The sequence below is a fragment of the Streptomyces ortus genome (assembly GCF_026341275.1).
GTDB lineage: Bacteria > Actinomycetota > Actinomycetes > Streptomycetales > Streptomycetaceae > Streptomyces > Streptomyces ortus.
This window is the reverse complement of record NZ_JAIFZO010000002.1, coordinates 5,275,531-5,387,827: the sequence shown is the minus strand read 5'-3', so window position 1 is coordinate 5,387,827 and position 112,297 is coordinate 5,275,531. Positions and strand designations below refer to the sequence as shown.

The 112,297-nt window shown below is 69.3% G+C and carries 108 protein-coding genes, 2 tRNA genes and 1 riboswitch (2 of these 111 running past the window's edge); of the genes, 41 read left to right on the top strand and 69 right to left on the bottom strand.

All coding sequences use genetic code 11. The features are described from left to right. Together K3769_RS27220 and K3769_RS27215 are read right to left on the bottom strand one after the other, a co-directional pair. Nucleotides 1–149: the beginning of an SPFH domain-containing protein gene (locus K3769_RS27220; RefSeq protein WP_267028913.1), read on the bottom strand. It extends 1,027 nt beyond the left edge of the window; only the first 149 of its 1,176 coding nucleotides appear in the window; its start codon is at nt 147–149; the stop codon falls past the left edge of the window. Nucleotides 150–224: 75 nt separating this feature from the next. Beyond that, nucleotides 225–1,604 carry a peptidoglycan-binding protein gene (locus K3769_RS27215; protein WP_267028912.1) on the bottom strand — a complete coding sequence of 460 codons (1,380 nt, stop codon included), beginning with the start codon at nt 1,602–1,604 and terminating at the stop codon, nt 225–227. Nucleotides 1,605–1,793: 189 nt separating this feature from the next. Between K3769_RS27215 and K3769_RS27210 the strand changes: the two genes are divergently transcribed. From K3769_RS27210 to glxA, 3 genes are all read left to right on the top strand, one after another. Next, nucleotides 1,794–2,504 carry a FadR/GntR family transcriptional regulator gene (locus K3769_RS27210; RefSeq protein WP_267028911.1) on the top strand — a complete coding sequence of 237 codons (711 nt, stop codon included), beginning with the start codon at nt 1,794–1,796 and terminating at the stop codon, nt 2,502–2,504. A gap of 311 nt (nt 2,505–2,815) precedes the next feature. After that, complete coding sequence (locus K3769_RS27205; RefSeq protein ID WP_267028910.1) at nt 2,816–4,861, top strand: glycosyltransferase family 2 protein; 2,046 nt, start codon at nt 2,816–2,818, stop codon at nt 4,859–4,861. A gap of 100 nt (nt 4,862–4,961) precedes the next feature. Beyond that, on the top strand, nt 4,962–6,899 hold the full coding sequence (gene glxA / locus K3769_RS27200) for a radical copper oxidase GlxA (protein ID WP_267028909.1): 1,938 nt from the start codon (nt 4,962–4,964) through the stop codon (nt 6,897–6,899). An 84-nt stretch (nt 6,900–6,983) separates the two neighbouring features. On the opposite strand, the gene K3769_RS27195 is transcribed toward glxA, so the two are convergent. The 6 genes from K3769_RS27195 to K3769_RS27170 all read right to left on the bottom strand — a co-directional run bounded on the left by K3769_RS27195 (nt 6,984) and on the right by K3769_RS27170 (nt 13,087). Further along, nucleotides 6,984–8,000 (bottom strand): glycoside hydrolase family 6 protein, encoded by a 1,017-nt coding sequence (locus K3769_RS27195; protein ID WP_267028908.1) that lies wholly within the window; start codon nt 7,998–8,000, stop codon nt 6,984–6,986. 441 nt (nt 8,001–8,441) lie between these two features. After that, on the bottom strand, nt 8,442–9,137 hold the full coding sequence (locus tag K3769_RS27190; RefSeq protein ID WP_267028907.1) for a class F sortase: 696 nt from the start codon (nt 9,135–9,137) through the stop codon (nt 8,442–8,444). Between the two features lie 6 nt (nt 9,138–9,143). Further along, nucleotides 9,144–9,791, bottom strand: a complete 648-nt coding sequence (locus K3769_RS27185) for a hypothetical protein (protein ID WP_267028906.1) — start codon at nt 9,789–9,791, stop codon at nt 9,144–9,146. 122 nt (nt 9,792–9,913) lie between these two features. Continuing rightward, nucleotides 9,914–10,693, bottom strand: a complete 780-nt coding sequence (locus K3769_RS27180; protein ID WP_107016032.1) for an HAD-IIA family hydrolase — start codon at nt 10,691–10,693, stop codon at nt 9,914–9,916. A 172-nt stretch (nt 10,694–10,865) separates the two neighbouring features. Next, nucleotides 10,866–11,633: a hypothetical protein gene (locus tag K3769_RS27175; protein ID WP_308216405.1), complete on the bottom strand. Its 768-nt coding sequence runs from the start codon at nt 11,631–11,633 to the stop codon at nt 10,866–10,868. A gap of 323 nt (nt 11,634–11,956) precedes the next feature. Then, a complete protein-coding gene (locus K3769_RS27170) occupies nt 11,957–13,087 on the bottom strand; it encodes an ROK family transcriptional regulator (RefSeq protein ID WP_372515174.1) in 1,131 nt (376 codons plus the stop codon). A gap of 239 nt (nt 13,088–13,326) precedes the next feature. On the opposite strand from K3769_RS27170, the gene K3769_RS27165 reads away from it, so the two are divergent. Both K3769_RS27165 and K3769_RS27160 read left to right on the top strand, forming a co-directional pair. Further along, complete coding sequence (locus K3769_RS27165; RefSeq protein ID WP_267028904.1) at nt 13,327–14,448, top strand: Gfo/Idh/MocA family oxidoreductase; 1,122 nt, start codon at nt 13,327–13,329, stop codon at nt 14,446–14,448. Further along, nucleotides 14,445–14,945, top strand: a complete 501-nt coding sequence (locus tag K3769_RS27160; protein WP_267028903.1) for a heme-degrading domain-containing protein — start codon at nt 14,445–14,447, stop codon at nt 14,943–14,945. The genes K3769_RS27165 and K3769_RS27160 overlap by 4 nt, the downstream gene beginning before the upstream one ends. Before the next feature lie 212 nt (nt 14,946–15,157). Here the strand turns inward: K3769_RS27160 and K3769_RS27155 are convergent, their stop codons facing one another. From K3769_RS27155 to K3769_RS27145, 3 genes are all read right to left on the bottom strand, one after another. Then, nucleotides 15,158–16,015: a fumarylacetoacetate hydrolase family protein gene (locus K3769_RS27155; protein ID WP_267028902.1), complete on the bottom strand. Its 858-nt coding sequence runs from the start codon at nt 16,013–16,015 to the stop codon at nt 15,158–15,160. A gap of 192 nt (nt 16,016–16,207) precedes the next feature. Beyond that, nucleotides 16,208–17,011 carry a YidC/Oxa1 family membrane protein insertase gene (locus K3769_RS27150; RefSeq protein ID WP_267028901.1) on the bottom strand — a complete coding sequence of 268 codons (804 nt, stop codon included), beginning with the start codon at nt 17,009–17,011 and terminating at the stop codon, nt 16,208–16,210. A gap of 120 nt (nt 17,012–17,131) precedes the next feature. Then, nucleotides 17,132–17,446, bottom strand: a complete 315-nt coding sequence (locus K3769_RS27145; protein ID WP_267028900.1) for a DUF6412 domain-containing protein — start codon at nt 17,444–17,446, stop codon at nt 17,132–17,134. 180 nt (nt 17,447–17,626) lie between these two features. On the opposite strand from K3769_RS27145, the gene K3769_RS27140 reads away from it, so the two are divergent. The 3 genes from K3769_RS27140 to K3769_RS27130 are packed head-to-tail and all read left to right on the top strand — an operon-like array spanning nt 17,627 to nt 23,384. Continuing rightward, the gene (locus tag K3769_RS27140) at nt 17,627–18,535 is read left to right on the top strand and encodes a hypothetical protein (RefSeq protein ID WP_267028899.1); all 909 of its coding nucleotides are present in this window, start codon (nt 17,627–17,629) and stop codon (nt 18,533–18,535) included. Then, nucleotides 18,532–20,946 (top strand): bifunctional serine/threonine-protein kinase/ABC transporter substrate-binding protein, encoded by a 2,415-nt coding sequence (locus K3769_RS27135; RefSeq protein ID WP_267028898.1) that lies wholly within the window; start codon nt 18,532–18,534, stop codon nt 20,944–20,946. Before K3769_RS27140 ends, K3769_RS27135 begins: the two co-directional genes overlap by 4 nt. Nucleotides 20,947–20,981: 35 nt before the next feature. Beyond that, nucleotides 20,982–23,384, top strand: coding sequence for a bifunctional serine/threonine-protein kinase/ABC transporter substrate-binding protein (locus K3769_RS27130; protein WP_267031564.1), 2,403 nt, complete (start codon nt 20,982–20,984; stop codon nt 23,382–23,384). 14 nt (nt 23,385–23,398) lie between these two features. On the opposite strand, the gene K3769_RS27125 is transcribed toward K3769_RS27130, so the two are convergent. Next, nucleotides 23,399–24,184, bottom strand: coding sequence for a class E sortase (locus tag K3769_RS27125; protein ID WP_267028897.1), 786 nt, complete (start codon nt 24,182–24,184; stop codon nt 23,399–23,401). Nucleotides 24,185–24,382: 198 nt separating this feature from the next. Between K3769_RS27125 and K3769_RS27120 the strand changes: the two genes are divergently transcribed. Genes K3769_RS27120 through K3769_RS27105 form a run of 4 tightly spaced genes read left to right on the top strand, consistent with a single transcriptional unit; the run spans nt 24,383 to nt 30,558 of the window. Further along, entirely contained in the window at nt 24,383–25,399 is a 1,017-nt protein-coding gene (locus K3769_RS27120; RefSeq protein WP_267028896.1) for an SEC-C metal-binding domain-containing protein, read from the top strand. A 45-nt stretch (nt 25,400–25,444) separates the two neighbouring features. Next, nucleotides 25,445–28,585 carry a DEAD/DEAH box helicase gene (locus K3769_RS27115; RefSeq protein ID WP_267028895.1) on the top strand — a complete coding sequence of 1,047 codons (3,141 nt, stop codon included), beginning with the start codon at nt 25,445–25,447 and terminating at the stop codon, nt 28,583–28,585. Nucleotides 28,586–28,625: 40 nt separating this feature from the next. Then, a complete protein-coding gene (locus K3769_RS27110) occupies nt 28,626–29,612 on the top strand; it encodes an SRA domain-containing endonuclease (protein WP_267028894.1) in 987 nt (328 codons plus the stop codon). A 1-nt stretch (nt 29,613) separates the two neighbouring features. Then, complete coding sequence (locus K3769_RS27105; RefSeq protein WP_267028893.1) at nt 29,614–30,558, top strand: hypothetical protein; 945 nt, start codon at nt 29,614–29,616, stop codon at nt 30,556–30,558. Between the two features lie 37 nt (nt 30,559–30,595). On the opposite strand, the gene K3769_RS27100 is transcribed toward K3769_RS27105, so the two are convergent. Beyond that, nucleotides 30,596–31,291: an ATP-binding protein gene (locus K3769_RS27100; protein ID WP_267028892.1), complete on the bottom strand. Its 696-nt coding sequence runs from the start codon at nt 31,289–31,291 to the stop codon at nt 30,596–30,598. A 203-nt stretch (nt 31,292–31,494) separates the two neighbouring features. Between K3769_RS27100 and K3769_RS27095 the strand changes: the two genes are divergently transcribed. The 4 genes from K3769_RS27095 to K3769_RS27080 all read left to right on the top strand — a co-directional run bounded on the left by K3769_RS27095 (nt 31,495) and on the right by K3769_RS27080 (nt 33,589). Next, complete coding sequence (locus tag K3769_RS27095) at nt 31,495–32,340, top strand: helix-turn-helix domain-containing protein (RefSeq protein WP_267031563.1); 846 nt, start codon at nt 31,495–31,497, stop codon at nt 32,338–32,340. Next, nucleotides 32,340–32,519: a DUF397 domain-containing protein gene (locus tag K3769_RS27090; RefSeq protein ID WP_267028891.1), complete on the top strand. Its 180-nt coding sequence runs from the start codon at nt 32,340–32,342 to the stop codon at nt 32,517–32,519. Before K3769_RS27095 ends, K3769_RS27090 begins: the two co-directional genes overlap by 1 nt. Before the next feature lie 157 nt (nt 32,520–32,676). Further along, entirely contained in the window at nt 32,677–33,213 is a 537-nt protein-coding gene (locus K3769_RS27085) for a hypothetical protein (protein WP_267028890.1), read from the top strand. An 85-nt stretch (nt 33,214–33,298) separates the two neighbouring features. After that, complete coding sequence (locus tag K3769_RS27080) at nt 33,299–33,589, top strand: DUF6087 family protein (RefSeq protein ID WP_267028889.1); 291 nt, start codon at nt 33,299–33,301, stop codon at nt 33,587–33,589. Nucleotides 33,590–34,274: 685 nt separating this feature from the next. On the opposite strand, the gene K3769_RS27075 is transcribed toward K3769_RS27080, so the two are convergent. Next, nucleotides 34,275–35,693 carry an RICIN domain-containing protein gene (locus K3769_RS27075; RefSeq protein ID WP_267028888.1) on the bottom strand — a complete coding sequence of 473 codons (1,419 nt, stop codon included), beginning with the start codon at nt 35,691–35,693 and terminating at the stop codon, nt 34,275–34,277. Between the two features lie 191 nt (nt 35,694–35,884). On the opposite strand from K3769_RS27075, the gene K3769_RS27070 reads away from it, so the two are divergent. Next, on the top strand, nt 35,885–36,601 hold the full coding sequence (locus tag K3769_RS27070; RefSeq protein ID WP_267028887.1) for a hypothetical protein: 717 nt from the start codon (nt 35,885–35,887) through the stop codon (nt 36,599–36,601). Between the two features lie 62 nt (nt 36,602–36,663). Here K3769_RS27070 and K3769_RS27065 read toward each other — a convergent pair whose 3' ends face one another. Beyond that, entirely contained in the window at nt 36,664–37,665 is a 1,002-nt protein-coding gene (locus K3769_RS27065; RefSeq protein WP_267028886.1) for a GlxA family transcriptional regulator, read from the bottom strand. A gap of 163 nt (nt 37,666–37,828) precedes the next feature. On the opposite strand from K3769_RS27065, the gene K3769_RS27060 reads away from it, so the two are divergent. Beyond that, entirely contained in the window at nt 37,829–38,347 is a 519-nt protein-coding gene (locus K3769_RS27060; protein WP_267028885.1) for a protease, read from the top strand. Nucleotides 38,348–38,350: 3 nt separating this feature from the next. On the opposite strand, the gene K3769_RS27055 is transcribed toward K3769_RS27060, so the two are convergent. From K3769_RS27055 to K3769_RS27045, 3 genes are all read right to left on the bottom strand, one after another. Further along, the gene (locus K3769_RS27055; RefSeq protein WP_267028884.1) at nt 38,351–38,863 is read right to left on the bottom strand and encodes a hypothetical protein; all 513 of its coding nucleotides are present in this window, start codon (nt 38,861–38,863) and stop codon (nt 38,351–38,353) included. Nucleotides 38,864–38,980: 117 nt separating this feature from the next. Next, on the bottom strand, nt 38,981–40,453 hold the full coding sequence (locus tag K3769_RS27050) for an MFS transporter (protein WP_267028883.1): 1,473 nt from the start codon (nt 40,451–40,453) through the stop codon (nt 38,981–38,983). Nucleotides 40,454–40,702: 249 nt separating this feature from the next. After that, a complete protein-coding gene (locus tag K3769_RS27045) occupies nt 40,703–42,100 on the bottom strand; it encodes a DUF445 domain-containing protein (protein ID WP_372515040.1) in 1,398 nt (465 codons plus the stop codon). 198 nt (nt 42,101–42,298) lie between these two features. Here K3769_RS27045 and K3769_RS27040 point away from each other — a divergent pair, with 198 nt between their 5' ends. Beyond that, complete coding sequence (locus K3769_RS27040; RefSeq protein ID WP_267028881.1) at nt 42,299–43,621, top strand: SGNH/GDSL hydrolase family protein; 1,323 nt, start codon at nt 42,299–42,301, stop codon at nt 43,619–43,621. Between the two features lie 169 nt (nt 43,622–43,790). Here K3769_RS27040 and K3769_RS27035 read toward each other — a convergent pair whose 3' ends face one another. The 4 genes from K3769_RS27035 to K3769_RS27020 all read right to left on the bottom strand — a co-directional run bounded on the left by K3769_RS27035 (nt 43,791) and on the right by K3769_RS27020 (nt 47,227). After that, nucleotides 43,791–44,501: a DUF1707 SHOCT-like domain-containing protein gene (locus K3769_RS27035; protein WP_267028880.1), complete on the bottom strand. Its 711-nt coding sequence runs from the start codon at nt 44,499–44,501 to the stop codon at nt 43,791–43,793. Between the two features lie 10 nt (nt 44,502–44,511). Further along, complete coding sequence (locus tag K3769_RS27030; RefSeq protein ID WP_267028879.1) at nt 44,512–45,522, bottom strand: ABC transporter ATP-binding protein; 1,011 nt, start codon at nt 45,520–45,522, stop codon at nt 44,512–44,514. Between the two features lie 6 nt (nt 45,523–45,528). After that, nucleotides 45,529–46,332 (bottom strand): ABC transporter permease, encoded by an 804-nt coding sequence (locus K3769_RS27025; protein WP_267031562.1) that lies wholly within the window; start codon nt 46,330–46,332, stop codon nt 45,529–45,531. An 85-nt stretch (nt 46,333–46,417) separates the two neighbouring features. Beyond that, nucleotides 46,418–47,227, bottom strand: coding sequence for an ABC transporter permease (locus K3769_RS27020; RefSeq protein WP_267031561.1), 810 nt, complete (start codon nt 47,225–47,227; stop codon nt 46,418–46,420). A gap of 198 nt (nt 47,228–47,425) precedes the next feature. Between K3769_RS27020 and K3769_RS27015 the strand changes: the two genes are divergently transcribed. Continuing rightward, nucleotides 47,426–50,089 (top strand): transglycosylase domain-containing protein, encoded by a 2,664-nt coding sequence (locus tag K3769_RS27015; protein ID WP_267028878.1) that lies wholly within the window; start codon nt 47,426–47,428, stop codon nt 50,087–50,089. A 63-nt stretch (nt 50,090–50,152) separates the two neighbouring features. Here K3769_RS27015 and K3769_RS27010 read toward each other — a convergent pair whose 3' ends face one another. The 3 genes from K3769_RS27010 to K3769_RS27000 form a co-directional block, all read right to left on the bottom strand. Continuing rightward, nucleotides 50,153–50,473 (bottom strand): DMT family transporter, encoded by a 321-nt coding sequence (locus K3769_RS27010; protein WP_189775160.1) that lies wholly within the window; start codon nt 50,471–50,473, stop codon nt 50,153–50,155. Nucleotides 50,474–50,501: 28 nt separating this feature from the next. Then, nucleotides 50,502–50,580: riboswitch (guanidine-III (ykkC-III) riboswitch) on the bottom strand. 93 nt (nt 50,581–50,673) lie between these two features. Beyond that, the gene (locus tag K3769_RS27005) at nt 50,674–50,976 is read right to left on the bottom strand and encodes a GroES family chaperonin (protein WP_052454563.1); all 303 of its coding nucleotides are present in this window, start codon (nt 50,974–50,976) and stop codon (nt 50,674–50,676) included. A 119-nt stretch (nt 50,977–51,095) separates the two neighbouring features. Then, nucleotides 51,096–51,443, bottom strand: a complete 348-nt coding sequence (locus tag K3769_RS27000; protein WP_267028876.1) for a DUF3618 domain-containing protein — start codon at nt 51,441–51,443, stop codon at nt 51,096–51,098. Between the two features lie 158 nt (nt 51,444–51,601). Here K3769_RS27000 and bcp point away from each other — a divergent pair, with 158 nt between their 5' ends. The 4 genes from bcp (at nt 51,602) to K3769_RS26980 (ending at nt 53,667) form a co-directional block, all read left to right on the top strand. After that, nucleotides 51,602–52,069 carry a thioredoxin-dependent thiol peroxidase gene (gene bcp, locus K3769_RS26995; protein ID WP_267028875.1) on the top strand — a complete coding sequence of 156 codons (468 nt, stop codon included), beginning with the start codon at nt 51,602–51,604 and terminating at the stop codon, nt 52,067–52,069. Between the two features lie 157 nt (nt 52,070–52,226). Beyond that, complete coding sequence (locus tag K3769_RS26990) at nt 52,227–52,880, top strand: HNH endonuclease signature motif containing protein (protein WP_267028874.1); 654 nt, start codon at nt 52,227–52,229, stop codon at nt 52,878–52,880. A gap of 8 nt (nt 52,881–52,888) precedes the next feature. Further along, a complete protein-coding gene (locus tag K3769_RS26985) occupies nt 52,889–53,530 on the top strand; it encodes an HNH endonuclease (RefSeq protein WP_267028873.1) in 642 nt (213 codons plus the stop codon). Nucleotides 53,531–53,594: 64 nt separating this feature from the next. After that, nucleotides 53,595–53,667, top strand: a tRNA-Leu gene (locus K3769_RS26980). 57 nt (nt 53,668–53,724) lie between these two features. On the opposite strand, the gene K3769_RS26975 is transcribed toward K3769_RS26980, so the two are convergent. Then, nucleotides 53,725–54,333, bottom strand: coding sequence for an ArsR/SmtB family transcription factor (locus tag K3769_RS26975; protein ID WP_267028872.1), 609 nt, complete (start codon nt 54,331–54,333; stop codon nt 53,725–53,727). Between the two features lie 158 nt (nt 54,334–54,491). Between K3769_RS26975 and K3769_RS26970 the strand changes: the two genes are divergently transcribed. Next, the gene (locus tag K3769_RS26970; RefSeq protein WP_267028871.1) at nt 54,492–55,226 is read left to right on the top strand and encodes a hypothetical protein; all 735 of its coding nucleotides are present in this window, start codon (nt 54,492–54,494) and stop codon (nt 55,224–55,226) included. A 40-nt stretch (nt 55,227–55,266) separates the two neighbouring features. On the opposite strand, the gene rdgB is transcribed toward K3769_RS26970, so the two are convergent. The 4 genes from rdgB to K3769_RS26950 form a co-directional block, all read right to left on the bottom strand. Continuing rightward, on the bottom strand, nt 55,267–55,869 hold the full coding sequence (rdgB, locus tag K3769_RS26965; protein ID WP_267028870.1) for an RdgB/HAM1 family non-canonical purine NTP pyrophosphatase: 603 nt from the start codon (nt 55,867–55,869) through the stop codon (nt 55,267–55,269). 37 nt (nt 55,870–55,906) lie between these two features. Beyond that, nucleotides 55,907–56,311, bottom strand: coding sequence for a hypothetical protein (locus tag K3769_RS26960; RefSeq protein ID WP_267028869.1), 405 nt, complete (start codon nt 56,309–56,311; stop codon nt 55,907–55,909). A 168-nt stretch (nt 56,312–56,479) separates the two neighbouring features. Further along, a complete protein-coding gene (gene rph / locus K3769_RS26955) occupies nt 56,480–57,217 on the bottom strand; it encodes a ribonuclease PH (protein WP_267028868.1) in 738 nt (245 codons plus the stop codon). A gap of 108 nt (nt 57,218–57,325) precedes the next feature. Beyond that, nucleotides 57,326–57,625, bottom strand: a complete 300-nt coding sequence (locus tag K3769_RS26950) for a PTS sugar transporter subunit IIB (RefSeq protein ID WP_107015989.1) — start codon at nt 57,623–57,625, stop codon at nt 57,326–57,328. A gap of 131 nt (nt 57,626–57,756) precedes the next feature. Between K3769_RS26950 and K3769_RS26945 the strand changes: the two genes are divergently transcribed. Both K3769_RS26945 and K3769_RS26940 read left to right on the top strand, forming a co-directional pair. Then, a complete protein-coding gene (locus K3769_RS26945; RefSeq protein ID WP_267028867.1) occupies nt 57,757–59,043 on the top strand; it encodes a PTS transporter subunit EIIC in 1,287 nt (428 codons plus the stop codon). A gap of 373 nt (nt 59,044–59,416) precedes the next feature. Then, nucleotides 59,417–60,679 (top strand): PTS transporter subunit EIIC, encoded by a 1,263-nt coding sequence (locus K3769_RS26940; RefSeq protein WP_267028866.1) that lies wholly within the window; start codon nt 59,417–59,419, stop codon nt 60,677–60,679. A 105-nt stretch (nt 60,680–60,784) separates the two neighbouring features. Here the strand turns inward: K3769_RS26940 and K3769_RS26935 are convergent, their stop codons facing one another. Then, on the bottom strand, nt 60,785–61,537 hold the full coding sequence (locus K3769_RS26935) for an MBL fold metallo-hydrolase (protein WP_267028865.1): 753 nt from the start codon (nt 61,535–61,537) through the stop codon (nt 60,785–60,787). 191 nt (nt 61,538–61,728) lie between these two features. Between K3769_RS26935 and K3769_RS26930 the strand changes: the two genes are divergently transcribed. Continuing rightward, nucleotides 61,729–62,232, top strand: a complete 504-nt coding sequence (locus tag K3769_RS26930) for a type II toxin-antitoxin system PemK/MazF family toxin (protein WP_267028864.1) — start codon at nt 61,729–61,731, stop codon at nt 62,230–62,232. 146 nt (nt 62,233–62,378) lie between these two features. Here K3769_RS26930 and K3769_RS26925 read toward each other — a convergent pair whose 3' ends face one another. The 7 genes from K3769_RS26925 to clpS form a co-directional block, all read right to left on the bottom strand. After that, nucleotides 62,379–63,329 carry a PLP-dependent cysteine synthase family protein gene (locus K3769_RS26925; RefSeq protein WP_267028863.1) on the bottom strand — a complete coding sequence of 317 codons (951 nt, stop codon included), beginning with the start codon at nt 63,327–63,329 and terminating at the stop codon, nt 62,379–62,381. A gap of 25 nt (nt 63,330–63,354) precedes the next feature. Then, entirely contained in the window at nt 63,355–63,633 is a 279-nt protein-coding gene (locus tag K3769_RS26920; RefSeq protein WP_189775146.1) for a MoaD/ThiS family protein, read from the bottom strand. Nucleotides 63,634–63,804: 171 nt separating this feature from the next. Beyond that, the gene (locus tag K3769_RS41185) at nt 63,805–63,906 is read right to left on the bottom strand and encodes a putative leader peptide (protein ID WP_313904860.1); all 102 of its coding nucleotides are present in this window, start codon (nt 63,904–63,906) and stop codon (nt 63,805–63,807) included. A gap of 99 nt (nt 63,907–64,005) precedes the next feature. Then, nucleotides 64,006–64,428: a M67 family metallopeptidase gene (locus tag K3769_RS26915; protein ID WP_267028862.1), complete on the bottom strand. Its 423-nt coding sequence runs from the start codon at nt 64,426–64,428 to the stop codon at nt 64,006–64,008. Between the two features lie 173 nt (nt 64,429–64,601). Further along, nucleotides 64,602–66,062, bottom strand: a complete 1,461-nt coding sequence (locus K3769_RS26910; RefSeq protein ID WP_267028861.1) for an amino acid permease — start codon at nt 66,060–66,062, stop codon at nt 64,602–64,604. Between the two features lie 378 nt (nt 66,063–66,440). Next, the gene (locus K3769_RS26905; RefSeq protein WP_267028860.1) at nt 66,441–67,046 is read right to left on the bottom strand and encodes a DUF2017 domain-containing protein; all 606 of its coding nucleotides are present in this window, start codon (nt 67,044–67,046) and stop codon (nt 66,441–66,443) included. Between the two features lie 133 nt (nt 67,047–67,179). Beyond that, entirely contained in the window at nt 67,180–67,497 is a 318-nt protein-coding gene (gene clpS, locus K3769_RS26900; RefSeq protein WP_267028859.1) for an ATP-dependent Clp protease adapter ClpS, read from the bottom strand. 121 nt (nt 67,498–67,618) lie between these two features. Here clpS and K3769_RS26895 point away from each other — a divergent pair, with 121 nt between their 5' ends. Together K3769_RS26895 and K3769_RS26890 are read left to right on the top strand one after the other, a co-directional pair. Next, a complete protein-coding gene (locus K3769_RS26895; protein ID WP_267028858.1) occupies nt 67,619–68,947 on the top strand; it encodes a nicotinate phosphoribosyltransferase in 1,329 nt (442 codons plus the stop codon). Between the two features lie 202 nt (nt 68,948–69,149). Then, on the top strand, nt 69,150–69,734 hold the full coding sequence (locus K3769_RS26890; protein ID WP_267028857.1) for a nicotinamidase: 585 nt from the start codon (nt 69,150–69,152) through the stop codon (nt 69,732–69,734). Between the two features lie 217 nt (nt 69,735–69,951). On the opposite strand, the gene K3769_RS26885 is transcribed toward K3769_RS26890, so the two are convergent. Beyond that, on the bottom strand, nt 69,952–70,281 hold the full coding sequence (locus K3769_RS26885) for a hypothetical protein (protein ID WP_267028856.1): 330 nt from the start codon (nt 70,279–70,281) through the stop codon (nt 69,952–69,954). A gap of 124 nt (nt 70,282–70,405) precedes the next feature. After that, a complete protein-coding gene (locus K3769_RS26880) occupies nt 70,406–72,754 on the bottom strand; it encodes an immune inhibitor A domain-containing protein (protein WP_267028855.1) in 2,349 nt (782 codons plus the stop codon). 468 nt (nt 72,755–73,222) lie between these two features. Here K3769_RS26880 and K3769_RS26875 point away from each other — a divergent pair, with 468 nt between their 5' ends. After that, nucleotides 73,223–73,525 carry a hypothetical protein gene (locus K3769_RS26875; RefSeq protein ID WP_267028854.1) on the top strand — a complete coding sequence of 101 codons (303 nt, stop codon included), beginning with the start codon at nt 73,223–73,225 and terminating at the stop codon, nt 73,523–73,525. A gap of 117 nt (nt 73,526–73,642) precedes the next feature. On the opposite strand, the gene K3769_RS26870 is transcribed toward K3769_RS26875, so the two are convergent. Beyond that, on the bottom strand, nt 73,643–74,332 hold the full coding sequence (locus K3769_RS26870; RefSeq protein ID WP_267028853.1) for an RDD family protein: 690 nt from the start codon (nt 74,330–74,332) through the stop codon (nt 73,643–73,645). A 105-nt stretch (nt 74,333–74,437) separates the two neighbouring features. Further along, nucleotides 74,438–76,027 carry an RDD family protein gene (locus K3769_RS26865; protein ID WP_267028852.1) on the bottom strand — a complete coding sequence of 530 codons (1,590 nt, stop codon included), beginning with the start codon at nt 76,025–76,027 and terminating at the stop codon, nt 74,438–74,440. 262 nt (nt 76,028–76,289) lie between these two features. Between K3769_RS26865 and K3769_RS26860 the strand changes: the two genes are divergently transcribed. After that, nucleotides 76,290–76,841: an SsgA family sporulation/cell division regulator gene (locus K3769_RS26860; protein ID WP_267028851.1), complete on the top strand. Its 552-nt coding sequence runs from the start codon at nt 76,290–76,292 to the stop codon at nt 76,839–76,841. Between the two features lie 66 nt (nt 76,842–76,907). Here K3769_RS26860 and K3769_RS26855 read toward each other — a convergent pair whose 3' ends face one another. After that, the gene (locus tag K3769_RS26855; RefSeq protein WP_267028850.1) at nt 76,908–78,389 is read right to left on the bottom strand and encodes an FAD-binding oxidoreductase; all 1,482 of its coding nucleotides are present in this window, start codon (nt 78,387–78,389) and stop codon (nt 76,908–76,910) included. A gap of 109 nt (nt 78,390–78,498) precedes the next feature. Here K3769_RS26855 and K3769_RS26850 point away from each other — a divergent pair, with 109 nt between their 5' ends. Then, nucleotides 78,499–79,869 (top strand): tetratricopeptide repeat protein, encoded by a 1,371-nt coding sequence (locus K3769_RS26850; protein ID WP_372515039.1) that lies wholly within the window; start codon nt 78,499–78,501, stop codon nt 79,867–79,869. 423 nt (nt 79,870–80,292) lie between these two features. Here K3769_RS26850 and hppD read toward each other — a convergent pair whose 3' ends face one another. After that, entirely contained in the window at nt 80,293–81,438 is a 1,146-nt protein-coding gene (gene hppD / locus K3769_RS26845; protein WP_267028849.1) for a 4-hydroxyphenylpyruvate dioxygenase, read from the bottom strand. A gap of 122 nt (nt 81,439–81,560) precedes the next feature. Between hppD and K3769_RS26840 the strand changes: the two genes are divergently transcribed. The 5 genes from K3769_RS26840 (at nt 81,561) to K3769_RS26820 (ending at nt 85,895) form a co-directional block, all read left to right on the top strand. Then, nucleotides 81,561–82,037 (top strand): Lrp/AsnC family transcriptional regulator, encoded by a 477-nt coding sequence (locus K3769_RS26840; RefSeq protein ID WP_267028848.1) that lies wholly within the window; start codon nt 81,561–81,563, stop codon nt 82,035–82,037. Between the two features lie 31 nt (nt 82,038–82,068). After that, on the top strand, nt 82,069–82,716 hold the full coding sequence (locus K3769_RS26835) for an ABC transporter permease (protein WP_107015967.1): 648 nt from the start codon (nt 82,069–82,071) through the stop codon (nt 82,714–82,716). Continuing rightward, complete coding sequence (locus tag K3769_RS26830) at nt 82,709–84,013, top strand: betaine/proline/choline family ABC transporter ATP-binding protein (RefSeq protein WP_372515038.1); 1,305 nt, start codon at nt 82,709–82,711, stop codon at nt 84,011–84,013. The genes K3769_RS26835 and K3769_RS26830 overlap by 8 nt, the downstream gene beginning before the upstream one ends. A 152-nt stretch (nt 84,014–84,165) precedes the next feature. Continuing rightward, nucleotides 84,166–84,927 carry an ABC transporter permease gene (locus tag K3769_RS26825; protein ID WP_267031559.1) on the top strand — a complete coding sequence of 254 codons (762 nt, stop codon included), beginning with the start codon at nt 84,166–84,168 and terminating at the stop codon, nt 84,925–84,927. After that, complete coding sequence (locus K3769_RS26820; RefSeq protein WP_267028847.1) at nt 84,924–85,895, top strand: glycine betaine ABC transporter substrate-binding protein; 972 nt, start codon at nt 84,924–84,926, stop codon at nt 85,893–85,895. The genes K3769_RS26825 and K3769_RS26820 overlap by 4 nt, the downstream gene beginning before the upstream one ends. 57 nt (nt 85,896–85,952) lie before the next feature. On the opposite strand, the gene K3769_RS26815 is transcribed toward K3769_RS26820, so the two are convergent. From K3769_RS26815 to K3769_RS26800, 4 genes are all read right to left on the bottom strand, one after another. Continuing rightward, nucleotides 85,953–86,753, bottom strand: coding sequence for a S16 family serine protease (locus tag K3769_RS26815; RefSeq protein WP_267028846.1), 801 nt, complete (start codon nt 86,751–86,753; stop codon nt 85,953–85,955). Between the two features lie 215 nt (nt 86,754–86,968). Continuing rightward, nucleotides 86,969–87,613: an IclR family transcriptional regulator gene (locus K3769_RS26810; protein WP_107015962.1), complete on the bottom strand. Its 645-nt coding sequence runs from the start codon at nt 87,611–87,613 to the stop codon at nt 86,969–86,971. A 392-nt stretch (nt 87,614–88,005) separates the two neighbouring features. Beyond that, nucleotides 88,006–89,805 (bottom strand): DEAD/DEAH box helicase, encoded by a 1,800-nt coding sequence (locus tag K3769_RS26805; protein ID WP_267028845.1) that lies wholly within the window; start codon nt 89,803–89,805, stop codon nt 88,006–88,008. A gap of 212 nt (nt 89,806–90,017) precedes the next feature. Beyond that, a complete protein-coding gene (locus tag K3769_RS26800) occupies nt 90,018–91,472 on the bottom strand; it encodes an MFS transporter (RefSeq protein WP_267028844.1) in 1,455 nt (484 codons plus the stop codon). 223 nt (nt 91,473–91,695) lie between these two features. On the opposite strand from K3769_RS26800, the gene K3769_RS26795 reads away from it, so the two are divergent. Further along, nucleotides 91,696–91,767: transfer RNA gene (locus tag K3769_RS26795), tRNA-Cys, on the top strand. Between the two features lie 154 nt (nt 91,768–91,921). Here K3769_RS26795 and K3769_RS26790 read toward each other — a convergent pair. The 15 genes from K3769_RS26790 to K3769_RS26720 all read right to left on the bottom strand — a co-directional run bounded on the left by K3769_RS26790 (nt 91,922) and on the right by K3769_RS26720 (nt 102,410). Then, nucleotides 91,922–92,089 (bottom strand): hypothetical protein, encoded by a 168-nt coding sequence (locus K3769_RS26790; protein ID WP_267028843.1) that lies wholly within the window; start codon nt 92,087–92,089, stop codon nt 91,922–91,924. A gap of 331 nt (nt 92,090–92,420) precedes the next feature. After that, nucleotides 92,421–93,677 (bottom strand): tyrosine-type recombinase/integrase, encoded by a 1,257-nt coding sequence (locus K3769_RS26785; RefSeq protein ID WP_267028842.1) that lies wholly within the window; start codon nt 93,675–93,677, stop codon nt 92,421–92,423. A 78-nt stretch (nt 93,678–93,755) separates the two neighbouring features. Continuing rightward, a complete protein-coding gene (locus K3769_RS26780) occupies nt 93,756–93,989 on the bottom strand; it encodes an excisionase family DNA-binding protein (RefSeq protein WP_267028841.1) in 234 nt (77 codons plus the stop codon). 179 nt (nt 93,990–94,168) lie between these two features. Then, complete coding sequence (locus tag K3769_RS26775; protein WP_267028840.1) at nt 94,169–95,314, bottom strand: DUF3631 domain-containing protein; 1,146 nt, start codon at nt 95,312–95,314, stop codon at nt 94,169–94,171. Then, the gene (locus K3769_RS26770; protein WP_267028839.1) at nt 95,311–95,664 is read right to left on the bottom strand and encodes a hypothetical protein; all 354 of its coding nucleotides are present in this window, start codon (nt 95,662–95,664) and stop codon (nt 95,311–95,313) included. Before K3769_RS26770 ends, K3769_RS26775 begins: the two co-directional genes overlap by 4 nt. Beyond that, a complete protein-coding gene (locus K3769_RS26765) occupies nt 95,661–96,575 on the bottom strand; it encodes a bifunctional DNA primase/polymerase (RefSeq protein ID WP_267028838.1) in 915 nt (304 codons plus the stop codon). The genes K3769_RS26770 and K3769_RS26765 overlap by 4 nt, the downstream gene beginning before the upstream one ends. Before the next feature lie 89 nt (nt 96,576–96,664). Then, nucleotides 96,665–96,976: a hypothetical protein gene (locus tag K3769_RS26760; protein WP_267028837.1), complete on the bottom strand. Its 312-nt coding sequence runs from the start codon at nt 96,974–96,976 to the stop codon at nt 96,665–96,667. A gap of 164 nt (nt 96,977–97,140) precedes the next feature. Next, nucleotides 97,141–99,204 carry a plasmid transfer protein TraB gene (traB, locus tag K3769_RS26755; protein ID WP_267028836.1) on the bottom strand — a complete coding sequence of 688 codons (2,064 nt, stop codon included), beginning with the start codon at nt 99,202–99,204 and terminating at the stop codon, nt 97,141–97,143. Between the two features lie 14 nt (nt 99,205–99,218). Continuing rightward, nucleotides 99,219–99,776, bottom strand: a complete 558-nt coding sequence (traA, locus tag K3769_RS26750) for a plasmid transfer protein TraA (protein ID WP_267028835.1) — start codon at nt 99,774–99,776, stop codon at nt 99,219–99,221. Between the two features lie 19 nt (nt 99,777–99,795). Beyond that, nucleotides 99,796–100,299 (bottom strand): hypothetical protein, encoded by a 504-nt coding sequence (locus K3769_RS26745; protein ID WP_267028834.1) that lies wholly within the window; start codon nt 100,297–100,299, stop codon nt 99,796–99,798. Nucleotides 100,300–100,329: 30 nt separating this feature from the next. Then, the gene (locus tag K3769_RS26740) at nt 100,330–100,713 is read right to left on the bottom strand and encodes an RRQRL motif-containing zinc-binding protein (protein WP_267028833.1); all 384 of its coding nucleotides are present in this window, start codon (nt 100,711–100,713) and stop codon (nt 100,330–100,332) included. Nucleotides 100,714–100,730: 17 nt separating this feature from the next. Beyond that, a complete protein-coding gene (locus tag K3769_RS26735; protein ID WP_267028832.1) occupies nt 100,731–101,621 on the bottom strand; it encodes a DUF2637 domain-containing protein in 891 nt (296 codons plus the stop codon). Continuing rightward, nucleotides 101,618–101,947 (bottom strand): hypothetical protein, encoded by a 330-nt coding sequence (locus K3769_RS26730; protein ID WP_267028831.1) that lies wholly within the window; start codon nt 101,945–101,947, stop codon nt 101,618–101,620. The genes K3769_RS26735 and K3769_RS26730 overlap by 4 nt, the downstream gene beginning before the upstream one ends. Continuing rightward, nucleotides 101,944–102,111, bottom strand: a complete 168-nt coding sequence (locus tag K3769_RS26725; RefSeq protein WP_267028830.1) for a DUF8839 family protein — start codon at nt 102,109–102,111, stop codon at nt 101,944–101,946. The genes K3769_RS26730 and K3769_RS26725 overlap by 4 nt, the downstream gene beginning before the upstream one ends. Beyond that, nucleotides 102,108–102,410: a hypothetical protein gene (locus K3769_RS26720; protein WP_267028829.1), complete on the bottom strand. Its 303-nt coding sequence runs from the start codon at nt 102,408–102,410 to the stop codon at nt 102,108–102,110. Before K3769_RS26720 ends, K3769_RS26725 begins: the two co-directional genes overlap by 4 nt. 636 nt (nt 102,411–103,046) lie before the next feature. Between K3769_RS26720 and K3769_RS26715 the strand changes: the two genes are divergently transcribed. Both K3769_RS26715 and K3769_RS26710 read left to right on the top strand, forming a co-directional pair. Then, on the top strand, nt 103,047–103,814 hold the full coding sequence (locus K3769_RS26715; RefSeq protein ID WP_267028828.1) for a helix-turn-helix domain-containing protein: 768 nt from the start codon (nt 103,047–103,049) through the stop codon (nt 103,812–103,814). Beyond that, nucleotides 103,814–104,287 carry an NUDIX domain-containing protein gene (locus tag K3769_RS26710; RefSeq protein ID WP_267028827.1) on the top strand — a complete coding sequence of 158 codons (474 nt, stop codon included), beginning with the start codon at nt 103,814–103,816 and terminating at the stop codon, nt 104,285–104,287. The genes K3769_RS26715 and K3769_RS26710 overlap by 1 nt, the downstream gene beginning before the upstream one ends. Here the strand turns inward: K3769_RS26710 and K3769_RS26705 are convergent. The 6 genes from K3769_RS26705 to K3769_RS26680 all read right to left on the bottom strand — a co-directional run. Next, complete coding sequence (locus K3769_RS26705; protein ID WP_267028826.1) at nt 104,284–104,844, bottom strand: HD domain-containing protein; 561 nt, start codon at nt 104,842–104,844, stop codon at nt 104,284–104,286. The two genes, K3769_RS26710 and K3769_RS26705, sit on opposite strands and share 4 nt — an antisense overlap. A gap of 11 nt (nt 104,845–104,855) precedes the next feature. After that, complete coding sequence (locus K3769_RS26700; RefSeq protein ID WP_267028825.1) at nt 104,856–105,293, bottom strand: GntR family transcriptional regulator; 438 nt, start codon at nt 105,291–105,293, stop codon at nt 104,856–104,858. 88 nt (nt 105,294–105,381) lie between these two features. Further along, on the bottom strand, nt 105,382–107,463 hold the full coding sequence (locus K3769_RS26695; protein WP_267028824.1) for an ATP-binding protein: 2,082 nt from the start codon (nt 107,461–107,463) through the stop codon (nt 105,382–105,384). 791 nt (nt 107,464–108,254) lie between these two features. Continuing rightward, complete coding sequence (locus K3769_RS26690; protein WP_267028823.1) at nt 108,255–109,499, bottom strand: SUKH-4 family immunity protein; 1,245 nt, start codon at nt 109,497–109,499, stop codon at nt 108,255–108,257. Between the two features lie 239 nt (nt 109,500–109,738). Continuing rightward, nucleotides 109,739–110,275: an AAA family ATPase gene (locus K3769_RS26685; RefSeq protein WP_267028822.1), complete on the bottom strand. Its 537-nt coding sequence runs from the start codon at nt 110,273–110,275 to the stop codon at nt 109,739–109,741. Between the two features lie 38 nt (nt 110,276–110,313). Beyond that, nucleotides 110,314–112,297 carry the 3' portion of a xanthine dehydrogenase family protein molybdopterin-binding subunit gene (locus tag K3769_RS26680; protein WP_267028821.1) on the bottom strand. 326 nt of this gene lie beyond the right edge of the window, so only the last 1,984 of its 2,310 coding nucleotides appear in the window; its start codon lies beyond the right edge, outside the window; it ends in the stop codon at nt 110,314–110,316.

The window sequence follows — 112,297 nt, the reverse complement described above, 5'->3', positions numbered from 1 at the left end:
TCGGGCTCGTCGCGGAAGAGCAGGTGGACCGGGATCTCGGTGGTCGCCTCGTTGCGGATGATCCGCGCCCCGCGGCCACCCGCCTCGCGGCCCCCTGCCTCGGGCGGTCCCTCGGACTCCGGGGAGTGTGAAGTGGTCGTCGTACTCATACGTGCCTCCGTGCCTCCGCGCCTGCGCGCCGGGAAGAACCGCCGGGCGGAACGAACCGCCGGCCGGGACGGGCGTCAGGGGGTGAAGAGCCGTCGCCAGGTCTCCGGTCCCGGGTAGCCGTCCGCCGCCCCGCCGCGCCATCCCTGCGCGCGCTGGAACGCCTCGACGTTGCGCCGGTCGCCCTCGCCCCAGCGCGGCCCCGGGCCCCGCGTGTAGTACGTGCCGAACCCCTTCCTCACCAGTTGCCTCCCCAGCCGGGTGACGTGGTCGTTGTCGGCGCCGGGCCGGAACGCGGCCCGTCCGGGGTAGCCGGGGACGCCGTGCGAGGCGACACCGCCGGCCGGGAGCCCCGGTGTCGCGGGAGCGCCGGCGCTCGCGGCCCGCACGTCGCGGCCCTTCCCGTGCACCAGGTACGACCAGGTCGTCGGCCCCGGCAGCCCGTCGGCGTCGGCCCCGGTCCAGCCCTGCGCCTGCTGGAAGGCCCGGGTCGCCCGCCGGTCCGCCTCCGACCAGCGCGGTCCCGGCCCCGAGGTGTAGAAGTGCCCCGCACCCCGCGCGACGAGCATCCGCCCCAGCCGGGTGACGTGGGCGTTGTCCGCGCCGGGCCCGAAGGCCGCCGCGCCGGGATAGCCGGTCGCGGCCGGCGAGGTGACGGGCGTGCCGGTACCGGTGCCGGTGCCACCCGTGCCCTGCTCCGGCTTGAGACCCTTGTAGCGGTAGCCGAGATAGCGGTCCGAATTGCTCCAGTAGGCGTAGGGGGTGGCCTGCCTGCGGGCGCGGGGGCGGGTCAGCTCGTACGCGATGTAATGGCTCTGCGTGTAATCCGTCCAGCCGCCGAAAATCACGACGTGGGAGCCCTTCTCGGGGTCGGACGGATTGTGGAAGAGCAGCATGTCCCCCGGCTGGAGATCACCCTTGGTGACTCTGACGCCGTACTTGTCGAGGCTGCCCGTCCATTCGTTCGTGCCGAGGTTCCAGGCCATCGAGACGAAGCCGGAGCAGTCCTGGCGGTAGCCGTCGGACCAGTAGGCGCTCATGTTGTAGGGCACCTGCGCGACGACCCACTCCCTGGCCCGGTCGATGATCTCGGCCCGGGTCGTCCGGGGTGCCTTCACCTTCGCCGGCACCCCGCCGGGGCCGTGCAGCGGGGTCGTGCCGCCCTGCGGTGTGCCGGGATCGTCGGCCGCGGGGGCGCCGGGCCGCTGCGGGGCGTGCGCGGCGGCGACGGCGGGCACGGCACCCGCCGCGCCGAGCACCGTGCCGGTGGCGGCGGCGAGGGCCAGCGCCATGGGGGTCCGCCCCGCCCGCGCCAGGGCGTGGGCGGGCCCGAGGGCCGCCGGGTGGCCGCCGAATCCGGCGGTTCCGGAATGCGGCAGCACGCGCCGCCAGTGTGTACATCCGGGGCAGTCGCAGTCGCTCTCGGGATCGAATTCCTCGAATACCGGAGCGGTCATGCTTTTCCCGTCGTCGTCCTGCTGGAGATTTCCGCGCTTCTGCACATCCGTCAGTTTCTCAACTTGTCGCCGGTGTCGCATGTTGACGGTCCGAATGATGTATTCATTTCGCCGCGGCCCGGTGCGGACGGACCACGGGGAAGCCTCTTCGCGTATGGCCGGACCCGGACGGCCCGCTACCCTCTCGCCATGGCGCGCGACCTCCAGGAGCAGATCAAGAAGCTGATCATCGACCGCAGGCTGCCCTCGGGCGCCGTGCTGCCGACCGAGCCCGACCTCATGGAGCTGCTCGGCGCCAGCCGGAACTCCGTGCGCGAGGCCCTGAAGGCTCTCCAGGCGATGGGCATCGTCGAGATCCGGCACGGCTTCGGCACCTACGTCGGGCCGATGTCCATGGCCCCGATGATCGAGGGCCTGGCCTTCCGCACGGTCGCCGGGCACTACCGCGGCGAGGACAGCCTCCTGCAGCTCCTGCAGCTGCGCGAGGCCGTGGAGACCGGCCTGGTCTCCCGTGTCGCGGGCCACGTCCCGCCGGACGATCTGGCCGTGCTGGACGCGCTGGTCGAGCGCATGGAGGCCGAGGCCGCCGCCGGTACGGGTCTCACCGAGACCGACCGCGCCTTTCACGCCACCCTCTACCGGGGGCTGGGCAACCTTCTGCTGAGCGAGCTCCTGGAGGCGTTCTGGGACGCCTTCCACCGCGTACGCACGGATCTCGTGGAACTTCCGCAGGATCCGAAGGTCACCTGCCGGCAGCACCGGGAGATCCTCGACGCGGTGCGTTCCGGTGATTCCGGGCGGGCCGAGGACGCGATAAGAGAACACTTCGGCAACATCCGTACGCGGTTGACAGCAACGGTACCGAACGAGACCAACAGGCTCCCCAATGAGCGCGTATGACCGGTAAACACCGTGTTTCGCGTCTTGCGATCATGATGAATGCCATAGAACCCTGGGCAACAAGAGGCTGCGGTTACAGAGCAGTTGGGGCATGAAAGCGGTTGCGCGCGAAGGCGGGGATTGGGGCCCCGTCCATGAACGGATGCCGAGGGGGGCATCATGCAACCGGAAGGCCGCTCCGCCATGTCTATAAGGTGTGTGGATGATGTGGTGACGGGGGCCTGCTGTTGATACGCCGGTGCGGGTTCAGGGGGACCGGCCGGCGAAGGGAACAACGAGCACGCGGAATCTCGCGTGTGGGGGGATGACTCATGACGTCGACGCCGACGGGCGCCCGGCAGAACTCCGACCCGTCCGAGACCACCCAGCTGAGGGTGCCGTCCCAGACGCGGACCGGCACTTTCCGCAGAATCAAGAAGAACCTGCCGAGATACGACTACGAGCACTACAGCCGGCTCGCGGGTCCTCTCACGCAGCCGGACCCGACCAAGCCGTACAAGGTGCAGTACCGCACACTGCTCTCCCAGGAGCCGCACCGGCTGCGCGCCGCCCTGATGCTGGGCGCCGCCCCGCTCCTTTCGCTCGTGCTCCTCGTCTGGCTCCTCCAGCCGTCGCACTGGACCGAGCGGGATTATCCCGCGTACGACTTCCTGCCCGCGCTCGACGTGGTGATGCTCGTCTCGATCGGTCTGATCGAGCTGTTCCGCTGCATGAACGTGCTGTCGAACGCGCACGCCACGCTGGTCGCCCGCGACCCGGTCCCGGTGGTGCCCGAGACCGGCACGAGAGTGGCCTTCCTCACCTCCTTCGTGCCCGGCAAGGAGCCGCTGGAGATGGTGACGAAGACCCTGGAAGCCGCGGTGCGGATCCGGCACCGCGGCCTCATGCATGTCTGGCTCCTCGACGAGGGCGACGACCCCGAGGTGAAGGCGGTCTGCGAGCGCCTCGGCGTGCACCACTTCTCCCGCAAGGGCGTCGCGAAGTGGAACCAGAAGAAGGGCCCGCACCGCGCGAAGACCAAGCACGGCAACTACAACGCCTGGCTGGACGCGCACGGCGACCACTACGACTTCTTCGCCAGCGTCGACACCGACCACGTCCCGCTGCCGAACTACCTGGAGCGGATGCTGGGCTTCTTCCGCGACCCGGACATCGGCTTCGTGATCGGCCCGCAGGTCTACGGCAACTACGACAACCCGATCACGAAGGCCGCCGAGTCGCAGCAGTTCCTGTTCCACGCGCTCATCCAGCGCGCGGGCAACGCGTACGGCGCGCCGATGTTCGTGGGCACGTCGAACGCCGTACGCATCAAGGCGCTGAAGCAGATCGGCGGCCTGTACGACTCGATCACCGAGGACATGGCGACCGGCTTCGAGATCCACCGCCACAAGAACCCCGCGACGGGCCGGAAGTGGCGCTCGGTCTACACCCCGGACGTCCTCGCGGTCGGTGAGGGCCCGAACGCCTGGACGGACTTCTTCACCCAGCAGATGCGCTGGTCACGGGGTACGTACGAGACGATCCTCAAGCAGTACTGGAAGGGCGCGTACTCGCTGCCGCCGAGCAAGTTCTTCAACTACACGATGATGATCATCTTCTACCCGATGTCGGCGCTCAACTGGATCCTGGCGGCGCTGAGCTGCGCCCTGTTCCTGTGCCTGGGCGCCTCGGGTGTGAACATCGACCCGGCGATCTGGCTGATGCTCTACGGCAACGCCTCGGCGCTGCAGATCGGCCTCTACGTCTGGAACCGCCGGCACAACGTCTCCCCGCACGAGCCCGAGGGCTCCGGCGGTGTGGCGGGCATGATCATGTCCGCCCTGTCGGCGCCGCTGTACGCGAAGGCCCTCATCGACTCGATGCTGCGCCGCAAGAGCAAGTTCGTGGTGACCCCCAAGGGCGACTCCGCGAGCCCGGACACCTGGTTCGGGACGTTCCGGTACCACTGGTACTTCATCGCGATCTTCGGCGGTTCGATCACCGCGGGCTTCGTCTACGGCCACGCCCACCCGGCGATGATCATCTGGGCGACGTTCGCGCTGCTCATCACGGCCTCGCCGATGTTCGCCTGGCGCTGGATGATGCGGCAGGACAAGAAGGGCAGGAAGCACCGGCACGGTTCCCCCCAGGAGCCCCCGGCCGCCCCGGCGCCCGTGTACGACAGCCGGATCCCCCTCCAGCCGCAGCAGTCCCAGGCGCCGCAGCACGCGGCCCCGCACGGACAGCAGGCCCCCCACGGGCAGCAGTACCCGCCGCAGCACGCCCCCCAGCACAAGCCGAGCTGGGCGTCCGGCGGGGGCAACGACCAGACCGTGCAGATCTCCCTCGGAGGCAGGCACCGTTCGTCCGGGGACTGAGCCACGCGGCTGCTCCGCCGCGTAGCGCACCCCATAGGCCGGACCAGGGACGAGACCCGGTCCGCGCCGGCCAAGTCAGTCGAGTCAGACGGGAATTCAAGTGAAAGACGGTTCCAGCCGCCGCCGTGCCCGCCGCATCGCGATAGGTGCGGCCGTGGTGCTCGCGCTGGCCGGGATGAACGGACCCGCGCTCTACCGCTTCGGGTCGGAGCAATACCACGAGTACAAGATCAACAGACCTGAGTACAAGGCCGAGAACGGCAAGTGGGACATCGTCGAGTTCCCCGAGAAGTACCGGCTGAACACCATTCACGCCGCGCTGCTGCACACCGGCAAGATCCTGCTGATCGCCGGTTCGGGAAACAACCAGGACAACTTCGACGCGAAGAAGTTCGACACCCGCATCTGGGACCCGGTCAAGAAGACGATCAAGAAGGTCCCGACGCCGGCCGACCTGTTCTGCACGGGCCACACCCAGCTGGCGAACGGCAATCTGCTGATCGCCGGCGGCACCAAGCGCTACGAGAAGCTCAAGGGCGACATCACCAAGGCCGGCGGTCTGATGGTCGTCCACAACGAGAACCCGGACGAGCCGATCACCCTGCCCGCGGGCACCCGATTCTCGGGCAAGGAGAACGGCAAGACCTTCGTGTCGAAGGACCCGGTCGTCGTCGAGCGCGCCAAGAAGATCTTCGACAAGGCGACCGGCACGTTCCTGCGCAACGAACCGGGCCTCGGCCGGATCTACGTGGAGGCGCAGAAGAGCGGCGCCAAGTACGAGACGGGCACGCAGGACAACTACCGCGTGCAGGGGCTCTCGGGCGCCGACGCGCGCAACACGTACGGCATCGCGCAGAAGCTCGCCCTGGACAAGAAGGACTTCCAGGGCATCAGGGACGCCTACGAGTTCGACCCGGTCGCCGAGAAGTACATCAAGGTCGACCCGATGAACGAGGCGCGCTGGTACCCGACGCTCACCACGCTCTCCGACGGCAAGATCCTCAGCCTCTCGGGCCTGGACGAGATCGGCCAGCTGGTGCCGGGCAAGAACGAGGTGTACGACCCGAAGACCAAGAAGTGGACGTACACCGACGGCGTCCGCCAGTTCCCCACCTATCCGGCGATCTCGCTCATGCAGAACGGCAAGCTGTTCTACTCGGGCGCGAACGCGGGCTACGGACCCGACGACGTCGGCCGTGACCCGGGCATCTGGGACCTGGAGACGAACAAGTTCAAGAAGCTCAAGGGCATGTCCGACCCGAAGCGCCTGGAGACCGCGGGCACGGTGCTGCTGCCGCCCGCGCAGGACGAGAAGTACATGGTGATCGGCGGCGGCGGCGTCGGCGAGTCCAAGCTGTCCAGCAAGAAGACCCGCATCGTCGACCTGCTGGCCGACGACCCGAAGTTCACCGACGGCCCCGAGCTGGAGAAGGGCACGCGCTATCCGCAGTACTCGATCCTCCCGGACGACGACGTGCTGGTCTCGGGCGGCTCGGAGGACTACCGCGGACGCGGCGACACCAACATCCTCCAGGCGCGGATGTACGACTCGAAGACCAACGAGTTCAAGCGGGTCGCCGACCCGCTGGTGGGCCGCAACTACCACTCGGGCTCGATCCTGCTGCCCGACGGCCGTGTGATGTTCTTCGGTTCGGACTCGCTGTACGCCGACAAGGCGAACACCAAACCGGGCAAGTTCGAGCAGCGCGTGGAGATCTACACGCCGCCGTACCTCTTCCAGGGTTCGCGGCCGACGCTCTCCGGCGGCCCGAAGACCGTCGAGCGCGGCGGGACGGCCACGTTCACGTCGAAGCACTCCTCGTCGATCAAGTCGGCCCGGCTGATCCGGCCGAGCGCGTCGACGCATGTCACCGACGTCGACCAGCGGTCGATCGCGCTGGACTTCGAGAAGACGAAGGACGGCATCGAGGTCACCGTCCCCAAGAGCCGCAATCTGGTCGAGTCCGGCTGGTACATGCTGTTCGTGACGGACGACCAGGGCACCCCGAGCAAGGCCCAGTGGGTGAAGATCCCCTGACGGACACGGCTCGTACGTGACTGGGGGCGCCCTCCGCACAAGGAGGGCGCCCCCAGTCACGTACGAGTCACCCGCGAGCGGTGACTACTTGCTCGCCTCCGCCAGCTTCAGCGCGTACTCCGGCCACCACTGGCCGGCCTTCGGGCCGCCCTTGCACGTGCCGTCGGACTCGCCGGGCCGCTTGACCCACAGATAGGCGTCGACGAGGTCGTCGTCGGTCTTCGTGGTGGGGGTCTCGCCCAGTGCGCGACCGGGCGGGTTGCACCACTTCTCCTCCGGGTCGCCCCCCGTGTAGGGGCCGTTGCCGTTGCGGCTGGTGTCGATCACGAACGGCTTGCCGCCGACCTTCGACGACAGCTCCTTGCCGTACTTCGTGCTCTCGGGCGTCTTGTAGAAGTTGGAGACGTTGACCGCGAACCCGTCGGCGTTCTCGACGCCCGCGAGTTTCAGCGGCTCGGCGATGTCGTCGGACTTGCCCCAGCCCGCGTTGCCCGCGTCGAGGTAGACCTTCGTGTTCTTCAGCGACTTGAACTTCTCCACCGCGCCCCGCAGCAGGTCGTAGCGCTCCTCGTGGAACTCGTCCGGGGTGCAGCCGTCCACCATGTGCAGCACGGCGTCCGGTTCCAGGATCACCGTGGTCGCCCGGTCGCCGATGCCCTTGGCGACCTGGTCGATGAAGGCCCGGTACGCGTTGCCGTCGGCGGCGCCGCCTCCGGAGAACTGGCCGCAGTCGCGGTGCGGGATGTTGTAGACGACGAGCAGCGCGTCCCGGTCCGCCTTCGCGGCGGCCTCGGTGAAGCCGCGCGCCTCCTGCTCGGCGTTCTCCGGGGTCAGCCACTGCCCGGTGGGCTGCTCGGCGATCGTCCGGATCAGGTCGGCGTCCTCGTCCTTGCCATCCTTCGCATAGGCGGCGACCTGGTCGGCCGCGTTCCCGTCCGGGTTGACCCAGAACGGGTCCTTGTCCTTGGGCTGCTGGCTCACCCCGGCGCCCGACGTGTCCTTGCCGCCGCCGTCGTCCGAGGACGAGCACCCCGCCAGCAGCAGCACAGCTCCGGCCACCGCCACGGACGCCCTTGCCCCGGCCCCCCTGCTCCCGTACATCGAAAAACTCCCCCTCGGGTGCACCGTCCGAAGTACCAATCCTGACATACGTGTCGGGCCGCCCACGAGCACTGTCACGAGCACGGTCACGCCTTGTCGGTCGGCTGTCACAGCGCTGGACCAGCGGGCGGACGAGGGGTCTCGCGAACCTGCCATGACGCCGCGATTACCTGCGCGGATAACGCAGTGCCACCGCGGCGGGACTTGGCGTCATTCAGCCTCTAGGCCGGGGCGCTCATCCGTTCTAGAGTCGTCCCAGACGGCCCGGGCCCCCGGCTGTCCGGCCCTTCACGCACTCGGAAGGGACGCTGAACCTCCCGTGCCGGTCGCCGGGTTACTCCCGCAGCCCGTGCGCGCACGGTCGAGGACCAGCCCGGTCGACGGCTCCGGGGGGAGCGGGTCGTCGACCGGGCCGGTACCGCCACCGCCTGCCACCGCCGCTCACCGGCCGGCGCGGTGACCTGTGCCGCTGAGGTACGCGGAGACGACCACGTTCGCCGTGTAGGTGCGGCTGCCCCGGTCGAAGGAGCCGCCGCACGTGATGAGCCGCAGTTCGGCCCGCCCGCTCTGCCGCACCCCGTACGCCTTCCGGGCGTCGAAGCGGTCGCGGGCGAAGACCTGGACGTCCTCGACGGTGAACTCGGCGACCGTGCCGTCGTCGCGGACCACCCGGACCGCCGCGCCCGGCCGTATCTCGCTGAGGTGGTAGAAGACCGCGGGCCGGGTCTCGGTGTCCACGTGCCCGACGAGCAGCGCGGTCCCGGCCGCGCCCGGCCGCACCCCGCCCTCGTACCAGCCGACGGTCCCCGGCCGCCCGTACGGCGGCGCGTCGATCGCTCCGCCCGGGTCGAGGCCGCGGCTCATCACGGGTGCCCGTACGCCCAGTGCGGGCACGTCCAGGCGCTGGGGCCGCGCGTTGCCCAGCGGCCGGACGGCGGGCGGCAGTTCGACGCCGAGCGGGCGTCCGACCGCCGCCATGTCGCCGGTGGTCGGCGAGGATATGCCATGCCGTACGTCGGTGACCTCGCGGCCCCACAGCCACAGTCCGAGCAGCAGCAGCGCCCAGGCGACTCCCATCAGGAGCCGGCCGCCGCTCGCCGCGCGTTCCCCGTGTTCGTGATGCTCGGGCAGGGACATGGCCGCTCAGTCCGCTCGGCCGCGGCTGCGCCGGGCACTTCTGAAGGCCACGGCGACGGCGGCGACCCCGGCCAGCACGAGGCCGACGACCGCGTGCCGGGTGCCGGGCCCCTCCGACCTGGTCTCGGCGGCGGCGAGCCGGGAGGTACCGCCGCCGCCCGCGTGCACGGGGGCGACGGGGGACGCGGGCGCGGAGGCGACGGGAGAGGCGGACTCCCGCTTCTCCTGCTGTTCCCGCTGCTCCTTCTGTTCCCGCTGCTGTTCCCGCTTCTCTTCCCGCCTCTGTTCCCGCTTCTCGCGCTGCTTCTTGTCAGCGACCGTGACGGTGCCCTTGAGCCTGTGCTCGAAGCCGTCGCAGGTGACCTTGATGTCGTACGTGCCGGGGTCGAGCGTCGAGCGGACGCGGGTCTCGCCGGTGAGGTCGCCCTGCGCCCCGGTGAGCCGCGCGTCGGCGACGAACGCCGTGGACGCGGCGGTGCCGGTCATCCCGGTGCACCCCCGCACCCGCAGCCGGATGTCGCCGCCGGGAGCCGGGGACCCCGGAGTCACCCGGACATCTCCGTCGGCCGCGAACGCGGCGGGGGCGTACGCCGTGGGGGCCAGCGCGGCGGCAGCCGCCGCACCGGCACAGAGAGCGAGTCGCAGTGAACCCATCGTGAACCTCCAGACATCTGGAGCGTCCTCCGCGGGCCGGTCGGGCGCATCCGGGGAGGGGGGCGCACTGCTCCGTACGGGTGGCCCGTACAGGGCCTCGCAGCCGTGGCCGTACGGCCGCCTCAGACGCGGTCGACGAGGTCCGCGATGGAGTCGACGATCGTGGACGGGCGGTACGGGTACTTCTCGATCTCCGCCTTCGTGGTGAGACCGGTGAGGACGAGGAAGGTCTCCATACCCGCCTCCAGACCGGCCAGCACGTCGGTGTCCATACGGTCGCCGATCATCGCGCTGGTCTCGGAGTGCGCCCCGATGGTGTTGAGCCCCGTCCGCATCATCAGCGGGTTCGGCTTGCCCGCGAAGTACGGCTGCTTGCCCGTCGCCTTGGTGATCAGCGCCGCGACGGCCCCGGTGGCGGGCAGCGCGCCCTCGGCGGACGGGCCGGTCTCGTCGGGGTTGGTGGCGATGAAACGGGCACCGTCGTTGATCAGCCGCACCGCCTTGGTCATCGCCTCGAAGGAGTACGTACGGGTCTCGCCGAGGACCACGTAGTCCGGGTCGTGGTCGGTCAGCACGTACCCGATGTCGTGCAGCGCGGTGGTCAGCCCGGCCTCGCCGATGACGTACGCGGAGCCCTCGGGCCGCTGGTCCTCCAGGAACTGGGCGGTGGCCAGGGCGGACGTCCAGATGTTCTCGACCGGCACGTCCAGGCCCATCCGCCGCAGTCGGGCGTGCAGGTCGCGGGCCGTGTAGATGGAGTTGTTGGTGAGGACCAGAAAGGGCTTCCCGGAGTCCCTGAGCTTCCTTATGAAGGCGTCGGCGCCTGGAATGGGCACGCCCTCGTGGATGAGCACCCCGTCCATGTCGGTGAGCCACGATTCGATGGGCTTGCGCTCTGCCATGTGCCGTCTCCTGCCGTACGCGTTCTGCGTGAGCCGTGCGGATGCGCCGCGTCGCCGGTCACACCTGCGTGCCGACGCCCCCAGCCTAGCCACCCGCCGGATCTTGGCGGAGGGGACGGGAGGCGGCGAGAGGAGAGACGGCGAGGGCGGACGGAGGGAGGAGGCCGCGCGGTCAGCGTCTGCGGCGGGCCACGAGCAGTGCGGCGGCCCCGGCGGCCACCAGCAGCAGCGCGCCGCCGGCCGCGGCGAGGAGGGCGCGGGGCGAGAAGAGCCCCGTACCGGCCAGTTCCTCGGCGAACGGCAGCCCGTCCGGTACGGCGTCGGCGGCGCCCCGCCGGTCGCGCTCCCGGTCCCCGACGCCCGTGTCACCGCGCGGCCCGGCCGTCTCCTCGTCCCCGGCGACGCCCCCGACGATGCGGAACCGGTAGTCGTTCGACTGGCCCACCCAGGCGCCGTCGTCCTGGTGCCGCTGCACGACGGCCGCGTTGGCGACGACGTCGTTGGCCTCCGCGTCCGAGGTGACCGCGAGCCGCACCTTGACGGAGAGGGTCCTGCCCGGCGCCACGGTGAACCCCGGTCCGGTGGGGCCGAGCACGCCGATGTGCTCGTCCTCGTCGGTCCGCTCGAAGGTCACGGGCCGGGGCCGCTCGCCGTCGTAGAACTCAAGGCGCGGCTGCTCCGGCCGCAACGCCCGCCTCTTGTCCACCAGGACGACGACCGGGTGGACGTTCTCGCAGGTGGCGTCGGTGGTGTTGGTGAGGTCGATGTACCAGATCCGGAATCCGCCGCCGGCCTCGTAGGTGTCGGGGCCGCCGTGGATCCGGGTACGGACGGGGAAGTCGCGTTTCCCGGACGCGGCACAGGTGGGTCCGGCCCCGGGCAGTGCCTGGGCGGAGACCTGCGCGGCGGGCACGGAGGTGAGGGCGGCTGCAGCGGTCACGGCGAGAGACAGGGGCTTGCTCAGTCGCATGGACACGGGAGCCTGCCACGGGGACGCGGGAGCCGACGACGGCGCGCGGGGACGGGGGCCGTTCGGCGGCGGAGATACGTCCGGTCGAGGGCGGGGATTCGCCCGGTCGAGGACGGGAGTTCGGGGACGGGGGCCGTTCGGCGGCGGAGATACGTCCGGTCGAGGGCGGGGATTCGCCCGGTCGAGGGCGGGGGTTCGGGGACGCGGGGACGTGCAGCCGAAGGCCTCGGCCGCCCGTCCAGCCGGAGGCGGAGGCACGTCCGGCCGGTGAAGCGGCGGCTCCCCGCCGCCGGTCAGTCCCGTGTCCGGCCGAACAGCGGGGCCAGCAGCAGTTGGGCCGCTCCCTCCGGTACCGCCCGCGCGCCGCCGGGCGCGATCCGCACCGGGACGGGGCTGCCCGCGCCCTCACGCCGGGCGCGGGCGTCCAGGACGGCGCCGACCCCGCGTACGAAGCGTTCGGGCGACGCGGCGACCGTACGGCCGCCGAGCAGGACGAGGTCGATGTCGAGCAGCCCGACGAGGTTCCCGGCGCCCTCGCCGAGGACACGGGCCGCCGCGTCGACGTCCCCCCGCGCCACCGCCGCGAGGCAGAGCACCTCGACACAGCCCCGGTTGCCGCACGGACAGAGTGGTCCGTCCAACTGCACGACCTGGTGCCCGAACTCCCCCGCTCCGGTACGGGCCCCCCGGTGCACCGCCCCGCCCAGCACGAGCCCGGCCCCCAGCCCCGTACCGAGATGCAGATACGCGAACGCCCCGACCTCGCCCCCGACGGCCAGTCCGAGCGCCGCGGCGTTCGTGTCCTTGTCCAGCACCACGGGCACCCCGAGCCGCCGCGCGAGGGCGTCCCGCAGCGGAAACCCGTCCCACTCGGGGAACCCGGTCACCCGGTGCAGCACGCCGTGCGTGTGGTCGAGCGGCCCCGGCATGGCGACCCCGACACCGAGGACGGCGGCGCCGGAGGGCCCCTCCACCAGCACCCGGGCCTCCTTCACGAGCACGTCGAGCACGGCCTCCGCCCCGGCACCCAGGTCGAGTGCGGCCCGGCGCTCGGCCACGACCTCGCCCGTGAGGTCGACGAGGACGGCGCACAGTTCGTCGCGGTCGACCTGGAGCCCCACCGCGTGCCCGGCCTCCGGCACCAGACGCAGCGCGGTCCGGGGCTTGCCGCCGGTGGAGGCCCGCCGTCCGGCTTCGGCGATCAGACCGTCCTCGCGCAACCGGGCGGTGATCTTGCTGACGGCCTGCGGGGTCAGCCCCGTGCGCTCGGCGAGTTCGAGGCGGCTGACCCCGGCCCGCCCGGCCCCGCGCAGCAGGTCGAGCAGGAGCGCGGCGTTGTGGCTGCGCAGCGAGAGCAGATTCACGCCGTGGTGCGTGGCGGTGCGCAGCCCGTGATGCCGCACGGGCCGCACACCGCGACGCACCCCGCCGGCCCCTCCATCCCCGTCGGCCCCTCCATCCCCGTCGCCCACTCCGCCCGGTCCCGCGGCCCCGATACCTGCCACTCGCCACTCCTCCACCCGGCTCGCCGCGCCACTCCTCGCGCTCCACCGCTCGTGCGCTTCTGCGCTGGTGCGCTTCTACGCTCGTGCGCTCTTCGCGTCCCGCACCCCATTGTCCCCCGCGCTTGCACTTCGGCAACAGCGTTGTTTAAGTGGAGGGCATGACTGGCACAGGCTCTGACACCTCCGCCCGCCCGGGCTCCCGCCGCGAAGGCCCCTTCCGCGTGGGCCTCGTCGGCTACGGCCTCGCGGGCTCCGTCTTCCACGCCCCGCTGATCACCGCCACTGAGGGCCTCGTCCTCGACACGGTCGTCACGGCGAACCCGGAGCGGCGGCGACAGGCGCGGGACGAGTTCCCCGACGTACGGTTCGCGGCGACCCCCGACGAGCTCTGGCAGCGCGCGGACGAGCTGGACCTGATCGTCATCGCGTCCCCGAACAAGACGCACGTCCCGATCGCGCGGGCCGCCCTCGAAGCGGGCCTGCCGGTGGTCGTCGACAAGCCGATCGCGGGCGCGGCGGCGCAGGCCCGCGAACTGGCCGCCCTCGCCGACGCACGCGGTCTGCTGCTCTCCGTCTTCCAGAACCGCCGCTGGGACAACGACTTCCTGACGCTCCGGAAGCTGATCGCCGACGGCGAACTCGGTGACGTCCACCGCTTCGAGTCCCGCTTCGAGCGCTGGCGCCCCGAACTCAAGGGCGGCTGGCGCGAGTCGGGCGACCCCGCAGAGATCGGAGGTCTGCTGTACGACCTCGGCAGCCACGTGGTCGACCAGGCGCTGGTCCTCTTCGGCCCGGCGGCCACGGTGTACGCGGAGTCGGACGTCCGCCGCGCCGGTGCCCAGGCGGACGACGACACGTTCATCGCGATCACGCACACGAACGGCGTCCGTTCCCACCTCTACGCGTCCGCGGTGACGGCCCAACTCGGCCCGCGCTTCCGTGCGCTGGGCTCGAAGGCCGGTTACGTGAAGTACGGCCTCGACCCCCAGGAAGCCACCCTGCGCGACGGCGGACGCCCGGTCGCGGGCGGTGAGAAGGAGTGGGGCGTGGAGCCGGAGGAGCTGTGGGGCCGTATCGGCTCGGGCGAGTCCCCGCTGACCGGCGGCGGCACCCCGGTCCCGACCGTGCCGGGCGCGTACCCCGCGTACTACGCCGCCGTCGCCGAGGCCCTGCGCGGCACCGGCGAGAACCCGGTCACCGCGCTGGAGGCCGCCGCGGCCCTGGACGTCCTGGAGGCCGCGTACCGCTCGGCCCAAGAGAACGTGACGGTGACCCTGTGAGCACTTCCACGCCCTCCACACCTTCCACGCCCTCCACGGCCCCGACCGTCGCCGAGCTGGAGGAGCAGGAGCGCCGCCTGACGCTCCCCCGCTTCACCCACGACGACGCGTGGGCCCTCGGCTCACTCCTCGTCGAGCTGGCCCGCGAGCGCGGCGCGCCCGTGGCCATCGACATCCGCCGCGGCGGCCAGCAGCTCTTCCACGCCGCGCTGCCGGGCTCGACCCGGGACAACGACGCCTGGATCGACCGCAAGCGGCGGGTGGTCGAGCGGTACGCCGCCTCGTCCCTCCTGGTCGGCACCCGCTTCCGAGCCAAGGACACGACCTTCGAGGCCTCCTCCCGCCTGGACCCCGACACCTACGCGGCCCACGGCGGCGCCTTCCCCCTCACGGTCCAGGACACAGGCGTGATCGGCACGGTAGTGGTCTCAGGCCTCCCCCAACTGGAGGACCACGCACTGGTGGTAGAGGCACTGACCCGCTTCAAAAACACATAGGGGAGAGCCCCTTTGGGGGCGCGGGGAACGGCGCAATCTTTTCGCTTTTGCCTTCAGGGACGCAGGGCCCGGCGCAACCATTCGCCCTTGCTTTCAGGGGCGCGGGGAACGGCGCAATCTTTTCGCTTTTGCCTTTGGGGGCGCGGGGAACGGCGCAATCTTTTGCCTTCAGGGGGCGCAGCCCCCTCCCCGCGCCCCCGAAAGGGGACCGGTTACGCCGGCGCAAACACCTGCCGCTGCCGCCCCAACCCCTCAACCTCCAACTCCACCACATCCCCCGCCCGCAAGAACGGCTTGGGCTCAGCCATCCCCAACGCAACCCCCGCGGGCGTCCCGGTATTGATGACATCCCCGGGATAAAGAGTCATGAACTGACTCACATACCGCACCACTTCCGCCACGGAAAAGATCTGGTCGCCCGTACTCCCGTCCTGCCGCAACTCCCCGTTCACCCACAGCTTCAGCCCGAGCGCCTGCGGATCCGGCACCTCGTCCGCCGTCACCAGCCACGGCCCCAGCGGATTGAACGTCTCGCAGTTCTTCCCCTTGTCCCAGGTCCCGCCACGCTCGATCTGGAACTCCCGCTCGGACACGTCGTGCGCCACCGCGTACCCGGCGACATGCGTGAGCGCCTCCTCCTGCGAGGCGAGATACCGCGCCGTACGCCCGATGACGACGGCCAGCTCAACCTCCCAGTCGGTCTTGACCGAGCCTCGCGGCACGAGCACCGTGTCGTGCGGCCCGACCACCGTGTCCGCGGCCTTGAAGAAGATGACCGGCTCGGCAGGCGGCTCGGCCCCGGTCTCCCGCGCGTGGTCGTGGTAGTTGAGGCCGATGCAGACGACCTTACCGATCCGCGCGACCGGCGGCCCGACCCGCAGCCCGTCCGTGTCGAGCGCGGGCAGTTCCCCGGCCTCGGCGGCGGTACGGATCCGGCCGAGCGCCACGTCGTCGGCGAGCAGCGCCCCGTCGATGTCCGGCACGACGCCCGACAGGTCCCGCAGAACTCCCTCGGCGTCGAGCAGCGCGGGACGCTCGGCCCCCGCCGTACCGACTCGCAGCAGCTTCATGAGCAGTGTCTCCCTTGATCTTGATCGCGGGCGGCCGACCGATGGGTGCAGCCATCGGAGGACTGGTCGATCCTCCAAGGTCGACGTCCAGTCCGCAATACCCGGTTCACGGACTGGACCGTAACGACCGGCGCTGACGCCGACGCCGACTCCACGCTGACGCCGTCGCCGTCGCCGTCGCCGTCGCCGGCGTCAGCCCAGCACCGCGGCGGCCGGCACGGCCCCCGGCATGTCCCGGTACAGCACCGCCCGCTCGACCGCGCTCCACGTCGTGCTCGTCACCACGTACAACGCGGCGGCCAGCGGCACGAACGCCACGGTGAGCAGCGTGAAGAAGGACATCAGCGGCATGATCTTGGTGATGGCGCCCATGCCCGGCACCGCCTGCTGCCCATCGCCGGACGCCGGGGTGCCCGCGTTCGCCGCCACACCGGCCGCACCGGCCGCCCCCGCCGCCATCGTGCGCTTGGTCCGGCGGTAGTTGAAGGTCGCGACGACGGCGACGATCACGAACAGCCCCACGTACACGAGCCCCTGCGCCCCGAAGACCCCGCCGTCGCCCAGCGCGTCCGCCCACCGGTCCCCCAGCGGCGCGGCGAAGAGCTTGTGGGCGAGCAGGGAGTTCGCCTCGTCGCCGATCCGGGAGTTGGAGAACAGGTGGTAGAGCAGGAAGAAGGCAGGCAGCTGGAAGAGGCTCGGCAGACATCCGGACAGCGGGGACACCTTCTCCGCCGCGTGCAGTTCCATCACCGCTTTCTGCAGTTTCTCGGGGTTCTTGCCGTGCTTCCTGCGCAGCTCGGCGATCCGCGGCTGCAACGCCGCCCGCGCCCGCTGCCCACGGGCCGAGGCCCGCGACAGAGGGTGCACGAGGAGCCGTACGAACGCGGTGAACAGGACGATCGCGGCGGCCGTCGCCGAGTCGTGGAAGAGCGGGCCGAGGAGATCGGCGAGCCCTTCGACGAGGCTCGCGAAAGCGGACATGAAGGTGGCGAACATGGGTGAGCCCTCCGTGGGTCTCGTGATACGTCGATGCCGAGGGGTGTGACGTGACGTGCGTGCGTCGGCATGACGACCCGCGAAGGGCACTGCGGAAAACAGGAGGCTGCTGCGAAGCCCCTACGCGGCCGTCGGGAGGGCCCGGCCCGGGGCCCGCGGACGCCTGCGCCCCCGGGCGTCGGGATCGCGCTGCGGCAGGAACGCCGTGCGCTGCTCACGGTCGCGCATGGCCGTACGGACCCGGGTCCGGGGCACGGCGGGCGCGAGGCGGGAGGAGATGAGGGAGCAGGCGGCGAGCGCCGACCCGGCCGCGGCGGTCGCCGCGAACGTGACGGCGACGGCTCCGGAGAGGCTGCCGGTGTCCAGGAACGCCACCTGCAGAAGGAGGACGAGCAGCAGGACGGCGGGCTTCAACTGCGCCCAGGTCCGTGTCATCGACTGCCCCCTCCCCTGCTCATCGGATTTTCAGGCTCCGCGGCCTCCTGCCGTTATACAGGATCCGCCCCCGGAAGCCGCCCTACGGACTTCAGCAAGCCCGTAGTACCCCAGGGGCATAGTCGATACCCTCCCAGCGGGGAACGCGCGTGGGGAACGCGCGTGCGGATGGGGGCGCTGATGGGACATCGGAGACCCGTGCGGCTGTTCACGGGTGTCTTTGCCACCGGGCTGTTACTGGGGGGCTTGGGCGGTTGTTCGGGACCCGGCGGTGACGGGTCCGGTGACGGGTCCGCCGGCCCCACCCGCTCCGGCTCACCCCCGAGTCCAGCCCCCACCAGCACGAGCACCGGCACAAGCACCGGCACCGGCACCGGCACCGGCACCGGCACCGGCACAAGCAACGACACCACCGATCCCACCCCCAGCGCGGGTGCCACCACCCTGGGATTCAAGCCCGATCCCGGCCGCGCCCCGAAGACCCGCGCACAGGGCCTGCGCCTGGCCCGCGCGGTCGCGGCGACGCCCACCTCCTGGGGCCCCGGCTACGTACGGCGCAGCCCGTACGAGAGCGACCCCGCTACCTGGCCCGTACTCGACTCCGAGTGCGTGTGGGAGCGCGAGCCGCTGCCCACGACGGTGCTCGCCAGCCTCACCCGCAACAGCGAACTGCCCGCCGAGGGCGGCAAGGGCCCGATCCGCGTGACCGCCGTCGTCACCGTGCACCGGACCGTCAAGGACGCCGACTGGGAGATGGCCGGCATGTTGGAGGAAGCGCTGCGCTGTCCCGACCAGCAGCTCCGCCAGGGCGAGCGGATCACCGGACTGCTCTCGCAGGGCGCGGCCTACGGCCTGCTGGCCAACTACACCTCCGAGGACTCGCTCACGGAGGGCGGCGAGTACTACAGCGACGAACTCGGCGGCCCCCACTACTACTACTGGGTGCAGAGCCGGCTGGGCCAGGTCACCGTGGCCGTCGTCGGCCGGGGTGCGAAGGGGCGCTCGAAGGACGACGTCGATTCCGCGCTGCGACAGGGAGTGGGCCAGATGCTGAGCCGCGTCGAGACCGAACTGGAGGCGGCGCAGTGAGCGAGCCGCTGCTCCCCACCGATCCCACCCGCATCGGCGGGCACCGGCTGCTGGCCCGGCTCGGCGCGGGCGGCATGGGCGTGGTCTACCTCGGCCGCACCGAGGCCGGCGCCCTGGCCGCCGTCAAGGTCGTCCGGTCCGAGTACGCGGACGAGCCCGACTTCCGCGCCCGTTTCCGCCGCGAGGTCGAGGCGGCCCGCCGGGTCAGCAGCCCCTGGGCGGTCCCGGTCACCGGCGCGGACCCGGACGCGGACGAGCCCTGGCTGGCCACCGCCTTCGTCCCGGGCCCCTCGCTTGAGGAGTCGGTCGCCCGGCACGGCACGCTGCCCACCCGCAGCGTGCTGGCCCTGGCCAGGATGCTCGCCGCCGCGCTCCGCGAGGTGCACGCGGCCGGGCTGGTCCACCGCGACGTCAAGCCCGCCAACGTCCTGCTCGCCATGGACGGTCCCCGCCTGATCGACTTCGGCATCGCCCGGGCGACCGACGGAACCGCGATCACCTCGACCGACCTGGTCGTCGGCACGCCCGGTTTCCTCTCCCCCGAGCAGGCCGAGGCGCGCGGCGCGGCGGTGGGCCCGGCCAGCGACGTCTTCTCGCTGGGCTGTCTGCTGGCGTACGCGGCGAGCGGCCGTCCGCCGTTCGGCACCGGTACGGCGGACGCCCTGCTCTACCGCACGGTCCACGACGAACCCGACCTGTCCGGCATCCCCGAGGCCGCCGCCGATCCCGCCGATCCCGCCGATCCCGCATCTCGCCCATCCCCCGCCGATGGTGTCGGCCTGCTGACGCTGCTGCGCCTGTGCCTGGCGAAGGACCCGGCGGACCGCCCCACGGCCGAACAGATCGACACGGTCCTGCTGGTCGAGGACGCGCTCCCCCGGGCCGAGCAACTCGCCTGGCTGCCCGAGGACGTCGTACGGGGCATCGCCGACCGTTCGGCCGAGATGCTGGCGCTCCCCGACATCGAGCCGACCGCCGCCGACGGCGCCGCGACGCCGACCGCCGGGGCCGCGGACGACACCAAGGACACGGCGGCGGAACCGGCGTCACCCGCCCGCCGACGGCTGCTCCTCGCCTCCGGCGCGGCGGTGCTCATGGCGGCGGGCGGAACCGCGGCCTGGGCGGCCCTGCGCGACGACGACCCGGGTGCGTCGGCGGGAGCCCGCCGCTGGGCCATCGGCGTACAGGCGGATCTGAGCGGGGCCTTCCGGACGGCGGGCCGGGCGCAGGTGCGGGGTGCCCGGCTGGCGGTGGAGCAGTACAACGCCCGTAAGGACAAGCCCTTCGCGCTCGCCCTGCGGCCCGTGGACGACGGCGGTACCGCGGCGCGGGCGCCGGGCGCGGCCAAGAAGCTGATCGAGGACACCGATGTGCTCGCCGTGCTCGGCCCCACCAGCGACGAGGCGGCGGTCGCGGTCCTCGGCACGTACGACGAGGCCTTGCTGCCGTTGCTGTCGGTCTCGGCCGGCGGACTGCTCCTGACCTCGAAGGAGTACCGGTCGTTCGTGCACTGCCGTCCCAGCGACGCGGCCCTCTCCCTCCCCATCAGCATCTACCTCATGAAGCACACGAACCCCCCTCGCACGAAATCCACGGAGCGGGCACCGGCCCTGCGTGCCGGGCTGCTCCAGGACCGCACCGGGCAGACGTACGCCCACGAGTCCGCAGGGATCAACGCCTCGATGATGCGCAGTCTGGGCCGCCCCGCCTATCCCCGGGTCGTCCCGGCGGGGACGGAGGACATGGGTCCCGTCGTCAACGACATGCTGCGGGCCGGGATCGGTTCGTTCGTCTACGCCGGATACGCGCCGGGGGCGGCCCGGGTGGCCCGTGAACTGTCGGCGGCCGGCTTCGAGGGACCGCGCCTCGCCTCGCAGGCCGTGATCGACCCGGAGTTCCTGAAGCGGGCCGGGGAGGCCGCCGAGGGCTGGCTGATGACCGCGTCCTTCATCGACCCCGCCGCCGTGCCGGCCGCGAAGGCGTTCACCGCCGCGTTCCGCAAGCGCTACGACGCCGCGCCCGGCTACTACGCCGCCGAGGCGTACGACACGGTCAACCTCGTCATCCAGGAACTGCTGAAAGCCACGCCGAGCAAGACGAGTACGGGCAGTGCGGGCAGCAGTACAAGCAGTACAAGCAGTACAGGCAGTACTCGCAGTACTGCGAGTACGGCAGGTACGGCAGGTACGGCAGGTACGGCAGGTACGGCAGGTACGGGCACGGCGGCTGCCGCACGTCCCCCGAGCCGCCGCGAGCTCGTGCGGCTGCTGCGCGCGAGCCGCTACAAGGGCATCACCAAGGAGTTCTCCTTCAAGCCGGAGGACGGCACGTTCGCCGGCTGGGGCATCTTCCTGCACCAGGTCGAGGGCGGCAGGTTCCGCTACCTCGGCGTAGCCCCCTCCGAGGTGTGACGGTGAGCGGACCGCAGGCGGAGGGGTTCGCGGGACTGCGCCCGCTCAGGCCCGGCGACCCGCCCTCCGTCGGCGGTCACCGGCTGCTCGGCCGGCTCGGCGCGGGCGGCATGGGCGTGGTCTACCTGGCGCGTTCGGCGGGCGGGACGCTGGTCGCCCTGAAGGTGATCCGCGCCGAGTACGCGGCCGACCACGACTTCCGGACCCGTTTCCGCCGCGAGGCCGAGGCGGCGGGCGGGCTCACCGGGCGGTGGCTGGTACCGGTCACCGCGGCCGAACCGGCGGCCCGCGAACCCTGGCTGGCGACCGCCTTCGTACCTGGCCCGTCGCTGGCCGAGGCCGTCACCCTGCACGGGCCGCTGCCCGACCGTACGGTACGTGTCCTGGGCGCGCGGCTGGCCGAAGCACTCACCGAGGTGCACGCGGCGGGCCTGGTGCACCGGGACGTCAAGCCGGGCAACGTCCTGCTCGCCCTCGACGGACCCCGGCTGATCGATTTCGGCATCGCGCGGTCCGCCGGTGCCACCGCGCTGACCGCGAGCGACGTGGTGATCGGTTCACCCGGCTATCTCTCACCCGAGCAGGCGCGGGTACGGACCGGTGGCGGCGGCGTCGGCCCGCCGAGCGACGTCTTCTCGCTGGGCTGCGTGCTGGCGTACGCGGCGACCGGGCGGCGCCCGTTCGGCACCGGCACCGTGGCCGCCGTCATCTTCCGTACGGTCCACGAGGAACCGGACCTGGATGCCGTGCCGTGGACCCTGGTCCCGCTGCTGACCGCCTGCCTCGCCAAGGACCCGGCGGCCCGGCCCACCGCGCAGGAGGTCCGGGCCGCCCTGACCGACGAGGGCGGTCTCACCGCCGGGGAGGCCGTGGACGCCGGGGACGCTCTGACCGACGGGGGCGGCCCGGCGCCCGACTGGCTGCCGCCCTCGCTCCCCCGGCTGATCGCGGAACGCTCGTCGGCCGCCCTGTCCCTGCCCGACCCCTCTCCGGGTCCGGGACCAGGACCGGGACCAGGACCCGGTCCAGATCCCCGCCCCGGCCCAGGCCCCGTCACACTCGTACAGCCCGACGGCGTACCGGAGCCGGCCCGCCCCGCCCTCTCCCGGCGCCGCGTCCTGGCGCTGGGCTCGGCGGCCGGGGTCGTCCTGACCGGCGGCGGCCTCGCGGCCTGGGCCGCCACCAGGTCCACCGCCGACCGCGACGGCTCGGCCCGCTCGGGACCGCTCCCCCGGTACGTCATCGGCCTGCAGGCGGACCTGTCGGGACCGGACAGGGCGACGGGCCGGGCACAGGAACGGGGCGCGCGGATCGCCGTGTCGCACTTCAACGCCGGATCAGGCGGCTCCGGATCCGGCGGCTCCGAATCCCGTGACACCACTTCCCAAGGCGCCACTTCCCAAGGCGCCACTTCCCAAGGCGCCGCTTCCCAGGGCGGCGGTTCCCAGGGCGGCGGTTCCCGTGCCGGCCGCCCCTTCGACCTCGCGCTGAAGGTCCTGGACGACGCCGGGAAGGCGAAGCGGGCCGAGGAGGTGACCGGCCGGTTCGTCGCGGACCACGACGTGTACGCCGTCATCGCCGCGACCGGCGGCTCCGCGGCCGAGGTCGCCGTGGCCCGCTACGAGAAGGCCCTGCTGCCCGTCCTGTCCGTCTCCTCCGGCACCGATCTGTACGCCGCGACCACCACACGCGCGTACTTCCAGCTCAGGCCCGACGAGTACGCCCTGGCGACGCCCTTCATCCACTACCTCACCCACGTCGAGAAGAGCCGCAGGACCGCGCTCATCGACGACGGGGCGGCGCGGCGGGCCAGTTGGCAGATCGTCAAGGACATGAGCGCGTACCCGCCCTCGCAGGGCACGACCACGACCCACACCGTCCCCGCGGACAGCGAGGACTTCGACGCGGTCGCCGCCGCCGTGCTCGCCGCGGACGCCCAGGCCGTCGTCTACGCCGGCACCTCACCGCACCGGGCCGCCCGCTGCGCCCGCGCCCTGGCACAGGCCGGGTTCCGGGGCACGCGCATGGCCTCGCAACCCGTACTGGAGACCGCGTTCCTCAAGGAGGCGGGCCCGGCGGCCGAGGGCTGGGTGATCAGCGCGACCTACGTGGACCCGGCCGCGCTGCCGGCCGCGGCGCGCTTCGTGGAGACGTACCGGAAACGCTTCGGGGTACGCACGGTCGAGCGTTACGCAGTGGAGGCGTACGACGCGCTGCTCTTCGTCGCCCAGGGCATGCGCGAGCTGGGCGGGGTCGAGCCCGAACGGGGTGCCATGGTGCGCAGGCTGCGCCAGATCACCTACAGGGGCCTGGCGAAGACGATCGAGTTCGACCCGGTGACCCACGAGTTCCGCTGGGTCAACAGCCTGTTCCTGTACCGCGTACAGAACGGCGTTCCGGTCTTCCTCGGCCACTACGACAAGGCGAAAAAGCCCTGAACCCCCGTTCGGTGCTACCGGGGCCGTACGGAACGGAGCTTGCCCCAGACGACCAGCCGGTACTTGGAGGTGTACTGGGGTGTGCAGGTGGTGAGCGTCAGATAGTGCGCGGGCGCGGTGTACCCGTACGCCGGTTTGACCGTACTGCGGGGAATCGCGCGGATCGTCCCGCCGTCCCCGGGCGAGGTCCGCGGCAGCGTCCGGTCGACGACGTACGTGTAGACGGCGGCCCGCGTCTCGACCTGGACCCGGTCGCCGCGCCGGAGCCGGTCGAGGTACCGGAAGGGCTCGCCATGGGTGTTCCGGTGCCCGGCGAGGGCGAAGTTCCCGACGCCGCCGGGCTGGGCGGTACCCGGGTAGTGGCCGACGTACCCCTTGTTGAGCACCCCCGCCTTCCCGACCCCTTCGGCGACGGGCACGCGAAGCCCGAGCCGGGGGATGCCGAGAACGGCGTAGGCCTGATCCCAACGGGGCGGGGCCTCACTCCCGGACCGGCCCTCCCCGCTTCCGGAGCGGTCGTCACCGGCCCCGGCAGGGGGCACGCCCCGCTCCCCGCCCTCTCCAGCCGATGCCTCCCCCTCCCCCTCCCCCTCCCGTTCCCCTTCCCACTCCCGTTCGAGGGCGTGGACCTTGCGCTCGGCGCCCTCCTTGGCCTGCCGGTTGGTCCACCACAGCTGGTGGGCGACGAGGAGCAGGAGGACGACGCCGAGGGTCGCGACGACTTCGGCACCGTTCCAGAGGAGCCGGGCGTACCGCGCACGCCGCCGCCGACCCCGCTGGTGGACGACGGAAACCCGCACGCGCACGCCTCCTCTCCGGAGCCGGGGTCGAGACCAGGGCCGAGACCGGTGCCGAGGCCGCACGATAAGGGCTGGGCCACCAACTCACCATGCCTACTCACGATGCCTGTGAACGGTTGGCTGAACACTCCGCGCCGATCCGACCCCTGGCCTGCACATACCTCACCTCTGTCGGCGGTCGGCAGTACGGTGTCACTCATGCGCCCCGACACGTCTGCCGAGTACGTCGACCACAACGCCGAAGCAGCACGCCTGGAGCGGACAGCCGGCCTGTATCCCGAGGACGCCGAACACCTGCTCGTGCAGGCGGCGGCCCACCTCGAACTGGCCGACGACCGCCCGCGAGCCACCTCTCTCTACGACAGCCTGCTCTCCAGCACGACCCCCCTGGAGAACCCGTTCCTGGTACGGGCCCTGAAGGCGGCCAACCTCTGGGAGTACGGTCACGAGGCGGAGGCCAGGGCGATCATCGAGGGCGTCCGCGCGGCGGCACCGCGCGACCCGGCGCCCTGGGTGATCGTCGCCGAGTCCCTGGAGTCCCACGACGAGCTGGAGGCGGCGCAGGAGACGTTCACGGAGGCGGCGGTCCACCTCCTGACGGACGTCCCGGAGCCGCCGTACGCGACCCACCCGGTCCTCTTCGGCCGCCATCGCGTACGCCGCATGCTGGGCCTCGCCCACGACGACTGGGACTCCCTCGCGGACACGCTCAACTCCTCCCCGGTCACCCTGGACGAGCTGCACGACCCGAAGCGCGTGTGGTCGCTGGGCTCCGACAACCCGGCGGAACTGCAGGCGGAGATCTCCCGCCTGCGCGCCGAACTGGGCACGTTCCGCGAGGCGTTGTCCCGCCCGTTCCCGGTGGCGGTCCTCCACTGGCCGTCCCCGGAACTGACAGAACTCCTGACGGCGTACCCCACCCTGTCGGCGGAGTACCCGTCCCACGAGGAACACCTGTCGACGATAGAGGCCTCACTACGCGAACTGGCCGCCTCGGGCACCCCGAACCTCGGCATCGTGACGGGCACGGTCCCGTCGTACGAGGCCTTCGCGGCATCGGAACTGGCCTCCCCCGGCGACGCGTCCCTCCTACCGCAGTACGCGACAACACTGGCGGCCCGGGGAAGGGCTGTGGCTTGGCCGCCGGAGCGGGGGGCGGGTTGTTGGTGTGGGTCGGGGCGGGGGTATGGGGAGTGCCACGGCAGCGACGCGTGACCTGATGTTCCTCACTACGTAACGTGTCGATCGAGGGAGTAGCGGGTGGCGGAGCCGGGGGATCTGGCGGAGCCGGACGCGGGTGTTTATGAGCAGCTCATCACCCAGAGCCTGCACGGTCGGATAGAGCAGCTCGAAGCCTCGGGTTGGAAGGCAGTCCACGAGGAAGTCAGTGCGGAATCGGCTCCGCACGTACTCGCTCGCCACGTCGCTGAGGCTGTCGGGCGCAGGCTAAGCCGACTGCCGCCCGACAAACGGGTCGCCGCTGTTAACCAGATCCTGTCCTCGCTCGATGAAAGCGCGCCGGAGCCGGACGAGGCCGTCGGCGCCGTCATCGACGGTCCGCGGCAACTACTGTCGCTCGCGGAGCAGGAGGCGCCTGGCGTTTACGCACTTCGCCCACTCACGCCTCTGTCCGAGACGGCACTCATCACCAACGCCTCGGATGACCCGAGTCTGGGTGCGGAACTGCGAGCCGAGTTGTCTACCGCGGACAGCGTGGACCTGCTCTGTGCCTTCGTGAAGTGGTACGGCATCCGCGTACTGGAAGATGCTCTTCGGGCCGCCAAGGAGCGGAACGTACGGATTCGCGTCATCACGACGACGTACATCGGTGCCACTGATCGGCTCGCGCTCGACCGCTTGGTCCGCGACTTTGGTGCCGAGGTAAAGGTCAACTACGAGATCCGGTCTACGCGATTGCATGCGAAGGCATGGTTGTTCCGCCGCAACAGCGGTTTCGACACCGCGTATGTCGGCAGCTCGAACCTGTCGAAGGCTGCGCTGCTCGACGGTTTGGAGTGGAACGTACGTCTGTCGTCGGTGGCGACCCCCTCGGTCTTGGACAAGTTCGAGGCGACCTTCGACGCGTACTGGAACGACATTGCCTTCGAGTCCTACGACCCTGACGGTGATGGTGAGCGACTCGATCGAGCCCTCGCCCAGGCGGGCGGCACCGGCTCCCTAACCGACCTGAAGATCAATCTCTCTGGCCTTGAGGTTCGAGCATTTCCCCATCAGCGGGACATGCTGGAACGCCTCACTGTTGAGCGCGAGATTCACGGTCGAAACCGCAACCTTCTGGTCGCAGCCACCGGTACAGGTAAGACTGTGATGGCAGCCCTGGACTACCGATCTCTTCGTAAGAAGCTCGGCGGCAGGAATCCTAGGCTGCTTTTCGTAGCCCACCGCAAGGAAATTCTCCGACAGTCGTTGCGGACGTATCGCGAGGTACTGGATAACGCATCCTTCGGAGAGTTGCTCCACGGAGGCGAGGACCCCCGACACTGGGACCATGTCTTCGCTAGCGTTCAGTCGCTGCGGGTAGAGCGGCTGGAACAACTCGCCCCGGACCACTTCGACATCATCGTCATCGACGAGTTCCACCACGCCACAGCGTCCACGTATCGACGAGTTCTCGACCACTTCAAGCCGAAGGAACTACTCGGCCTCACTGCTACGCCTGAGCGCATGGACGGACGAAACGTCCAAGATGAGTTCTTCGATGGACACATCGCAGCGGAGATGCGGCTGTGGGAAGCACTAGAGAACGACCTGCTGTGCCCTTTCCACTACTTCGGCATCCCTGATGGCACAGACCTGACCAACCTCGGCTGGCAGAAGGGCACGTACGCAGACCGCGAGCTCGACAATCTCTATACGGGCAACCATGCGCGCGCCCGCATCGTGATCAAGCAGATCCGGGACAAGATCTCCCGCCCAGGTGCCATGCGGGCTTTGGGCTTCTGCGTATCCAAGGTGCACGCCCACTTCATGGCCGACTGCTTTCGCAAGGCCGGCTTCAAGGCCGCTGCGCTCGACAGTGAGTCACCCGCTGGAGTACGAGCCCACGCACTGGATGACCTGCGTGACGGCAAACTCCAAGTGATCTTCTCCGTCGACCTGTTCAACGAAGGGCTCGACATTCCCGACGTCGATACCCTCCTGCTCCTACGTCCCACGAACAGCGCCACAGTTTTCCTCCAGCAGCTGGGACGCGGCCTGCGTCGTACGGAGACGAAGCCGGTGCTCACCGTTCTGGACTTCATTGGGCAGCATCGAGCGGAGTTCCGCTTTGAGGAGCAGTTCCGGGCCCTGACGAACCTGACTCGGAACCGACTCGTAGACCATATCGAGCGGGACTTCCCACAGCTTCCATCCGGATGCCAAATCATCCTGGAGGGAAAGTCGAAGGACCTCGTTCTCGATAACATTCGCACTCAACTGGGCGCCACCATCAAGACATTGGCGACCGAAGCAAAAGCGTACGGCACACCGCGAATTGCGGATTATCTCCGAGAGAGCCGCCGGGAGATCAAGGAACTTTACAAGAGTGACAACTCTTGGACAGCCATCGTCCGTAAGGCTGGCCTCGTTCACAATCCCGCACCTTCCGGGGAAGCAGCACTCCTAAAGCGCGTCCACTCTTTTCTGCACGTCGATGACCCCGAACGTGCCCATACTTACCTTCGCTTGCTCTCAGACGATACGCCCGCATATGAAGATCTGAGCCCCACGGACCAAACATACGCTCACATGCTCTTCTTCAATCTGTGGGACAACGCAGGAGGCTTCACCAGTTTCCAGCAAGGGCTCGAATCACTGCGCTCCCAGCACGTGTTCCGCGATGAACTCCGACAGGTACTGTCCTACGTCATCGAGCGATCAGAACGTTTGCCGATCCCGCTCTCGGGGCCCCATCGCGACATCCCTTTGAAGGTTCACAGCGCGTACAACCGCTCTGAGATTCTGGCCGCCCTCGGCGTGGCCCGGCTCGGCGGCCAGATGCCGAGGTCCTTCGCGCAAGGCGTCCAGTGGGTCGACCAGATCCAAACCGACGCACTGTTGATCACACTGGAAAAGAACGAAAAAGACTTCTCGCCCACCATCCGCTACAAGGATTACGCGCTCATTCCAACCCTCTTCCACTGGGAGTCGCAGAACGCCATCGCTGGTCATTCGCGTACGGGCATGCGCTACCAGCAGCATGACCAGCAGGGCAGTCACATCCTGCTGTTCATGCGCCGCTACAAGAGCAACGACATGGGCAAGTCGCAGCCATGGATGCTCATCGGTCCGGCAACGTATGTGGAACACACCGGCAGCAAGCCGATGGCCATCACTTGGCGCCTCGAACATGAACTTCCAGCCGATGTATGGACGTACTCGGCTATCGCAACAGGCTAATCCCGCGGCCGATGTCAGCGCTGTCCGCTAGCGTTATGGCATGACCGAATCTCGCATAGAACCTGGGCAGATCACGACGCGAGCCAAGATGAAGAAGCTCTTCGGCGGCGGAGACCAGGAAGGGATAATCTTATCCAAAGCAACGCCAAATATATTAATCTACACAGACCACGCAAGTGGTAAAGAGTACGGCTACGAGGATGGCTGGCTCGAAGAAGAGGACGAACAGGGGCCCATCTTCGAGTACACAGGCAAAGGTCGCACTGGGCATCAAACTTTCGAGGGATTAGCCGGCTCCCGCAACAAGGCCATCCTCCGCCATGTTGACGATGGGAGATCTCTGCGCCTCTTCATGGCTGCAGGCAAAGACCCAAGCTCCAACTCCTCTGCGAAGCAGCAACGATACCTCGGCGAATTTGAACTCGACGCTAAGCAACCCTACACAATTCGCGAGGCTGACGATCCCGACGGAAATCGACGACTGATCATCGTCTTTCGGCTGCGACCGAAGGGGACAGTTCAGCACATCCCCGAGGACGCAATTACTCCTGCGCCAACCACACAAGTCCAGCAGGTGTCAGCAGCTGTCACCGCAAGCTCGATGGTTGAGCCGCCAGACAGGCCAGTGTCGCAAAGCAGGCGTTCAGCACAACCAAGCACCATAGCGGAACACCGCAAGATGCAACTTCTCGGCGACTACCACAGGCACCTGAATGAGCAGCAACACGAGATATTCGCCTACCAGATAAAGATCGCAGGAACGCGATCCACTCTAAAAACCGATCTGTACGACGCCACCGATCATGTGTTGTACTGCGTGAAGGGCGAGAGCAGCCGTGAGGATATACGCATGGCTATTGGGCAACTCAAGGATTACGTCCGGCACATCAACCCGGCCAACCCTAAACTGACTGTACTGCTCCCCGAAAAACCCCACGAAGACCTACAAGACCTGCTCAGCAGAGAGGGCATCGGCCTGGTCTACCAGGACGGCGAGAAATATATAACACACCTCTCAGGGAGCTAGGATGCCGTCACCAGAGCACGACTTCCTTTCGGAATCCGCACTGCAGATAATGGAAAAGGCTGCAAAATCAGGACTGTTCAGCTACCAGGAAGGCAGTCGAAAGCTCTTCGACTTCTCGTGTGACCTCAAAAAGGACTGGTCAAAGATAGTCTCGGGACAAACCCTCTGGAAGCACGATAGGGACGGAATAGATAAGGATATAAGAACGCTCCTCACCCAACGAGACGTCGCTGCCGCGGTATACATAGCTCGCCACTCGACACAGAACAAGAGACGGTTAGCCGAAGTCACTGGATCTTACCGTGACACTCCGATGCGAGACCGACTCTCTCGCCTAAGAGTCTTCTGGGTTCCAGCAGACTTCGATGCGAAGAATGCACACGCACGTGATTCTGCATATGAGACCCTGCGCGACGAGATGACCAAGGACTTACTGATGCAGGTAGTCCTTGGCGGACTCACACCACAAGATGTGTCTCGCTTCGCAGCGTCCGGGCGCCCGGGGTACCCTCTCGCCATCCTTTCTTATGTAAAGACCCAAGAGTACCGAAGCATCTCAAACACCTCGAAAGCCTTGGGACTTAGCGCGCAGATCCTCAAGGAGGAGATTCAACGACTTTTCGTCGTAGGTTTTCTTGAGAGCGACAGCTTGCAAGGCGGAATTTTTCGGATAAGCGATAGCGGGAACGCGATACTCGATATCTGCTCACGCCTTCGTGACTATCTGCATGAAAATCTCGGCGAGGATAACAAGAATCAAGAGCTCGAACATATATGTCGACTACTCGGAATCGACTACTCGTCCATACCCTCCGAGGTGGCAAGCACCGTCACGAAGAGGGAGCTACAAAGCCCGACAGCGCTTCTCATGCAACACGTAGCCCAGGCCGATTTGGACGGGTCGGTTGAGTGGCCCGAGCCGTACTTCACGTTGCCGAGCGCGTAGCAACTACTCGCTCGGCAACGGACATACCGGCAGTGGTTCAAGATTTCGCTTTTGCGCAAGGTGGCAGATCGGCTCCATGGGCGAGCTTCGCCTCGTAGTGCGTCTGGGCACGATCGAGGGCACCGTCCACGTCGCAGCCGCGCTCTCCAAGCCAGCGGAGCAAGTCAGCGATCATGCCAATCGCCGCCTCCTCCGCGATAGCCGTGCTCAAAAATCGAGAGCTCACTACAGGCGGGGGCTCGCCGAAGCTGTCGCCGCATAGGCAGAGCGTCACCCCTGCCCGAGTGACGCTACCCCCCACTCCTGGGCTGAGTCCCTGCGCGGGACTCAGCCCAGTCTGCAACTCGCACCAAGTCACTTTCCGGTCGGAGCACAGCTGTACGCCCCACCGGTCGGCCACGGCATCGATGATGGCCACGCCCCGCCCGGCTTCAGCCTCAGAGCCGGCGTCGAGAAGTGTGGGCAGAGCACGTGCGTCCGGGTCGTGGACCTCGATGCGTAGATACGTGCCGTTCATCGAGACGGCAAGCTTCGCGGGTGTGCCCGGGCCGACGTGCGTGATCACGTTGGACACAAGCTCGCTTACGCAGAGTTGAGCAGCGTCCGTGACCTCGCTCAGCTTCCACAGTTCGAGGTGCGATCTGAGCGTGCGCCGAAGCCCTGAGACCTCCTCAGGTTCGGCCACGAACGGCAGGTCCCACGGCTTCCGCAGCAAACCGGCGGTGCAGTCCATCGTTGAACTCCTATGACGAGGCGTCGTGTTGCTTTGTGCAATCGACTACACACTGAGAGTTGCATTGAAACTCTCAAAATGGAACTCTCATCTCGGGCCGGTGGTAGCGCGTTCACGGTTCGCACGCCCCCGGCGCGTGCCACCTTGCCCTCGTAGTTACGCACCCTCGACCATCTGACAGACCAACCGGAGAGGCCGTGAACATGCCCGCTGGACCTACCACCCGCAGGCGCCAGCTGGGCGCCGACCTGCGTCGCCTCCGTGAACTCAAAGGCTTGACGCTTGAGGAAGCGGGCGCCCGCGTTGGCATCTCAAAGGCGACGCTGAGCCGCTACGAGACCAAAGAGGGGTCGGTGAAGTGGCCAGCGGTGGACGCTCTTTGCCGGGAGTACGCCGCTTCGGACGCGGAGCGTCTCGCCCTGGTCGATTTGGCGAAGGGGGCCAAAATTCAGGGCTGGTGGCGGTCCCTCGCCGACCCCATCCCTGAGTCGATGAACCTCATGCTCACGCTTGAGGACGAGGTGGTACGCGAGGACCACTACGCCTGCATGTACATCCCAGGGCTCTTGCAGACCCGCAGTTACGCCGAAGCCGTGCACCGCGCCTCGGAGATGCGGTGTGCTGAGCGCGAGGTGCAGCACATGGTGGACATCCGCATCAAGCGGCAAGAACTTCTACAGCGGGAGGACCCGCCGCACGTTTGGTGCGTCATCGACGAGGCCGCCCTCCGACGCAGCGTTGGTGGACGAGCAGTGATGCACGAACAGTTGCGACACCTACTCATCACATCCGAGCTCCCCAACGTCACCATCCAAGTGTTGCCGTTCTCAACAGGAGCTCACGCGGCAGCGGTTGGGAGCTTTGTGGTCCTCGGAGGCCAGACTCCCGAGCTTGACGTGGTGTACGTGGATATCCTCGGCGGTGGACTCTTCATGGAGAAGCCGGAGGAACTGGAGCGCTATAGGTTGGCGTTCCAATACCTTCGCGCACAGGCCCTCGACCTGGAGGCTTCCCTGGCGCTGATCCAACGTATAAGCGAGGAGTCCTGATGGACATACGGCCTAAGCCCCGCTGGTTCAAGTCCTCGTACAGCGGCGGGAGTGGCACAGAGTGTGTCGAGTGCCTCCCCGTTGATGGCCTCTTGAGAGTGCGGGACTCCAAGCGCGGCGACGGACCGGTGGTGACTGTCCGCGCCGATGCTTGGCGGGCATTCATACGGGCGCTGTAGGGCTACCTCTGAGGCATTCTGGCCGAGGGATATCCTGGCGCACGATATTCCAGAGGCCAGGCGGATACGCGATAGGTCCATGGCCTACCAGCGTCGGCGTCAAGCGCCTCGGACCGTTACCGGTTGATGGCCGAGCCGATAGGTACCAGGGGACAACGTGGCGCTTGCTGAGCAACTGGTCACAGTGGGGGCTGTTCTGGCGGGTGCCGCGGGGTCCTACTTCACTACGCGGCTGACCGAGCGCGATCGGTTCGCGCGGGACCTTCGCGTGCGATGGGATGCGCATCGCCTCGACTCGTACGTCGCCTACGTGGCCGCCGTAAAGCACGTCAACCGATGCACCCAGCAGATATTTGGTCTGCAGTGGGACGGTGGCGATCCAGCAGCTCGGGAGCCGCTACTAGCCGAGATGAAGGCCGCCGAGGGCGATCGGTCACACGCCTTTGAGCAGGTGATCCTTCTAGGGGACGCGGGGACCGTACAAGCTGCACACGATCTCAATGAGCGGTTGTGGCAGTTGGAGCGGCCGGCTCGTGGCGTGGAAGAGATCACCGAGGACGTATGGCGCGAGCGCGCCAATGCGTGGTTGGTCGCGCTCAACAACTTTCACAGCAATGCTCGGCGGAATCTGGGGATCAGCGGTGAGCCCGCTCGACGTGATGTGGTGCCGCCGACTCGTGCTAGCGCGGATTAGCGACTGCGGTCGACGACGTACGGACCGGGGCGAAGGGCCTAGCCGCGCCCCGGCGACCACGATCGCGGCCTGAGAGGACCGAGGTATGGGCAAGCACAGCCGACCCGGACCGTCGAACCAGCCGTCGCGCGCCGTCCCATACGTGGACGCCGACAGTCCGTTCGCCGCATACGACAAGCGGCGGCGCCCGCCGATGGATATCAACCGGCGCCATCGGCCGACGCACGGCGGTGCCGGTCATCTCCGGCCCGACGAGCCGCGCGTTCTGGAGGAGTGGAACGGGTTCGCGTACGAGCCGGTCGGCACCGCCCTCGACCTCACAGCAGCCCAGGATTGGGTCAACGAACCTCAGGTCGGCGACGGCCCGGCAGCGTAACGACCTGTCGCGAAAGGCGTCGCGGCCCGCGGCCTGTGCGGTGCCGTCGACCGGAAACGCAGCAACCCCGCCGAAGCGGACAGCGCGGCTACGCTCGGCGTACCGGCTTGATCCGCTGCGATGGTGAGGAGCGCGCGCATGGACGATCATGGGGACGACTTCGGGGCGTGGGGTGCGGAGGGCGTCAACAACGCCGTGCAGCGGACCGATGACGAGTGGGCCGCGGTCGCGCGTTACGTTCGGCATGCGGCGAACAAGTTGGGGCCCCCGCTTCCGTTGTGTCTTCCCGGTGAGCCGCAGGAATGTGGGCGGACCGCTCAGCAGCATGTGTTGGCCTGGTCCGCGCATCTCAAGGCCGTCGCCCATCACCTCATGGAGTTGTCCACTCCGAGTGAGGACCGAGGGGCCTTCGCTGCCGGCCCGCTGTATCAGCGGCGGTTGGCTGCGGTGAGGGAGCAGAGCGCGGCGGCGTCTTTGTCTGCCAGTCGCTGAGCCCCGCGCCGGTGAGTGGTGCGGCGGTTCGGGGTGGGCCGCGCGCTTCTTGGCAGTGTCGTGGGGGTGGGGGGTTGGGCTGTGGGGCGGGTTTTCGGGGCGCGGGGGTCCTCGCGGGCACGCCCGGTCCGCTCAGCGGCTGCCGGACAGTGGGAGGGAGTGCTCGTCGGGTGGGGCGGTCGCCGGAAGCCGCTCAGCTCTTTGACGGGTGGATGATCTGCCACTCCTGGTCGTCCGTGTTGGTGCACGTGAAGAGCAGGAGGCGTACCTCGTCGGTGTTGTCTCGGTTTCCGCCCACCTCCAGGCACATGTGGTTGCTGGCGAAGTTGCGGATCCAGTACGAGCCGTTGTCCTGTTTGTCGGCCCACCAGAGCTGGTTGTTGTCCGTCGTGCCGACGCAGTCGGCCTCGGAGATCGCCGCGTGGATGGGCTGGGGGCCGACGCCCGGCAGGTCCATGCAGAACTGGTCCTTGACGTTGCGGATCTGGAAGAGGGCGGCGCCGCCGGGGCCGAGCTTCGGGTAGCGCACCTCAAGGTCCCAGAGCTGGTTGTCGTCGGCGGCCTCGTCGCACGTGAACTGCTGTACCCGGCCGTCCCTCTTGCCCTTGCCCTTGCCCGGGATGTCGGCGCACCTCTTGGTGGCGGTGTTCCGCAGGAGGACGTTCCTGGCGGGCACCACGCCCTTGGGCGCCGCCGTCTTCGTGGGCTTCGCCGCAGGCCCGCCTCCGCCGCCCGCGCCGTCGGAATTCTGCGCGGCCGGCGCGCTGGGATCCGCCTCCGCGGACGGGGCCTTCGGCGCCTCGGGGGTCGGTGAGGGGGAAGGAGCCAGCGTGCTGACGCCGGCCTCCTGGAGCTTCTCCGTGGCGGTGCTGCGGACGTTGGGCTTGTAGGCGATCCACAGCATCACGAAGGTGATCGCGAGTGCCATGAAGATGCCGAGGAAGGTGGCGAGCCAGCGCGGCAGGAAGCTTTTCTGGATGTACGTGCCTTCGACGTCCAGCGGGCCCACGCCGGACCGCTGCACGGCGAGTGTGTAGGGGCGGGACTCCTTCGATCCGAACCAGCTGATCTGGCGGGGCTTGAGCGTCGTCTTCACGAACGCCGCACGGCCCGGCTCGATCTGTACGTTCGACGGGTGGATGTCGTACGACAGCTGGTCGCCGTTGTCGCTGCCGCTCACCGACGCCGTCAGTTTCGTATTGCCCAGGTTGTCCACGGCCAGCTTGGGGCGTCCGCGGAAGCGGCCCTTCACGGTCGGCGGCACCAGCTCCGCCCGTATCTCCGTGAACGGGGTGATGGTGAGGTTGCCCTCGGGGACGGTGGTCGCCTCGGGGTGCTCGGTCGGCGTGATGCGTATCGCGTACGGATTCGGGCCCGCCGTCGCATCGGGTGTGCGCGGCGGCGCGAACGTCACGTCCACCGAACCCGTCGTACCCGGATACAGCCGCAGCGTCTGCGGTTCGACAACCGTCCAGGGCGCCAGGCCTCCGACCGCCTCGAAGCGGTATTCGTCGACGACGTCACCCGTGTTGCGAAGACGCAGCCGCACTGTCGTACTGCCACCCGGGTCCACGGTCGCGGAGGCGGGTTCGAGGGAAGTCCAAAGGCTCACTCTCGGACGCTATACGTATCGCCGGTGCCTGTTCAGGAAGCTCCGGGGCAGGGACGATGCCCGAAGGGGCAGGGACGGGCTGCCCGTGGTCCGCCGCGGATCCGGCCCCTTCCCCTTGCGTTTCCTACCGCTACCCGCGCCCGGAGGGGTGGTGCCCGGTCCGCTCGGGGATGATCTGTCCCATGGGGCACATGGGGCATGAGAAAGGGCGCCGGGCGGACAGGGACGACGCCCTGGCGTGGGACGAGCGGCTGGCCTGGGCGTACGGACTGATCTCGAAGAATCCGGCCGAGCGGGCCGTCGCACTCGATCACCTGGCGTCCGCCCAGAAGGCGACGGCGGAGGCTGTGGCGCGCTTCAACACGACGTTGATGTCGCTGCAGGAAGAGGGGGTGGAGGATCCGTACGAGGTTCCCGCTCTGCGGTCGGCGTGGGAGGAACGCCTGCGCGCCGGGGCCCGTTCGCTGCCCGACGGGGTGTGGCACAGCCTCGATCACGAGGACATCGCCGAGTGGCCGGGACTGCCCTACGCCCTGCTCTTCCTGGAGTGGGAGGCCCGGTATCCGGACGAGTGGACCCTCGCCGCCAAGGAGTGGGGGACGAAGGAGAAGCTCATCCGGGAGCTGGCCGTGGACTCCGTCGGGCGGGATCCGGTGGCCCGGACCAAGCTGATCGACCTGGTGGAGATCGTCGTGCGGCGCGCCTACCGCTGCAAGGACCGCGAGTACGTGCGTATCGCCCGGGTCGTCGACGGGCCTCCGCTGCGCGTCCGGCTGGAGGCGGCCCGGCGCTCGGAGAACCCCTGGGCGCAGTTGCACGCCGGGTACGTGCTGTGGCTGCTCGACCGGCCCGAGGTGCCCAACAGCGGCCGTGTCTGGCGTAACTGGCTGGCCGACGCGCGGCAGTGAGCCGCGGCAGACGGCGGCCACCTTTCCCTCGGCGCCGAGTGCCAGGCCGGGCCGCAGCCCGCTCAGCCGGTCGCGACCGTCGGGTGCGACGGACGGGCGAAGTCGGTGTCCGTGCCCTCCGGCGCTCCCCGGAACGCCCTCCGGTACGCCTGCGGGCTCGTCCCCACCACCCGCTTGAACCGGTCCCGGAAGGCGGTCGGCGAACCGAACCCCGCCTGCACCGCGATCCGTTCGACGGGATGGGACGTGTTCTCCAGGAGGTGCTGGGCCCTGCGCACCCGTGCCCGGTGCAGCCACTGCAGCGGTGTCGTGCCGGTCTGCTCGCGGAAACGGCGGTTGAGCGTACGGGCGCTGGTGCCGGCCCGGGCGGCGATGTCGTCCAGCGTCAGATCGCGGCCGGCGTTCTCCTCCAGCCAGTTCAGCAGGGGTTCCATCGTCGTGCCCGCCGGGGCCGGAGGCTGGGTGTGGACGATGAACTGGGCCTGCCCGCCCTCCCGTTCGAGCGGCATGACGGACATCCGGGCCGCGTGGGCGGCGACGGCCGAGCCGTAGTCCTTGCGGATCATGTGCAGGCACATGTCCATGGCCGCGGCGGCGCCCGCCGAGGTGAGGAACTGGCCGTTGTCGACGTAGAGGACGTTCGGGTCGACCTCCACCGCCGGGTGCAGGGCCGCCAGGTCCGCGGCGGCGATCCAGTGCGTGGTCGCCCGCCGGCCGTCGAGCAGCCCGGTGGCGGCGAAGATGAACGCGCCGACGCAGATCGAGGCGATGCGCGTGCCGTTCGCCGCTGCCGCGCGCAGGGCCTCGGCCACCCCGGGCGGCAGCGGGGAGGTCGGGTCGGTGGTGCCGGGCACGATGATCGTGTCCGCCTCGGCCAGCGCCTCAAGGCCGTACGGCGCCCGCACGGTGAACGCCCCCGCGCTCACCTCCTCGGCCGGTGAGCAGACCTTGATCCGGTAGGGCGCGCGGCCGTCGGGCAGCCGGGCCCAGTTGAAGGTGTCGATCGGAGCGGAGAGATCGAAGGGGATGACCTGGTCGAGCGCCAGTACGGCCACGGTGTGCATGGCGAAAGCATAGGGAGGCAACGGGTTCTGGCCAGTCCCTGGGGGCAGCTCTCCGAGCCCGGTTCGCCACCGTGAAGAGGATCGACCCGCCTGGCGAGAATCCGTTGAAGGCTGGCGACAGCGCCACTTCTGGGAGATCCGGTACGCCGCCTACCGTCCCCTGGTGACCAAGTTCCTCCTCGTTCTCCATGTCCTCGTCGCGATCGTCGCCGTCGGTCCCGTCACCGTCGCGGCCAGCATGTTCCCGCCCAGCGCCCGGCGGGCCCTCGCCGATCCGGACAACCCCCGGGCCACGGAGACCGTGCGCCTGCTGCACCGGATCTGCCGGGTGTACGCGGCCCTGGGCATCGCCGTTCCCGTCCTCGGCATGGCCACGGCTCTCAGCATGGGCGTGCTCTACGACACCTGGCTGATCGTCTCGATGGTCCTGACCGGGATCGCGGCGGCCGTCCTGCTGGCGCTGGTGCTGCCGCGTCAGGAGGAGATCATCGAAGCGGTGGGAGCCGGGGTGGGCGAGGCGGCTGGGACGTCCGGGGCGGCGGGGACGTCCGCGTCCGCCGCGGTCGCCGTGGACCCCCGGCTGACCGTGCGGCTCGCCATGTTCACCGGCATCTTCAACCTGCTCTGGGCCACCGTCACGATCCTCATGATCGTGCGGCCCGGTTCCACGACGGGCGCCTGACGCTCACGCCCGCTGCTGGTGCCGGCACTGGGGTGGACGGGCGAACATCAGCCCGTCCAGCGACTCCTCCGGGGCCTCCCTGAGCCGACGGCCCACGGACGTGGCGACGAGCACGCCCGCGGCGACGACGAGGGTGGCGGACGCCCAGATCAGCTGCCAGGGCCACCCTGGCGCACCGGGCACCCCCGTCGGCTCGGGCGGCTCGCCGTGCGTGTGGAACGAGAGGTACATGAGCGCGGCCGGGGGCACCGCCACCAGCAGCAGGGGCCAGGCGAGGGCGTCACGGTGGCCGAAGTAGACGGCCAGCAGGAGCAGCAGCACGGCCAGGGCCGTCACTTGGAGGACGGTCACCGGCGTCGCCTCCGTGGTCGAACCGGGTGACGCCGGATGGTCGCGCAGATCCCATGGGAGGCAGAGGAGGTACGCCGCCGAGGACAGGGCGGCACCCAGCAGGCGGGTCGGCCAGCGTTCCGTCCAGGGGCGCTTCGACAGCGGGCCCAGCAGCTTCTCGGTCATGGGAACAAAGGACCCTCTGTCGTACGCAGGACCGACAGAGTACGCGTACTCAGTTTTCGCTGGGCCCTGTTCGCAGGCCCCGTCCACAGGCCCCGTCCACAGGCCGGTCCGCGGGCCCTAGGAAGCCTTCGCCGTCGACAGGGGACTGGCGATGTCCTCCAGGGAACGGCCCTCCGCCCGCACCGCGAGCAGTGCCGCGACCAGGCCCGCCGCGCACATCAGGCCCGCGCCGATCTGGAAGGCGAGGACCGTGTCGCCGACGACACCCGTGCTGGTCAGCTCCGAGAAGATCAGCGGGCCGCTGATGCCGCCCGCCGCGGTGCCGACGGCGTAGAAGAAGGCGATGGCCATCGCGCGGGTCTCCATCGGGAAGATCTCGGAGACCGTCAGATACGCGCTGCTCGCGCCCGCCGAGGCGAAGAAGAGGACCACGCACCAGCAGGCGGTCAGGGTGGTCGCGGTCAGCGAGCCCCGGTCGAAGAGCCAGGCCGTACCGAAGAGCAGGAGGCCGGAGAGCAGATACGTGGACGAGATCATGATCCGGCGGCCCACGGTGTCGAAGAACTTGCCGAGGAGCAGCGGGCCCATGAAGTTGCCGACCGCGATGACGGCGAAGTAGTAACCGGTGCTGCCGGTCGGTACGTCGAAGAACTTGGTGAGGATCGCGCCGAAGCCGAAGGTGATCGCGTTGTAGAGGAACGCCTGCCCGATGAAGAGGGACAGGCCGAGGACGGCGCGCTTGCGGTACGTCGTGAAGACCGTGCGGGCGATCATGCCGAAGCCGATGCTCTTGCGCTGGTGGATGGTGATCTCACCCGCGGGCGGTGGGAGTTCGCGGCCGGTCTCCTCCTTGATCTGCCGTTCCGCTTCGGTGACCAGGCGTTCCGCCTCATCCCCCTTGCCGTGGATGAACAGCCATCGCGGGCTCTCGGGGACGTTGCGGCGTACGAGCAGGATCACCAGGCCGAGGACGACGCCGAGGACGAAGGTGAGGCGCCAGCCGACGTTCATCGCGAACAGGTCGGTGTTCAGCGCGACGATCGACAGGAGGGAGCCGGCGATCGCGCCCAGCCAGAAGCTGCCGTTGATGATCAGGTCGACGCGTCCGCGGTACTTCGAGGGGATCAGTTCGTCGATCGCCGAGTTGATGGCCGCGTACTCGCCGCCGATGCCGAAGCCGGTGAGGAAGCGGAAGAGGAGGAACCACCAGGTGGAGAAGGAGAGCGCCGTCATGGCGGTGGCCGCGAGGTAGACGGCGAGGGTGACCATGAACAGCTTGCGGCGGCCGAACTTGTCCGTGAGCCGGCCGAAGAACAGGGCGCCCGAGCAGGCTCCGGCCACGTACAGGGCCGCGGCGATGCCGGTGACCTGCGCGGCCGAGATGGGCAGTCCGCTGCCCTCCTCGGAGAGCCGGCCGGCGATGTTGCCGACCACGGTGACTTCGAGGCCGTCCAGGATCCAGACCGTGCCGAGGCCGATGACGATGGTCCAGTGCCAGCGTGACCAGGGCAGCCGGTCCAGTCGGGCGGGCACGGCGGTGGTGACTGCTCCGGTCTCCGCGGAACCGGCATCGGTGACGGTGACGGCCATGGCACCCCTCCTGTGGGCTCAGGGAACACACCCCGAGTTCCCCGATCCGCCGCGCTCTCACCTGCCGTTTCCCTGGCCGGGCGGGGGCTGCGGACCGGTGGGGGCTGATCGCGCCGTTCCCCGCGCCCCTGAAGGGCTCCGCCCTCCCCCAAGGCAAAAAGATTGCGCCGTTCCCCGCGCCCCTAGGAGGGGCTGCGCCCCCACCCTCAGGGGCGCGGGGAACGGCGCAATCTTTTGCTTTCAGGGGCCTCACGCCCCAAGCGCCCGGGACACCGTATAAATCAGCAGGCCCGCCAGCGAGCCGACAACCGTGCCGTTGATCCGGATGAACTGCAGGTCCCGCCCGATGTGCGCCTCGATCTTGCGAGACGTATGCTCCGCGTCCCACCCGGCGACCGTCTCGGTGATGAGCGAGGTGATCTCGTCCCGGTACGTCGTCACGACGTACACCGCCGCCCCCTCGACCCACCCGTCGACCTTGCTCTGCAGCCGCGCGTCCGTGGCCATCCGCGTCCCCAGCGACAGCAGCGACGCCCGCACACGCAACCGCAGCTCACTGCGCTCGTCCTCCGCCGCGGACACGATCATCCGCCGTACGGAGGACCACGTGGAGGCGATCAGGTCCTGGACCTCGCCGCGGCCGAGGACCTCGCGCTTGAGGTTCTCCACCCGCGCCCGGGTGTCGGTGTCGGACTGCAGGTCGGAGGCGAAGTCGGTGAGGAAGCGGTCGAGGGCACCGCGCGCCGGGTGCGCGGGCATGTCACGCATCTCGGTGACGAAACGCAGCAGCTCCTTGTAGACGCGCTCACCGACCCGCTTGTCGACGAACCGCGGGGTCCAGCCGGGCGCGCCGCCCTGTACGGCGTCCATCACCTGGTCGTTGTGGAGGACGAGCCAGTCGTGGGCGCGTACGCAGATCAGGTCGACGACCCGCCGGTGGCCGCCGTCCGCGACGACCTTCTCCAGCGTCTTCCCTATGCCGGGGGCGATCTCCTGGGCGTCGGCCCGCCGGTTGATGGCCTCGCCGACGACGGCCTGCACGTCGGAGTCCCGGAGCACCGCGAGGGCTCCCCTGAGCGCGGTGGCCAGCTCGTCGGTCACCCGGTCGGCGTGCTCGGGCCGGGCCAGCCAGGTGCCGAGCCGGCTGCCGATGCCGACGGCGCGCAGCCGCTGCCGTACGACGTCCTGGGAGAGGAAGTTCTCGCCGACGAACTCGCCCAGCGACACGCCGAGCTGGTCCTTCTTGGTCGGGATGATCGCGGTGTGCGGGATGGGCAGGCCCATCGGCCGCCGGAACAGCGCCGTGACGGCGAACCAGTCCGCGAGCGCGCCGACCATGCCGGCCTCGGCGGCGGCGGCCACGTAACCCGTCCAGGCGCCCGCGCCGGAGTTCCCGGCCCACTTGGCGAGTACGTAGACGAGGGCGACGAACAGCAGCAGTCCGGTCGCCGTGAGCTTCATGCGGCGGACGCCGCGGAACTTCTCCTCGTCGGCGGGGCTGAACGAGTTCATCGCGCGGCTCGGCGCGGCGCGGTCGGCCGTCTTCCCGGCCCCGGGGGCACTCGTGGGGTTCGCCACACCGCCGGGACGGGAAGGCCGCCCTTCCGGGCCCTTTTCCCCTGCTTCGTCCTCTTTCGTTCGTTCCATCCGCTCCATCCGTTCCCGGTCCCCCGTAAAGCATTGTTCCAACCTGACCGACTCCTGGAACGGAACAGGAGTTCCCCGCGTCTGTCCGGGCGGGGGAAATCGACGGGGTCCTGTCAGGCTCCTTCCGTGCCATGCCTCATCATGGGGTCATCACACCGGAGCTCCGGGCTCCCACTTTTCCGAGGAGATACGCACCGCATGACCAAGCGTCACGGTTATGCCTTGCTGGCCGCGATCGTCGCTGTGATCGTCGCCATTTCGACCGCCATATACGTCGGAGTCGCCGCCGACGACGGCGGGGAGACCACGGCCGTCGTCGGCGGCCGGACCCCGCAGAACTCGGCTGCCCCCGCCTCCGTCGGCACCTGGGTGGGCGCCTGGTCGGCGTCCCCCGCCGGCTCGGAGCCGGGCACCGAGGCGAACGGCATGGCGGGCCGCTCCGTACGCAACGTGGTGCACGTCGGCGTCGGCGGCACCGCGGCCCGGATCACCCTGTCCAACCTGTACGGGCAGCAGCCGCTCAGCATCACGCATGCCTCCGTCGCCGTCGCGGCCACCGCGAACAACGCCGCCGCAGCCGCCGACACGATGCGGCGCCTCACCTTCGGCGGCCGTCCCTCGGTGGTCGTGCCCGCCGGACAGCAGATCGTCAGCGACGCCGTACGGCTGCTGGTCCCGCACGACAGCGACGTACTGGTGACGACGTACTCGCCGACTCCGTCGGGACCCGTCACCTACCACCCGCAGGCACGGCAGATCTCGTACACCGCGGAGGGCGACCGCACCGAGGACGTCAGCGGCGTCGCGTACACCGGGCAGACGCCGTACTGGCGGTATCTGACCGCGCTGGACGTGCTGAGCAACGAGTCGCAGGGCACGGTCGTCGTCATCGGCGACTCGCTCACCGACGGCGTGACCTCGACCGTGGGCGCGAACCGGCGCTGGACGGACGTCCTCAACGAACGGCTGCACGCGGCCGGCTCGGACGGGCCCCGCTACAGCGTGGTCAACCAGGGCATCAGCGGCAACCGCGTCCTGACCAGCGGGCTCGGGCGGCCCGCCGAGAACCCGAGCGGGCTGGTCCGCTTCGACCGTGACGTGCTCGGCCGCACCAACGTCAAGGCGGTCGTGGTCGCCCTCGGCGTCAACGACATCCTGCGGACGCCGAACCAGACCGACGCGAACCGGATCGCCGACGGGCTGCGCGAGCTGCGGCGGCTGGCGCACGCGCGGGGGCTGCGGGTGGTCGGGGCCACGCTCATGCCGTTCCAGGGGCACCGGGGGTACCAGCCGCACCTGGAGGACACCCGGCAGGCCGTCAACGCCCTGATCCGCTCCGGCAAGGTCTTCGACGACTACGCGGACTTCGACGAGGCGCTCCGCGATCCGTACAACCCCCGGCGGCTGCGGTCCGACTACGACTCGGGGGACCACCTGCACCCCAGCGACAAGGGCTACAAGCGCATGGCGGAAATCTTCAACCCCAACACCCTGAAGGGCACACCCCCGGCCCAGCTGTAGCCCCGTTTTTCGGGGGCGCTTTCAGGGGCGCCTTCAGGGGCGCGGGGAACGGCGCAGTCTTTTCGCTTTTCGGGGCGCAGCCCCCAAGGGGCGCGGGGAACGGCGCAGTCTTTTGGTCTTCAGGCTTTCAGGGGCGCGGGGAACGGCGCAGTCTTTCGTCTGCACGCCCTCAGGACCGCGGCGAACGCCGCAACCTCTTCCGCTCCTCCCGCAGGCGGAGCCGCTCCGCCTTCGAGATCTTCCGCTCCACCCCCACCCCGCCCCAGAACGCGAACCCCGTCACGACGACCCGCGGAGCGCCCCGCTCCCCCGGCACGCCCTCCTGACCGTGGTCGAACCCGCCCATGACGCCGATCCCGCGGACCACGACCTCGACGCCCGGCGGCACCACCACGTTCAACCCGCCCATGACGGCGACGCAGTTGACCACCACCTCGCCGTCCGCGAAGTTCGCCTCGCGCAGGTCCACGACCCCGCCGCCCCAGAACGCGAAGCAGTCGAACCGCCGCGGCACGGTCCAGCGCCCCTTGCGTTCGAACCCCGACATGACCGCGACGCCCCACCGGGACGTCCCCTCGCCGCCGACGATCCGGCCCGCCCAGTCCCCCGTACCGACGGCGGACGCGGGCCGTTTGACCATCGACACGGCGGGAGCGGGGGCCACGACGCCGGCCGCGGGCAGATCCCGGGTGATCGGCTCCAACTCCCCGTACGTACGCGCCTTGTACGTGGCGTCCAGCCGCTCCTCGAACTCCGCCATGTCCAGGCGGCCCTCGGCGAGGGCGTCCCTCAGCACTTCGGCGACCTGTTCGCGATCGGCGTCGGAGGCCCGCAACTCGGGCAGTCCACCGGGGGTTTCGGCCGGGAGTTCGTCCGTCATGGAAAGCAGCCTACGAGGTTGCCTTCCCCGCGTACATGCGGCTGATGACCGCCTCGATGTCGGGTTCCCGTACCGACAGGTCGACCAGCGGATACTCCGCCGCGATCCGCGCGACCAGCGGCGCCGCCGACTGCGCCGCCGGGAAGGCGAGCCACTGCCGGGGCCCCTCGACCTTCACCACCCGCGCCGACTCCACGTCGATGGGCGGAAGTTCGCGCTCCAGGTCCACGACCAGCGTCCGCTCGCTCTCCCCGATCTCGTGCAGCCCGCTCAGCGGACCGTCGTACATCAGGCGTCCGTGGTCGATGACCATCACCCGCCGGCACAGCTGCTCGATGTCGGAGAGGTCGTGGGTCGTCAGGAGCACGGTCGTGCCGCGCTCGGCGTTGAGGTCCCGCAGGAACTCCCGCACCCGCACCTTGCTGACCACGTCGAGCCCGATCGTCGGCTCGTCCAGGTACAGCACCTCGGGGTCGTGCAGCAGCGCCGCCGCGATGTCCCCGCGCATCCGCTGCCCGAGCGAGAGCTGCCGTACGGGCACGTCCAGCAGTTCGCCCAGTTCGAGCAGCTCCACACACCGGTCGAGGTTCTCCGCGTACCGCGCGTCCGGGATCCGGTACATGCGGTGCATCAGCCGGTACGAGTCGATCAGCGGGAGGTCCCACCACAGGGTGGTCCGCTGCCCGAACACCACGCCGATGCGCTGCGCGAGCCGGGTGCGTTCCCGGGAGGGGTCGATGCCCGCGACGCGCAGACGGCCGCCGCTGGGTGTGAGGATGCCGGTGAGCATCTTGATGGTGGTGGACTTCCCCGCGCCGTTCGGCCCGATGTAGCCGACCATCTCGCCGCGCGAGACGGTGAAGGAGATCGAGTCGACCGCCCGCACCTGCCGCCGCTCACTGCGCAGGAAGCCGGTCTTCTTGCGTACGTCGAAGACCTTCTCGACGCCGTCGAGGCGGATGAAGTCGGTGTCCGCGCGACGCGGGTCCACGTGCGTGTCGTTCTTGTGCGTGGCGTTCATGTGCGGCTAGCTCCCCGTGCTCCGGTACGAACGAAGGCCCGTCCGCCACGCGAGACCCGCGAGCCCGCAGCAGACGACGGCCACGAGTGGTGACAGGAACGCGACCCACTCCGGCAGGTCGAGCGGATAGGGCAACCCGAGCACGTACAGCGCGGGCAGCCAGTTGACGAAGGCCAGCGGCAGGACGAAGGTCACCCCGCGCACCAGGTCCTTCGCGAAGACGGTCGGCGGATACTGCAGCAGCGTGGTGCCGCCGTACGTGAACGCGCTCTGCACCTGGGCCGCGTCCTGCGCCACGAACTGGAAGGCGCCGCCCGCCACGAACACCGCCGCGAAGATGCCCGCCCCGCTGACCACCATCACCGGCATCAGCAGCACCTTCAGCGGGGTCCACTCGATGTCGACGACGGCGAGCGCGTACCCGAGGACCAGCAGCCCCTGCGTGATCCGGCCGAGCCGGCGCAGCGCGAACCGGTCCGCCGCGACCTGCGCGAGCACCGGCGCGGGGCGTACGAGCAGGGTGTCGAACGTGCCGTCCCGCACCCGCTGCCCGAGCCGCTCCATCGAGCCGAGCGTCAGATCGGCGAGACCGAACGCCGCGCTGGACAGCCCGTACAGGAACGCCACCTCGCCGAACGAGTAGCCGCCCAGTTCGTCGACCCGCGAGAACATCAGCAGGATCGCGACGAAGTCGAGCACGGTCCCGGCGAAGTTGCCGAAGAGGGTCATCGCGAACGACGCGCGGTACGCCATCGTCGAGCGGATCCACATCCAGGCGATCAGCCGGTAGGCCCGCAGCCCGTCCAGCAGCCTCGACCCGCCCGCCGGCGCGAACCCGGAGCCGGAGCCGGTATCACGGCCTGAACCGGGTCCTGGCCCCGGTTTCTCCCGTACGTCAGCCACCCTGGACCACCACCCTGCGCGTCGCCGCCGACTGGACCAGACGTCCCACCGCCAGCAGCCCGACGGCCCAGGCGGCCTGGAAGGCGTACGTCCGCAGCAGTGCGAGGCCCGTGCGCTCCCCCAGCAGCACGTCCGCCGGGGCCTGCATCAGCGCCGACCAGGGCAGTGCGCGGGCCAGTTCGCCCAGCGCGCCAGGGAAGGCGTTCAGCGGGAGCGTCATCCCGGAGAAGAAGATCCCCGCGAGCACGGCCAGTTGCTGCACCCCGGCCCCGTCCATGAACCAGAACGCCGCCAGCGCCACGAGATAGCGGAGCGCGAAACTCACCAGGATCCCGAGCAGCACGGTGACGATGAACGCCAGCCAGGTCCCGGCGTCGGACGGCAGCGCGAGCTGGAAGACGAGCCCGCCGAAGACCATCGGCAGCACCCCGCGCCCCAGCAACTGGAACGCGGCCCGCCCCAGGTCCGCCGCCAGCCACCAGGCCTGGAGGTCCGCGGGCCGGTAGAGGTCGACCGCGATGTCACCCGTACGGATTCTCTCGATCAGTTCGTCCTCGAAGCCGCCGCCCAGCACCGCGACCACCGCCAGCAGCCCCTGCCCGACCCACACGTACGTCACCGCCTGGGCCTGGTCGTAGCCGCCGAGACCGGGTCTCTCGTCCCACAGCGCGATGTACGTGTACGCAAGGATCAGCCCGAAGACCGTGTTGGTGAACACGCCCGCGGCGGTGGCCACCCGATAGGTCGCGTACCGCCGGAAGCCGCCCACCGCCACGGCCGCGTACAGCCTCCAAGCCCGCACCACGAACCCTCTCCAGCCGTTCTGAGCCAAAGCGCTGGAGCCTAGTCCCGGTCCGGTACCGCGTGCCAGCCATTTTCTCCTGGGACGCGTGCCACGCACCGGGAACGATTCACCGGGTGGGACAGTCTTCAAGGGAGGGCGCAGCAGGCGTACGAGGGCGTACCAGATGTACGACGTGAAACGGGAGCACGGCAGAAGATGAACGACCAGCCGCAGCAGCCGAGCGAGGGCTGGGCACCGAGGGACCCCGACTCCGCGTCGGACACACCCGGCAAGGCGTCGAAAACGGCACCGGACACCGGGCCGGACCCCGCGCCGGACACGGCACGGGACACGGGACCGGACAAGGCGCCGGCCGCATCGGCCGCTTCGGGCGGATCGGGCGGGCCGGGCGGATCGGGCCGATCGGGCCGATCGGGTGAGACGCAGGAGGTACCGGTCGCGTCGGACGGGACGACGGACGCACCGGACGACCCGGACGCACAGGACGAGCCGGCGGACGCGCGGGACGGCACCACGAAGACCAAGAAGGCCAAGAAGACCAAGCGGCCCAAGCGCACCGGCTGGAAGCGGCTGATCCCGACCTGGCGGATGGTGCTCGGCACGTTCGTCGGCGTGATCCTGCTGATCGTCGGCGTCTTCGCGCTCGGCTACTACCTGGTGCAGATCCCGTCGGCGAACGCGACCGCGATCAAGCAGAGCAACGTCTACCTGTACGCGGACGGCAGCCAGCTCGCCCGCGACGGCGAGGTCAACCGCGAGAACGTGGACCTCTCCCTGATCTCCAAGGACGCCCAGCACGCGGTGCTCGCCGCCGAGGACCGCGACTTCTACACCGAGTCCGCGGTCGACCCCAAGGCGATGCTCCGCGCCGGCTGGAACACCGCCACCGGCAAGGGCAAGCAGTCCGGTTCGACGATCACCCAGCAGTACGTGAAGAACTACTACCTGGCTCAGGAGCAGACGGTCACGCGGAAGGTGAAGGAGTTCTTCATCTCCATCAAGCTGGACCGCGAGAAGAGCAAGGACGACATCCTTGAGGGCTACCTGAACACCAGCTACTTCGGCCGCAACGCGTACGGCATCCAGGCCGCCGCCCAGGCCTACTACGGCGTCGACGCCAAGAGCCTGTCGGCCGGGCAGGGCGCCTACCTGGCGGCGCTCCTGAACGCGCCGAGCGAGTACGACGTGGTCGCGCACCCCGAGAACAAGCCGGCCGCGCTCGCCCGCTGGAACTACGTTCTCGACGGCATGGTCAAGAAGAAGTGGATCAGCGAGTCGGACCGGGCCGGCGTCAAGTTCCCCGCGCCCAAGGAGACGGTGGTCGCGGCCGGCATGTCGGGCCAGCGCGGCTACATCGTCAAGGCCGTCAACGACTACCTCGCCGACAACAAGATCCTCAGTGAGGACGCGCTGAACGCGGGCGGCTACCGCATCACGACCACCCTGCAGAAGCCCAAGCAGGACGCCTTCGTGAAGGCCGTCGACGACCAGGTGATGGACGAACTCGACAAGAAGAACCGCAAGGTCGACAACTACGTCCGCGCGGGCGGCGCCTCCATCGACCCGAAGACCGGCAAGGTCCTCGCGATGTACGGAGGCATCGACTACACGAAGCAGTACTACAACAACGCCACGCGCCGGGACTACCAGGTCGGCTCCATCTTCAAGCCGTTCGTGTTCACCTCGGCCGTGCAGAACGACTCGGTCACCCAGGACGGCCGCACGATCACCCCGAACACCGTCTACGACGGCACGAACAAGCGGCCCGTGCAGGGCTGGGACGGCGGCACGTACGCCCCGGAGAACGAGGACCAGGTCTCGTACGGCCAGATCCCGGTCCGTACCGCCACCGACAAGTCCGTGAACTCGGTGTACGCGCAGATGGCCGTGGACGTCGGCTCCGCGAAGGTCGAGCGGACCGCGGTCGACCTCGGCGTCCCGGCCGACACCCCCGACCTGAACGCGTCCCCGTCCATCGCGCTCGGCACCGCCACCGCGAGTGTCCTGGACATGGCGGAGGCGTACGCGACCCTCGCCAACCACGGCAAGCACGGCACGTACACGATGATCGAGAAGGTCACCAAGGACGGCTCCGAGGACGTGAAGCTGCCGGACGAGAAGACCGAGCAGGCCGTCAGCCGGGAGTCCGCCGACACGACGACCTCGATCCTGCAGAGCGTCGTCGAGGGCGGCACGGGTACGGCGGCGAAGGCCGCCGGGCGCCCCGTGGCGGGCAAGACGGGCACCGCCGAGGACGACAAGGCGGCCTGGTTCGCGGGCTACACCCCGAACCTCGCCACGGTCGTCGCCGTGATGGGCCAGGACCCCGACACCGGCGCCCACAAGTCGCTGTACGGGGCGCTCGGACAGGCGCGTATCAACGGCGGCGGGTACCCGGCGCAGATCTGGGCCCAGTACACGAAGGCCGCGCTGAAGGGGGTCGCGGTCAAGGACTTCGACCTGAACCTCCAGGACGGCGCCGACGAGCAGGAACTCCCGCCGCCCGACTCCGACGAGGACGCGACGACCGGCACCGACGGGGGCACCACCGGGGACGGCGGCACGACCACCGGCGGCGAGGAGACCCCGGCCACCGAGGGCCAGGACAACGGCGGCACCACGGGCGACGGGGGCACCACCGACACCGGCGGTACGACCACCGGCGGCGGAGGCACCACCACGGACGGCGGCACCACCGGCACCGGCGGCGGTACGACCACCGGCGGCGGAGGCACGACGACGGACGGCGGCACCACCGGCACGGGCGGCCCGACGACCGGCGGCGGCACGACCGACGGCGGGACGACGACGGAGGGCACGGACGGCAGCACGGGAACGACGTTCGGCGACTTCCCGTAACCGGCTGCTGGGGCCTGCCAGGTAGGCCCCAGCAGGCCGGCAGGCACCGGTGGCCGGCAGGCCCTAGTGGCCGGAGGTCGCCTTCAGGCCGACCACGGCCACCAGCAGCAGGCAGACGAAGAAGATGCGGGCGGCGGTCGTCGGTTCACCGAGGACCGCCATGCCGTACACCGCGGCCCCGGCCGCGCCGATGCCCACCCAGACGCCGTACGCGGTACCGATGGGCAGCGTCTTCGCCGCGTACGACAGCAGCAGCATGCTGGCGACGATGCCGGCGCCGGTGAGCACGCTGGGCACGAGCCGCGTGAACCCCTCGGTGTACTTCATACCGACCGACCAGCCGACTTCGAGCAGACCGGCGACGACGAGCAGGACCCAGGCCATCAGGCACCTCCGTGAAGGAATCAACAGGGGTGCGTCGTCTTTGCGTGCGGTCTTCCGACTCTCCCGGTACGGCGCGTCTCGTCGGGATGCCTAAAAGGTAGCAAGGGCGGTGGGGTGGAGGGCCGGTCACAACCGGAAGGGGCTGGTGACGATGGTCACCAGCCCCTTCCTTGCAGCGCTTCCGCCGTGTCCAGAGGTGTCTAGAGGTACAAGCCCGTGGAGTCCTCGGACCCCTCGAACCGGTCCGCGGCGACGGCGTGCAGATCCCGCTCGCGCATCAGCACGTACGCGGTGCCGCGCACCTCGACCTCGGCGCGGTCCTCCGGGTCGTACAGCACCCGGTCGCCCGGCTCCACCGTCCGTACGTTCTGCCCGACCGCCACGACCTCGGCCCAGGCGAGCCGCCGGCCCACCGCCGCGGTCGCGGGGATCAGGATGCCGCCGCCCGACCGGCGTTCGCCCTCGGCGGCGTCCTGCCGCACGAGCACGCGGTCGTGCAGCATCCGGATGGGCAGCTTGTCGTGCGGGCTGCTGGGCTCAGTCCTCTTGGCGCTCACGGTCCGAATTTACCTGCCTTCGCGCCACTCGTACGCGGGTGGGGTACGGAAGGGTTCGGCCCGGTTCAGCGCCTGCGGCGCTTGGCGCGCCGCGGGCCCAGGGTGAGCAGTCCGACGACGCCGACCACCACGAGGGCCACAGGCACGATGCGGTCCAGCCGCGGCTGCCCGTCCTCCGTGACGAACTGGCCCTTCACATCGTCGACGACGCGGTTGACGCCGACGTAGGCACGTCCGAGGGTGTGGTCGACGCTGGACGCCACCTTGGCCTTGGCATCCCCGACGATGGTCTTCGGGTGCACCCGCACACCGATCTCGTCGAGCGTCTCGGCGAGGGTTTCGCGACGGCGTTTGATGTCCGCCTCGATCTGCGCCGGAGTCCTGGTGTCCGGCGTGCTCGACGTGTCAGACACGCGCTGCCTCCGTGGTCGTGGTCGTTGCGTTTCCTTGGCCTGTTCCTGTCGGCCGTGTCTCTGGTCGACAGTCTGTCAGCTTCACCCGCCGGTCACCGCTCGGCACCCCCATTACGCTCGGTTCCGTATCCACCACCTCGCAAGGAGACCGAACCGAGATGAGCGAGCGACTCCAGCCCGGCGACACCGCCCCCGCCTTCACCCTGCCCGACGCCGACGGCAACGAGGTGTCCCTTGCCGACCACAAGGGCCGCAAGGTCATCGTCTACTTCTACCCCGCGGCCCTCACTCCAGGCTGCACCAAGCAGGCCTGCGACTTCACCGACAACCTGGACCTGCTGACGGGCGCCGGCTACGACGTCATCGGAGTCTCCCCCGACGAGCCGGCGAAACTCGCCAAGTTCCGCGACAAGGAGAACCTGAAGGTCACACTGGTCGGCGACCCGGACAAGAAGGTCCTGGACGCGTACGGCGCCTTCGGCGAGAAGAAGAACTACGGCAAGACGTACATGGGCGTGATCCGCTCCACGATCGTGGTGGACGAGGAGGGCAAGGTGGAACGGGCCCTGTACAACGTCCGCGCGACGGGCCACGTAGCGAAGATCATCAAGGACCTGGAGATCTGAGCCCGCGGACGTAAGCCCCGGGAGCACCCACTCCCCACCCTTCCGGCCCGCCCGCGAAAGCGGCGCGGGCCGTTCCGCATTCCGAACGTGACCATCCGATAAACGATCCGTTACTCCGTACGAGGCGGCGAACACGCGGCCGGGACGGAGGGGAATCATGCCGGTCAGCCCATACACCAAGGAACGCCTGGAAGAGGCGGCGAGTACGTCACGGACTCTGTCGGAGGCGTTGGGGAGGTTGGGGGTGGATCCGAGGAGCGCGACGCGGCGGTACGTGCATACGCGCATGAAGAAGTTCGGGGTGGACACTTCACACTTCGAGCGCGAAGGAGCGCGGTGGACCCGAGAGATCCTCGAAGCCGCGGTCTCGGCTTCGACGAACATGTGTGACGTACTACGCCGCCTTGGCCTTGAGGTCGTCGGCGGGCACCATACGCACATCAGCCGCAGGGTCAGGGCCTTCGGTATCGATACCTCGCACTTCCAGGCACCGTCCCGGCGAGGAGAGGTCAGACGCCCTCGGACACCAGAGGCCTTGCTCGTCGAGCAGACGGGCGCTCATGCCCGGCGCATCCCGAGCAACCGCATTCGAGGGGCGATGACGGCCACGGGAGTAAGAGAATGTTGCGCACGCTGCGGTACCGATCCGGTCTGGCGGGGACGCCCGCTCCCCTTGGAAGTCGACCATATCGACGGCAACTGGCGTGACAACCGCATCGGGAATCTTCGACTCCTCTGCCCCAACTGCCACTCCACGACGGACAGTTACCGGGGCCGCTCCAAGGGGCGTGCGTTGGGCAGCGTCCAGTGAGCAGTCCTGTGCGGTACACCCGCGAGCGATTGGCCCAGGCTGCCGAACAGTGCTCGGACATCGACGAGGTCATCGCCTTCTTCGGCACCAAGCCCTACGGCAAGCTCAGCATTCACCTCTACAAACGATTCGAGCACTTCGAAATCGACATCTCGCACTTCCCCCGCAGGCGCCCGCGTGGTTCCCACGATCTGCCGAGCGAGAGTGAACTGCGACAAGCGGTCGCGCAGTCCATATCCGTTGCGGGAGTTCTTCGCACTTTGATGTGCCCGGACAATTCGCGGATGCGATCACTACTTACCCAGTTGACCAACGAATACGGCATCGACACCGCGCACTTCCTCGGACAGGCGCACCAACGCGGGAAGCCCGGGCCGACACCCCTGAAACGGCCGGAGGACCTGCTCGTCAAGCACAGTCGCGGGCGTCGCACGAGAACGTCACTCCTCCGCCGAGCGCTGCTCGAATCCGGCGTACCAGAGGAATGCGTCGAGTGTGGGACCGGGCCGGAGTGGCTCGGCGATCCGATGACACTGGAGATCGATCACATCAGTGGCGACTGGACCGACGACCGGCCCGAGAACCTCCGCCTGCTGTGCCCGAACTGTCATTCGGTCACCAGCACTTGGTGCCGAGGAGGCCGCCGGTGACACTCGTAGTCGGCCTCTCCTCACCAGTAGTCGACCTCGGCCAGTAGAGTAGGACGCGGTTCTTGCGCCCGTACGCCAAGGGCTGAGCGGCGATCTTTAGGTGGTCGTGTCTGTCGGTTCGAATCCGACCGGGCGCATCAAGGCCGAAGGCCCGGCTCGCACTCCGCGAGCCGGGCCTTCGGCACGCCGAGCCCTCACTCGGCAGGCAGCGCGAACCACCGGAGCAGCACCGGCTTCGCGTCCGGCGGAGCGTCCTCCGGGCCCCGGGCGAAGCGGGTCAGCAGGTCCAGGTACGCGTCGTGGAACGCGGTCACCTCGTCCTTGGTGAGGTGACTGAGGCCGCGGGAGCCGCGCATCCAGCCGTCCGACTCACCCTGCCCCTCCGTGAACCGCCGGGCCAACTCGATGTCCTCGTCCAGCCGCATACGGTCCAGGGCGCCCGCGACCGCCCGCTCACCGTCGGTCATCTCGTCCTGCGCGGGCCTGCGTACGTCGAGTCCGCGCACCGCCCGCCACCAGCGCTCACGGCTGTTGGGCCGCTCCGGTACGTCCTCGATGAAGCCGCCGTTCTCCAGCCGCCGCAGGTGATAGCTGAGCGTGCCGGTGTTCTCCCCGAGCGCGGCGGCAAGGGTCGTGGAGGTCGCCGGACCCGATACGGCGAGGTGACGGAGGACCCTCAGCCGCAGTGGGTGGGCGAGCGCCTTGAGGGCGGCGGGGTCGCTGACGGTTCGGCGCTCGCCGCCCGCCTCCCATACCGGCTCCGTCGGCGCGAGTGCGGGCTGCGGCTCACCTTCGTCGCTCATGACGCAAGCCTACCTCGCACACAGCCATATCTCTGCAGAGGTACTTCTGCAGAATTTTCTCTGCAGACCTTCCATTGCAGAGAAATGGCTGCAATCCTTGAGGGAGCGCGGGGGCGGCGACCCGCCGCCTGGTCCGTATCGCTCACCTGGGGGTTTTCATGTTGCGTGTCCGACGTATCGCGACGGCGCTGTTCGCCTTGGCCCTCGCCGCCGGCGTGGGCGCGGCGGCGGTGCCCGCTCACGCCGGGGTCGGTCGCTCCCCCTCCCCCGGCACGGGCACAAGTGCGGAAGCGCGCGGCTTCCAGGACTGCCCCGCCCTTTCCGAGTTGCCACCGGGCGCCGATCCGGCGAAGTGGCGCTGCGAGGCGATGACGGCCACCGGGCATCTCAGGCTCGGCCGGCTCGCCGTCGAGATACCGGACGGCCGACCGCTGGCGATCACGTTCGCGGAGGGCACGGTGGACGGCGAGTTCCGGCAGGTGTTCGGCACGATGGCCGCCGTTCCCCTGCACGTTGGGGGTACACCGCTGTCGATCACGCCTCGGTACGGCGGTTCCTCCGACTTCCAGTCGAACGACGAGCGGCGCGGTGAGCTGGATCTGACGTTCCTGATATCCGGACCCGGGGTGCCGCCCGGTTGCTCGATAGGCAGCGGGGCGGACCCGGTCCATCTGGTGCTGTTGGAGACGGATCCGCCGAGGGTCGTCACGCCGGACCCGCTGGTCGTCGGCTTCGGAGTGGAGGACAACCGCTTTGCGGTGCCGGGGACATCGGGCTGCGGCCCGCTGGGACTGGTGCTCGACAAGACACTGCGCCTGCCGTCGCCCGCGGGCGCGAACGGCATCGCTCTGGACGCCCGGGTGTCGATGCGTCCGTACGGGGAGATGGGGTAAGCCCCGAAGTTCCCCGGGGCTCAGCCCAGAGGGCCGCGGTTCAGCCCAGCAGTTCTCTCACCACCGGTACCAGTCCTCGGAACGCCTTGCCGCGGTGGCTGATCGCGTTCTTTTCGTCGGGGGTCAGTTCCGCGCAGGTGCGGGTGTCGCCGTCGGGCTGGAGGATCGGGTCGTAGCCAAAGCCGTGGGCGCCGGCGGGTGCGTGGCGCAGGGTGCCCCGCAGCTGACCCTCGACCACTCGCTCGGTGCCGTCGGGCAGGGCGAGGGCGGCGGCGCAGGCGAAGTGGGCGGCGCGGTGTCCGTCGGCGATGTCACCGAGCTGGGCGAGGAGGAGGTCGAGGTTGGCGCGGTCGTCGCCGTGGGTGCCGGCCCAGCGGGCGGAGAAGATGCCGGGGGCGCCGCCGAGTACGTCGACGCACAGGCCGGAGTCGTCGGCGACGGCCGGGAGCCCGGTGGCCCTGGCCAGGGCGTGGGCCTTGAGCAGGGCGTTCTCGGCGAAGGTGACGCCGGTTTCCTTGACGTCGGGGATCTCCGGGTAGGCGTCCGCGCCGACGAGGTCGTGCTGCAGACCTGCGGCGGCGAGGATCGCCCTCAGCTCGGTGATCTTTCCGGGGTTGCGCGTGGCGAGGATCAGGCGGCTCATGCCGCTCACCCTAGCCAGGCGGACGGTGCCGCCGCCGTCAGGGCGTGCAGACCTTGGTGAGCTCGCCCGCCGCGTCGGTGACGGGGCTGATGTCGGGGGTCGCGTCGCCGCTGTTGATGGAGTCGCGGACGTTGCCGACCGCCTTCTGGAGGTCGTCCACGGCCTTGTTGATGTCGGTGTCGTCGGTCTTGTCGCCGATGGTGTCGAGGTTCTTGTCGATCGAGTCGAGTGCCTCGTCCGCCTGGGTGGGGTCGTCGCCCGCGTTCTCCACGGCCTGCTGGAGGTCGGTGACGCTGTCGGCGATCGTGTCTGCGGTCTGGACGCAGTCGAGCGCCTTGTTGACGGCGTCGCAGCCGGTGGTGAGCCCGGCCGTCAGCGCGACGGCTGCCACTGCTGCGGCGACGGCGGTGATACGGCGTGGTCGGCGGCGGCTCGCGGCCATGGAACGGTCCTCCCGTGTCAGGCCCCCGAGGGCCCCGTTTCGTAGGCCTCAGGGCCCCCGTGTGGTGCTGGCCGGGCAAGACGGTGGTGTGCCGTTCGCCCGCACCTGTGAGGACGCGACCACCGGTGCCGTGGTTGCCCGCGACCCGCGACCTTCTTGGTACGCCCTTTACCTTTCGAGGACCGTATCAAGCGCGGCGCGCTGGGCGACAGCGAGTTCCGTGCAGCCCAGAACGGCCAGATCCAGCAGGGAGTTGAGCTCGTCGCGGTCGAACGGCTCGGCCTCGGCGGTGCCTTGCACCTCGACGAAGCGGCCGTCGCCGGTGCAGACGACGTTCATGTCGGTGTCGGCGCGGACGTCCTCCTCGTAGCAGAGGTCGAGGAGGGGGAGGCCGCCGACGATGCCGACGGAGACGGCGCTGACGGTGCCGGTGAGTGGCTGGCGGTTGGCCTTGATGAGCTTCTTGCCCTGGGCCCAGGTGACGGCGTCGGCGAGGGCGACGTAGGCGCCGGTGATGGCGGCGGTGCGGGTGCCTCCGTCGGCCTGGAGGACGTCGCAGTCCAGGACGATGGTGTTCTCGCCGAGTGCCTTGTAGTCGATGACCGCGCGCAAGGAGCGGCCGATGAGCCGGCTGATCTCGTGGGTACGGCCGCCGATCTTGCCGCGGACCGACTCGCGGTCGCCACGGGAGTTGGTGGCGCGGGGAAGCATGGAGTATTCGGCGGTCACCCAGCCTTCACCGCTGCCCTTGCGCCAGCGCGGGACGCCTTCGGTGACGGAGGCGGTGCAGAAGACCTTCGTGTCGCCGAAGGAGACGAGGACGGAGCCCTCGGCGTGCTTGCTCCAGCCGCGTTCGATGGTGATCGGGCGGAGCTGTTCGGGCGTGCGGCCGTCGATACGAGACATGGCGAAGAGCCTAGTCGTATACGGGTGAGGGGCCGCCCCCGTTACGGAAGCGGCCCCTTGCCCGGGTGACCGGGTGACCGGGTGAGACGTCGGTACGGGTCCCGGCAGTTACATCATGTCTTCGATGTCGGCGGCGATCGGGTCGGCGTCGGTGCCGATGACGACCTGGATCGCGGTGCCCATCTTGACGACGCCGTGGGCGCCCGCGGCCTTCAGGGCGGCCTCGTCGACCTTGCTCGGGTCGACGACCTCGGTGCGCAGCCGGGTGATGCAGCCCTCGACCTCTTCGATGTTGTCGATGCCACCGAGCCCGGCGACGATCTTCTCAGCCTTGCTGGCCATGTCCTTCTCCCTGATCCGAACCGCTTTGTCGCAGCGCTTTGTCGCAGTAACCCACAGTTGGCCCATCTTCGCGAGCGGCCACGTCGCCGCTGCCGAATGATGGCGATCACGACAGCGAGAACCGTTCACACATCGTTCGCTGACTGGTCTACACCAGTTTTCGGCGGCCACCAAACCTGGGACGCAGGAGGACACCCATGAGTGCCGACAGCGCGGCCGTGCCCGCGCGCTCCCGGTGGAGCGATCTGTTCCAGGGTCTGCAGAAGATGGGCCGCAGCCTTCAACTGCCCATCGCGGTACTGCCGGCGGCGGGCATCCTCAACCGGCTGGGGCAGCCGGACGTGTTCGGGGCGGACGGCCTGGGCTGGACGAACGTCTCGAAGGTGATGGCGGGCGCGGGCGGCGCGCTGCTCGACGGTTCGCTCGGTCTGCCGCTGCTGTTCTGCGTCGGCGTGGCCATCGGGATGGCGAAGAAGGCGGACGGTTCGACGGCGCTGGCGGCCACGGCGGGCTTCCTCGTCTACTACAGCGTCCTGCGGCAGTTCCCGCAGGACTGTGCGGACCAGGCGAAGGCGGTGGCGGCGGGCTGCCAGGCGCAGGACGGCACGGTGGCGGTCTTCACGTATCAGAATCCGGGAGTGTTCGGCGGTATCGCCATCGGGCTGATGTCGGCCTACTTCTGGCAGCGCTACCACCGCACGCGGCTCGTCGACTGGCTCGGCTTCTTCAACGGCCGCCGGCTGGTGCCGATCATCATGGCGTTCGTGGCGATCGCGTTCGCCGCGCTGTGTCTGTGGGTGTGGCCGCCGATCGGCCGGGGCCTGGAGGACTTCAGCGACTGGCTGGTGAGCTTGGGCGCGTGGGGCGCGGGTGTCTTCGGTATCGCCAACCGGGCGCTGCTGGTGATCGGGCTGCACCAGTTCCTGAACGTGCCCATCTGGTTCCAGTTCGGCAGCTTCACCAAGCCGGACGGGTCGGTGGTGCACGGTGACATCAACATGTTCCTGGCGGGCGATCCGGACGCGGGCCAGTTCACGTCCGGGTTCTTCCCGATCATGATGTTCGCGCTGCCGGCCGCGTGTCTGGCGATGACGCACTGTGCGAAGCCGCATCGCCGCAAGGAGATCGGCGGGCTGATGCTGTCGATCGCGCTGACCTCGTTCGTCACGGGCATCACCGAGCCGATCGAGTACTCGTTCGTGTTCATCGCACCGCTGCTGTACGCGATCCACGCGGTGCTCACCGGGGTGTCCATGGCGGTGACCTGGGCGCTCGGGGTGCACGACGGCTTCAGCTTCTCGGCCGGTCTGATCGACTACGTCATCAACTGGAACCTCGCCACGAGACCCTGGGCGATCATCCCGATCGGCCTGTGCTTCGCGGTCGTGTACTACGTGGTCTTCCGTTTCGCGATCACGAAGTTCGACCTGCGGACGCCGGGGCGGGAGCCGGAGGACGAGGTCGAGGACGTGACGAAGGCGTAGGCGTAGGCACAAGCACCAGCACAAGCACAGGCGCAGGCCTTGAGGTGGACGCACAGGCGTGCGGGCGGGAGGCCCGCGTTCCGCTCCGCGAAGGGCCCCCGGACGACCGGTCCGGGGGCCCTTCGGCGCGCACGGACGCCGCGTTCATAACGATCTGAGCGTTCCCTCCCGCTATGGCCGGGGCCATGAAACCGGCGGGTTCCTTATCTCACCTTCACCGTGCTACAACAGGTCTACACCACTGAGTGGTGTAGACCACGTGGTCATCGACCGCGTTCCCCGAAGACGCTGCCGTCTCCCTTTTCCCTGTCCGCCGGCGGCGCTCTGCCCTCCCCCGGCCCGACACGGCCGGGGGGACACCCAGGAGGAAGTTGTGTCCACGGCCAGCGCCGCTCCCGCGGCGAACAAGAAGGGTGCCGGCGCGATGGCTGTTCTGCAGCGCATCGGCCGCAGCCTCATGCTCCCGGTCGCCGTCCTGCCCGCGGCGGCGCTCCTGGTGCGTCTCGGCAACACCGACATGCTCGGTCGCGAGTCGTTCCCGGCGTTCATCACCAAGATCGCCGGCTTCATGGCGGCGGGCGGCAACGCGATCCTCGACAACATGGCGCTGCTGTTCGCCGTGGGCATCGCCATCGGCTTCGCGAAGAAGTCGGACGGCTCCACGGCCCTCGCCGCGGTCACGGGCTATCTCGTCTTCAAGAACGTGCTGGCCACGTTCACCGACAAGAACCTGCCGCAGGTGGCGAAGGCCGTCGACGGCAAGGTCGTCATGGTCGACGCGCCCGTGGACGCCAAGGTCCTCGGCGGTGTGGTCATGGGCATCGTGGTGGCCCTGCTCTACCAGCGCTTCCACCGCACCAAGCTGCCCGACTGGGCGGGCTTCTTCAGCGGTCGCCGCCTGGTCCCGATCCTGTCCGCCTTCGCGGGACTGCTGCTCGGCATCGTCTTCGGCTACATCTGGCCGGTCCTCGGCACCGGTCTGCACAACTTCGGTGAGTGGCTGGTCGGTTCGGGCGCTGTCGGCGCCGGCATCTTCGGTGTCGCCAACCGCGCGCTGATCCCGATCGGCATGCACCACCTGCTGAACTCCTTCCCCTGGTTCCAGGCCGGTGAGTACGAGGGCAAGAGCGGTGACATCTCCCGCTTCCTGGCCGGTGACCCGACCGCCGGACAGTTCATGACCGGCTTCTTCCCGATCATGATGTTCGCCCTGCCCGCGGCCTGCCTCGCCATCGTCCACTGCGCCCGCCCCGAGCGTCGCAAGGTCATCGGCGGCATGATGTTCTCCCTGGCGCTGACCTCGTTCGTCACGGGCGTGACCGAGCCCATCGAGTTCACCTTCATGTTCATCGCGCCGGTCCTGTACGCGATCCACGCGGTCCTCACCGGTGTCTCCATGGCGCTGACCTGGGCGCTGGGCATGAAGGACGGCTTCGGCTTCTCGGCCGGCGCGGTCGACTTCGGCCTCAACCTGGGCATCGCCACCAACCCGTGGGGCCTCGTCCTGGTGGGTCTGTGTTTCGCGGTCGTCTACTACGCGGTCTTCCGCTTCGCGATCATCAAGTTCAATCTCCCGACTCCGGGCCGTGAGTCGGACGAGGAACTCGCCGAGCTGCAGAAGGCGGAAGCCAAGTAGCCCCGAGGCCCTCCTCGACGTCAAGGAATTCCCGGACCGCCCGCGGGCAGTCCGGGAATTCCGCGTTCACGGGGCGGGGCGGGAACCCCCGTCGTGGCCGAGGCCTCAGATGTCGTACGTGGTGCGCGGCACCGCCAGTTCGACCGGGCCGGGGAAGACCTCGCGGGCGTGGTCCAGGTTCGCCTGGGGGTCCGTCCACGGGGGGATGTGGGTGAGGACGAGGCGGCGCGCCCCGGCCCTGGCCGCGGTCTCGCCGGCCTCGCGGCCGTTGAGGTGCAGGTCCGGGATGCTCTCCTTGCCGTGCGTGAACGCGGCCTCGCAGAGGAACAGGTCCGTGTCCCGGGCCAGTTCGTCGAGCGTGTCGCACACACCCGTGTCCCCGGAGTAGGTCAGCGACCGCCCGCCGTGCTCCACGCGGATGCCGTACGCCTCCACGGGGTGGCTGACCTTCTCGGTGTGCACCGAGAAGGGGCCGACCTCGAAGGAACCCGGCTTGACCGTGTGGAAGTCGAAGACCTCGCTCATGGAGGAGGCGGAGGGGGTGTCCGCGTACGCGGTGGTCAGGCGCTGCTCCGTGCCCTCGGGTCCGTAGACCGGGATCGGATCGCAGCGACCGCCCTCATGGCGGTAGTAGCGCGCGACGAAGTACGCGCACATGTCGATGCAGTGGTCGGCGTGCAGGTGGCTGAGGAAGATCGCATCGAGGTCGTAGAGACCGCAGTGGCGCTGCAGCTCGCCAAGGGCACCGTTGCCCATGTCGAGAAGCAGCCGGAAGCCGTCGGCCTCGACGAGGTAGCTCGAACAGGCCGATTCCGCGGACGGGAACGACCCCGAGCAGCCGACGACGGTGAGCTTCATAGAGCGGAAACCTCCGCGGGCGGGGAGTGAAGACGGGGGTCGTGACAGGGGTCTTACGGTCCGTCGAGCGTAAGGCGCGAAAGGGCGGGTCGCTCCTTTGTCGAGGGCCGTTGTGGGGGAACTCACCTGCGGTGTCACCGGTTCGGGGGCGCGCGGGCGTGGGTTCGGGCGTGCCGGGTACCGTCGTACGCATGAACATGTCGTGGTGGCTCGCGCTGGCGGCCGTGGTGCTGCTCGCGGCCGTGGCGACGTTCGTGGACGGGTACGGGCGGGGGCGCAAGCCGTCCGCTCGGCGGCGTCCCGCGCGGCGTCCGGGGCAGCGGCCCGCGGAGGGTCCCACTCGGCGACCGCCAGGGCGGGCCGACGAAGGCCGGCGCTCGGCAGGGCCCCGGCCGGCCGAGATCTGGTGGGCGAACGTGCCGTTCGAGGACGGGCCTGGGGCGAAGGACCGGCCCTGCCTGGTCCTGTCGGTGCGGGGGCGCAAGGCCGTGGTCGCGAAGATCACGACGAAGTACCACGACGACGGGCGGGGCGGCGTCATCGCGCTGCCCGCGGGGTCGGTGGGGGACGCGCGGGGGCGCGAGAGTTTCCTGGAGACGGGTGAGCTGCGGGGGGTGCCGGTACGGGAGTTCCGGCGGCGGGTCGGGGAGGTGGACGCGCGGGTCTGGGAGCAGGTCCGCCACCTGGTCGGTTAGGGCGCTTCCTCGCCCCCGCCGCCCCTACCCGTTCCCGTCACCGACTAGGGGCTGCGCCCCGGAACCCTTGCCGTGCGCGGTTCCCCGCGCCCCTAACAGGGCGCGGGAACCGCGCGGGAGCGCGCAGCGCGACAGGGGAGGCAGGGCTACGCCCAGAGCTGCCCCTGCAGCGTGGCGATCGCCTCTTCGGTCGTCTCCGCCGTGTAGACACCCGTCGAGAGGTACTTCCAGCCGCCGTCGGCCACGACGAACACGATGTCGGCGGGCGTGCCCGCCTGCACGGCCTTGCGGCCGACCCCGATCGCGGCGTGCAGCGCGGCCCCTGTGGACACCCCGGCGAAGATGCCCTCCTGCTGGAGCAGCTCCCGCGTGCGGGTCACCGCGTCGGCCGAGCCGACCGAGAAGCGCGTGGTCAGGACGGACGCGTCGTACAGCTCCGGTACGAAGCCCTCGTCGAGGTTGCGCAGACCGTAGACGAGGTCGTCGTAGCGCGGCTCGGCCGCGACGATCTTCACGTCGGGCTTGTGCTCGCGCAGGAACCGGCCCACGCCCATCAGCGTCCCGGTGGTGCCGAGCCCGGCGACGAAGTGCGTGACGGACGGCAGGTCGGCGAGGATCTCGGGGCCCGTGGTCGCGTAGTGCGCGCCCGCGTTGTCGGCGTTGCCGTACTGGTAGAGCATCACCCAGTCGGGATGCTCGGCGGCCAGTTCCTTCGCCACGCGCACCGCCGTGTTGGAACCGCCGGCCGCCGGGGAGGGGATGATCCGGGCGCCCCACATGCCGAGCAGGTCCCGCCGCTCCTGCGAGGTGTTCTCGGGCATGACGCACACCATGCGGTAGCCCTTGAGCTTCGCGGCCATGGCGAGCGAGATGCCGGTGTTGCCGGACGTCGGTTCGAGGATCGTGCAGCCGGGGGTCAGCCGGCCGTCCTTCTCGGCCTGTTCGACCATGTGGAGCGCGGGGCGGTCCTTGACCGAGCCGGTCGGGTTGCGGTCCTCGAGCTTCGCCCAGATACGGACGTCGGCGGACGGCGAGAGCCGCGGCAGGCACACCAGGGGGGTGTTGCCCACCGCGGCCAGCGGGGAGTCGTAGCGCATCGGCGATCAGAGCCCGGCAGCCCGGTCAGACCATGCCGCCGGCGACGGCCGGCAGGATGGTGACGCTGTCGCCGTCGGTGAGCTTGGTGTTGATGCCGTCGAGGAAGCGGACGTCCTCGTCGTTCAGGTACACGTTCACGAAGCGGCGCAGTTCGCCCCCGTCCACGATGCGGGCCTGGATGCCCGTGTGGCGGCTTTCGAGGTCGGCGAAGAGCGCGGCAAGGGTCTCCCCGCCGCCCTCGACCGCCTTCTGGCCGTCGGTGTAGGTGCGGAGGATGGTGGGGATGCGGACCTCGATGGCCATGGTTGCGTGCTCCTGTCGGAAAGCGGAAGTCGGAAGGCGATTCGGGCCTGGGTGGAGTGCGTGCGCGAGGCGGTGCGGCAGGGATGGGATGCGGGGAGTGCGCCCGGAGGGCGGGGGATGCCACCGCGGCCTCGCGCGGCCGTGGCTCTCACGGCCGTGCGGCGGCAGGGTTCAGCGCGTACAGATGGCGCTCTGCAGCCGGCACAGGTCGACGTGCAGCCGCGCCACGAGCAGCATGCCCGGCGTCTTGTCGCTCACGTCGTGGGAAACCATGGGCTCATCGTATCGATTCCCGGTCCGGGTCCCGGAATGTGATCTCAGATAGTGGATGAATTCTGACCGAAGTATGGGATACGGCTGAATCCGCCGGCCTCAGTAGGCCTCCACCACCGTGACCTCCTCCTCCGTGACCTCGCCGCCCACGATCCGGAACGAGCGGAACTGGAAGTCCCCGAGCCCGTCGGTGTCGGCGGTCGAGACGAGGACGTAGTGGGCGTTCGGCTCGCTCGCGAGGGAGATGTCCGTACGGGAGGGGTGGGCCTCGGTGGACGTGTGGGAGTGGTAGACGACGACCGGTTCCTCGTCGTTGTCGTCCATCTCGCGGTACAGCTTGAGCAGGTCCCCCGAGTCGAACTCGTAGAACGTGGGTGACATCGCCGCGTTCAGCATGGGGACGAAGCGCTCGGGACGGCCGGTGCCCTCCGGGCCCGCGATCACGCCGCACGCCTCGTCGGGATGGTCCTGGCGCGCGTGCGCGACGATCTGGTCGACGAGGGCCTGGGTGATGGTCAGCATGGGGCCAGGATAGGCAGACGGCAGCCCCGTACCGCAGAGTGGTACGGGGCTGCCCACATGCTGGGCGCCGAAGGCCGCGCCGCCGGGGCGGAGCGGGCTCGGGGCCGGACCGACGGGGCGGAACCGAAGCAGGACCGACGGAGCGGGACCGGATCGGGACCGGCGGGGCCTCGTCAGTCGGCCTTCGCGAACTCCGGCTCGCGGCGCTCGGTGACCTCGGGGTTCCGCGACTTCAGCACGGCCCAGCCGATGCCCAGCGCGGCGGCCCAGCCGGCCATCACGTACAGGCAGACGCGGGAGTCGGCGTCGTACGCGATGAGGCAGGTGACGAAGAGCAGGAACGCGACCGCGACCCAGCTGAACTTCGAGCCGCCGGGCGCCGGGAACGGCGAGGCGGGCAGGCGGCCCGCGTCGACGGCCCGCCGGTAGCGGATGTGGCTGATGAGGATCATGAGCCAGGTCCAGATGCCGGCCGCGGTGGCCACCGAGACGACGTAGCCGAAGGCCTTCTCCGGGACGACGTAGTTCAGGATCACGCCGATGCCCATGCAGAGGACGGAGACGGTGATGCCGAACGCGGGCGTCCTGGTGCTGGACAGCTTGTTGAAGATCCTCGGGGCCTCGCCGTTGTCCGCCAGGGTGCGCAGCATGCGGCCCGTGGAGTACATGCCGGAGTTGCAGGAGGACAGGGCCGCCGTCAGCACGACGAAGTTGACGATGCCGGCGCCCGCCGGGATGCCGATCTTCGCGAAGGCGGCGACGAAGGGGCTCACGCCCGGCGCGAACTCCGTCCACTTCACGACGCAGAGGATGACCGTGAGCGCGCCGACGTAGAAGAGGGCGATGCGCCAGGGCAGTGTGTTGATGGCCTTGGGGAGGGTCTTCTCCGGGTTCTCGGACTCGCCCGCGGTGACGCCGACGAGTTCGACGGCCAGGTAGGCGAACATCACGCCCTGGAGGGTCATCAGGGACGAGCCGATGCCCTTGGGGAAGAAGCCGTCGAAGGCCCAGAGGTTGGACACGTCGGCGGTGTCGCCCGCGGAACTGAAGCCGAAGGTGAGCACGCCGAGGCCGATCACGATCATGCCGATGAGCGCGGTGACCTTGACCATCGAGAACCAGAACTCGATCTCGCCGAAGAGCTTGACGGAGATCAGGTTGGCCACGAAGAGCAGGACCAGGAAGGCCAGGGCCGTGACCCACTGCGGGATCTGCGGGAACCAGTAGTGGACGTAGATCGCGGCGGCGGTGAGTTCCGCCATGCCGGTGACGACCCACATCAGCCAGTACGTCCAGCCGGTGAAGTAGCCGAAGAACGGGCCGAGGAACTCCCGGGAGTACTCCGCGAAGGAGCCCGAGACCGGGCGGTAGAGCAGCAGCTCTCCCAGGGCCCGCATGATGAAGAAGATGATGACGCCCGCGAGGGCGTACATGAGGATGAGGCTGGGGCCCGCCTTGGCGATGTTCGCCCCGGCTCCCAGGAAGAGGCCGACGCCGATGGCGCCGCCGATCGCGATCATCTGGACCTGACGGCTGCCGAGCCCGCGTTCGTAGCCCTCTTCGGGGGCGTCGCCGTCGGCGGCGCCGTTGCCGCCCCGCTCGTCGTCGTGCTTACCGACCTGCACCGAGGTCATGTCTGATGCGCCTTTCTCCATGCCGGTCCGAGCCTTCGTCGGCTCCGGTCCGGTGTCCGAATCCCCCCGGATTACTGGAGTCGAGCGGGCTCCCCGAGCCCGCCGCACGGCCTCCCCGAGGCCGTGCGTGCCTGGCCGGCTGTTGCCGGATCAGTGGCGCACCCGGCAGGACGATGGGTGGTGTCCCGCCGAGCGATCGTGAAGATTTATCACGGCCGCGACACCCGTCATCGGCGCCGCTTGTAGCGCATGCCACAAGAAGAAGCGGACATACGACACCCGGGCCCCCATTGCAGGCCCGGGTGGTGATGTGATCGTTATCCGGATTTGAGCGTCCGCTGAGCGAACATGCGAGGCTCCGTCATCGACGGTTCCGCGTCATGGCATCAAGGTCTCGACCAACGTCTCCTGCAGCCCGCCGAGCCAGAGGTACGCCATCACCATCGGCTTGCGCGGGTCCTCGTCGGGGAGCCGGTAGAGGAGGTCCGTGTCCTCCTCGTCGACGACGTCCAGCCGGGAGCCGATCGCGAGGCGCAGGTCGTTGAGGCAGCTGAGCCACTGCTTCGATTCCTCGGACGTCAGCTTCAGGACCGCTCCCCCCTCCCCCGTGGCCGCGACGCCGTCCAGGGAGCGGATCACCACGAGGGCGTTGTCCCGCTTGCCCGCGCGCAGGTCGTTCTCGGTGAAACGGCGGAACTCCGAGGAGTACGCGCGCTGCTCCTCGGCCTGCTCGGGCGAGGTGGCCTCGACGTCGGGGCCGCTGTACGCGTCCGGGAAGAGGCGCTTGAGCACGGGGTCCGAGGGCGGCTCGCTCGGTCCCTCCGCGAAGAGTTCGGCGAGCGGGTCGTCGGAGACCTCCCCGCCGGGGCCCGGCCCGATGAGCTCCAGGAGCTGTACGGCGAGGGAGCGGATGATGGAGATCTCGACCTCGTCGAGCGCGACGGCCGCGCCGCCGCCGGGGAGCGGTTCGAAGTGTCCTGGCATCAGGTTGCGTCGCTACTTCCAGTACTGCGCGGGCGTCGGGTACTGCGCCGGCGTCGGGCGGGTGCCGGTCCTGCGGTGTCCGGTGGTGCGGTGTCCGGTCTCACGGCGTCCGGCCGGGTCGCCGTCGGGTGCGTCATTTCCGGTCGTGCTGGAGGGTGGCCCACAGACCGTAGCCGTGCATGGCCTGCACATCGCGCTCCATCTCCTCACGGGTGCCGCTGGAGACAACGGCCCGGCCCTTCTGGTGCACGTCCATCATCAGCTTGGTGGCCTTGTCCTTCGAGTACCCGAAGTACGACTGGAAGACATAGGTCACGTAGCTCATCAGGTTGACCGGGTCGTTGTGGACGATGGTCACCCAGGGAACGTCGGGCTCGGTTACGGCGAAGACCTCCTCAGCCGACTCGGTCTTCTCGGTCTCTAGGGGTGCGGGAGCCGTCACACGGCCCATGCTGCCACCACAGGCGGGTGCCCGGCCAAACGGAGCCGCACATCGTGCGCATCGCGAGGGAGCCGCACATCACAGAACCTAGAAATCGTCAGAGTGACGAGATAGGGGTAGCATCTCCGTCATGAACACTGCGGACCTAGGGCTGCCGGTGGATGTGCCCTCGACAGCGCTCTTCACGGACCACTACGAGCTGACCATGCTGCAGGCCGCTCTCAAGGGCGGCACGGCCGACCGGCGTTCGGTCTTCGAGGTCTTCACCCGCCGGCTCCCCGAGGGCCGCCGCTACGGCGTCGTGGCCGGAACCGGGCGGGTCCTGGACGCGGTGGAGAACTTCCGCTTCGACGCGGACGTCATCGGCTTCCTGCGCGAGCGGAACGTCGTGGACGAACCGACGCTCGAATGGCTGGCCTCGTACCGCTTCGGCGGCGACGTCTGGGGTTACCCGGAGGGCGAGGTGTACTTCGCCGGGTCGCCGGTCCTGCGGGTCGAGGGCTCCTTCGCGGAGTGCGTGCTCCTGGAGACCGTGATCCTCTCCATCCTCAACCACGACTCGGCCATCGCGGCAGCCGCCTCGCGGATGGCCTCGGCCGCCGGCGGGCGCCCGCTGATCGAGATGGGCGCCCGGCGCACCCACGAGCTGGCCGCGGTGGCGGCGTCCCGCGCGGCGTACGTCGGCGGCTTCACCACCACCTCCGACCTGGCCGCGGGCTTCCGCTACGGCATTCCGACGGTCGGCACGTCCGCCCACGCCTTCACCCTCGTGCACGACACCGAGCGGGACGCCTTCCGCGCCCAGGTGGACTCGCTGGGCCGGGGCACCACGCTCCTCGTCGACACGTACGACGTCGCCGAGGCCGTACGGCTGGCCGTCGAGGTGGCCGGGCCCGAGCTGGGCGCCGTCCGCATCGACTCCGGTGACCTGCTGCTCGTGGCGCACCGGGTACGGCAGCAGCTGGACGAGCTGGGCGCCACGAAGGCCCGGATCATCGTGACCTCGGACCTGGACGAGTACGCGATCGCCTCGCTGGCCGCGGCGCCCGTGGACGCGTACGGGGTGGGCACGCAGCTGGTGACGGGTTCCGGCCACCCGACGTGTTCGATGGTCTACAAGATCGTCGCGCGCGCCGAGTCGGCGGACCCGAAGGCTCCGCTCCTGCCGGTGGCCAAGAAGTCCTCGGGCGGCAAGACGTCCATCGGCGGCCGCAAGTGGGCCGCGCGGCGGCTCGACGAGTACGGGGTCGCCGAGACCGAGGTGATCGGCACGGGGCCGGTCCCGGCGGAGCTCGCCGACAGCCTGCTCCAGGTGCGGCTCGTCAAGGGCGGCCAGGTCGTCGCCCGCGAGCCGCTGGACGTCGTACGCGACCGGCACGCCCGGGCCCGCGCGAACCTGCCCCTCTCGGCGACCCAGCTGTCGCGGGGCGAGCCCGTCATCGCGACCGAGTACGTGTGAGACACACGGGCCTGTACTGGGCCCGTACTGGAGTGAACGGCCGGTAAGCCGGGAAGGGCAACGGCAACGAACCGCGCCCCTCGGGGGCGCGGGCCCGAATCCAGTACGGCTGCGCCACGTGGGCGCGACCGCCCCCACCGGCCCGCACGACACCACTGGCCTCCGCCGCGGAGCGCCGATGCCGAACCGAAGGACACCGCCCATGCGCCGCGCCCTGATCGTCGTAGACGTCCAGAACGACTTCTGCGAGGGAGGCAGCCTCGCGGTGCCCGGCGGGGCGGATGTGGCCGCCGCGATCACGGAGCTGATCGGGCAGGCCCCGGCCGGCTACCGCCACGTGGTGGCGACCCGCGACCACCACATCGCCCCCGGGGGTCACTTCGCGGACAACCCCGACTATGTCCACTCCTGGCCCGCGCACTGCGTGGCCGGCACGGAGGGGGTGGGCTTCCACCCGAACTTCGCGCCGGCGGTCGCCTCCGGCGCGATCGACGCCGTCTTCGACAAGGGGGCGTACTCGGCGGCGTACAGCGGCTTCGAGGGCACCGACGAGAACGGCGTCTCGCTCGGCGACTGGCTGCGCACGCGGGAGATCACCGAGGTCGACGTGGTGGGCATCGCCACGGACCACTGCGTGAAGGCGACGGCCCTGGACGCCGCCCGGGAGGGCTTCCGCACCCAGATCCTGCTGGACCTGACGGCGGGCGTGGCCCCGGACACCACGACGCAGGCCCTGGACGCCCTACGAGAAGCAGGCGTAGAACTAACCGGCAAGCCGGTGGTCTAACCCCGGCGGGGCCGCCCCTTTAAAGGCGCCCTCCAGGGGCGCTCCGCAGGGGCGCGGGGAACGGCGCAAACGGCCCGCCCAACCCACGGCCACCCCACACACGGGCCCCCACCCCTCCCACTCAGGGGCGCGGGGAACGGCGCAAACGGCCCGACCGACCCACGGCCACCCCACACGGCCCCCGGCCCCCGGCCCCCTAATCGGGGGCTGACGCCCCCTACAGCGGCGCGGCAGCCCGCCGAATCAACGTACGAATGGGATGCCAGAGCTCAGACGCAAGCGCATCCACCCCCGGCACCGCACGCCATATGAGCCCATCCGGATGGTGCAGAACCGCGGTGATCTCGTCAGGCGTCGGAGGCTGCCCGTTGCCGCGCAGATACACCGCCCGCAACCCCAGATTGCGCAGCCGCGTCAACGCGCGGGCGCGATTGTGCGCATGCACCAGCACCCGCACCGGACCACTGCCCGCGGCCAGCGGTCTGGGCAGGTTCAGCGCCACCACGACGGTGCCGTTCGGCAGCTTGCAGAAGCCTCCTGCGGCCATTCGGTCATACCCCCGCGAGATCCGGTGTCAATAAGAGAGTCACAGGACGCACCTAAACACGATCGGCCGCGACCCGCCAGGGGGTCGCGGCCGATCATGGTTTGACCTGCGAAAACGTCTCTTGTTACTTCGCGGCGGAGACCTTCACAGTGATCGTCGAGCCATCGCGGGGCTCCTTGACGATCGCGATCTTCGTGTTGGTGTCAGTGATCTTGACACCCCCGGTCGGGTTGGCCGGGTCGTAGTACGTGTTCGTGCGGTCGTTGAAGATCCGGTTGCCCGGCTGCGACTTGATCTTCGTCGCGACGTCCGCCTTGTGCAGCGTGAGACCGTCCGTCCGGTACGAGCTGAACGCCGAGTCGTAGGACTGGATGCGGTTGCGCATCAGCGTCCCGTCGCCCCACTTCAGCGCCGTCGGGTGCGCGTCCACCGGCAGCAGCAGGCCGGTGCCCTTGTGCTGACTGACGTTGTTGTCACGCTGGGAGGTGTCCCACTTCCAGATCAACAGACCGTTCTGGTACGGGAAGTGCTCCACCCACGACGGACGCGTGGACGCGAAACCGAAGTTGTACGGGCCGACCTTGAGGGTCTTGTCGTACGACACGTACTGGCGGTTCTCCGCGATGTAGTACTGCGCGTAGTCGTTGGTGAAGGACGCGCCGATACGGGAGAAGCCGTTGGACTTCCAGGCGGCGTCGGCGGTCTCGGCGTCGTCCGAGAAGACCGCGGAGCCGTCGGCGGTGACGGTGACGCGGTCCGCCGCGAAGCCCTTCTGGGCCACGCCGCCGTCGGTGGAGTAGCGGAAGCGCAGGTCGAACTTCTGGCCCGCGTAGGCGTCGAGCGGGTACGACAGCTTCGTGTACGCGGCCGACGTGCCGGTCAGCGCGGGGCTGCCGCTGGCGTCACGCGGGATCGCGGCGCCGTCGACCGTGCCGTCGATCGCCGTCCACTTGGCGCCGCCGTCGGTGGAGACCTCGGTGTAGAGGTAGTCGAAGTCCGTCTCGATGTCGTAGTACCCGTCGAGGGTCAGCGTCGCCGCCGACTTGCCCGTCAGGTCCACGGAACGAGTCAGCGTGTTCTTGAGGTTGTTCGCGCTGCCGCTCCACCACTGGGTGGCGCCCTGCGCCGGGGGGACGACCTCGGTGGTGACCGCCTTCTTCGGCAGTTCGACCACCAGCGCCTGGGCCTTCTTGGTGTTGTACTCGGCCACGCCCAGCGTGTGGGTGGAGCGCTTCGCGGCCTTCGCCGTGTCGTACTTCAGCCAGCCGAGCTGCAGCTTGTCCCAGGCGGTCATGTCGCCGGGCAGGTCGCCGATGGCGTCCTTGCCGGTGCCGAGCCACGAGCCGGAGGACATCAGCGTCCAGAACGCGGTGGAGTTCTCCGCCGTGTTGGTCGTGTCGTAGTGGTCCGGCAGACCGAGGTCGTGGCCGTACTCGTGGGCGAAGACGCCGAGTCCGCCGTTCTCCGGCTGGATCGTGTAGTCGCCGACCCAGATGCCGGAGTCGCCGATCTGCGCGCCGCCCATCTTGTTGCCCGTGGGGCCGGTGGCGCCGGCGTCCGTGCCGAAGGCGTACCAGCGGTGGGCCCAGATCGCGTCCTCGCCCTGGGCGCCGCCGCCCGCGGACTCGTCCTCACCGGCGTGCACGATCTGGAAGTGGTCGATGTAGCCGTCGGGCTCGTTGAAGTTGCCGTCGCCGTCGAAGTCGTTGCGGTCCCACTTGTCGTACGCGGACAGCTCGGACTTGATGTCGGCGTCGGACTTGCCGGCCGCCTTCTGGGCGTCGACCCAGGCGGTGACACCGTCGGCGACGGCGTTCCACGCGCAGGTGTCGGGGTCGCACTTGTTGGAGCCGTAGCGGGCCTCGTTGTAGGGCACCTTGACCCAGTCGGAGACCGTGCCGTCGATAGAGTAGCGGCCCGAGGACTGCTTCTCGTAGTACTTCTTCATCGACTCGACACCCTTGCCGGTGCCGAAGTAGAGGTCCTGGTAGTGCTTGGTGTTGTAGTCCGCCTTCCAGTCCGTGCTGTTGTCCTCGGCACGGTCCGGCTCGGCTATCTGGTTGTGCAGCGGGCCGGGGGTGCCGCCGTAGCGGCTGTCCACCTTGTCGCCGAACTCGACGAGGATCGTGAAGATCTCGTCGGTCTTCTCCCGGCCGAGCTCCACGTACTTGCCGTTCTGGAGCTTCACGACCTGCGAACCGCCGCGCTTGACGGCCTTGGCGTCGCCCGAGATGACCCTCTTGAGGGCCTCCTCGCGCTGGGCTTCCTGACGGTCGGTCAGGGGGCCCTTCAGGTCGTGCTCGTGCTCGGCACCGTCGCCGGCGGGTGCCGGGTCCTGCCGGTTCGCGGCCGCGGCCGGCTGGTCGCCGGCGTCGGCGGCCTGCGCCACCGCGAAGGTCGAGAACGTGGCGGCTGCCGCTGTGAGCGCCACACCCACTGCTGCCGCTCTGAACGTCCATGGTCTGCTGGTCACTTGATGCAGTCCTCCCTCACGCCCGGGCGCGCGGAAGGAGGGTGTCCAGGTTATGGAGTCCGCGCGCGCTCTATGCGCGTCACAAGTGACGACATTCGATCGGAGTTGGCCGAGAAAAGACAGACCTTGACTTGGACAGGTCAAGTGAGCTATGCATCGGCCGACCAGGGGTCGCGTTCCGGTACCGGTCCGCTCGCGGAGATCCGTGTACCGCTCAACAGGCGCGTTGGGAAGACGGGTTGGCAGAAGCCATGATTCCGTGCGCCCCCTGTGCACCGGCACCGTGGGTTAGGTCACGCTTACTGCTCGTTCCCCTCGGGCAGACAGGCCAATAGAGTCGGTTGGCGGCGCGCCGGATATCCGGCGATTTGCCAAGCGACACCGTTGTCGCAGCCTTGCTATCTATTCGCACCTCCCCCATGCGAGAGGCACCGGGGGGAGACCCCCATACCCGAGGACGGAACTGCCATGCCTCGTCCGACCGCCGCACAGCTCGCCTACGGTTCCTGCACCGTGCTCTTCTCCACGCTCGCCATGCTGCTGCTGTCACAGACGAGTTCGGGCCTGGGAGTCGTGATCATCGCGCTCTCCGCCCTCGTGCTCGGTCTTCTGGTGGCCATGACGGTCCCCGCACGCGTCGCCGCCACGACGGAACAGCGCGTTCCGGACCAGCGCGTCGCGGATCAGCGCGTCGCGGAACCTCAGATCTCGGCGCGGCGCGAGACCGTCGCCGCCGCGAGCGCGTCCGAGCCGGTACGCGAACGCGCCTGAGTCCGCGTCCGGCCGGCTGCCCGCCGCCCGCCTGCCGCCGTTCGCCGCCCGTCTGCCGTCGGGCGGCGCGTGGCGTGTGGCGGGTGGCAGGTGGCGGGTGGCCGCGTGGCGGGCGGCTCAGGCGGTGCTGACCACTACCGTTTTGGCCGCCTTGTCGTGCAGCCCCTGCTTGTACGGCTTGTCGAAGAAGCTCCAGCCGCCCGCGATGGCGGTCCAGATGCACGCGCAGCAGAACGCGAAGGGCACCCACAGCACCAGCGCGCGGACCAGCGAGGTCTGCACGGAGGGTGTGGAGCCGTTGTCGAGGTTCGCCACCCGCAGGTGCAGCCACTTCTTGCCGAGTGTCTGACCCGACCTGGTGGTCAGGAAGGTGTCGTACCCGACGTAGAGCAGCAGCGCGATCAGCGACTGCCCGAAGGACTTGCCGTACTGGATCTTGTCCGTGTCCACGTCGTACTCGCTGACCCCGAAACCCCAGGTCAGCAGCCACACCACGATGACGACGAGGATCATGTCGATGATCCGCGCGAGGACGCGTCTGCCGCTGTCGGCGAGCGGCGGCATCCCGGCGAGCGGGTCGTTGGTGTACGGGCCCCCGCCGTAGGGGTCGCCGGCCCCGCCGCCGTAGGGCGGTGGCGTGGCACCGGGCGGTGGCGGCGCGGCGCCGTACGGGGAGCCGCCGCTCTGACCGGGTGGCGGCTGCGGCGGCTGTGACTGCTGAGGCGGCTGCTGCTTCTTGAACGGGTCCTCGTCCGGCGGCTTCTGGAACGGATCGTCGTCCGGAGGGGGCGGCGGCTCGGTGGTCATGACCAGAGTGGACCCCGAACCCCACGGCTTCGCAACGGGTGGCGGCCGTCCGGGGTATCCGCCGAACGCGTCAGCCCGCAGCCGTCGACCCGAGGCCGTCGAACGTCAGCCCGCGACGAACGTATGGGCCGCCTTGTCGTGCCAGCACTGGCGCCACGGGCGGTCGAACAGGCCCCACACGACGCCCACGACACCGATGAGGAGAAGGCACGGGACGCTGTAGACGAGCCAGCGACGCAGGGCCAGGCCGAACGACGGCGGTTCGACTCCCTCGATGTCCCGCACCTGGAGGCCGAACAGCTTCTTCCCGAGGGTGCGGCCCCACTTGGCGTTCGGCAGAGCCTCGTAGAGGACACCGAAGACGATCAGGACGGCGAGGACGATGCCGAGGTAGAGAGCGGTCGTGCCGTCCAGCAGCCACACCGTGACCGTCTCGCCGGAGAGCTTGGCCGCGTCGATCTTCTCGTTGACGTGGTCCAGCGCCCTGGTGCCCAGCGGAACCGCGACCGCGCCGGTGACCGCGGCCAGCACGAGCGTGTCCACGAAGCGGGCGGCGAACCGCTTGCCGAGCCCCGCCGGACGCGCCTCCGCCTGGGAGCGGACCACCGACTGGAACGGATCCTCCCGCACCGGCTTCCACGGCACGACGGGCTGGTCCTCGTCCGGCCCGGCCAGGCGGTGCACCTGCTGCGCCCAGGAGGGCTGCCCACCGCCCTGCCCCGCGCTCATCGGCGCCTGCGCGGCGGCCTGCGGAGGAACAGCCTGCGGGGGAACGGGCTGAGGGGTTACGGGCTGAGGGGTTACGGGCTGAGGAGTTACGGCGGACTGGGGCGCCGCGGGCTGTGGGGCCACGGGCTCCGGGGCGGCGGGGGACGGCGGCGGCTGCGTACCGTGCTGCTGCGCCGATCCCTGCGGCGTCCGTCCGAAGCTCATCGTGCCCTCGGCGACGACGGGTTCGCGGGAGCCGGGGACGCCGGAGGCCGCGGCCCCCGTGGCCGGGGTCTGCGCGCGCGCCGCTCCGGACGCGCCCGCGACGTGCGCGCGACCGGCCCCCATGGCGCCGGCCGATCCCGCCGCGCCCGAGGCACCCGCCGTACCGGCGGCACCCGTGGGGCGTACCGGCCCCGTGGGCCTGCGGAAGACGACCGTGCCGCCGGAGGGGGGAGCCACGGGCGCCCCGGCTTCCCCTTCGGAGTCGGCGTCCTGGAACGTGGCCGTACCGTCCGTGTGGTCCGACCTGCCGTCGGGCTGCGCGGCCGACTGCGCGGGTTGGACGGGCTGGACGGCGGGCTGCGCGGACTGTGCCGGTACGCGCGGGTCCGGCGAACCCCAGCGGACCCGGCGGTCCGGGTCGCCGCCGAAGCCCGTCTGCCGGGAGCGGTCGGCGCCCCACGCGGTGGCCGGTTCGGGGCGGTTGCCGTGCTGGGCCTCGGCGGGTGAGGGGCCCGCGGCGGGCGGGTCCTCGTCGAAGAAGTGCGGGCCCGTCTCCTCCGTGGACACGGGTGCGGGCTGCGCGTTCACAGGCGAGGCAGGTGAGGCCGGTACGGCGGCCGGGTCGCCGCCGGGCGCCGGGCGGCTGGTGCCCGGCACCCAGGCGGCACCGTTCCAGTACCGGACATATCCAGGAATGGACGGGTCCGGGTAGTACCCCTCGCGGGGCCTGTCGTCGCCGGGGGCCGGGGTTGGGGCGCTCATGTCCGTCGTCCCGTATCTGCTCGGGGGTCGTGTTGAGCGTCCACATCTATCAGACGGGCGCAACCGCCACTGCCGCTCCTGATGTACCTACCCCCTTCGGGCAAGGTTCCCGCACCTTTTCCGGCCGCGCGCGGTATAGGCGTCCCGGTCCCGGGAGCCGTGCGAAAAAGTTCTCCGAAACGGCGTAATGCTCGGGCCTCAACGGCCTCTCCACTCGTACGGGCCCGCTCTTCGGGTCCCGGACGCGAGAGGAAGCGGACCCATGAGCAACGACGTGAACAATGTGAACAACGATCTGAACAACGACAGGGACGACGGCAGGGACGACGGCAGGCACCGCGACCTGGCTGTGGTGGAGCGGGAGCTGGAGCTCAAGCTGGTGCTGTCCCCCGAGCACAGCATTCCCGTGCAGGCCCGGCTGAGTTACCGCAGCGACGATCCGTACGCCGTGCACGTCACCTTCCACATCGGCACCGACCACCCCGTGAGCTGGACCTTCGCGCGGGAACTGCTCGTCGAGGGGGTGTTCCGGCCGTGCGGGCACGGGGACGTGCGGGCGTGGCCGACGAAGGTCGGCGGGCGCGGGGTCGTGCTGATGGCGCTGAGTTCACCCGACGGGGACGCGCTGCTCGAAGCGCCCGCCGCGCAGGTGTCGGCGTGGCTGGAGCGCACCCTGCGGGCGGTCCCGCCGGGCACCGAGGCCGACCGGCTCGGTATCGACGACGGCCTCGCCGAGCTGCTCATGCCCGCTCCGGTCGACGAGCTGTGGCTGAGCGACCCGTGGCCCTCGGACGAGTCCCAGGACGGGGAGTGAGAGGGAGGAGGGGAACGAGGGGATGAGGGGGATGAGGGGAGGAGAGGAGCCAGGGGGAAGGGGCTGTCAGAAGAGTTTTCCGGGGTTCAGGATGCCCAGGGGGTCGAAGGCCGTTTTCACCGCCCGTTGCATCTCGATGCCCACCGGGCCGATCTCGCGGGCCAGCCACTCCTTCTTGAGGACGCCCACACCGTGCTCGCCGGTGATCGTGCCGCCGAGTTCCAGGCCGAGGGCCATGATCTCGTCGAAGGACTCCCGGGCGCGCCGGGACTCGTCGGGGTCGCTCGCGTCGAAGCAGACCGTCGGGTGGGTGTTGCCGTCGCCGGCGTGGGCCACGACTCCGATGGTCAGCCGGTACTTCTCGGCGATCCGGTCGACCCCTTCGAGCATCTCGGCGAGCCGGGAGCGCGGTACGCACACGTCGTCGATCATCGTCGTGCCCTTCACCGCCTCAAGGCCCGTCAGGGACAGCCGGCGGGCCTGGAGCAGCAGTTCCGACTCGGCAGCGTCCTCCGCGGGTACGACCTGGGTGGCGCCCGCCGCCTCGCAGAGCGCGCCCACCGCGGCGAGGTCCGCTGCGGGGTCGTGGGTGTCGAAGGCGGCGAGGAGCAGGGCCTCGGTGCTCTCCGGGAGACCCATGTGCGCCATGTCGTTGACGGCCTTCACCGTGGTGCGGTCCATCAGTTCGAGGAGGGACGGCACATGGCCGCCCTCCATGATCCGGCAGACCGCGTCGCAGGCAGCCGCCCCCGAGGGGAACTCCGCCGCCAGGACCAGCTGTTGGGGCGGCTGGGGTTTCAGCGCGAGGGTGGCCCGTACGACGATGCCGAGTGAGCCCTCCGAGCCGACGAAGAGGCGCGTCAGGTCGTAGCCGGCCACTCCCTTCGCCGTGCGGCGGCCGGTGGACAGCAGACGGCCGTCGGCGAGGACGACGTCCAGGCCCAGTACGTACTCCGCCGTCACTCCGTACTTCACACAGCACAGGCCGCCCGAGGCCGTGCCGATGTTGCCGCCGATGGTGCACATCTCCCAGCTGGAGGGGTCCGGCGGGTAGTAGAGGCCGTGTTCGTTGACGGCGCGGGAGAGCGTGGCGTTGATGACGCCCGGCTCGACCACCGCGATCCGGTCCACGGGGCTGATCTCCAGGATGCGGTCCATCTTGGTCAGGGACAGCACGACGCAGCCGTCGGAGGCGTTGGCCGCCCCCGAGAGGCCGGTGCGGGCGCCCTGCGGGACCACCGGGATACGCAGCTCGGTCGCGGTGCGCATGACGTGCTGGACCTGTTCGACCGTGCGCGGCAGCACCACGACCGCGGGGGTGCCCGCCTCGCAGAAGCTGGCCATGTCGTTGGCGTACGAGCCGGTGATGTCCGGGTCGGTGAGGACCGCCTCGGGCGGCAGGCCCGTGAGGAGGCGTTCGGTGAGGGTTTGCGCGAGGTGTTGAGTGGGGTTTTGGGTGAGGTCTTGGGTGGGGTTTTGAGTGAGACGTTCGGGGGCGCTGCCCACCGCCACGGTGTCTTCATCGGGTCGGGCTTCGATACGGCTCATGATCACAGCGTCGCACTCGGGGCCATCGGTGTGAACCCCGCCCGCGCGGGGCTTTCCGTGCCGGGGTGGTGGGCGGGTGTGCTCTTCCTATTGACGCACAGTGATCGACATGGACAGCGGTGTGGAGAGCGGCACGGACGGTGCCGTGGCCGGCGGTACTGAGGTTTCTGGGGCCGGTGGCGTGCGGACGGAGTCCGCGGGGCGGCGTGCGGTTCTGGTGCGGCGGGTGTTGGTCGGGGCCGTCCTGGGGTGCTTCGTGCTGGGGGGCGTGCTCGTCGTGCTGCCCGACGGCGGTCGTCGGCCGCCGCCCTCCCCCGGGCCCATGGCACGGGCCGTGACGGCCGTGGGGTCCGGGGCGCCCGCCTCGTTGCCCGATCTCGTCGCGCTGATCGGTGACCGCGAGGCGCATCTGCGGGCCCATCCGGGTGATGTGCGGTCGTGGGCCGAGCTGGGCACGGCGTATGTGGAGCGGGGGCGGCGGACCGCCGAGCCGGGGTTCTACCCGAAGGCCGACGCCGCGTTGCGTACGTCGTTGAAAGGGCGGCCGAAGGGGAACACCGAGGCGTTCCGGGGGATGGCCGTGCTCGCCAACACGCGGCGCGACTTCCGGGCCGCGCGGGAGTGGGGGGAGGCGGCCGTGGCCTCCTCGCCGAAGCGGTGGTCCGTGTATCCGGCGCTGATCGACGCGTATCGGGGGCTCGGGGACTACAAGGGTGCTCGGCGCGCTCTGGCCAAGCTGGTCGAGCTTCCCTCGGGGGGCGGGGCGTCGGGTAACGGGGCCTCGGGGAGCCGGGCGTCGGGGAGCGGGCCGGCGGCGCAGGTGTTGGTGCGGGCCGGGCTGGTGTACCGGGACCGGGGGTGGCGGGAGGATTCCGCCGCAGCTCTGTCCGATGCGGCGGCGCTCGCCGCCACCCCCGCCGAGCGGGCCGACTGCCTGGTGCGGGTCGGGGAGTCGGCGTGGGAACGCGGGGAGGCCGCCGAGTCGCTGCGGGCGTTCGAGGCCGCGCTGCGGGCCGATCCCGGGGAGCATGCGGCGCGGGCCGGGCAGGGGCGGGCGCTGGCCGCGCTGGGGCGGGACTCGGAGGCGCTGCTCGCGTATCAGTCCGCCCTGGCGAAGCAGCCGTTGCCGCGGTACGCGCTGGAGTTGGGCGAGTTGTACGAGTCGCTGGGGCTGGGCGGGGCCGCGCGGGCCCAGTACGACGTGTTGCGGGCTCGGGTGCGGGAGGGGGACGCGGTCGGTGTGGACGAGGAGCTGGTGCTCGGGCTCTTCGAGGCCGACCACGGGGATGCGGGTGATGCGGTGCGGCGGTTGCGGGGTGAGTGGGCCCGGCATCCGTCGGCGGCCGTGGCCGATGCGCTGGGGTGGGCGTTGCATCGGGACGGGAAGGACAAGGAGGCGGTCGGGTTCGCGACGCGGGCCACGGACCGGGTGCGTGGGGGTGGGGCGCGGGTTGCCCTGTACTCGTTTCACCGGGGGTGATCGAGCGGGGGAGTGGGGAGCGGCTCGAGGCCGGCGGCGCCCGGGGAAGCGCTGCCGGATCCAGTCCGGTGTTCTCGCCGCTCTTGGTGCGTGGCTTTGCGGGCTCTGGAGAGAGTTGGTGACCGTCGGCTGTGCGTGCGCCTGGTCGTGCGCCTGTGCCTGGAAGCGGGGCGGCGACGAGGGTGGGGGCGAGGGCGGAAGCGCGCGGCGGTAGTGGGTGGGTCGGGGCCGTGCCGGTACGTCGCGTCCGCCGCCTCCCGGGTGTACCGCCGTAAGGAGGAGGGTTGCCGTCGTTTGCAGGAGCCCTATGCGGCGGACCGCGACGTACCGGCACGGCCCGCTCCCGCCATGTCTGCGACGTACCGGCACGGCCCGCTCCCGCCATGTCTGGGGGGGTGCGGGCCGTCTCCGGGGGGAGAGAATTTAGAGGTTGCCTCGGCGTTCCTGCTCTCGTTCGATCGCCTCGAAGAGGGCCTTGAAGTTGCCCTTGCCGAAGCCCATGGAGCCGTGGCGTTCGATCATCTCGAAGAAGACCGTCGGCCTGTCCTGGACCGGCTTGGTGAAGATCTGGAGCAGGTAGCCGTCCTCGTCCCGGTCCACGAGGATCTTCAGTTCGCGGAGTGTTTCCACGGGGACCCTCGTCTCGCCCGCCCATTCGCCGAGAGTGTCGTAGTAGGAGTCCGGGGTGTCGAGGAACTGGACGCCCGCCGCGCGCATCGTGCGGACCGTGTTGACGATGTCGTTGGTGTTCAGGGCGATGTGCTGGACGCCCGCGCCGCCGTAGAACTCCAGGTACTCGTCGATCTGGGACTTCTTCTTGGCGATGGCGGGCTCGTTGATCGGGAACTTGACCTTGAGCGTGCCGTCGGCCACGACCTTCGACATCAGAGCGCTGTACTCGGTGGCGATGTCGTCCCCCACGAACTCCTTCATGTTCGTGAAGCCCATGACCTTGTTGTAGAAGCCGACCCATTCGTTCATCCGGCCGAGTTCCACGTTGCCCACGCAGTGGTCGACGGCCTGGAAGGTGCGCCGGGCGGGGGGCTCGACGATCGGGGCGGCGGCCATGTAGCCGGGGAGGTACGGGCCCTCGTAACCCGTGCGCTCGACCAGGGTGTGGCGGGTCTTGCCGTACGTGGCGATCGCGGCGAGGACCACCGTGCCGTGCTCGTCCTTGACGTCGTACGGCTCGGTGAGGGGGGTCGCTCCGTGTTCCACGGCGTACGCGAAGGCCGCGCGTGCGTCCGGGACCTCGATGGCGAGGTCCACCACTCCGTCGCCGTGCTCCGCCACGTGCTCGGAGAGGAAGTGGCCCCAGGGGGTGGCGGGCTTGATGACCGAGGTGAAGACGAAACGGGCCGAGCCGTTCTCCAGGACGTAGCTTGCCGTCTCCCGGCTGCCGTTCTCCGGTCCGGAGTACGCGACGAGTTGCATGCCGAAGGCCGTGGAGTAGTAGTGCGCCGCCTGTTTGGCGTTGCCCACGGCGAAGACGACCGCGTCCATTCCCTTGACCGGGAAGGGGTCTGCCTGCCGCGCGGTGTGAGGGGTGTGGTGCGTGGTCTGCGTCATGGGCGCAGACTCTCGCCCTTCAGCAAGGTGCGCAACAGTTTGCGATTCGGCTGGGCAATATGTTCAGTGGAGGGGCGGGTTGCGACTACTTCTTGTACAGGGTGACCATCGCGGAGGTGTTTGTGGGGATCGATCGTTTGGACGGGCGGCTTCTCGTGCTGCTGGCCGAGGAGCCGCGGATCGGTGTGCTGGAGATGTCCCGTCGGCTCGGGGTCGCGCGCGGGACCGTGCAGGCGCGGCTGGACCGCCTTCAGTCGAATGGCGTCATCCGGGGATTCGGCCCGCAGGTGGATCCCACGGCCCTCGGATATCCCGTCACCGCTTTCGCGACCCTCCAGATCCGGCAGGGTCAAGGCACGGACGTACGGGCGCACTTGGCGACCGTGCCCGAGGTGCTGGAGCTGCACACGACCACGGGCGGCGGGGACATGCTGTGCCGGCTCGTGGCTCGCTCCAACGCCGATCTTCAACGGGTGATCGACCGGGTTGTCGGTTTTGATGGCATCGTCCGGGCCTCCACGGCGATCGTCATGGAGAACCCCGTTCCGCTGCGGGTCATTCCGCTGGTGGAGCAGGCGGCGCGGGACGGTGACGGCTGAACGACTGGGCTACCGAGTGGGGTGACAGCGGGTGAACTTCTGGGAGTACCTCGGCAGTCGTCATCAGCAGCTCCTCGCCGATGCCTTTCAGCACGCCAGCGCCGTCTTCCAGTGCATGGTCGTCGCCACGGTCGTAGGGGTGGTGATCGGCGTGGTCACCTATCGCAGCGACTGGGCCGGGAACCTCGCCACGATCACCACGGCGACCCTGCTGACCATTCCCTCGCTCGCCATGATCGGTCTGCTGATCCCGGTGGTGGGACTGGGTGTGCCGCCCACGGTGATCGCCCTGACCCTGTACGGGCTGCTGCCCATCGTGCGGAACTCGATCGTCGGGCTGCGCGGGGTCGACCCGTCGCTGGTGGACGCGGCGACCGGCATCGGGATGTCGCGGCTCGCCCGGCTCGTACGCGTCGAACTGCCGTTGGCCTGGCCGCCGATCCTGACCGGGATCCGGGTCTCCACGCAGATGCTGATGGGCATCGCCGCGATCGCCGCGTACGCCTCGGGGCCGGGTCTCGGCAATGAGATCTTCCGCGGTATCGCCTCCCTGGGCAGCAAGAACGCGCTCAACCAAGTCCTCGCGGGCACGCTCGGGATCATCGTCCTGGCGCTGCTGTTCGATGCCGCGTACGTCCTCATCGGACGGCTGACCATCCCTAGGGGGATTCGTGTCTGAGACAGCAGCAGGGACCGTGGAAGGGGCGCGGGAGGGTGGGGGTGGGCGCGACGCCACCGGGGCCACCATCCGGCTGGAGAGTCTGAGCAAGCGGTATCCGGGGAGCGCCGATCCCGCGGTGGACAGCGTCAACATGGAGATCAACGCCGGTGAGCTGGTGGTGCTGGTCGGGCCCTCCGGGTGCGGGAAGTCCACCACGCTGAAAATGATCAACCGGCTGATCGAGCCCACGGGCGGGCGGATCCGCATCGGAGGCGAGGACGTCACCCACATGGATCCCGTCAAACTGCGACGGAAGATCGGGTACGCCATCCAGTCCTCGGGGCTCTTCCCGCACATGACGGTCGCCCAGAACATCGGGCTCGTGCCGAAGATGGTCGGCTGGTCGAAGGCGCGGGTCGCCGCGCGCATCGAGGAGATGCTCGATCTGGTGGGGCTCGATCCGGGCGAGTTCCACGGGCGGTATCCGCGGCAACTGTCCGGCGGGCAACAGCAGCGGGTGGGCGTGGCGCGGGCGTTGGCCGCCGATCCGCCCGTGCTGCTGATGGACGAGCCGTTCGGTGCCGTCGATCCGATCACTCGTGATCACCTGCAGGACGAGTTGATTCGGCTGCAGCACGAGCTGCACAAGACCATTGTTTTCGTCACGCACGACTTCGACGAGGCCATCAAGCTCGGTGACCGGATCGCGGTGCTGCGCGAGCAGTCGCACATCGCGCAGTTCGACACCCCGGAGGCGATCCTCACCAACCCCGCCGACGACTTCGTGTCCGGGTTCGTGGGCGCCGGTGCCGCCCTGAAGCGGCTGAACCTGACGCGCGTACGGGATGTGGAGATCACCGAGTATCCGACGGTGACCGTCGACGATCCACTGCAGGAGATCTTCAACAAGGTCCGGGCGAGCGGTACGAACGAGATCCTGCTCCTCGACCGGCGGGGGCGGCCCTACAAGTGGCTGCGGCGCGGCGATCTCATGCGGGCCCGGGGCTCGCTGGCCCGCGCCGGCACACCGGTGAACGACACCGTGACCAGGGACGCGACGCTGCGGGACGCGCTGGAGGCCGTGCTCACGGACAATGCGGGGCGGGTCGTGGTGACCGGGCGGCGCGGCGAGTACACCGGCGTGGTGGACATGGAGACGCTGATGAACTCCGTGCAGGAGATGCTGGAGGCCGACCGGCTCGACGCGATGGAGCACCAGCACGAGCTGGAGGAGGCCCGCACCGAGCAGAGCCGCCATGAGGGTTCCCGTCAGGAGCAGGAGGGTGCGGGTGGCGGCGGGGAGGGCGAGGCGTGAGCGGCCCCGAGGCCGGTCGCGATGGCGACGCGGGTGACCGGGACGACCGGGGCACCCGTACGGAGCGCGGGGGTTCCCGTCCTGGTGCCGGGGACGTCGGGGGTGTCGGGCCGGAAGCCGGGCGGGAGGCCGCCTTCGACGAGGAGCTCGCCGTGGTGGCCGCCAAGTCCCCGGCCGGCAGGATCAGTTGGCTGAAGCTGACCCTTCTGCCGACCGTGCTCGTCGTCGGACTGCTCTGCACCTGGCTCTGGTTCCGCCAGGCGGACCTCGACCCCCTCTCCGAGAACGCGCTCAGCAACGGGCAGGTGTGGAAGGCGCTGCGCCAGCACATCGAGCTGACCGTGATCTCCACCTTCTTCGTGCTGATCATCGCGATTCCGCTGGGCATCCTGCTGACGCGCGGGGCCCTGCGCAAGGCGACCCCGGTGGCCATGACCTTCGCCAACATGGGGCAGGCCACGCCCGCGATCGGGCTGCTGGCCCTGCTGGTGATCTGGCTGGGCATCGGCCGCAGGGCGGCGCTGATCGGCATCATCGCGTACGCCGTCCTGCCCGTCCTGTCCAACACGATCGCCGGGCTGAAGGCGAACGACCCGACGCTCCTGGAGGCCGCCCGGGGAATCGGCATGTCCCCGCTGGGTGTGCTGGGCCGCATCGAACTCCCGCTGGCCGTACCGCTGATCCTGGCCGGCGTACGGACCGCGCTCGTCCTGAACGTGGGCACGGCGACGCTCGCCACGTTCGGCGGAGGCGGCGGTCTGGGCGTGCTGATCACGACCGGGATCACCAATCAGCGGATGCCGGTGCTGGTCCTCGGCTCGATCCTGACCGTCGCACTGGCCCTGCTGGTCGACTGGCTGGCGTCACTGGCCGAGCTGCTGCTCAGCCCGCGCGGACTGGAGGCGGGCTCATGAGACGACGGGTTACGGGGCCGGTGGCGGCGTTCGCCCTGCTGGTGGTGGTCTCCGGGTGCGGGCTGACCAGCGGTTCGCCCATGGTCGACGACGTGCGGCCGGGGTCGGTCGGGAAGGGGCGCCCCCTCGAGGGTGCCAAGCTGACCGTGACCTCCAAGGAGTTCACCGAGCAGCTCGTCCTGGGCGCGATCATGGGCATCGCGTTCCAGGCGGCCGGCGCCGAGGTGCTGGACCGTACGGGCATCCAGGGCTCCATCGGCTCCCGGGAAGCGGTCAAGAACGGGGACGCCGACGCCGGTTACGAGTACACGGGCACCGCCTGGATCACCTACCTGGGCAACAGCGATCCCATCGCGGACCCGCAGAAGCAGTGGGAGGCCGTGCGCGACGCCGACCGGAAGAACGGGCTGACGTGGCTGGCCCCCTCGAAGCTGAACAACACGTACGCGCTCGCCATGAACCAGGCCAACTACAAGAAGTACGGCACGAAGACGCTCTCCGACGTGGCCGCCCTCGCCAAGAAGGACCCCAAGGCCGTCTCGGTCTGCGTGGAGAGCGAGTTCGCCAACCGGGCCGACGGGCTGCCGGGCATGGAGAAGGCCTACGGCATGAGACTGCCGAGCGGGAACATCACACAGATGGACACCGGGATCATCTACACCCAGGTGCGCAAGGGGAGTTGTACGTACGGGGAGGTCTTCACCACCGACGGGCGGATCAAGTCGATGAACCTCGCCGTGATGGCGGACGACAAGAAGTTCTTCCCCAACTACAACGTGGCTCCGTCGATCAACTCCAAGGCCCTGAAGAAGTATCCGGCGATCGCCGAGGTGCTGGCCCCGATCACGAAGCGGCTCGACAACGACGTGGCGCAGGAGCTGAACGCCAAGGTGGACGTCGACGGGGAGGACCCGCACGCGGTGGCCCTGGACTGGATGAAGGCGGAGGGCTTCGTGAAGGAGGGGTGAGGGGCGGGGCCCCGCAGGAGAGGGGGCCCAGCAGGAGGGGGCCTACCAAGAGGGGGCCTAGCAGGAGGGGACGGAGCCTTTGTCCTTCTCCAGGGCCACCAGGTCGTCGACGGCGCCCTTGAGGGTGGTCACGGGGATGAGGCGAAGCCCCTTCGGCAGCTCCGACCTGGCGTCCGCGCACTCCGCCTTCGGTACCAGGAAGACGGTCGCGCCGTCGCGGCGGGCCGCCTGCGTCTTCAGGGCCACTCCCCCGACCGCGCCGACCTTCCCGTCGGCGTCGATCGTGCCCGTACCCGCGATGATCCGGCCGCCCGTGAGGTCGCCGCCGCTGCCGTCGCCGTCCAGCTTGTCGACGATGCCGAGGGAGAAGAGGAGCCCGGCGCTCGGACCGCCCACGTCGGCGAGCTTCAGCGTGACCTCGATGTCGTCCGACCGCTCGCCGAGCTGGTTCAGCGCCGCCTCGGTGGCGGTGTCCTGGGACTTCCTCATCTCCTCGGCGTTGTACTCCTCGATCTCCTTGACGCTGTCGCCGCTCGGGTAGACCGCGTCGCGGGGCATCACGGCACGGTCCGTACGGAACCAGCCGTCGAGCACGTCGCCGAGGCTGACGTCCGTGTCCGGGGCCGTCGCCTCGATGGTCGTCATCCGCAGCTGCCCGCTCGTCTCGCGGGCCTTCGCGCCGGAGATCGTGATCACCGGGTCACCCTTGTTCTCGCCGAGGACATCCGCGGTCATACCGGGCTGCGCCAACGAGAAGGGCAACGGCGCGAACACCGCCACGGCGAACAGCCCCACGAGGGGCACGGCGCACGCGGCGACGGCCTGGAGCCGGGAGAGACCGGAGAGTCGAAAAGGCACAGGATCAATCTAACGGAGAGCAACACCCCCACCCACGCCCGCACCTCAAGGGGCGCGGGGAACGGCGCAGTCTTCAAGGGGCGCGGGGAACGGCGCAATCTTTCAGGGGCGCGGGGAACGGCGCAATCTTTTGGTCTTTAGCCTGTCAGGGGCGCGGGCGCGGGGAACGGCGCAGTACGTGGCGGCCCAGGGCACGGGGAACGGCGCGAGGCCGGTCACCGCAACGCGTCAGCCACCTCACGCGCAGCGTCGACAACCCGCGGCCCCACCCGCTCAGGCACCGCGTCCGCCAGCATCACCACCCCCACGCTCCCCTCCACCCCCGTCACACCGACCAGCGCCGCCGCGGCCCCGCTCGCCCCGGCCTCCAGCTCCCCGTGCGTCAGCGTGTAACCGAGTTCGCCGTCCGCGCCCCCGGCCCGCGCGGCGAGGATCGCCTTCCCGGCGGCCCCCCGCTCCAGCGGATGCCGGAACCCCGCGCGGTACGCCACGTGGTAGTCCGTCCACGTCGGCTCGACCACGGCGACGGCGAGCGCCTCCGTACCGTCGACCAGCGTGAGATGGGCGGTCGCCCCGATGTCCTCGGCCAGCGACCGCAACGCGGGCAGCGCGGCCTCGCGCACCAGCGGATGCACCTGCCGGCCGAGCCGCAGCACCCCGAGCCCGACCCGGGCCCGGCCGCCCAGGTCCCGGCGTACGAGGGCGTGCTGTTCGAGCGTGGCGAGCAACCGGTACACAACGGTCCGGTTGACTCCGAGTTTGTTGGACAGCTCGGTGACGGTCAGACCGTGGTCGGTGTCGGCGAGCAGCTTGAGGACACGCAGTCCCCGGTCGAGCGTCTGGGAGGTTTCCGCGGTCACGACGCCCACTCCTTAGTGGTGAGAGTCGGCGACCCCCTGCGAGGCGGACGCGTCACCGGTCCCATCGGCGACGCGCGTCAGAGGCCGCCGGTCGGCTGCGTCCCGGGTACTCCCGGGCTGGCACCGGCTGCGCTCCGCGGCGGCGCTGCCACGGGGCGTGTGCGTAGCGGGGACAGTAGCGAGCTGGTTCGCTCAGCGGAAGGCTCCGTCCAGAATCCGGTCATGCGCAGGCACATACCGCCCCTGGTTACCCGTGGTTTGATCCACTTTTGGCAGTATCTGAGCAGCTCAGGCCACCTGGAGTACACCGACCTCATACAGAGCGCACACGAGCTCCCGTGCCATCGACGGCACGGGCGCTCGTGTCGACGTACGGGCGCGTGGTGGTCACTTCACCGCATCCGCGTGGCCCACTCCTGCACCTTCTCGATGCGCTGGCGCAGCTGCCCGGCGGTCGCCTCCGCGCTCGGCGGGCCCCCGCAGACGCGGCGCAGCTCGGTGTGGATCACGCCGTGGGGCTTGCCGCTCTGGTGGACGTACGCGCCGACCATGGTGTTGAGCTTCTTGCGCAGCTCCAGCATCTCCTTGTGGGAGACCACGGGGCGCCGCTCGGCGGGCAGTTCGAGGAGGTCTGCCTCCTCGTCCGGCTTCTTGCGGCTGTGCGCGATCTGCCGGGCCTGGCGCTTCTGGAGGAGGAGCTGCACCTGGTCGGGTTCGAGGAGGCCGGGGATGCCGAGGTAGTCCTGCTCCTCCGCGCTTCCCGGGTGGGCCTGCATCCCGAACTCGGCGCCGTCGTAGAGGACCCGGTCGAAGACGGCCTCGGACTCCAGCGCCTCGAAGGAGAACTCCTCCTGCTCGCCGGTGTCCTCGTCCTGCTCCTTGTTCGCCTCCTCCATCTCCTTCTCGGATTCGGCGTACGGGTCCTCCTCGGTCTCCTTCTTGGGCTTGTCGAGGGCGTGGTCGCGCTCGACCTCCATCTCGTTGGCGAAGGTGAGGAGGTCGGGGACGGTCGGCAGGAAGACGGACGCGGTCTCGCCGCGCCGCCTGGACCGTACGAAGCGGCCGACGGCCTGGGCGAAGAAGAGGGGGGTCGAGATGGTGGTCGCGTACACGCCCACGGCGAGGCGCGGTACGTCGACGCCCTCGGACACCATGCGCACGGCGACCATCCAGCGGTCCTCGCTGTGGCTGAACTCGTCGATCCGGTTCGAGGCGCCGGTGTCGTCGGACAGGACGAGGGTGGCCTTGGTGCCGGTGATCTCGCGGATGAGCTTGGCGTAGGCGCGGGCGGAGTCCTGGTCGGAGGCGATGACGAGGGCGCCGGCGTCCGGGATGCCCTTGCGGACCTCGGTCAGCCGCTGGTCGGCGGCGCGCAGCACGCTGGGCATCCACTCGCCGCGCGGGTCGAGGGCGGTGCGCCAGGCCTGGCTGACGGCGTCCTTGGTCATCGGCTCGCCGAGCCGGGCGGCGATCTCGTCCCCCGCCTTCGTACGCCAGCGCATGTTGCCGCTGTAGGAGAGGAAGATGACGGGCCGCACGACGCCGTCGCCGAGGGCGGAGCCGTAGCCGTAGGTGTAGTCGGCGGCGGAGCGGCGGATTCCGTCGTTGCCCTCCTCGTACGCGACGAAGGGGATGGGGTTCGTGTCGGAACGGAACGGCGTACCGGTGAGGGCGAGCCGGCGGGTCGCGGGCTCGAAGGCCTCCAGGCACGCCTCGCCCCAGGACTTGGAGTCGCCGGCGTGGTGGATCTCGTCGAGGATGACGAGGGTCTTGCGCTGCTCGCAGCGGTTGCGGTGGAGCATGGGCCGCACGCCGACACCGGCGTAGGTCACGGCGACGCCCTGGTACTCCTTGCTGAGCGGGCCCGCGCTGTACTCGGGATCCAGCTTGATCCCTATCCGCGCCGCCGCCTCCGCCCACTGCTTCTTCAGATGCTCGGTCGGCGCGACCACGGTCACCTGCTGCACGACATGGTGGTGCAGCAGCCATGACGCGAGCGTCAGCGCGAAGGTCGTCTTGCCGGCGCCGGGGGTCGCGACGGCGAGAAAGTCACGCGGCTGCTCCTGGAGGTACCGCTCCATCGCCCCCTGCTGCCAGGCACGCAGCTTGCTGGCGGTGCCCCAGGGGGCCCGCCCGGGAAACGCGGGCGACAGGTGGTGCGAAGAGGCGGCGGAAGCGGCGGTGGTAGTCACGGTCTCCGTGGGGTGGTCGAGCGGCTCGGTTGCTTATGACGACGGCTGTGCAGGACGACGGCTGCGTAGGACGACGGCTGCGTATGACAACCGGGCCACCCTACCGGCGCCCCGTGAACGTCAACGCGCGGACGAGGCGGGGTCACCCGTGGATGGGACTCAGCTCACATCGGCGCGCGGCGGCTCACGGCGGCTGTGGCGGCTACGGCGGTTCACGGTGCCGACGGAACCCGCAGCCGTGTCGTCACCCACGCCCCCACCAGCGCCACCCCCGCCATCGGCAGGAACACCGCCACGAACGCGGCCGGGTGCCCGCCGGAGGCCTGCGTGGCCGTATGGGTGACCGTGCCGCCGCCGAGCGCCGCGAAGGCCGCGCCGCCCGCGGCGAGGAGCAGGACGTTGGCGAGGCCGTCGGACATCTGCAGGGCGGCGGAGTTGTTGCCCGCCTGGCCGGGGGCGGAGAGCTGGAGCAGGAGGACGCTGGTGGAGGAGATCACCAGACCCATGCCGAAGCAGCCGAACGCCCAGGCCACCGCCACCGTCCACACCGGCACCCCGTCGATCAGCACGGCCGGCGCGGCGGCTATGGCGGCGGCGGTCAGCACCATGCCCAGCATCATCAGCCGCTCCCGGTACGGCTCCACGCGCGCCCTCGCCTGTACGAAGGAGCCCAGCGCCCAGGTGCCGCCGCCGGCCGCGAGGGAGAACCCGGCGAGCGTCGGCGACAGGCCCCGCTCGGTGACCAGCATCAGCGGTACGAAGGACTCCGCCGCGATGAAGGACCCGGCCGCCACACCACGCAGCAGCACCACGGACGGAAGCCCGCGCGCCGCCAGGTAGGTGCCGCGCGGCAGCAGCCCGAGCACCGCGGGGACGAGCAGCGCGGCTCCCGCCACACCGGGGATCAGGGACAGCCACCGCAGGTCCTGGGCGGCGTACTGCAGCAGTCCCGCGCCCGCGGAGATGCCCAGCGCCAGCCGGATGCGCCGCCGGTCGAAGGGCGCGGGCAGGGTGCCCTCCTCCGGTCCGGACGCCCGTCCGCGTATCTGCGGCAGCGCGAGCGCCAGCGGCAGGAGGACCAGCACGGGTACGCCGACGAAGACCCAGCGCCAGCCGAGGTGCTCGGTCACCGCGCCGGACGCGAGGGGGCCGACGATGGAGGGGACGACCCAGCTCGCCGCGAACGCCGCCATGATCGACGGGCGCAGCCGTGCCGGGTAGGCCCTTCCGACGACCACGTACAGCGCGACGATCACGAGCCCGCCGCCCAGGCCCTGTACGGCCCGGCCGAGGATGAACAGCCACATGGCGCCGGCCGTTCCGGACAGCAGCAGCCCCGCCGCGAAGGCCCCGATCCCCGCGGTGAGGGACCCCAGCGGGCCGGCCCGGTCGGACCACTGCCCGGCCAGCACCATGCCGAACAGGCTCGTCGTGAAGTACCCGGAGAACGCGAACGCGTACAGCGAGATCCCGTCGAGCTCCCGGGCCGCCACCGGCATGGCCGTCCCGACGGCCGTCGCCTCGAAGGCGATCAGCAGCACGACGGAGACGATCCCGATGCTCAGCGCCCGGTACGGACGGCTGAGCACGCCGTCCTGGGCGTCGTCCTCGCTCGGTGCGCTCGGGGTGGCGGCGACTCCGGTGTCGCCCGGTTCCAGGGAGGTCATGTCCGCCAGGGTAAGGGGCTAGACCGACATTGACCCCTGTCGAAAGACGGCCCTGCCCTGAGACCTTGGTCGTACGACCTGCACCACGCGCCCTTTGTGAACGCGGCATGGCAGTCCCGTTGCGGCCCCCACGAACCTCTTGGCCGCCCCCACCCCGCCCCGTACGGTCGACACAACGAGTCCGGAACGACCACGCGAACACCGCTCCACCGGACTCAAGCTTGGCCGTGTGCCCGAGTGGCTTAGGGACTCGCCTGCAAAGCGAGGCACGTGGGTTCAATTCCCGCCACGGCCTCTACCTGGCCTGACCAGGCAGAACGAAGGGGCGGCACCCTCGCGAGGTGTCGCCCCTTTCGCGTGCTCGTCTCATTTCCCGTCTCAGTTGCCATCTCTGCCGTGGCCGCTGCCGGGCTCCACACGGGCTCGTTTAGCCGCCCTGGCGATTGGCCCTACGTGGCAACGATGATGGTCATCCCCAGCATGGCAACGCCGAACAACCCGACACCAAACATCGCCATGGCATCCGTGGGGTTGCGTGTCCAGGCATACGCGCCGATGCCGAAGATCAGCCCTACCACGAGCGCGATGGCAATGACTGCGACGATCTTGCTGCTCACTCCACTTTCCTTCCGTTTCCTTCGAGGAAGGGGCAGCCGGAAAGGAGCGTGCGCGGGGCAGCTCTCAACCGAGCCGCCCCACTAATTTCATGGGTTGCTTCGGTTGAGACTGCCCGATGGCGACAGAACTCATAGACACTACTCGGCAGCCTGCCTGCGTACACAGAGACGCGTCTATCAAATCCAGTCAAGCGGGTTAGCGCTGCCAACGCCCGCTTGACGCCCGTCCTACTCATCGGCAGCCATCGTCTGCCGTGGACGAACTTCCTTGTCTAGATCGGCCGCTAACTGTTTGGACTGGCCGATGAGAGCAGGCTACAACATCTGTCCGTCAGTTTTCGTCTGATCGCTCTACATCAGGCTTCCCGTCCTTGCTCCAGATCAGCGTGTCAACTTGCGTGGCAATACCGCTCCGAACGCTGTCGACCATGTGCTGGTATCGAGCAGCCATGGCAGTAGTCGACCAGCCCATGAGGCCCATGACTGCGCGCTCCGGAACCCCAAGGATGAGCAGAACGGTGGCGGCTGTGTGGCGCGCGTCGTGCAGACGGCCGTCACGGACCTTCGCCTCTGCCAGAAGAGCCTTCCACTCAGCCCAATCCCGGCGGTGGGACGGGCTACGGCCGTGTTCATCCGGGAAGACCAACCTGTTCTCCTCCCAGCGCTTGCCGGCCGCCGCCCGCTCCCCTTCCTGTGCCTTGAGATGGGCACGGAGTAGGTCAACGAGCTGTTCGGGAAGACCGACGGCGCGGCGGCCAGCGCGCGATTTGGTGGTGGACAGTTCCGGGTTCGTGCGTCGCTTTTGAGGGCAGTACCCGGCGGCCTTACGCCCGCAGGGTTCCACGCACCCGTGGGCGTACTGCGGGCGGTGACGACTACGGCGGACTACGAGGAACCCGCCGTCAAGGTCCACGTCCTCCCACCTCAGACCGAGCACTTCCCCTTGCCTCAGTCCGAGCGCAAGAGCGACGGCCCAGCGAGCGGAGTTGCGGTTCTGGCTAGCGGCCTTGAGCAACCGCTGCACCTCGTGGACGCTGTAGGGCTCCACTTCGTACTCCCCCGTTTTCGGCGCCTTGGCCAACTGGACGGGGTTCTTGCCGAGATGCCCCCGCCGCACGGCCTCATTGAGGGCGGTGCGCAAGGTTCGGTGCACCTGGTGAGCGGTCGCGGGCTTACTGCCATTGGCCTGCATCTTGGCGTAGAACGTTTCGATGTGCTCGGGCTTGAGCCTGTCGAGCCGGTGAGCGCCCAAGCCGGGGATCAGGTGCTTCCGCACGGCGACGCCGTACCCGACCATCGTGTTGTCGTTCACTGCGAGGGACGCAACGTTCTCGATCCAGTGCGTCAGCCACGTCTTGACCGTCCATGCCTTGCCGGGCTTCTTCATGGTCTTTGCGTCGCGCTGCTTCTCCAACTCGCGTACGGCGGCTGTCACTTCGGCGCGGGTCTTGCGTTCGACGTGGCGGCGGTCCGGGGTGCCGTCGTCGCGGATGCCGACGGTAACGCGGCCGTGCCACTTGCCGTCTTTGCTCTGGTAGATGGACGACCGGCCGTTGGGCTGTCGGGTGCGCTTCTTGTCTTCCGCCACGGGCGGACTCCTTCAGGATGATGTGGAAACAGCCCGGGACGCCACCTCGGTGCGAGGTGGCGTCCCGGTGTGAGGCGATCAGGCGGCGCGCTGCTCAGCGCGGCGGCGTGCGAGGTAGGCGGCCGGAGCGTCGGCGGGGACGCGCCGGAGTCCGCCGACCATCAGGGATTCCAGTTCTCCGGCGCGGATGAGGGCGAAGCAGGTGGTGCGGCCGACTCGGAGGCAGCGGGCGGCCTCTACGACGGTCAGGAGGACCGGGGCCGGGTCGCTGGCCTCAGCGAGCGGTGCGGTGTCCACAGCGGCGATGCTCATCGAAAGGTCTCCTCTAGGACTGTCCTTCGGGGGCCCTCTGAGGGGCGCTACTTCCGCTACCGCCGCTACCTCGCAGGTCAGGGGCCTGTTCGGGGTAGCGGGAAGGGGTAGCGGTAGCGGATGGGTAGCGGGGCGGTAGCGGCAACCGTGGGTGGTTGCCGCTACCGCGTTATCGCAGGTCAGGCCAGGTTTTCGGTGCCCGGTAGCGGAGGTAGCGGACTTTCCGGGGTTGGGGGGCAGTAGCGGCCCCACGCGTCGTGCAGATCGGTGGCGTAGTAGCCCTTGAGGACGCTCCCGGCAGTCTTGATGTTGCGGGACGCGATCGGCTCCGTGTCCGACGTCATGTACTCCGCGAGCATCTTCGACAGGCGCCGGCTGTCGAGCGGCTTGCCGTTCAAGTCGGCCCATGGTGCGTCGTCGAGGGCGTTGAGCCGATCCAGGATGGCGATGGTGGGCAGGCGGTCGATGCCGACCATGACGTGATCGCGCAGGTCGGTCAGCAGCCGGACCCCGAGGCTTCCTTTGTCGTTGGTCTTGGACGCGGTCACCAGCGTCACGCACGCTTCCCGTGCCCGCTTGGGCCAGTCGCCGCCTGCGGCGTCTGCGATGGCGAGCAGGGATTCCCACACGTCCGCCGGCCGGTCGGAGACGCCGTCGGGCATCTCCGGCCATGCCCCCATAACGAACCCCCGGGCGTGCTCGGCCCACTTGGCGAGCCGGTCGCGCAGCGCGTGCCCCTCGGCCTCGTGCAGACGGGCGCGGAAAGGTTCGATGCGCTCGTTACGGGCCCGCCGGCGCATGCGGATGATGATGGAGCGGGTCATGATCGTGTCGGGGAGGTTGCCGAGTCCGGCGACCGCGACCCCGCAGTACGAGGGGAACGCCTGGACGGTCTGGTTGCCGCCGTCTCCGATGCACCGGTAGGTGACCCCGGTCCGGCGGTGACCCGCGTTGAGGAACCCGCGCAGTTCCTCGTTGTCGCCTGCCTTGGGCCCGAAGACGGTGTCGATCTCGTCGAACAGGATCGTGGGCCGCCCGTTCGGGTTCGACACCGAGCGGAACAGAGCGGCGGCGGACGCGTTGACCGCCGTCATCGGCTCCGGCACGAGGGTTTCCACGATCTCCAGCGCACGCGACTTCCCCGACCCGGGCTCCGGGGAGAGGAAGGCGAGCCGGGGCGTGGAGTCGAAGCAGTCCAGCAGGTGGGCGTGCGCGTCCCACAGCGCGACCGCGACGTAGGCAGCTTCGGTGGGGAAGACGTTGAAGCGGCGGTGGAAGGCTTCCACCTCGTTGAGCAGCGCGGCGCCGTCGATGGTGTCGCTCATGCGGCGGCCCTCCCTTCCTGTGCGGTGCGGAGCGGGCAGTGGTCGCGGTGGGTTTCGTGGTCGGTGATCAGGGTGAGCACGCGGGCTTTGCCGACCGCGCTGCGGTCACGTCCGCACAGGCATTTCGAGGTGGCGGTGGGCACTGCACCGCGCGGGGCGCAGATGGTCAGCCACGCGATGGGGTACCGGCCGTCTTCGGTCTGCGGGTCAGGGCGAAGAGCAGTGCGGACGCCCTGACGGGCGGCGCCTTTCGGCTCGCCCACGACCGGCCCGAGTGCGGCTGGTTCGGCGGGGTGCGGGCCGCTCGCCACCTGTTGGCCTTCCAAGGGAGGGCGGGGAGGGGTGTTCATGCCGTCTCCCGGGGCCGGACCTTGCGCAGGGAACTGTCCAGAGCACTGCGGATCGTGCTCCGGCACTCCGCAGCGGTGAGTCCCCGCGCCTCTCCAGCCGCTTGGAAGGCTTCTTCTGCCACGTGCCGGGGGAGGTCGCCCCACGCGACGAACCGCCCCACCTTGAACGCGCACCGGTTCAACGTGATGTTGCCCTGCTTCTCCGGCGCCGCGGCCACGGTCGCGCATTCGGCTTCCAGTGCGGCCAGAGCCGCGCGGCTGCCGTCGACCGCAGGCAGCCGCAATGGCACCGCGGGGCGGGCGGGGGCGGGTTCCAGCAACTCCAGCAGCCATCCCGGCAGGAGCACCGGGGCGGTGTCGTTGACGGTCTCGTACGAGCCGCCCGGGGTGACGCTGCCCGCGGCCACGACGTACCCACCCCACGCCCGAGTGTCGACCAGGGGCGCGAGGGTGCCCGCGGTGTTGCCCAACCGGACGCCGACCGGGGCGGTGAAGTACAGGTGCTGTCCGCCGCTCGCGGTCCGGACCCGGTAGGTGGTGGGAACGGAGTGCCCGGTGCGCTCGCAGAGCGCCTCAAAGGTCGTCGCGCCGTCAGGCGCGTCCGCACTGCCGTTGCCGTTGTCCTGGTTCTTGGGCACGTCCAGGTCGACGACGACCAACCCGGAGGGGCCGGTGGCGAGACCGATGTTCGCAGGGCTGGTCTCCCAGCACAGGGTGATGCGGTGCGGGTCGACGGTCGCCCGTTCCTGCCACTTCAGGTGGCCGCGGGAGCAGTCGCCGGTGGTGCGGCACCGGTCCGCCCCATGCAGAGCGGGCCGCTTCGTGCCGGGACGCAGCGGAAAGACGTGCCACCCACGTTGTGCAGCGTCCAGCGCTGCGGACAGCAGCGCGGTACGGGGGTCATGGGTCATGCTGGAGGTCTCCAGTTCCTTTGATGGATGCTGGCTGACAAGGGCGGCCCCGCTTCTTTGGCGAGATGGAGGGGCCGCCCTTGGCGTAGCTAGAGGTGCTTGCCGCGTGCGAGCCGGAGGGTGATCCCTCCGAATCCGATGGGTCCGGCGGCGCCGGCGATGACGGTCACGGTGTGGGCGGCGGCGTCCAGCAGCGCGCACAGCGCGACGACCAGCCCCCACCCACCCAGGGCCGCGGCCCCGGCGATCGCGAGCGGAACCAGAATCCGGCGCCACGGGAGGCCGGTCGGGTCGGTGGTGTTCACGACGATGACGACCGGTTGCCCGGTGGCTTGTGCCCGGCGGTAGGTGTCGGCGGGGATGTGCGGGGCGATGATCCCCGGCGGGTCGTGATGGGTCATCGGAGCCTTCCTCGGGTAAGCCGCGCGCCCCGTGTGTGCGGTGCGGCGGATGGGTGTGCGGTGAGGGTGTGCGGGCCGGTGTGCGGCCCAATTCACACGCCGCGTCACGTGGGGATTCGGGGTGTGCGGGTGCGCCGGGGTGTGCGGGTGTGCGGCCCTCGGTGTCAGACGCCGGCGAGGGTGGGCACCAACCGGTACGTGCCTTCCTCGGCGGTCGGGGCGAGGCGCCCCTCCGTGGCGAGCCGCTTGAGTTCCTTGGAGACCCAGGAACGGTCACGGCCCAGCTTTTCCAGGTACGGCTTCACGTCCCGCACCGCGACGGTGCCGGGGCCGACTGAGGCGAGCATCGACACGAGTTCGTCCAGGAGTTCGCGCGCTTCCTCGGTGGACGGCTTGCCCTGCGGGATGCCGACGTTGACGCCGACCGGCGGGAGATCCGCACTCGCGTCCGCATCGGCGTCCTCGGGGTCAACCAGTGCGGCGACGTGCCGGGCCGACTCCTGAACCTCAGCGAACGACGCCGACTCCGAGGATGCCGACTTGGGTTCCGGGGCGGCGGCCGGAGTACCGGCCAGGGTCCGGCGGTTGGTGAACCGGTCCCCTGCGACGCGGGCCGCGGCTGCTCCGGTCACCGGGTCGATCTCGGCACGGATACCGGCGAACGTGTCCACGACCCAGCCGGCCATCCGCTCGTACTGGCCGGCGGGGCCGGTCCAGAAGGTGCGGGCCGGGTTGGCGTACAGGTCCTCATCCACGCCCGCGCTGACGAGGTAGACGTAGCCCTTGCGCTTGTTCGCCCACGCCGCCGGGTTGGCCCCGGCGGACAGCACCTCGTCCGGCAGCGCGAACGTGGCGTCGTCACCGCGGACGCCGAAGCACATGGCGGCCGGCAGGGAAGCGCGGGTGTCGGTCGACAGCTGATAGCCGGACGCGCGCTGCATGGAGATGACGAGGGAGACGCCGGCGGACCGGGCTTCCTGCGCGATGCCGGTGAACGTGTCGTCCCCCAGGTCCCGCAGGAGCTTGGCCGCTTCCTCCATCCACGCGACCAAATACGGCATCCCCGGGCAGCCGCACGCACCGGACGCGGCACACGAGTGGGCCGGGTCGCTCTGCCGTTCGGCAGCCGCGGGCTCCCAGGACCGGTATCCGTGGTCCCGCAGCCACGCCGTGCGGGCCGGAATCACGGCCTGGACAGCCGCGACCATGGCGCCGGCGGACGGGGTGTCGAGCGCGGCCCAGTCGACTGCCGGGAGGAGCGGCTGGAAGTCCTGTCCCGCCTTGGCCGCATCCGCGAGCCACACAACGACGTCCTTGCGGCTGAACAGTTCCAGCAGCACATCGAGGGCGCCCTCGGTCTTGCCGGAGCCGGTCATCCCCATGATGAGGATATGGATCGCGTCCAGGAGCGGAAGCACGAGATCCGAGCCGTCGTCATAGACGCCGACCCGCAGCGGCACAGCGACGCTCTGCCCGGGGGCGAACGGGCCGGGCCACACGGTCGGAGTCTTCAACTGGTCCTCCGGCACGATGACGAACGCGCCCTTGCGCGCGGACTCCGGGTCCTCCTGGTGACGGATGGCCGTGGTCGGCACGTCCAACGCGGACGCGATCCGCGGAATCGCCTTGGCCGCGTCCTCGTGGGTGAGCTCACCCGCCGGAAGCTCGTACGGCACGGTGACCCGGTTCGGCTCGACCTTGACGTCCTTGAGCCTGGTCCGGGCGAGCCCCACTTTCTCCAACAGGCTCTTGTCCGAGGACGACTCGCCGGAGGTCTCTCCGTCTGCCGTGCGCATGAGCTGACGGATGTTCCACGACAGGGCCACCGTGGCGCCACCCATCAGGTAGAGGTCCGGGAGCGGGCCGGTGAGCGGCCCCGCCAACGCGGCGGAGGTGAACCACGACGAACCCGCCGCAACGGTGATTGCGGAGTGCAGGCGACGTTGCGGGCCGGTCGCCTTCCCCGCCCACCAGGCAGCCGCGGTGAGGGCGACGGAGGCGAGGGTGAGGCCGACGCCGGCCGGTGCCGAGTCGGCCCACATCTGGCTTGCCCCGGCTCCGGCGACGCCGACCGCGCCGGTGACGATCCACGGCGGGGTGTAGGGCTTGGCCCGGTGTGCGAGCCAGGCTCCGAGCCCGGTGCCGGTACCGGAGTTGAGCCGGTCCTCATGCTGGCGGACGTCGACGGGGTAGGTGCGTCCGTCCTGGGCAGTCCACTTGCTTGCCATCACGCGACTGCCTTTCAGAACCGGAACGGGTTGACGGGCGGGGCCTGCTGGGGACGGGGCCGCATGATGTCGGCGTACTCGCGGGTGAACGCCCCGTACGCGCCCACCGCACCCTTGGCGGCGGCCGTGGCCCCGTCCGCGGCCCGCTTGAGCTTCCAACCGACCTTCTTCGCCCGCATCCGGGACTCGATCGGGTTGTCACCGGGCAGCCGCTGCGCCTGCGCGAGACGGGCTTCCAGGATTTTCGACGCCATGGCCAGCTCGATGCCAACCTGGATCATCAGGGCGCGGGCGTGATTGCAGTAGTTGCGTACGTCCTCGGTGTTGTTGAACTCCGGGTCACCCAGGACGAAGGCGGAGCCGCCGCCGCGGGGGCCGGGCACGCCTCCCTTGGCGCCCTTGCTGTTGTTGACCGTGATGTTGACCGGGGGGACGAACGAGCCGCCCATGGCGCCGATGAACCCGCCGGCGGCGGCCCCGGCGTTGGCGAACTTGTTGGACTTGTTGGCCGCGCCGTTCGCCCCGGACGCGGGGCGGCCGTTGGCCGTACGGGCACGCGAGTTGGATGCCATCAGGCGTCTCCTCAGCAGGTCAGTGGGTGCGACGGACGATGAGCCACACGGCCTGAGCCGCGATGCAGATGAGCAGCCAGACGGTTTCCAGCGGGCCCGTCAGGGGACCGAGCACGGTGGCCGTGGCCATCCAGCCGGCCGCGAGGAAGGCCAGCGAGGCGAGCCCGATCCGCCAGGCCAGCACGGTCCCGGTCTCGGGGCGGTTGCGCTGCACGATCGCCAGCCATCCGGCAGCCAGCACGGCGGCGGTGCCGACCAGGAAGCCGGACCATGAGGCGAGCATGTGAAGGAGCCCGGAGAGGGCGAAGACCAGCACGGCGAAGCCGGTGGGGGCGAGCTGGCGGCGGAAGTGCCACAGCACACTGCCGAGGGCCGATACAGCTTCGCGGGTGAAGGAGCGGCGTTCGGGCATCACGACGACGAACGGCTGAGCGTTGCGGCGCCCGCGCTGTCGCGGGATACGGACGGTGGTAGCCCCGGCGGGCACCTTCACGGCGCGGCGGGGTCGGGTACGGCTGGTCACAGCGAAACTCCCAGATGAGGTGAGGGATGTTCAGGCGGCGCGCTGTTCGTCGTCGGGGTACGCGCAGGGCACGCACACCCCGAGCGAGGTGGGGATGACGTAGCCCGCGTCTGTACGGCACTGCGGGCACGTGCGGCGCGCGATGTTGGCCTTGACCAGCGCGGCCCGCTTCGCCGGCGTCATGGGCCGGACGGGCTTGGCCTGGTCGAGGCGGTAGAGGTACGCGACCAGCGGGCCGCGCCGGTAGCGCGGACGCAGAACCTGCCCGGCGACCGGCTGACCACCGGGCCGCATGCCGCGGGCCCGCAACTGCCGTCGGGTGGCGTAGCCGTCCGGGGCGCAGCGCCACGGGAACGTCGGTATCCCGTGGCGGGCGCCGTTGGGGTCGAAGCACTTGGCGAACGAGTACGACATGAGCGCCGTCCTCCCGCTCAGCCGGTTAGCGCGGTCGGGAGGTCTGCCAGGTGCGGCTCACGGGTCTTGACCCGTCCGCGCGCGGTGCGGGCCGTCGACTCCGACGTTCCCAGCCCCGCCGCGGCCATCGCCTGCGTCATGCGGGCCGTGCTCGGCTGCACGAAGTCCGTGCCGTACAGGGCGCGCACCAACTGATCCACCCGGTTCGGGTAGACCACCGGGGCGCACAGGTCGACGGGCGTCGACACCGCGTCGACGGGGACCGGATCCGGAGTGACGGGCGTCGACGCGGCCTCCACAGCCACCGGCACGGCCACAGCCGCGGGCACCGGATCAAGCACCGGAAGCACGGGTGCAGCCGGTGCGGCCGGCTCGCGGTCGACGCGCACCGTGACGGGCGTCGAGGGTGCGTCGACGCCCGTCGGCGGCGGGTTGACGCCCGTCGAAGCACGGCGGGCAAGGTAGGCGTGCACCTGCCGCATGAGCGCACCGAACGCCAGCAGTGCGGCCACCGGAGGAACCGCGGCCACCACGTAGTTCAGGGCGTCGGCATCCTGCCCGACGCCAGCCACGTTCAGCGCGATGGAGGCCCCGTCACCTGCGGTGACCAGGCCGATTGCCCACCAGTCGACCCGGTGAGCGAGCGAGGCACGCAGGATCAGAAGCTCACCGATCACGATGAACAGATCCACCGTGGCCGGCCACGCCCAAGAACGCGCCACCGCCTCTTGCATGCCGTGCCGGGCGGCTACTTCCTGAAGGTGCTCGTAGGAGAGCCAGAACGCCACCGCCGTCAGGAGCACCGTGAGCACGGCCGCGAGCGCGGTGATCGCGTGGTCCACCGCGGCGGGCGTCGACGCGGTTTCGACGGGCGTCGACCGGGCGTTGACGCGGGCCGCGGCACTCATGCCGCACCCCCGACCGACACCGGCGCGACGACGTCCGCGTAACCCATCAGGTGCACCATGGCGCCCGCGTGGTCGACGCCCGCGCTCAGGACTCCCGTCCGTCCGTCGTTCTGCACGTGGTAGGTCACCGCGTCCGGGGCGACCCCCAGGGCCTCCCGCCACATCTCGAAGCCGGAGAGGTCGTCGTAGAACGACAACTCCAGCCGCTCCGGGTAGATCGTAGTCACGTGCACGGTCGGAGCCGGCAGGTGCCCGAAGTCCACCGTCAGCAGACGCAGCGCCCGCAGGGGCACGGCCACCTCGTCGAGCGTCAGGGTCCCGCTCATACGGCAGCCCCCTCGGAGACGATCAGGAAGCTGTCCGTGTCCAGGTCCATGACGACCGTGGCGCTCTCGCCCTGCTCCCGCAGCGCCGCGGCCCGCTCCTCAGCCGGCCAGGAACCGCGCGGGTGACCGGCGGGGAAGCTGTCGAGGATCTCGCGCTCCCTCATGCGGCCACCGCCGTACGCGCCACAGAGTTGCGCGCCGTCCGGCGCGTCCGCGGCCGACGGGCCGCGGCCCGCGCGTCCCTCAGCGGGCTCGTACGCAGCAAGGTCTCCGCGTACGCCGCGGCCTGCGGGTCCGACTCCCGCAGCTCCGCGAGCACCTCGCGCGCCACGTCCAGCCGCACCACCCGATCACCCTCGGACTCCATGGCCGGGTCGGTGAACAGCTCCGGGTCGATACCGAATGCCAGTTCCGCGAACTCCGTCGCGGTAACGGCTTCATGACCAGCAACGATGCACTTCATGGGTCGTCTCTCCTCAATCGACGGAACGGCCCGAAAAAGCGGCCCCGGTGCTCGAACACCGGGGCCGCGCGCCGTTGTGGAACCAGGAAATTCCGGCTCCCCGCGCTCCCGTCCGTACGTCCTCACGCGGTGCGCGGGACGGACGGACGGGAGAGGCAGCCGGCCGCGGCACGAGGTGTCGCGAGCCAAAGACGGACCGGAGATCTGCTCTGTAGGCGCCGCCGGTCGGTCCATCACGGCGACGCCCAAAGCATTCGTTGACGCACAAGAACTCCCGAAGATCGAAGGAACAAGAACCAGCACTGCAAGGGGGACTCAGTCCCCACTCTCCGGCCGTTGCTCGCGGTCGCCGGGCCACCTCGCCAGTACGGGCCGAAACCCTGTTCCACCTGGCCTTTAGCGGGATTGCAGCGTCCCCGCCCTGAGAGGTACATGTAGTACGTGTTCCTCATCATGCAGAGAGAGATTCACCCCGTCAAGCCCTTCAGCTTTTTGAAGTTCGGCGAGCCCCTCGCTGCGATGCACCTACAGCCTGACGCCAGCACCGGCGACGCTCGACTTCGCACCTGTACGACCTGGGTCGTTCTTGGATAGCGTGAAGTCGTACCAAGTCGTCCCGGCTAGAGGGAGGTTGGCATGGCGAACGAGCGACTACGCGGCGCGATAGTGGACTTGGGTCTGACGCTCGATGAGGTTGCCGAGCGGCTCGGGGTCGCACCCAAGACGGTTGAGCGATGGATCAACGACCCCGAGCGCAAGCCGTACCGTCGCTTCCAGTACGCCACCGCCTCACTGCTGAAGTGCGAAGTGTCGTACCTATGGCCCGATGAACGCACCTCGGCTGAGGTCACGGCCTCTGGAAACGCGGAATTAGTCAGGCTCTATCCACACCGGTCCGTCGTGATGCAAACACTATGGACAAACCTCTACTCCAAATCGACGCGGCAATTCGATGTGCTGGTGTACTCCGGCTTCTGGCTCACAGAAGACGCGACGTTCCACCGCATCGTGAAAGAAAAGTCCGCCGACGGGGTCCCGATTCGCTTCATGCTGGGAGAGCCGACGTCGTCCGCTGTAGCAGTGCGCGGGGAAGACGAGGGAATCGGTGCGACGATGGGAGGGAAGATCCGGAACGCACTCATCAACTACGGTCCGCTCTTCCGTCTCCCCGGGGTGGAATTTCGCCTACATGGAACCACCCTCTACAACTCGATCTATCGAGCCGATGACGAGATGCTGGCGAACGGCCATCTTTACGGCGTCGGCGCCTACATGGCCCCTGTACTGCACCTGCGACGCGTCCCCGGCGGAGAACTCTTCGACTCCTACGCTGAGAGTGTTGAGAGGGTCTGGGAGTCCGCCCGACCGATCTCCTCGCCGGCCGAATGGGAAGGCACGCACTGATGAGCCGCATCGACTACTTCCGCGACCCGAACGCTCCGCAAGCCAACTCAGTAGTGCCCTCAGTCACCGCAGTTGTCCAGGACAACTCAGGGCAGCTTCTCCTCATCCATAAGACCGACAACGACCTATGGGCCCTTCCTGGCGGCGGTCACGACATTGGTGAACGCATCGGTGAAACAGTCGTCCGGGAAGTCCTGGAAGAGACAGGAATTCAGGTTGCGGTCGACAACATCGTCGGGCTCTACACTGACCCTGCTCACGTGTTGGCGTACGACGACGGGGAAGTCCGGCAACAGTTCTCCATCTGCTTCCGGGCTCACCCCACGGGCGGTTCCCTGCGCACAAGCAGTGAATCGAAAGAGGTCCGCTGGGTAAACCCAGCGGACCTAGACGGACTGGATATCCACCCGTCGATGATGCTGCGTATTCGGCACGGCTTGGATGAATCGCGACGGGAACCCTACATCGGCTAATCGTCGGCAGAGACCAGCACCAACCGGCTCTCAACACGCTCCGACGCTGCGTAGATCTCGGGAGACGCGCGCTGAATGAACCGCCCGACGATCGTGTCGGGACCGTACCGCTTCAGGATCTCGTCCAGCCGGGCGGTCGGCGTGGTCGCTGTTCCGTCAGGCGTTGTCGTCATGTCGCAGTACAGCAGAGCGTCGACCAGGTCCGGACGCTCTAGCTCGAACTCCCCCTCAAGCTCCCGCCTCAGTCCGCGTTCCTCGGCTTCCAGCAGCGCGCAAGAGTGGTGAGCCACGAGACGAACGACACGCTCGTCCGCTCCTTCCTGGCCCCGGAGGAATCGCGCGCCGTCCAGCGGGTGAAAGCCCGTGGTTGCGATGGCCGGCGAGTACCCGACGTCATGCAGCACGGCCGCGGCTTCCAGCAGCTCCGCATCGGCACCCAGGATCGGGCTCAACGAGCGAGCACGCTTGGCGACCCCGAGAGAGTGCGCCCACCGGCGCGGCAACGGTTCGGACAGCATCGCTTCGGAGAGCGAGTAAGCCCACTCAGTCAGTCCCATGACGGCCAAGACTACGGCCGCACGGTAGGAGCCGGGAGGGTGCGCACGGTCCGCCCCTTGCCGTGCACGGTGGCGAGCAAGCCGTTTCCCTCCATCTGAGCAAGAACACGGCGCACTGCGGTCCGGGACGCTCCGAACCGCTCACACAGCTTCGCCTCGGAGGGGTATGCGGCTCCCACCGACAGCGAATCCTCAGCGATCACGTCAGTCATACGTTCCGAGAGGGATCTCCGGTCGCCACTCCGGGCGGGTCGCCATCCGATCCCCGGTGCAGACTCGACAACACCGTCAGCTTCGAGGGACTTGAGCGCGCGGCGGATCGTATTGCGGGACACGTTATGTGAGCGCATGAGAGCCGCCTCCGACGGCAAAGACTCGCCCTCATCGATCTCGCTCCGCAGCGCCTCCGCAATGACAAGGTAGGTCCCGCGCGGACTGGCCTCTGACACTTCGGCTCCTTTCGCGTCGCTCCATCTCTTGGCACCAATGATCCCACGGCCGGGACGCATCCGGGCATGCCTGCCCTACCCGGTCCATCTACTGATTGTCGGCGGTTTGCACCCCTTCAGCCGAAATTGGCGCCGTGTCCGCAGGTGACGCTTCCTCGCCGTTGGGTGACTCTCCGTTTGGTGTGACGCCATCAGGGAAATCGACATCGTCGATTGCCTCACGCGACGCCATAACGAGCGCTTCCGGAGCGTATTGCGCATGGACGTGCCTCAGATACTCCATAGCCTGTTCGACCGAAGGGTCATGATCAAAATGCTCTCGAAAGTACTGAAGACGACCCTTACTCTCTTCGATCAAGTCAGACCAGGTTTTCACCCAAACTCGAATTGAAGCCTCACCTTCCGATAAATCCCAGGCGCACCCACGAGGCTTCTCTTTCTGTCTGGTCTCAGCACGGACCATCTTATTCATTTCCGAGGTGACTAGCCAAAAGTCCCATTCTACGCGAACATCGGCGAATTGAGGGTCTTCGCTAACCGCTAGAGCATAGCTCTTGATCTGCTCCAGCTCCTTACCGGTCACTTTAACTCTGGGAGCCTTGAGCTCTACGACCAGATGCTGCCTCCGGTCATGCTCCTTGCGTGACCTTGAAAGCATTAGATCAACAATTCCAACAGAACCATCCTCCCTACGCACGGGCGCTGGCGTCTGCTCGTCCCTTCCCAGGATCTCCAGGTGTCGATTGAGTACCTGGTCAAGCGATCTGTCACTCACAAGGAGCTGGTAATGCTCTCCAAAGATCCAGGTTTCATTTTCCAGGATCTTGTGCAGCTCAGTACGCTCCTTAACGAGCTTTTTCGCTTCAGCATCAAAGACCATATGCGATAGCGCCGCAAGGAAGTCTAGACGGTCAGCCACGCTGCTCGATGCTTTGATAATGCTTGAGAGGCTAGTTCGGTTGAGGAGCCTGTCCAGCTCTGACTTGTCATCCGAACTCAGCCGAAACACTTCATCCAGAATTTTATTTACATGACTGGGTTGATGCTTTACGGATTCTCGCAGCAGAGCCAGGGTCGCCCTTTGATGCTTGGCCGGCTTAGGCATATGACGCTGCACAGTCGTAGCGACAATATCAAAAGTCTCGCGCTCAACTTTCTCGGCCTCCGTTTGCGGCTCCTCATGATAGGGGTACAAACCATCATCTTTCCACCTGTCAACAATCTCGTGACGGCGCTCCACTGCGCGAGACTTAAAGTGGTCCCGCAACTGCTGCCGAGTGGCGGAAAGAAGTAGCGCGACCGGCCCGTCCGAAGCCTCTCCCAATAGAAACTCATTGGGGTGGTCAGGCATCCCTCGCCACAGCACGTAGGCCGTGAAATCAAATCCCGGTGCCTGTATCCGCACCTCGGTGATGTCAACCGTTACACCCTCTGCGTCACACAGGTGCAACTCGCGATCGACGCGCATGTCCCACTCGATGACGCGCAGAACTGCGGTTTCATTCTGCCCGTCGTGAGTAAATTCGAGACCGTACGAGGTCTCCTTTTGGATGGCCCCTTGCGGGTCAATCCTCTCGCCGTCAAACTCAATCACCACCTCCGGGTACATGGCTAGGTACGGGGCAAATTCGGTAGTGATCTGAGTGCGAGCCCTATCCACCAAAAGTTTATTCAGGACTGAAGACTGACGCCCCCACGCCTCGACGACGGTTCCGGTATCTTCGCCAGTCGACTGCGGGTCCCCGATCTGGAAATCATTCCTAGAGGCATTATGGGCGGAAATAATCGACTTCTGGCGTCCGTCAATACCGTCAGCAATAGTTGTCCACCGAATGAACGCCCCCAAAGCGAAAGCACGCAGGCGCCCATGCCCAGCCTGACCGTGCAACGGCCTTCCAAGCTTCTGAGAAACACGGGCACCCTTTTTCCAGGAACCGCCAATACGATCAAATGTGGCCTCGCAGGTTTCGGGCGTGATCCCTGTTCCATCGTCAGTGACGATGACCTTTTCTACGCCTTCCGTAAGGGACCGCTCGATCGAAACCCGCACGCTTCGAGCGTCGGCGTCCAAGGCGTTCCAGATGAGTTCTTTAACAGCCCCAACCGGATCGTGCTCCTTCGCCAGTCGCTCGACGTGATCTTCGGCCGCTTCTAGATGCACTCGTCGCATGACGTCATCCTGTCAACTACTCGTAACACGTGGTAGTAGGCGTGAGGCCAATCCCACTCCTCCCGTCCGAGGATCATCCGAACCACGGAGACCTGCATCCGGACTGCTCAGGAGAGGAATCCTGAACCTCACCATCGACAGACCAGGAAGTCTCTAACGTGAGCGCATGACGAACACTGAAGGTCCGGCGGGACCTCAACCATCGGGCCGTTGCTGGTGCGGTTGCGGCCAGAGCACGAGCCGCACGGCCTACTTCCGCCCTGGGCACGACAAGATCGCGGAGTCCGCTCTCCTGCGCACTAGGTACGGCAACTCCGTGGTTCGTCTTCTCGCACATCACGGGTTTGGGCCGGACGTCTCCGTAGTCGAGGCCGCTGAGCACAGCGGATGGGAAGAGTGCCCCACCTGCATGTACTCCGGTCGCCCTTTGAGCGTCGCACGGCATCGGGAGAAGGCGGAGCACTAGACCGCTCGCCACGTACAGGCAGGCACTGGGCTAGTCGGTGTCCCGTCTCAGTTTCCGTCTCGTTCATCGCCGTACGCAGCCGTCCGGGGCCGTTCACTCCGCCCGGCGGATTTGGCATCCGTACGGGTATGAACGCCGCCGAACGAGCCTGGATCAGTCCTTGACGAGCCCGGACAAACCTGCAAAGCGAGGCACGTGGGTTCAATTCCCGCCACGGCCTCTTGTTCGGTTTCGGGGTCGGCTGCCTTCGGGGGGTCGGCCCCGGGGCGTGAGAGGGCGGCTCAAGGGCGTCCGGGGGGGGCGGGTCAGAGCGTTCGGGGGTGGGTCAGAGGACTCCTCCCGCCTCGTCCTGGAACATCTCCGTCCAGTAGTGCCACTCGGAGCCCGGGGCGGTGCCCGTGGGGTCGACCGTCGCGAGGGTCTGCGTCATCGTCGTGGCGAGCTGGTCGTAGGCCTCCTCCGTCAGTTCGTGGGCGAGGGACTCGTCGATCGTGCGCTCGCGGTGCAGGAGCCACAGGGTGAAGGCCAGGGTCGAGACGTCCGTGTTCAGCGCGTACAGCGTGGTGTCGGGCTCGCTCCAGTCGAGGATCGCGCCTGTCTCGCCGTCGACGATCAGGCTGTTGTCCTCGATCAGGTGGCCCAGCCGGATCAAATGGGCCGCGTTCGACGGGAGCTGGTCGGAGGTGAGGACGTCCGGGCGCTCGTCCTCGTAGTACTCGGCGAGCGTCGGCAGCGGTACGTCCGTGTCCAGCTGGAACAGGAAGCCGTCCTCGGGCAGGCCCGTCTCGCGCAGGAAGTGCCGCGTCGGCTCGTGGGCGAGGACGGCGGGGAAGTCGACGTCCTCGAAGCGCACCACCCGGCTGTGCCCGAACTCCTGGTCCAGCAGGCGGGCGGGGAGGTCGAGGGTCAGCGCGGAGTCGGCCGGCGGGCCCGCGACGAGGGCCATCGGGCGGATCAGCGCGGCCATCTTCCAGAACGGCGGGACCTCGCCGTCGACGCCCTCCTCGAACAGCGCCAGCAACTGCCGCGACATCGCCGTAACCGCCTTGGGGCCGTACCGGCCTTCGTAGAACGCGAACTGGCCGCTTCTCGCGGACATCTCCTCCGTCGCCGTCACGAAGTCCGTGAGCGTCTGGAGCGAGGGCGCGAGCGGGACGCGGTCCATCAGGCCGGGGCGGTCGTGCAGGAAGAACGTGGTGGACACCTCGCCCGTCGCCCCGTCGAGCAGGACCGACTCCGTCTCCAGGCCGGCGGGGTCCCGCAGCGCGCCGATCACCAACTGGCCGCGCAGTTCGGGCGGGAGAGCGGCCGGGTCTCCCGTCGAGTCCGCCACCGTCCGCAGTCCGTCCTCGCGCAGGGCCTCGAAGGTCAACAGGCCGCTCTCGACCGGCAGTCCGGGGCCCGTCAGCCAACGTCGCGTCGGAGCGTGCGTGACGTACGGGTCCAGCGCGTCCTCGTGCAGAGTGATCGTCTCGGTGCTCGTGCTCGTGCTCGTGCTCGTGCTCGTGCTCGGGCATGTGCTGGTGCTGGTGCTGCTACTGGTGCCGATGCCGGTGTCCGTCGTACTCATCGTTCCCCCGCGGATCGTTGTTCGCAGTCCCCCGGCAGAACCGGGCCGGGCGGCACACAGCCCTGCGCTCCGGCATGCCGCCACGCACGCCAAGGCATCCGGATGCGCCTCGAAACATCCGGAGAACGGCCCGCCGCCCAGCGGTCCTCCCCCACTGACCGGAACACTACCCGGCACCACTGACAACGCCCCGAAACCGCCCTGACCAGTGGCTTCTCACTGATGTCCCGCTGGCCGGCTCAGCGGACGCGGGCCCGTTCCCGGCCCGCCACGATCGCGTCCACCGTCTGCCCCACGGTCTGCTCGGAGGTGTCCAGCCACAGCCCGAGCCGCGGGGTGTCCGCGCGCAGACCGCGGTCGAGGTCCTCGACGGTCCACGCGCCGTATCCCGTCTTGGCCCGCCCCGCCTCCCGCCGCGCCACCGCGTCGGGACCCGGGGCGAGTACGACGACGTACAGGGGCGCCGTCCGTACGAGGTCGACGTAGGCCGTCAGATGCGCGCCCAGGACCACGTCCTGGACGACCGCCGTGAAGCCCGCCCGCGCGTACGTGTCCGCCGTCGCCGCCGACAGGCGGTACCGCAGCCCGAGTTGGGCCTCGGCCTCGCTCAGCGTGCCCGCTCCGGGCTCGTACTCCGCGCGGCCGGTGACGAGCATCCGCCGGAACACGTCACCCCGGACGTGGGCGGCCCGCGGCAGTCTCTCGGCCAGCGCCTGCGCGACCGTGGACTTCCCGGCGGCCATGATGCCGGTGATCAGGACCACGCCGTCCAGCATCCGAACCCGTTCCTAGCTGAGGAAAGCCCCGCCCCGCGTCACTGCGTCACCGTCACCACGGCCGCCTGGGGCCTTATCGGCAGCCGGTTGACCGGGCGCCCCGTGGCCGCCCGGACCGCCGACGCGACCGCCGCGGGGGACGTGACGACCGGTACCGCGCTGACGGCCTTCGCCCCGAAGGGCGCGACCACGTCACGCTCCTCGACGAGCTTGACGATGCGGATGTCGGGGGCGTCGAGGGCGGTCGGCAGCGAGTACCCGGTCAGGTCGGGGTGGCGTACCAGCCCGCGCGCGGTCCGCAGGTTCTCCGTGAGGGCGGCGCCGATGCCCTGCGTGACACCGGCCTCGATCCGGGCGGCGAGCTGCGCGGGGTTCAGGATGCGGCCCACGTCCTGGGCGAGCGCCAGTTCGACCACGCGCACCGAGCCCAGTTCGATGTCCACGTCCACGACCGCGCGGATCGCGCAGAAGGCGAGGCCCACGAAGGCGTCGCCCTGGCCCGCGCCGTCCAGCGGCTCGGTGGGGTGCGGGCGGCACTGCGCGGTCGCCCACAGCTCCTTGCCGTCCATCGCCTCGGCGACGGTGGTCGAGAGCACTCCGTCGTACGAGGTGATCTTGCCGTCGGTGATCTGGAGCAGCTCGGTGGACATGCCGAACTTGTGCGCCAGGGGCTGCAGCAGCTGCGTACGGACCATCTTGGCGGCCCGTTCGACGGCGCCGCCGGACACCCAGGTGTGCCGGCCGCGGGCGCTCGGGCCCGCCGGGGGCTGGTCGGTGTCCACGGAGGCCACATGGACCTCTTCGATGCCGAGCGTCTCCTGGACGATCTGCCGGGCCAGCGTGGTGAAGCCCTGGCCGGTCTCCACGGCCGCGCAGAGCACGGTGGCGATGCCGTCGTGGACCTTCACGGTGGCCGTAGAGACCTCGTCGGTGCCCTCGGCGCCGAGCATGTGGACCATCCCCAGGGCGTAGCCGACGCCCCGCCGTACGGCGCCGGGTTCACCGGCGCCCTCGGGGCCGCCGGGGAGCAGCCACTCGTCCTCCGGGGTGTCCTTGGGGAGGGCGGGCAGCGGGTGCTCCTGGACGGCCTGGAGCAGTTCGGCCACGGGGGCCGGGCAGGTGACCGTCTGGCCGGTCGGCAGGACGTCCCCGGTGGCCAGTACGTTGCGCATGCGCAGGTCGGCCGGGTCGACGCCGAGCTTCTTGGCCAGCTTGTCCATCTGGGCCTCGTAGGCGGCGCACACCTGCATGGCGCCCTCGCCGCGTACGTGTCCGGAGGGCGGGTTGTTGGTGCGTACGGCCCAGCCCTCGATGAAGGCGTTCGGCACGACGTAGGGGCCGCAGGCGAAGGAGACGGCGGCGGCCAGGGCCTCCGAGGAGGTGTCCGCGTACGCGCCCGCGTCGAGGAGGATCTGCGCCTCGACCTTGACCAGCCTGCCCTCGGCGTCCGCGTGGTGGCGGTAGCGGAGCAGCGTGGGGTGCCGGTGGACGTGCCCGAGGAAGGATTCTTCGCGGGTCGCGGTCAGCTTGACCGGGCAGCCGGTCTTGAGGGCGAGCAGCCCCAGGGGGAGCTGGAAGCCCTGGTCCTCGCGGTCGGCGGTGGCGCCGGGCACGCCGGTGACGACGACCTTCACGCGCTCCGGTTCGAGCCCGTAGCAGGCGGCGGCCGTGTCGCGGTCGGTGTGCGGGTCGGTGGAGGCCACGTAGAGCTCGACCCCGCCGTCGGGGCGGGGCACGGCGAGCCCGGCCTCGGCGCCGATCGGGGCGGGGTCCTGGCGGCCGATGCGGTAGAGGCCCTCGACGACGATGTCGCCGGCCGCCTCCGGGTCGCCGTGGCGCAGCGGGATGTGGCGGATGAGGTTGCCGTCGGGGTGCAGGGGCTCGGCCTCGAAGGCCTGCTCCGGGTCGGTCACCGGGTCGAGGACCTCGTACTCGACGATGACGGCGGCGGCGGCCATGCGCGCGGTGTCGGGGTGGTCCGCCGCGACGGCCGCGATGGCCTCTCCGTGGTGGCGCACGACC

What these genes read in the sequence shown, in the direction of transcription:
- K3769_RS27215 (WP_267028912.1), bottom strand. Translation starts at nt 1,604, where the DNA reads ATGACCGCTCCGGTATTCGAGGAATTCGATCCCGAGAGCGACTGCGAC.
- K3769_RS27210 (WP_267028911.1), top strand. Translation starts at nt 1,794, where the DNA reads ATGGCGCGCGACCTCCAGGAGCAGATCAAGAAGCTGATCATCGACCGC.
- K3769_RS27205 (WP_267028910.1), top strand. Translation starts at nt 2,816, where the DNA reads ATGACGTCGACGCCGACGGGCGCCCGGCAGAACTCCGACCCGTCCGAG.
- K3769_RS27195 (WP_267028908.1), bottom strand. Translation starts at nt 8,000, where the DNA reads ATGTACGGGAGCAGGGGGGCCGGGGCAAGGGCGTCCGTGGCGGTGGCC.
- K3769_RS27190 (WP_267028907.1), bottom strand. Translation starts at nt 9,137, where the DNA reads ATGTCCCTGCCCGAGCATCACGAACACGGGGAACGCGCGGCGAGCGGC.
- K3769_RS27185 (WP_267028906.1), bottom strand. Translation starts at nt 9,791, where the DNA reads ATGGGTTCACTGCGACTCGCTCTCTGTGCCGGTGCGGCGGCTGCCGCC.
- K3769_RS27180 (WP_107016032.1), bottom strand. Translation starts at nt 10,693, where the DNA reads ATGGCAGAGCGCAAGCCCATCGAATCGTGGCTCACCGACATGGACGGG.
- K3769_RS27165 (WP_267028904.1), top strand. Translation starts at nt 13,327, where the DNA reads ATGACTGGCACAGGCTCTGACACCTCCGCCCGCCCGGGCTCCCGCCGC.
- K3769_RS27155 (WP_267028902.1), bottom strand. Translation starts at nt 16,015, where the DNA reads ATGAAGCTGCTGCGAGTCGGTACGGCGGGGGCCGAGCGTCCCGCGCTG.
- K3769_RS27150 (WP_267028901.1), bottom strand. Translation starts at nt 17,011, where the DNA reads ATGTTCGCCACCTTCATGTCCGCTTTCGCGAGCCTCGTCGAAGGGCTC.
- K3769_RS27145 (WP_267028900.1), bottom strand. Translation starts at nt 17,446, where the DNA reads ATGACACGGACCTGGGCGCAGTTGAAGCCCGCCGTCCTGCTGCTCGTC.
- K3769_RS27140 (WP_267028899.1), top strand. Translation starts at nt 17,627, where the DNA reads ATGGGACATCGGAGACCCGTGCGGCTGTTCACGGGTGTCTTTGCCACC.
- K3769_RS27120 (WP_267028896.1), top strand. Translation starts at nt 24,383, where the DNA reads ATGCGCCCCGACACGTCTGCCGAGTACGTCGACCACAACGCCGAAGCA.
- K3769_RS27110 (WP_267028894.1), top strand. Translation starts at nt 28,626, where the DNA reads ATGACCGAATCTCGCATAGAACCTGGGCAGATCACGACGCGAGCCAAG.
- K3769_RS27105 (WP_267028893.1), top strand. Translation starts at nt 29,614, where the DNA reads ATGCCGTCACCAGAGCACGACTTCCTTTCGGAATCCGCACTGCAGATA.
- K3769_RS27100 (WP_267028892.1), bottom strand. Translation starts at nt 31,291, where the DNA reads ATGGACTGCACCGCCGGTTTGCTGCGGAAGCCGTGGGACCTGCCGTTC.
- K3769_RS27095 (WP_267031563.1), top strand. Translation starts at nt 31,495, where the DNA reads ATGCCCGCTGGACCTACCACCCGCAGGCGCCAGCTGGGCGCCGACCTG.
- K3769_RS27090 (WP_267028891.1), top strand. Translation starts at nt 32,340, where the DNA reads ATGGACATACGGCCTAAGCCCCGCTGGTTCAAGTCCTCGTACAGCGGC.
- K3769_RS27080 (WP_267028889.1), top strand. Translation starts at nt 33,299, where the DNA reads ATGGGCAAGCACAGCCGACCCGGACCGTCGAACCAGCCGTCGCGCGCC.
- K3769_RS27070 (WP_267028887.1), top strand. Translation starts at nt 35,885, where the DNA reads ATGGGGCATGAGAAAGGGCGCCGGGCGGACAGGGACGACGCCCTGGCG.
- K3769_RS27065 (WP_267028886.1), bottom strand. Translation starts at nt 37,665, where the DNA reads ATGCACACCGTGGCCGTACTGGCGCTCGACCAGGTCATCCCCTTCGAT.
- K3769_RS27055 (WP_267028884.1), bottom strand. Translation starts at nt 38,863, where the DNA reads ATGACCGAGAAGCTGCTGGGCCCGCTGTCGAAGCGCCCCTGGACGGAA.
- K3769_RS27050 (WP_267028883.1), bottom strand. Translation starts at nt 40,453, where the DNA reads ATGGCCGTCACCGTCACCGATGCCGGTTCCGCGGAGACCGGAGCAGTC.
- K3769_RS27045 (WP_372515040.1), bottom strand. Translation starts at nt 42,100, where the DNA reads ATGGAACGAACGAAAGAGGACGAAGCAGGGGAAAAGGGCCCGGAAGGG.
- K3769_RS27040 (WP_267028881.1), top strand. Translation starts at nt 42,299, where the DNA reads ATGACCAAGCGTCACGGTTATGCCTTGCTGGCCGCGATCGTCGCTGTG.
- K3769_RS27035 (WP_267028880.1), bottom strand. Translation starts at nt 44,501, where the DNA reads ATGACGGACGAACTCCCGGCCGAAACCCCCGGTGGACTGCCCGAGTTG.
- K3769_RS27030 (WP_267028879.1), bottom strand. Translation starts at nt 45,522, where the DNA reads ATGAACGCCACGCACAAGAACGACACGCACGTGGACCCGCGTCGCGCG.
- K3769_RS27015 (WP_267028878.1), top strand. Translation starts at nt 47,426, where the DNA reads ATGAACGACCAGCCGCAGCAGCCGAGCGAGGGCTGGGCACCGAGGGAC.
- K3769_RS27010 (WP_189775160.1), bottom strand. Translation starts at nt 50,473, where the DNA reads ATGGCCTGGGTCCTGCTCGTCGTCGCCGGTCTGCTCGAAGTCGGCTGG.
- K3769_RS27005 (WP_052454563.1), bottom strand. Translation starts at nt 50,976, where the DNA reads ATGCTGCACGACCGCGTGCTCGTGCGGCAGGACGCCGCCGAGGGCGAA.
- bcp (WP_267028875.1), top strand. Translation starts at nt 51,602, where the DNA reads ATGAGCGAGCGACTCCAGCCCGGCGACACCGCCCCCGCCTTCACCCTG.
- K3769_RS26990 (WP_267028874.1), top strand. Translation starts at nt 52,227, where the DNA reads ATGCCGGTCAGCCCATACACCAAGGAACGCCTGGAAGAGGCGGCGAGT.
- K3769_RS26975 (WP_267028872.1), bottom strand. Translation starts at nt 54,333, where the DNA reads ATGAGCGACGAAGGTGAGCCGCAGCCCGCACTCGCGCCGACGGAGCCG.
- K3769_RS26970 (WP_267028871.1), top strand. Translation starts at nt 54,492, where the DNA reads ATGTTGCGTGTCCGACGTATCGCGACGGCGCTGTTCGCCTTGGCCCTC.
- rdgB (WP_267028870.1), bottom strand. Translation starts at nt 55,869, where the DNA reads ATGAGCCGCCTGATCCTCGCCACGCGCAACCCCGGAAAGATCACCGAG.
- K3769_RS26960 (WP_267028869.1), bottom strand. Translation starts at nt 56,311, where the DNA reads ATGGCCGCGAGCCGCCGCCGACCACGCCGTATCACCGCCGTCGCCGCA.
- rph (WP_267028868.1), bottom strand. Translation starts at nt 57,217, where the DNA reads ATGTCTCGTATCGACGGCCGCACGCCCGAACAGCTCCGCCCGATCACC.
- K3769_RS26950 (WP_107015989.1), bottom strand. Translation starts at nt 57,625, where the DNA reads ATGGGCCAACTGTGGGTTACTGCGACAAAGCGCTGCGACAAAGCGGTT.
- K3769_RS26945 (WP_267028867.1), top strand. Translation starts at nt 57,757, where the DNA reads ATGAGTGCCGACAGCGCGGCCGTGCCCGCGCGCTCCCGGTGGAGCGAT.
- K3769_RS26935 (WP_267028865.1), bottom strand. Translation starts at nt 61,537, where the DNA reads ATGAAGCTCACCGTCGTCGGCTGCTCGGGGTCGTTCCCGTCCGCGGAA.
- K3769_RS26930 (WP_267028864.1), top strand. Translation starts at nt 61,729, where the DNA reads ATGAACATGTCGTGGTGGCTCGCGCTGGCGGCCGTGGTGCTGCTCGCG.
- K3769_RS26925 (WP_267028863.1), bottom strand. Translation starts at nt 63,329, where the DNA reads ATGCGCTACGACTCCCCGCTGGCCGCGGTGGGCAACACCCCCCTGGTG.
- K3769_RS26920 (WP_189775146.1), bottom strand. Translation starts at nt 63,633, where the DNA reads ATGGCCATCGAGGTCCGCATCCCCACCATCCTCCGCACCTACACCGAC.
- K3769_RS41185 (WP_313904860.1), bottom strand. Translation starts at nt 63,906, where the DNA reads ATGGTTTCCCACGACGTGAGCGACAAGACGCCGGGCATGCTGCTCGTG.
- K3769_RS26915 (WP_267028862.1), bottom strand. Translation starts at nt 64,428, where the DNA reads ATGCTGACCATCACCCAGGCCCTCGTCGACCAGATCGTCGCGCACGCG.
- K3769_RS26910 (WP_267028861.1), bottom strand. Translation starts at nt 66,062, where the DNA reads ATGACCTCGGTGCAGGTCGGTAAGCACGACGACGAGCGGGGCGGCAAC.
- K3769_RS26905 (WP_267028860.1), bottom strand. Translation starts at nt 67,046, where the DNA reads ATGCCAGGACACTTCGAACCGCTCCCCGGCGGCGGCGCGGCCGTCGCG.
- clpS (WP_267028859.1), bottom strand. Translation starts at nt 67,497, where the DNA reads ATGGGCCGTGTGACGGCTCCCGCACCCCTAGAGACCGAGAAGACCGAG.
- K3769_RS26895 (WP_267028858.1), top strand. Translation starts at nt 67,619, where the DNA reads ATGAACACTGCGGACCTAGGGCTGCCGGTGGATGTGCCCTCGACAGCG.
- K3769_RS26890 (WP_267028857.1), top strand. Translation starts at nt 69,150, where the DNA reads ATGCGCCGCGCCCTGATCGTCGTAGACGTCCAGAACGACTTCTGCGAG.
- K3769_RS26885 (WP_267028856.1), bottom strand. Translation starts at nt 70,281, where the DNA reads ATGGCCGCAGGAGGCTTCTGCAAGCTGCCGAACGGCACCGTCGTGGTG.
- K3769_RS26875 (WP_267028854.1), top strand. Translation starts at nt 73,223, where the DNA reads ATGCCTCGTCCGACCGCCGCACAGCTCGCCTACGGTTCCTGCACCGTG.
- K3769_RS26870 (WP_267028853.1), bottom strand. Translation starts at nt 74,332, where the DNA reads ATGACCACCGAGCCGCCGCCCCCTCCGGACGACGATCCGTTCCAGAAG.
- K3769_RS26865 (WP_267028852.1), bottom strand. Translation starts at nt 76,027, where the DNA reads ATGAGCGCCCCAACCCCGGCCCCCGGCGACGACAGGCCCCGCGAGGGG.
- K3769_RS26860 (WP_267028851.1), top strand. Translation starts at nt 76,290, where the DNA reads ATGAGCAACGACGTGAACAATGTGAACAACGATCTGAACAACGACAGG.
- K3769_RS26855 (WP_267028850.1), bottom strand. Translation starts at nt 78,389, where the DNA reads ATGAGCCGTATCGAAGCCCGACCCGATGAAGACACCGTGGCGGTGGGC.
- K3769_RS26850 (WP_372515039.1), top strand. Translation starts at nt 78,499, where the DNA reads ATGGACAGCGGTGTGGAGAGCGGCACGGACGGTGCCGTGGCCGGCGGT.
- hppD (WP_267028849.1), bottom strand. Translation starts at nt 81,438, where the DNA reads ATGACGCAGACCACGCACCACACCCCTCACACCGCGCGGCAGGCAGAC.
- K3769_RS26820 (WP_267028847.1), top strand. Translation starts at nt 84,924, where the DNA reads ATGAGACGACGGGTTACGGGGCCGGTGGCGGCGTTCGCCCTGCTGGTG.
- K3769_RS26800 (WP_267028844.1), bottom strand. Translation starts at nt 91,472, where the DNA reads ATGACCTCCCTGGAACCGGGCGACACCGGAGTCGCCGCCACCCCGAGC.
- K3769_RS26780 (WP_267028841.1), bottom strand. Translation starts at nt 93,989, where the DNA reads ATGAGCATCGCCGCTGTGGACACCGCACCGCTCGCTGAGGCCAGCGAC.
- K3769_RS26775 (WP_267028840.1), bottom strand. Translation starts at nt 95,314, where the DNA reads ATGAGCGACACCATCGACGGCGCCGCGCTGCTCAACGAGGTGGAAGCC.
- K3769_RS26770 (WP_267028839.1), bottom strand. Translation starts at nt 95,664, where the DNA reads ATGAACACCCCTCCCCGCCCTCCCTTGGAAGGCCAACAGGTGGCGAGC.
- K3769_RS26765 (WP_267028838.1), bottom strand. Translation starts at nt 96,575, where the DNA reads ATGACCCATGACCCCCGTACCGCGCTGCTGTCCGCAGCGCTGGACGCT.
- K3769_RS26760 (WP_267028837.1), bottom strand. Translation starts at nt 96,976, where the DNA reads ATGACCCATCACGACCCGCCGGGGATCATCGCCCCGCACATCCCCGCC.
- traB (WP_267028836.1), bottom strand. Translation starts at nt 99,204, where the DNA reads ATGGCAAGCAAGTGGACTGCCCAGGACGGACGCACCTACCCCGTCGAC.
- traA (WP_267028835.1), bottom strand. Translation starts at nt 99,776, where the DNA reads ATGGCATCCAACTCGCGTGCCCGTACGGCCAACGGCCGCCCCGCGTCC.
- K3769_RS26740 (WP_267028833.1), bottom strand. Translation starts at nt 100,713, where the DNA reads ATGTCGTACTCGTTCGCCAAGTGCTTCGACCCCAACGGCGCCCGCCAC.
- K3769_RS26735 (WP_267028832.1), bottom strand. Translation starts at nt 101,621, where the DNA reads ATGAGTGCCGCGGCCCGCGTCAACGCCCGGTCGACGCCCGTCGAAACC.
- K3769_RS26730 (WP_267028831.1), bottom strand. Translation starts at nt 101,947, where the DNA reads ATGAGCGGGACCCTGACGCTCGACGAGGTGGCCGTGCCCCTGCGGGCG.
- K3769_RS26725 (WP_267028830.1), bottom strand. Translation starts at nt 102,111, where the DNA reads ATGAGGGAGCGCGAGATCCTCGACAGCTTCCCCGCCGGTCACCCGCGC.
- K3769_RS26720 (WP_267028829.1), bottom strand. Translation starts at nt 102,410, where the DNA reads ATGAAGTGCATCGTTGCTGGTCATGAAGCCGTTACCGCGACGGAGTTC.
- K3769_RS26715 (WP_267028828.1), top strand. Translation starts at nt 103,047, where the DNA reads ATGGCGAACGAGCGACTACGCGGCGCGATAGTGGACTTGGGTCTGACG.
- K3769_RS26710 (WP_267028827.1), top strand. Translation starts at nt 103,814, where the DNA reads ATGAGCCGCATCGACTACTTCCGCGACCCGAACGCTCCGCAAGCCAAC.
- K3769_RS26705 (WP_267028826.1), bottom strand. Translation starts at nt 104,844, where the DNA reads ATGGGACTGACTGAGTGGGCTTACTCGCTCTCCGAAGCGATGCTGTCC.
- K3769_RS26695 (WP_267028824.1), bottom strand. Translation starts at nt 107,463, where the DNA reads ATGCGACGAGTGCATCTAGAAGCGGCCGAAGATCACGTCGAGCGACTG.
- K3769_RS26690 (WP_267028823.1), bottom strand. Translation starts at nt 109,499, where the DNA reads ATGAGTACGACGGACACCGGCATCGGCACCAGTAGCAGCACCAGCACC.
- K3769_RS26685 (WP_267028822.1), bottom strand. Translation starts at nt 110,275, where the DNA reads ATGCTGGACGGCGTGGTCCTGATCACCGGCATCATGGCCGCCGGGAAG.